Below are 114542 nucleotides of genomic sequence, written 5' to 3'. Positions count from 1 at the left end.
CTTCTGCAGCAGCAGCAGGCGCGACTGCAGCACGCGGAGAGCTGCAGCGCGGTTCTGGATCTGCGACTTCTCGTTCTGCATCGACACCACGATGCCGGTGGGCAGGTGCGTGATGCGCACGGCGGAGTCGGTGGTGTTCACCGACTGTCCACCCGGGCCCGACGAGCGGAACACGTCCACACGCATGTCGGTCTCGGGGATGTCGATTTCGGTGGCCTCTTCCATCAGCGGAATGACCTCGACTGCGGCGAACGACGTCTGCCGCTTGCCGGCGGAGTTGAACGGGCTCATCCGCACCAGCCGGTGCGTGCCGGCCTCCACGCTCAGCGTACCGAAGGCGTAGGGCGCGTCCACCTCGAATGTGGCCGACTTCAGCCCGGCCTCTTCGGCATAGGAGGTGTCCATCACGGTGACCTTGTAGTTGTGGTGCTCGGCCCAGCGCAGGTACATCCGCACCAGCATCTCGGCGAAGTCCGCAGCATCCACCCCACCGGCGCCGGCGCGGATCGTGACCACGGCGGGCCGCTCGTCATACTCGCCGTCCAGCAGGGTCTGCACCTCGAGCTGGCCGATCACGCCGTCGAGGCTGGCCAGCTCGGCGCGCGCCTCGTCGGCCGAGTCCTCGTCGCCCATCTCGTTGGCGAGTTCGACCAGCACCTCCAGGTCGTCCAGCCGCCGCTGGATGCCGCGCACCCGGGCCAGCTCGGACTGCCGGTGGCTGAGTGCGCTGGTGACCCGCTGCGCTTTCTCGGGGTCGTCCCACAGGTCGGGAACGCCGGCCTCGGTGCTCAGCCGGGCGATGTCCGACTCGAGCCGGGGCACGTCGACCACCGCCAGGATGTCGGCGAAAGTGGAGCGCAGGGCCTGGATGTCGGCAGACAGATCGAGTTCGAGCATGACACTCCAGACTATCGTGGATGCGGTGACCACCGATTCCCCCGCCCTGAGCGTCGGCTCGGTGCTGTGGCGGTTCGGTCCGATGATCTACGGCCCGGCGTTGCTGTTCGCGCTCGGCGAGGGCGCGGTGATCCCGCTGATCCCGGTGATCGCCACGAACCTGGGCGCCGGCGTCGCGCTGGCGGCACTTGTGTCGGCAGCGCTGGTGGTCGGCCAGCTGTGCGGCAATCTGCCGGCCGGGTGGGCGGTCTCGCGCATCGGCGAGCGACTGACGATGGCGATCGGCGGCACGGCGGGCATCGTCGCCAGCATCGCACTGCTGATCGCCCCGAACCTGGTGACACTGACGATCGCGGTGTTCATCCTCGGCTTCTGCGCGGCGGTGTTCGGGCTGGCCCGGCATTCGTTCATGACCACGCGCATCCCGCTCTCGTTCCGCGCCCGCGCGCTCTCGATGCTGGGCGGCTCCTTCCGGCTCGGCGTGTTCATCGGACCGTTCGCCGCCGCGGGCCTGCTGGCGATCTTCGGTGACGAGCATGCCGCCATCTGGTTCACGCTGGTGTGCCTGGTGGGCGTCGTGCTGCTGGTGCTGCTCGGCCCGGATCCCGAGACGGATGCCGCCGCCGCCCTGGCCCGCACCCAGGCGCACACCGAGCCGCTGCTGGAAGAGGACACCGGCGAGGCCATCACCGGGCCGATCCGGGTGCGCACCCCCGATTCGCCCGGCGTCTTCCGCACCATGTGGCAGCACCGGCGCGCGCTGGCGCGCGTGGGTGCGGCGGCCGCCGCGCTGTCGGCGACCCGGTCGGCGCGGCAGGTCGTGCTGCCGCTGTGGGGCGTCTCGATCGGGATGGACGCGCCCACGATCGCGATCGTGGTCGGCATCTCGGGTGCGCTGGATTTCGCACTGTTCTATGCGAGCGGGCAGGTGATGGACCGGTTCGGCCGGCTCTGGGCGGCGCTGCCGGCGATGCTGATCATGGGGCTCGGCTTCATCGCCCTGTCGTTCACCCACGACCTGTCGCAGGCCGCGGCGTGGTTCGTGGTGCTCGGCGCGGCGCTGGGCGCGGGCAACGGCATGTCCAGCGGCATCTTGATGACCCTCGGCGCCGACCTCGCGCCGCAGCGCGACCCCGCGGCCTTCCTCGGCTCGTGGCGCACGCTCACCGACGCCGGCGGCGCGGCGGCGCCGCTGCTGGTCTCGGCGATCACGGCGCTGTTCTCGCTGACCCTGGCCACCGGCATCATCGGCGGGGTCGCACTGCTGGGCGCCGTCGGCTTCATGCGCTGGCTGCCCCGGTACGTGCCGTACCGCAGCTAGCCGGGCGGGCGGCGGCTACCGCAGCGCCGTACGGCTGGTGGCCGTGGCGTGCAGCACGATGCCGTCGGGCACGAACACGGTCAGCACCGGCGGATGCCACGCCTGAGCGACCCGCACCCGAGACGACAGCCCGTCCGGCGTCCCGGCCGACACCAGTCGGGCTCCCCCGCCCACCTCGGCGATCAGCGCGCTCGCCTGTTCGCGCACTCCGGCATCGGTCAGCCGCGCCGTGGCGTCGGTGCCGGCCAGGCTCAGCGTGAAGCCGTCAGCGCCGGCCAGTGCGGCGGAATCGGCGAGCGCGTCCAGCTGCTTCTGGGCGAGGTACATCGACGTCGCATCCGTGCACACCAGCACCGCCGCCAGTGCCAGCAGCACATAGCCGAGCGTCAGCGGCAGGATGCTGCCGTCGTCGCCGCCGCGCCGGATGAGCCTCACTGCGCACCCCGCAGCCGTGACACCCGCTGGGCGGACGAGGCCTCCACCGGAATGCTCGCCAGCTCGTCCAGCCCGAGCACCGGCGGCACCAGCGGCAACCCGACCCGCGCCCGCAGAGTGACGACCAGAGTCGCCCCGACGCGCGGGCACTCCCGGCCGGCCGGCCGGCAGGACAGGTCGAGGGTCAGCGAGCCGGCATCCATCTCGTACTCGTCGACGATCGATGCCAGCGCGGCGTCCGCGCGGGCGCGCGCGGCGTCGGCGTCGGGGGCGGTGGCCACGGCGCGCGCGATGTGCCGCGCGCCGGCGGCCACGCCCAGAGACTGGCCCTGGATCAGCCCGAGCGAGATGATCAGGTACACGATCGGCACCAGCAGCACGACTCCGAGCAGGATGAACTCGAGGGGTGCGTTGCCGGCGTCGTCGGGGGCGCGCACGCCGACGTCAGCCGAAGCTCTCCGCAGGAGCATCCGCCGTCACCTCCAGCATGCGCGGCATGCCGAGCAGGCCGACCAGCGGCAGCGGCACATGCACGCTCACCCGCACCGTGGGCTGCCGGCCGAGCATCGCGTGGGTCGCCGTGACATCGGTCGCATACGTCGGACCCACCGCTCGGGTGATCAGCGTGCGGGTGCGTGCGGCGCCATCGGCCAGCGTCTCGTCGGCCAGCGCGGCCCGATAGGCGCCTTCGACCGCCGCGTCGTGCACGACGTTGCGCACATAGACCACCAGTCCGAACTGCAGCACCCCCAGGGTGAGCAGCGTCAACAGTGCGCCGACGAGGACGAACTCGACCGGGCTCGAGCCGGTGTCGTCCCCGCCGCAGCGCAGTCGGCGGGCGATGGTGCGCATCATGGTTACAGCCCGGAGACCTTGCTGATCGCCTGTTCGAACAGATCGGCCAGTGCGGGTCCAGCCAGGGCCCAGATCACCACGACGAGCCCCGCCGTCATCAAGGTCACCAGCACCCAGCCGGGCACGTCGCCGCGGTCGTCGGCGAGCTCTGCCGACCAGGCACGGCGGACCCTGTCCCAGGCCGAGCGCACCAAGGGTGCGGCGCGGTTAGCGATCTCGTGCATCGTTCTCTCCTTCATTCGACGTCGTGCACCTTCACCCGATGCCCAGGCGCAGCATGAACACACCCGGGAAGATGGCGAACAGAACCGACAGCGGCAGCACACCGAACACCAGCGGCAGCAGCATCAGGATCTCTTTGCGCCCGGCGCGCTCGATCAACGTGCGCTTGGCGTCTTCGCGCGCATCGGCGGCCTGGGCCTGCAGCACCTGCGCGAGCGGCGCACCGCGGTCCAGCGCCGCGACCATGTGGTCGATCGCCCGGGTCAGCGCCGGAACCTGCAGCGCCCGTGCGAGGTCGTGCAGCGATTCGGCGAGCGCCGATCCGGTGCCCACCCGCAGCACCAGAGCGCGCAGTTCGGCGGTCAGCTCCCCCGCGCCGACGCCGCCGGTGCGGCGCAGTGCATCCAGGATGCTCTCGCCCGCGGACAGGCACAGCGCCAGGAACTCCAGCACCGTCGGCAGCTCTTCTTCGATGCGTGCGACCCGCGCACGCGCCGCTCGGGTGAGCATCAGGTCGCCGGCGGCGGCACCGGCGGCCGCGCCGACGATCGGCACGACCACGGCCGCCGGGATGAACCGCCCGGTCAGCACCAGCACCACCAGCAGCAGACCGCCGGCGGCCAGGCCCACCAGGGCCCACGCCAGCTGGCGCGCCCGGAATGCCGCGGCCCCGGCGGCATCGGCGGGCCGGCCGGCCTGCCGCAGCCGGCGGGCGACGGCGTCGCTGCCTCCGACCAGGGCGGCGAGCCGTCCGGCCAGACTTCGCCAGAGCAGAGCCGGCGAGAGCACCGGTGCCAGCGGCGTCAGGCCCTGCGGGTCTGCGATGTCCCGGATGTAGGGGGCGATGCGCCGCTCGAGACTCGGCGCACCCCAGCGCGGCAGCAGCACGAGCAACAGGCAGACGCCCACGCCCAGCGTGCCGCCGAGCACGATCGAGACGGCGGCGTCGGTCGCCGCGGAGCCGATCACCCGAACCACCTGCGCGGCTCGGGCAGCCGGCCCAGCCGGATCATGATGCGGTAGGCCACGAACGACACGGCCGCGCCGGCGACGATCATGGCGATCCCTTGCGGGCTGCCGTATGCCTCGGCGCCCTCGGGCCGCATCGCCAGCAGCGCCAGGATGACCCACGGGGCGACGACCCCGAGCACGGCGGCGCCGCGGATCCAGGACTGCCTCGCTTCGACCTCCGCACGCAGGGCCGCGTCGGCGCGCACCGAGCCGGTCAGCGCCCGCAGCACCGGCACCAGTTCGGTGCCGCCGACCTGCCGCGCCATCCGCAGCGTCTCGATGATGCGGTCGGCGATCGGATCGGACAGCGCGATCTTCAGCCGTGTGATGCTGGAGTCGAAATGCCCCGACGCCGCGACATCCCGCGCGAAGGCGGCGAATGCGGGGCGCAGTGCCGGGGAAGCGGAGGTCTGCAGCGACGCGACCGCGTCCGGCAGCGACATCCCGGCGCGCACCGAGGCGATGAGCAGTTCGCAGATATCAGGCCAGAGCGCCCGGCGCGAGTGCAGCAACCGCAGTTGACGCGAGCGCAGCCAGAACAGCGGTGCGGCACCGCCGACGACCGCGGCGAGCACGGCGATCGCGGGCACCGGGATGATCAGCCAGGCCACCGATGCCGCCACCAGCGCCAGCAGCACGCATACGGCCAGCGGCACCTTGACCGGCACGTGGGCGTAGCCGGCGGCATCCATCAGCCGATCCAGCGCGCCCGGCTCGTGCCCGCGGCGCGCCGCCTGCCGCGGCCACAGCCAGGGCGAAAGCACGAGCAGGATGCCCGCCGCCAGCACCGCACCCCAGACCAGCGTCACGATGCGCTGCTCCGGCGCCGGCGATCGGACGATTCGTACACCGTGCGCACGTCGATGACGCCGTCCACGACCCCTCCGGTCGGTGCGACGACCTCGGCCACCCGGCGCGTGCCGTCGGGCTCGCGGACACAATGCGCGACCAGATCGACCGACGAGGCGATCGCCGGCAGCACGAAGCCGGCGTCGATGTTGCGCGCGGCCAGCAGCGGCAGCGCGGCGAGCTTGACGAGTGCGTCGCGGGCAGAGTTGGCGTGCACGGTCGCCGCGCCGGGCACGCCGGTGTTCAGCGCCAGCACCAGATCGAGCGCTTCGGCGTCGCGCACCTCGCCGACCACGAGCCGGTCGGGCCGCATCCGCAGCGCCTCTTTCACCAGGCGCCGCAGCGTCACCTCACCCGTGCCCTCCAGGCTCGGCTGCCGCCCCTGCAGGGCGACGACGTCGGGCACGTCCAGTGCCAGCTCGAAGGTCTCCTCGACGGTGACGACGCGGGTGCCGGGGGCGCTCTCGCCGATCAGCGCACCCAGCAGCGTCGTCTTGCCGGCGTGGGTCGCCCCCGACACGATGATGCTGGCCCCGTCCCGCACCGCGTCGCGCAGCAGCCCGGCGCCGCCCCGGGTGAGAGAACCGCCGTCGACCAGGCCCGCAAGTGTGCGGTGCGCCGTGAGGAACTTGCGCACGTTCACCGACCAGTGCCGGCGGGTGATGTCGGGGATCACCACGTGCAGCCGTGAGCCGTCGGGCAGTGCGGCGTCGACGAACGGCTGGCTCAGGTCGACCCGGCGACCGGTCGCCTGCAGCATCCTCTCGACCAGATCGCGCACCGCCGCGTCGGTCAGCACCAGCGGCACGCGCTCGGACGCACCCGCCCGCGCGACGAAGATCTGGCTGGGCGAGTTGATCCACAGCTCTTCGACGGTGGGGTCATCCAGATACGCCTGCAGCGGTCCGTAGCCTGAGACCGATGCCAGCACTTCGCGCACGCACCCGTGCTCGTCGTCGATCGGCTCGAGCCCCCGGGCCAGCGCATAGTCGTTGTGCCGACGCACCTCGGTCCACGCGATCTGAGCGGCCCGGTCGGGGTCGCGGGCCGGATCGGACTGCTCGTCGCGCAGCCGGTCGCGCACCCGCTCGGCTACCGCGCGCACCGGGTCGGGCCGGCCGCCGAGGCCCCGCGCCGCGGCTCCGCCGCCGGCTGCGTGCGCGATGCTCATGCCAGCATCCTCGCAAGAATCACGGGACCGCCGCGGGAGTTATCCACAGGCCGGCGCTCGGCGCATCCACAGGTAGCGCATGCGGTGCGCTCACTAGACTGAACCTGCTTGCGGGAGTGGTGAAACTGGCAGACACGCAGGATTTAGGTTCCTGTGCCTCCGGGCGTGCGGGTTCAAGTCCCGCCTTCCGCACGGATGCCGCATCACCGCGGTGGTCCGCTGGACTTCCTTGCCTCCCGATGACAGGAATGACGTGCACGCAGCAGGACTCATCCCGTGGCTCAGCCCCGAGAACATCATCAGTGCCGCCGGACCCTGGGCGCTGCTGGTGGTGTGCTTCATCGTGTTCGCCGAGACCGGGCTGCTGGTGGGGTTCATCCTGCCCGGCGACACGCTGCTGGTGATCTCGGGATTGCTCACCAAGACCACCGACATCTTCCACCTGAACGTGTGGGCGGTCGCCATGCTGATTGCGGTCGCGGCGTTCGTGGGCGGCGAAGTCGGCTACCTGATCGGCGCCAAGGGCGGGCCGGCCATCTTCGAACGCAAGGAATCGGGCCTGTTCAGCCGCAAGAACGTCGAGCGCACCAATGCGTTCTTCGAGCGGTACGGCCCGATGACGGTCGTGCTGGCGCGGTTCGTGCCGGTCGTGCGCACATTCGCCCCGGTCGCCGCCGGCGTCGGACGCATGCCGTGGCGGCGATATTCGCTGTACAACCTGGTCGGCGCCGTGCTGTGGGGCTTCGGGCTGACCATGCTCGGCTACGGCATCGGCTTCATCCCCTGGGTCGCGAACCTGGTCACCCAGTACATCGAGCTGATCCTGATCGGCGTCGTGGTGCTGACCATCGCGATCACCGCGTGGCACTACTTCCACGAGCGGGCCAAGGCCCGGCGCGACTCCGTGCACGACGAGGGCTGAGACCCCGGCGGCCGGCTACGACCCGGTCTGCTCGCGCGCCGCGCGGGCGCGCTCGACACTGGCCTGCAGGGCCGCCATCAGGTCGATGACCTCTCCCCCGGGCCCCTCGTCGCCGGCCTGGTCCGTGCGGTCTCCGAACGTGTCGGCGGTGTCCAGGGCGTCGCCCTTGGCCAGCTTCGCGTCGATGAGGGTGCGCAGCTCCTGCTGATACTCGTCGGTGAACGACTCCGGGTCGAAGTCCGCGGCGAACCCTTCCACGAGCGCGGCCGACAGCGTCAGCTCCTTGTCCGAGATCTGCACCGGCTGATCCAGCACCGGGAACGCGGCATCCCGGATCTCATCGGCCCACCGCATCGTCTGCAGCGTCAGCACCTGGCCGCGCACCCGCAGCGCCGCCAGCCGGGTCTTCTGCCGCAGCGTGAACCGTACGATCGCGGTGCGGGCGGTGCGCTCGAGCGTCTCGCGCAGCAGCGCATAGGCCTTCGGCGAGGTCGAGTCGGGTTCGAGGTAGTAGGGGCTCTCGAACAGCAGCGGGTCGATCTGATCGGTCGGCACGAACTCGACGACCTCGATCTCGCGGCTGCGCTCGGCCGGCAGTGCGGCGAAGTCGGCCTTGGTCAGCACCACGGTGCGCTCACCGTCGTCGTAGGCCCGGTCGATGTCGGCGAACGGCACGACCTCGCCGTCCAGCTCGCAGATGCGCTGGTAGCGAATGCGGCCGCCGTCGGCACTGTGCACCTGGTGCAGCGACACGTCGTGGTCTTCGGTCGCGGCATATACCTTGACCGGCACATTGACCAGGCCGAAGGTCAGCGCGCCCTTGAAGATCGCCCTCATCGCCCCAGTACACACCGAACCGCCGCCAGACGCTAGAGCCCAGCCCGGCGAGCGGGCAGGATGGGGGGATGCCGGGCGATGAGCAGCTGGTGCAGATCGGCGGCAGGCGCCTGCGCCTGACGCGCCTCGACAAGGTGCTCTACCCCGCCGCCGGCACCACCAAGGGCGAGGTGATCGACTATTACACCCGCATCGCGCCGCTGCTGATCCCCCATCTGACCGGCCGCCCGGTGACCCGGCTGCGCTTTCCGGACGGGGTGGACCACGCCCCGTTCATGGCGAAGGACCTCGAACCGGGCGCCCCGGACTGGGTGCACCGGATGCCGGTGGCGCACACCACCGGCACCAAGGCCTATCCGCTGGTCGGCGACGTGCCCACGCTGGTCTACCTGGCCCAGGTCGCGAGTCTGGAGCTGCATACCCCGCAGTGGCGGTTCACGCCGGAGGGTGAGCGCGGCAACCCGGACCGGCTCGTGCTCGATCTGGACCCGGGCCCGGGCACCGGGCTCGCCGAGTGCGCGCAGGTCGCCCGGTGGGCGCGCGCGATCCTGGTCGGCATGGGGCTGGAGCCGCACCCGGTCACCAGCGGCAGCAAGGGCATCCACCTGTACGCGGGCCTGGACGGCGCCCAGACCAGCGACCAGATCGTCGCCGTCGCCAAGGCGCTCGCGCAAGCGCTCGAAGCCGACCACCCCGACCTGGTGGTCAGCCGGATGGCCAAGGAGGCCCGGACGGGCCGGGTGTTGATCGACTGGAGCCAGAACAACGGCAGCAAGACCACGATCGCGCCGTACTCGCTGCGCGGGCGCGCGCAGCCGTGGGCGGCGGCGCCGCGCACCTGGGACGAGCTGGACGACCCCGCGCTGTCCCAGCTCACCTTCACCGAGGTGCTCGAACGGGCCGAGCGCATCGGCGATCCGCTGGGCGCGCTGGGCTTCCGCGCCGGCGGCCGGTCGGCGGCATCCGGCCCGCTGTCGGCCTACATCGCCAAGCGCGACCCGGCGCGCACGCCCGAGCCGGTGCCCGACAATCCGCTCGCGGCCGCGACGCCCGCCGGCCAGCAGCCACGGTTCGTCATCCAGGAGCACCACGCCCGCCGGCTGCACTGGGATCTGCGCCTGGAGCACGAGGGCGTCTTCGTCAGCTGGGCGGTGCCGCGCGGGGTGCCGGCCACGACCGGGCGCAACGGCCTCGCCGTGATGACCGAGGACCACCCGCTCGAGTACGGCTCGTTCGAGGGTGCGATCCCGCGCGGCGAGTACGGCGGCGGCACCGTCACGATCTGGGACGACGGCCGCTACGACGCCGAGAAGTGGCGTGACGACGAGGTGATCTTCACGGTGCACGGCCGGCCCGGCGGCCCGCTGGGGTCGGTGCGGCTCGCGCTGATCCGCACGCAGGGTTCCGGCGAGAAATCGAGCTGGCTGCTGCACCGGATGAAGACGGATGCCGAAGGCCGGCCGCAGCCCGACGGCCAGCCGGTCGTGGCCAGCGCCCAGGCCGACCCGGTGGCGCCGGATTCGCCGCCGGCCGCGGTGCCGCGCCGCGAACTGGCGCCGATGCTGTCCACCACGGCCGCCCGCGCGCTGGCGCGCGCGACGGCCGGCCGATGGGGGCCGTGGGCCGAGGTGAAGTGGGACGGCATCCGGGCCATCGGCGTGTGGGACGGCACCCGGCTGCGACTGTACGCCCGCAGCGGCACCGACGTCACCGCCCGCTACCCGGAGCTGTCCGGCGTGGACGCCCGGCTGGCCGCGGCATCCGCGGTCGTCGACGGCGAGATCATCGCGCTGGATGCCCGCGGCGTGCCCAGCTTCACCCGGCTGCAGAACCGGATGCACCTGACCAAGCCCCGCGAGATCGCCGCCGAACAGGCGCGCACGCCGGTGCGACTGCACCTGTTCGATGTGCTCCGCGTCGACGGCGCGGATGTCGCGGCCCGGCCGCTGCGCGAGCGCCGCGCGCTGCTCGAACGGCTCGCCGCGGACGCGATCGGCGAGATCGCCGTGCCGCCGGTGTTCGACGACGTCGACGCCGCTCTGGCGACCAGCGCACGACTGGGACTGGAGGGGATCGTCGTGAAGAACCCGGCATCGGCGTATCGCCGCGGCGTCCGCTCCCCCGACTGGCTCAAGGTCAAGCTCACGCGCACGCAGGAGGTCGTGATCGGCGGCATCCGCCCGGGGCGCGGCGGGCGCGCCGGGTCGATCGGGTCGCTGCTGGTGGGCGTTCCGGAATCGGACGGGCTGCGCTACGCCGGCCGGGTGGGCACCGGGTTCAGCGACTCGATGCTGGCCCGGCTGGACGAGGTGCTGGCCCCGCTGCGCACGGAGGCGAATCCATTCGTCGGGGTGCCGGATGCCGACGCCCGCGACGCGCTCTGGGTGCGGCCCGAGCTGGTCGGCGAGGTGGAGTTCGCGCAGTTCACCCCCGGCGGCATCCTGCGCCACGCGAGCTGGCGCGGCCTGCGGCCCGACAAGGCGCCGGATCAGGTGCGCCGCGAGGAGTGAGCGGGCGGTGCGAACCGGCGCGAAGTCTCACCAGGGCCAGGATCGGGAGATCGCGAATCCGACCGAGGCCGCGACGAACAGGCCGACGATCGCCCAGCCTTGCCAGGTGCGCGGGCTCCATCCGAAGCCGACGCTGCGCCGACGGAACCAGGGGCCGTTCGTTGCCAGCGTGCGCTCCTCCGTGCCCCACGGTACGCGCACCGCGCGGCATGAGCGGGACCGCGTCAATGGTGCGCGTCGTGGTCGGTGTGGCCGGCCGGCTCGATCTGGAAGGTGGAGTGGTCCACGTCGAAGTGATCGGCCAGGCACCCCTGCAGCCGGTTCAGGATGTCGCCGGCGGCGCCACCGTGCAACACGTCGTCGTCGACCACGACGTGCGCGCTGAACACGGGCGCGCCGCGGGTCAGCTGCCACACGTGCACGTCGTGCACGTCGCGCACGCCGGGGGTGGACAGGATGTGGTCGCGGATCACCTCGACGTGCATGCCCGCCGGCACTGACTCGCCCAGCACCGACACCACTTCGCGCAGCAGTCCGAGGGCGCGCGGCACGATCATCGCCGCGATCAGCAGCGACGCGATCGCGTCGGCCGGCGCCCATCCGGTGGTGATGATGATGACCGCCGCGACGATCACCGCGGCCGATCCGATCAGGTCGCCCATCACCTCGAGGTATGCGCCGCGCACATTGAGGCTGTGCCGCTGCGCGGCCGAGAGCAGCCACATGGCGACGGCGTTGGCACACAGCCCGATGACGGCGACGACCAGCATGATGCCGCCGGCCACCTCGACCTCGGCCGCGTGCACGAGCCGCAGCACGCCCGCCACCGCGACCCACACCGAGAGCACGATCAGGATGACCCCGTTCACGAGCGCTCCGAACACCTCGGCGCGCTGATAGCCGAACGTGCGCCGCGCGTTCGCCGGCCGCGCCGCCACGATGCTGGCCACCAGCGCGATGACCAGGGCCGCGGCATCCGTGAACATGTGCGCGGCATCGGCCAGCAGCGCCAGCGATCCCGACAGCGCCGCGCCGACGATCTGCACGATCATCACGATCGCGGTCAGGCACAGCGAGATCGCCAGCAGCCGACGGTTGTCGGCGCCGCGGATGCCGGGGGCCCTATCGTGCATGCGACCAGGCTAGGTCACCGGATGCCGCGCCCTGCCCGATCACGTCCAGCCGGGAATGAGTCTGCGGCTCCGACTCACCTTGGGAACATTGGGAAGTAGCCCGATTCTGGGCATACGTGCCCAAAGTTGATGGGCACGCTAGGTGTTCGAAATGACTCCTGCCACGTAGCACTACGCAGGAGGAACAACATGGAGAAGCCTCGACACCTACCCAGCGGGAAATGGCAGGGACGTGTCACCGGAGCGGATGGCAAGCGCCACTCTGCCGGTGTACACACAAGCAAGCGGAAGGCACAAATAGCTCAGGCTCGGAAGCTGGCAGAACTGGCAGACGCTGCCCGGGATGCCGAGACGCCGACGACGAAGACACCCTTTATTCGATACGCCGAGAAGTATCTTTTCAGCCGTCGCCCCAGCGAGGTCGGCGGGCTGGCCCCGTCGTCGTATTACAAATATCAGAGAAGGTTGCAAGGAAAGCTCATCCCGGTTTTCGGTCACCTCGCGATCGAAGAGATCACGACGCGGCAAATTCGGGAATGGTGGGCTGATCAGTCGTCGGCACCGAGTGAACGAAAGTCGGCCTACTACCTGCTGCACTCGATTCTGGAAGTGGCGCTTGACGATGAGCTGATCAACCGTAACCCGTGCCGAGTCCGAGGATCGGGCAAGAAAGCATCCAAAACCAGACCGACGTTCACCGAAGAGCACATCGCCCAGCTCTACGCCGCTACGGAAGATCTGCAAACTCGGGCACTTGTCGCGCTGCTGGCGGGCACGGGGCTGCGGATCGGTGAAGCCGTCGCCCTTGACTGGGACCATATTTCGTTTTTCGATCAGCGGGCGGATGTCGTCCGGCACCTGACGTGCGGCATACTGCTGGAGGGCACCAAGGGGGGCAAGGAAGAGACGAGGAGTCCTTCACTGCCCAGATGGGTTACCGACGAGTTGGCGGGCCTGCTGCGCGGCACTGACGGCGTGGGGGCGATCTTCCGCAACATGCGGGGCACACGTCTGTCGGTCGATGGCGCGGAGCGGATCTTTCGCAAGTTGCGGGCATCGGCTGGGCTGGAAGCGATGCACCTGCACGACATCCGGCACGTGTCACTGACCGCATACGCGCGGCAACCCGGTGTGACGCTGGCCGACGTGATGGCGCGAGGTGGGCATAAGTCGGTGATCGTCGCTGCCACCTACCAACACTCGGACGACAGCCGCGATCAAGCCATCACCGCGACGTTGCCTAACCCGCTGCTGAGGAAGGTCTGACTTATGCCCACGTACAACGAAGCCGCGCTCGCCGCATCCGCCGCCCTGGGAACCCTGATCGAGCTGACCCAGCAGATCAGCGGAGCGGGTGACACACTCGACATGCTCGGAGCCGTGCGACTGGTCGAGATCCAGGCCGAGAACGTGCGCCGCGCCATCGTCACTGAGGCACGCGCCGAGGGTCTGACCTGGGAGCAGATCGGGGACGCGCTCGGCATCAGCGGGCAGAACGTCCACGAGACCTACAGCGCGCCGGTGATCCAGGCCAACGCCGACAGCTACGTCTGAGCGTCGAGCGGGCGGATATCGTGGGGTCATGCCGAGATCTCGCCGCCCCCGAAAGCCGAAACCGCCCGTCGTCCTTGCCCCGGAAGTCCTGTACGGCCTCCGCGAGCTGGTCGAGCAACTGCGGCGAGATATGAACCAAGATGTCGGCCAGCTGCTGGAATTTATCGAGCGCGTCGAAGCTGACTATTGGCGCTTTCGAGACGGTCGGCCGATGGTTAAAATCTCGCAGCGCAGACCGCTTTGGACGCCTCCCGGGAGGATTCCAGACGCCTGCGCCCCGAGCTAGCTGGACGCATGCTCCCTGGCATCAGCACTTCGCTGTCTGCGCTCCGCCATCGCTTCGCCTTTGGCCATTTCATGCCCCAGGGCGTCGCTAACTGACTTGGCGAACCTGCGGAGCCGGACGACGTGGGCGAGACCGTAGACGCGCGCCGTGCTCCGGAGCTTATCTACCTGCAAGAGCGTATAGACCCGCCCGGCCCGATCCTCCCGCAACTTCTCACATTCACGCTGCGCGGCGGCCAACAGCTCGGGAGTCGATGCGCGGTTGACCGCATCGACCACAACGCTACGTTGACTGTCGAACTCGTATAGGGCCTGCGCGAGATTCCCGCTCGTGTGATACTGCGATGCCGCAAGCACGGATCGCCACTCCTCAGTTGCTCGTCGTTCCCGTTCCATGAGCGCTGGGTCATGCTCGACTCTTACTGTCACCGATCCCTGTGCTTTGTTAGCCATCTCATCGGCTCGACCCTGTATGTCTTCAATGATGTGTGCACTCACGATGCCGATCTCAGTTACAGCGGCCACAGCCCGGATGCCAAACGCCCGTTGCACCGTCGCCTCGCGCTCATTCATGTCGATCAATCGCCCCGGAGGGCTGAACGTGCCGAAAGCCACGCACCGATCGCAATTCCGGAAATACCCAGCAATGCGAGCACTAGGGGCACCACGAGCACCACAAAGAGGTCATTTGAAGTCACGCTCGCATCATGGCATGACCTGGCCGAGCGCGCGTGGTCAACGACAACGCCCCCAGCACGGGGCCAGGGGCGAGGTCGAGAGAAGGGTCGCCTACAGGGTCGCGATGACTCGGTAGAGGGTAGCGGGGCTGACGCCGACCATGCGGGCGATGTCGGCGCGGCTGTGGTCGCCGGATGCTACGAGCTTCTTGATCGTGGCCAGCTTCTTGACGTCCACGACGGACGGTCGTCCGCCGATCTTTCCCTTCGCCTTGGCGGCGTCGAGTCCGGCGCGAGTGCGCTCGACAATCGTGTCCCTTTCAAGCTGAGCGAACGCCGCCATGATGGTCAGCATCGCCTGTCCCATCGGGCCACTCGTGTCGATCTTCTCGGTGAGGCTGTGGAAGCTCGCGCCCTTGTCTGTGATCGTCTTGACGGCCTCCAGCACGTTCATGGTGTTGCGCCCCATCCGGTCGAGCTTCCACACGACAACCTCATCGCCGTCTTCGAGTCGGTCGATCAGTTTGTCCCACTCGGGGCGCGACGCGAGAGTGCCGGACACGCCTTCGTCGGCGTACACGCGCTTGATTCCCTCCACCCTGGCGATGGCGTCGCGCTGGAGGTCGGCGTTCTGGTCCTTGGTGCTGGTGCGGATGTATCCAAACGTCGTCATGCGTCAATGGTCTCACAACTCATCTCGCATAACAATAGGTTATGCGAGATACTTTTGAGAGATTGGATCGAGCCGGATCGAGGACGGATCGACACTCTCACCCGTCCATGGTTTTTGCGAGACTCCTACGTCCAATGCCTTGACTGCCAGGATAGGAACGACGCGAAGGAGTCAGCGTGGAAACCGGCAGATACGTCAACTGGGAAGATGGCCGCGAGGAGTTCGAACGAGTCGTGGAGTCGCTCATTCAGCGGACCTGGAGTACGCGCGACGACGGCCACGCGTACGTCATCGACGGGCGTGGTGGCGACGACGGCCTGGACGTCTACGTCAGCAGGGACGACGAGATCGTGCAGGTCTATCAGTTGAAGTTCTTTCCGGAAGGCATGTCCGGGGGCTTCAGGAAGCGTCGGGAGCAGGTGAAGCTATCCTTTGAGCGTGTCGCTGGGCTGGCGAACCTCGAGGAATGGACACTGATAACACCCAGAAATCCCACCGTGGCGGAGTTGAAGAGCACGCTCGCTCTCCGAAGAGGGCGGACGGTACGCATCCAGGTCTGGGGCAGGGGGGAGCTTGATGAGGCGATTGCGAAGCATCCCGACCTGCTCGCCGCCGCTACGCGCCGCCCGCTCCTCGACGCCTTACGTGTGGCCGCGCACGAGTCGGCGGGCTTGGGTGGAGTGGGTGACCTAGCAGAGAGAGCTTTGAAGCTGGGTCAGCTCGCCGACAGTAGAAGCCCCTACTGGGGAGTCAAGGTGACCACGGATGGGCATACTGTCACACAGAGTCTCTTCGCGAAGCGTCCTGACGCGTCAGAAAAGGAGCCCATCAAGCTCCGATTTGCCCCGACGTTTGGGGACGAGCACAAGCCACTCCTGAAGGAGTTCACAAGACTTGTCGAGTACGGCGGATCGAGAAGCCTCCTCTTGCCACCTGAAGTCCTGGGGGTCTTCGAAACGCTTGGTCCCGAGTGGATCGCTGATCGGTCCAAGGGAAGCTTGGAGATCCAGCCGCAAGCCCTCCCCAAACCGCTCCCGGCTGAGATCCGCGTCGTGAGCGCGAGGGGCGGCCTGCTGGCATCGTTGCCCGGTGAGATCCGACTGATCTCCTCGGGTAGTAGAGGCATAACGGTCGAGGGTCAGTTCCTCACATTGACCATCACTTTTCGGGTTCCTAGGGACGCGGAAGGAGGAGAGGCCGACTTTAGCTATGACCTTCATTCGATGACGGCGACTTCCGCACTCGCACTGTTGAAGTTCATAGATCTCATCGAGAGTGGCGAGATGTGGGAGCTGCACGGTGCGGAGCGCAGACTCTTCGGAATGGAGGGACCGACACGTCGCACCCGAGGAAGCGACCCTCTTCCGGCAGACACCTTCGAGATGGTCGAGGACCTAGCAGTTCTCGAAAACGCCTACGGCGTGACCTTCCCGTTTCCTGCGGCCATCACGAATAAGGATCGGATCGACGTAAGAGTCGCCAGGATGTTGACAGAAGGTCGCGCGACATACTCCCCACAGCTCGGCGCGCTGACCGCGACCATTAGCGCCACGGCTGACCCTAGGGAGATTGGCGAACTCGGAGATCCGCATGCCATCGCCGCCTCGTTTAGCGACTCCACGTTTACGGTCCTCAACCGCCCGCTACCCATCGGGACTCTGCGGATGTATCACCCTTCTCTCAGAGCCACGGACATCCGCGCGCACATCACGGCCATCAAGAGTGGCAATGGAGAGGGACGTCTGCTCGTGCTTGAACCTTCGGATGGGACGCCCATTCGAGTCTGGCTCGAAGAACGCTGGACCGATCCCAACAAGAGAATCGTCCCGGAACCGTGGGGGCTGGAGGGAATCACAGAGCACGCCGGGCTGGGTCTCATCGCCACGGCGGCTGAGCCGAGGGTCGCGGACGACGACGCAGCTGAAGGACGCCCGCACGCCACGTGAAGCTGTTGACGCGCCGACGTATGTACCCACCGGGAAGCCTGCAAGCACAGGTGGTAAGGGCCACGGAGCGGGGCGGGCAAGAGGTCGTCGCCCCCTTTGGAGGCGGCTTCCCCGCCCCGTGGCCGGTCTGTGTGAAATTGGAGGATCGGTCAGCTCTGGCCGAAAGCGTGCGAGCGGATCAGAGCGAGGAGAGGAGTCGGCATGCCGACGATTTCGCCATGACTCGTCATCACGTGCACACTGCCGTCGTAACCGAGCACGTATGCGAGCTGGCCACGCTGCGCGAGCTGGCACCGGTAGCCGGGCGGGAGACCGTACGTCGCGTGCCCGACTCGGACGGTTTGCGCCTGGCCTGCGAATGTCGGCTTTACGACACGGAGAGTGCCCAGTGCGTCCTGAGCGGCTCTGTGCGCCGTTCTGCGGGCCTGGAGGGTGTGCACGGTGTCACTGGCCCACTGGAGACTCTGAGGCGCTCATACGGGCGAGGAGCTCTGCGAGGTCATCCAGCGACATCGAGGCGATGCCGTCAGCTCCGGACCGACCACGACGATAACTGACCACTGCCACGGGGTCGGCGCTGCCCGCGATCTGCGCATCGCGCTGCCCTGCATCGATGTACTCACCGATCCGCGCCATCGAGGGCGTAGATGTCACCTCGACCCAAAGACCACTAACGGCGAGGTCTGGGTGCAACGCCGCGTCGTCGGCCATCGCATCGGCGAGCCGTGAGTAAGTTTTTCGCGGAAGGATCGCGGCGGGCACGTAGTGAGACTCCAGCACGGCGGCCACAAGCTCAGAGAAGATTTTGTGCCTGGCCGCATGACTGTAGCCAACACGCGACATGTCAGTTTCCCTTCTTGGCAAGCCGGGCGTCCTGCTCAGCTGCCAGTCGCACCGATGGATCGGGTGCACTGTTCAAGGTGTGCGATGTGCTGGTGGCGGTGCCATATCGCGCTTGCACGTCGTTGAGGGCTGCGGCGCGACGGCCTGGGTTTGGCTCCATCCAGGCGGCTCGGCGGGCGGCTTCGCGGGCCTCCGCATGCTCGGGGGTCCCGGGCGTCGTCATGAGGAAGTCTTCGTCTGGTCGTCCCAACATCCAGCGGATCTCGCCCCATTTGCTGAGTTGCGCTTCGGTGTCACCGGCGAGCGCGAGGCCGGACGGTTTGCCGTTCCGACCCTTGCTCGCGTCGATCATATTTCGTGTCAACACAATAACCTGACCGCGGCTGACGACGATGCCACTGCTGCTCCAGATGCTGCCTCCACTGTGCACGATCTCGCCCGCTTTGAGGGCGGTCACTTCGTCACCTGGCCGGACTGCTCGGGGCGTCGGAATCTTGTTTGTAGTCGGCATTATGCGATCTCCCGGGTAGATGTTTCATGATCTGTAGTCGGTTCGTTTCGGAGCATCGCCGCGATCTCTGGGATACCTTCGGCATCTGCTGCTGCGGCCAGGATCTCGGCCAGCTCGGGGTGCTGCTCCACGGCGCGGTCCACAGCGCGGGCAAGGCCTGCCGCCTGTCGTGCTGTCTCCAGTGCTCGTCTGTGGTCGTCGGCCAGCGCGTCATGATCGATCTTGAATCGGTCCGCCATCGCCTCCAGCGCTCTCAGCTCGGAGTCACCCAGCCGTGCGCCCAGCCACGCATTCCCGGCTGCGTACGCCCCTATGCGACCGGTGCGGGCGTCGTCGGCAATGCTCGCCATCCGGTCCACCAACGCGAGCGCGCGAAGCTGCGGCGACGATTGCATGGCGTCCACCACGCCGGGGGTCATGTGTTTAACGTGCCGGTACAAGATGTCGCGGCTGACTCCGAACTGGCGGGTGAGCTGCGCTATCGGCACACGTGATGCGAGTGCTTCATCTATCGCTGCTGCCTGAGGATGACGGCATGCTCGGCACTCGCGGCTATAGGCTCGCGCCGGTATCGCTGTCGTCGCCATACTTTTAGATATCGGCCTCTCGCCTCACAACTCAAAACTCGTGTTCATCGACGTTCTATGGGCGCTCGCCGCATGTGGTCCACGGGCATTCGTGGACGGCCCGTGGACCACGCCGTGCTACGCGGGCAGGATGCTCGCGAGAGCGTCGGTGAGCGATGCCTGCGAAATCAGCTTCTTTCCCGTGGAGTCGGCAGGACGGAACATGTCGCCCTCGCGCTCGACCGATCCGTAGATGCTCGTGGGTGAGAGAGCAGTCCATGACTCGGCGGTCACGGTGTGCCGTGCTCCCCTCTCGCGGGTGACAATCACCGTTGTCATGAAATGCGAACCGTACCGCCAAGCGAAGAAATCGTCCGCGTGGGACGCGGCGCTGAAGGCGCTCATCGGCTGTGCGTCGTGATCAAAAAAGTAGGTTGTCATGATTTTCTCCTTTTCGTTGACGGTTGCAACTCAACCCTCATTGAGTAATACGGGGATGTGGCGCAGATAAACAAGTGAATCGAGAAAATTTTGAAATGGCCTGCGCATCCGCTCAATAGAACTTCTGGATCATCTCCTCATCGGTCAAATTCTCTCCCCAGTTTTGGCCAGCTACTGAGTTCTACGTGCGTCGCGACGCATTGAACAGCACGGGCGACTTACATGCGCCGGAGACGCGCCAGAGCTGCCGCCGATAGGTCGCGGCTTCCGCTTCGTGGATGAGCGCCAAGGCGTCGGCGTCGCCCCGTGTGAAGGCATCGGCGCTGAGCATGGCCAGCGTGCGAGTGCCTGCCTTCGGCCCGGTCGTGATGTGTTGTTTCGTGATGTAGCGGGCGGCGACGTCGAGCTGGTCCAAGGGGACGACTCGCACGTGCTGACCTGCTGCGCTCGCCGGGATGCCCAGCCGGGCGGCGGCGGACAGATAGCGGTCTCGAAGGGCGACGGCAAATGTCTGCGCCTCAGCTCGGGAGAGATGTTTCTTGAAAATGAAAAGTTCGTGCCCGTGCGGATGCCAACCGGAATCGGGCCGTTCGATCTCGACTACACGGGCGTATCCGTCTACTTTTGATGAGAGCCAGCCGGAAGCATTTACTGCTGCGTGAAGCTCGGCCAAGTTGCCGATGAGCGGCCCGAGGGCCGCATCCGGCGTGCTGGCCAGTGTGTATGTCCAGAGAAGTGCATAACGGGGCCGTGAAGCTCTCAGCGCGGCTATCAGCTCTCGACGCTGACGGCGGGCACGGCGACCACTGCAGAGGGCGCACAGCGCCGAGCGGCAGGACTTGCCACCCACGCGACAGAGGCGGATGCCTCGCCGTGTCGTGTACTGACGCTGTCCGCCGTTGAGCTCATATTTAGAAGGTGTGGAAGAGGGAGCGAAAAAGAAGGCGTCTGTTGATGAATTAAAGAGGCTAGACCGCGTGCGGTCCGCTGCGGCTGCGCGATCGACTGCGGCGAAGTGGTCGGCGCTCGCGCGGGTCAGCGGGACGCGGCGCTGGGGCCGAGGAGAGTTGCCAGGTAGAATGAGCATCACGATCAACTTTTTTTGTGACGCCCTCGGATTTGCAGTCCGGGGGCGTCGGTCGTTCGGCCCCTAAAAGGTTCGTCGCTGAGTGATATCGCCCTGAGCGCCGAAATAACACTTTAAGTCTCAACTTGAGCGTGAAGGTTGGCGCTCGCTGCCTCCGCTGTGCAGGGCGTCCAGGCGCGACTTAGGCCGAGGCCACCTCAGCCGGTGCTCGCTGCTGATGCGCTCAGAGGGGGCATCCAGGGAGGCTGAGAAGACCGGCTTGAGCGGGTCGCTGGAGCCGGTGAAATCATCGGCGCGTGCCCATTTCGTGCCCAAAGTGCCGGGCATGCGCTAGTCTGACGGCGCAGGAAGTCGCGGATATTTCAAGAAATATCGGCAGTCAAGAGCCAAAACTGAGAATGAGTCTGATTCTCAGTCTCGGCCGATGCCTCCGGCCCGGTATCACAGCAGTCGCAGCAGCGGCCCGAGTGCCTCGAAGGCCCGGGCGCGGTGCGAGGCGACGGCCTTCTCGTCGTCGGTCCACTCCCCGACGGTGCGCTCGATGGCCGTCGGCTGCTCGTCCGGGATGAAGATCGGGTCGTAGCCGAAGCCGCCATCCCCGCGCGCGGCGGTCGCGATCCGGCCGGGCCAGATGCCCTCGACGACATGCTCGGCGCCGCCGGGCAGCACCAGGGCGATCACCGACGTGAAGTGCGCCGTGCGGTGCGGGTCGGCGATGTCGCTGATCTGGTCGAGCAGCAGGTTCAGGTTGGCCACCGGGTCCTTCCGGTGGCCGGCCCAATAGGCCGAGAAGATGCCGGGGCCGCCGCCGAGCACGTCCACGCACACGCCGGAGTCGTCGGCGAACGACGGCAGCCCGGTGTGCGCGGCGGCCGCGCGCGCCTTGATAAGCGCATTCTCGGCGAACGTGACGCCGTCTTCGACCGGTTCGGGGCCGTCGTAATCGAGCAGCTGGAATTCGGGTCGCGTCGCGGCGACGACCTGGGCGAACTCGGTGACCTTATGCGGATTGTGCGTGGCCAGGACCGCGCTGGTCACTGCTGCGCCGCCAGTACCGTGGTCTGGATGTCACGCAGCTGCGCACAGCCGTTCACCCCGAGCTCGAGCAGCCGGTCGAGCTCGCTCTTGTCGAACGGCGCGCCCTCGGCGGTGCCCTGCACCTCGACGAACAGCCCGCGGCCGGTGACGACGACGTTCATGTCGGTCTCGGCGCGCACATCCTCGACATAGGCCAGGTCGAGCATCGGCTCGCCGTCGATGATGCCCACCGACACCGCGGCGACCGAGTCGAACAGCACGGTCGCCTTCTGGCCGATGAACTTGCGCTCCCGCCCCCACGCGATCGCGTCGGCCAGCGCGACGTAGGCGCCGGTGATCGCCGCCGTGCGGGTGCCGCCGTCGGCCTGCAGCACGTCGCAGTCGATCACGATGGTGTTCTCGCCGAGCGCCTTGGTGTCGACCACGGCGCGCAGCGCGCGGCCCACGAGTCGCGAGATCTCGTGGGTGCGGCCGCCGATGCGGCCCTTGACCGATTCGCGGTCATTGCGGGTGTTGGTCGCGCGCGGCAGCATCGCGTACTCGGCGGTGACCCAGCCCTTGCCCTTGCCGGTCAGCCAGCGCGGCACACCGCCCGTGAACGAGGCCGTGCACAGCACCCGGGTCTTGCCGAAGCTGACCAGCGCCGAGCCCTCGGCCTGCGCGCTCCAGCCGCGTTCGATCGTGACCTCGCGCAGCTGGTCGACGGCGCGGCCGTCGGCACGGGTGATGTCAGTCATGGATGTCCTCTCGGGGGTGGATGCCGCTACCGCGGCAGATCGATGACGCCGGTCTGCACCAGCGTGACGCTGCGCACCTCCCGGCCCATCAGCCGGTGTGCGAGTTCCAGGAATTCGTGGGCCGAGTCGCCGGTGGCCTCGTAGTCCCGCCGGGCCCGGGCATCCGGCCCGGCCAGCAGGTCGCGCGAGACGAGCTGGCGGTACACGTCCTTGGCGGTCTCGGTGTCGCTGGAGACCAGCGAGACGTCGGCGCCCATCACATAGCTGATGGCGCCCTCCAGGAACGGGTAGTGCGTGCAGCCGAGCACCAGGGTGTCTACTCCGGCGTGCCGCAGCGGCGCCAGATAGGACTCGGCGACGGCGAGCACTTCGGGGCTGTCGGTGATGCCGGCCTCGACGAACTCGACGAACCGCGGGCACGCCTGCGCGAACAGGTTCAGGTTCGCGTTCACGCCGAGCATGTCCTGGTAGACGCCCGAGCCGATCGTGCCGGCCGTGCCGATCACGCCGATGCGGCCGTTGCGGGTCGTCGAGATCGCGGTGCGCACGGCGGGGCCGATCACCTCGACGACCGGCACGTCATAGCGCTCGCGCGCGTCGCGCAGCATCGCGGCCGACGCCGTGTTGCAGGCGATCACGAGCATCTTCACGCCCTCGTCGACCAGCGTGTCGAGCACCTCGAGCGCGTAGCGGCGCACATCGGCGATGGGCTTGGGGCCGTATGGCGAGTGCGCGGTGTCGCCGATGTAGCGGATCGACTCGCGCGGCAGCAGTGCCGAGACCGCACGGGCGACGGTCAGCCCGCCGACCCCCGAGTCGAAGATGCCGATCGGCGCGTCATTCACAGTCCACCAGCCTAGCCGCCCCGTCGCGCCCGCTAGGCTGACCGCCATGACCGACCGCAGCACCGCACTGTTCACCGACCGCTACGAGCTGACGATGCTCGAGGCGGCGCTGCGCAGCGGCACGGCGCAACGGCGGTGCGTGTTCGAGCTGTTCACCCGGCGGCTCTCCGGCGGGCGACGGTTCGGGGTGCTGGCCGGCACCGGCCGGCTGCTCGACCTGATCCGCGACTTCCGGTTCGACGACGACGAGCTGCGGTATCTGCAGGACGACAAGGTGGTGGATGCCGCAACCCTGGCGTTTCTGAAGAGCTACCGGTTCCGCGGGTCGGTCTCGGGCTACCGCGAGGGTGAACTGTACTTCCCCGGCTCGCCGGTGCTGACCATCGAGGGCACCTTCGCCGAGGCCGTGATGCTGGAGACCCTCGCGCTGAGCGTGCTCAACTACGACTCGGCGGTGGCCACCGCCGCCGCACGGATGGCGATCGCCGCCGGCGACCGGCCGCTGGCCGAGATGGGCTCGCGGCGCACCGGCGAGCGCTCGGCCGTGGCCGCGGCCCGCGCCGCCTTCATCGCCGGGTTCGACGCGACCAGCAACCTCGAAGCCGGGCGGGTCTGGGGCATCCCGACGATGGGCACCGCCGCCCACTCGTTCACGCTGCTGCACGAGCGCGAGCAGGACGCGTTCCGCGCACAGATCGAGGCGCTCGGCACCGGTACGACCCTGCTCGTGGACACCTACGACATCCGCACCGGCGTCGACACCGCCATCCGGGTCGCGGGCCCCGGGCTGGGCGGCGTGCGGCTGGATTCCGGCGATCTGCCGATCGTCGCCGCCGCGGTGCGCGCACAGCTGGACGGGCTGGGCGCGACCGGCACGAAGATCACCGTGACCAGCGACCTCGACGAGTACGCGATCGCGACGCTGGCCGCCGCCCCCGTCGACTCGTACGGCGTGGGCACCTCGCTGGTGACCGGGTCGGGCACGCCAACCGCGGGCATGGTCTACAAGCTCGTGGCGCGGCAGGCCGCCGACGGCTCGTGGGTCGGGGTGGCCAAGTCCTCCGCCGACAAGGCATCCAAGGGCGGCCGCAAGACGGCGTTCCGGGTGCGGGATGCCGGCACCGCCACGCAGGAGCTGATCATGGTCGCGGACGGGTTCGAGCCGGCCGGCACGGCGCCCGAGGACGCCGATGCCCGGGCCCTGCAGGTGCCGCTGATCGACGGCGGCGACATCGATGCGTCGTTCGAGGGACCTGCCGGCGTGCACGCGGCGCGTGCGCATCACGCCCGGGTGCGCGAGGAGCTGCCGGTGCGAGCGCTGGCGCTCAGCCGGTCGGGCCCGGCCATCCCCACCGTCTTCGTCGACGTGGCGTGAGCGTGCTCAGCGGTTCATCGACTCGTAGATCTCTTTGCACGTCGGGCACACCGGGAACTTCTCCGGGTCGCGGCCCGGCGTCCACTTCTTGCCGCACAGCGCGCGCACCGGCTTGCCGGTGAGAGCCGATTCGAGGATCTTCTCCTTCTTGACATAGTGCGAGAAGCGCTCATGGTCGCCCGGCTCGAAATGCTCTTCCTGCAGCAGCTCTTCGAGCTCACGGTCGAGGGTGGCCACGCCCCCGGAATCAGGGTGGTCGATCGGGGTGCTCATAGCGGTTCATTCTACCGGCGCCCGTCCGCCCCGGGACCGTACTGGGTTCAGGCGGCCTCGGCGAGCTCGAGCAGCACCGCGCCCCGGCGGTCGAAGACGGCGGCCCCCACCCCGGTGCCGATCAGCAGCACGGCCACGCCGACGCCCACCCCGCCCCAGAACGCGTAGTCGGCGTAGCCGATGTCGACGGTCAAGGCGAGCCATCCCCACCACAGCGCGGGTGCCGCCACGATCAGGGCGGCGAGCAGCACGAGCGCCTGGGCGACGACGCCGGATGCCTCGGACCGCTCCGGCTGCTGGAACGGGCTGTCCCCGGGCCGGGGCACCGGGTAGGGCGCGGCCACCGAGGCCACCGAGGACAGGCCCAGCCCGCCCAGGAACAGGCTCGCGCACACGCCGACCAGCACCGGCAGCATCGCCCACCGATCGTGCAGGGCGACCACGATCGGGATCGTGATCGCCAGCACCGGGATGCCGATCAGCAGGATCGGCACGAGCCGGCCGATCCGATCCGACACGCCGCGCACGCCGGCGGCGATGTGCATCCAGACCGCCGTCGAGTCGTAGGCAAGGTCGTTGTGCGGCAGCCAGCCCAGGAACAGCGCCATCATCGGCACGGGCACCAGGACGACGTAGGACAGCGGCACCCCGACGATCAGCAGCGGCACCATCGTCAGAAGCGCGGCGATCGGGATGATCAGGATGTTGACGAGGTAGCGGCGGTCGCGCAGCCAGTAGAGCACGCTGCGCGCGGCGATCGCGCCGGTGGGGGTGCCGGGGGCGACCGCGAACCAGCCGAGCCGGCCGCTGCCGCGCGCCAGGGACGGTCGCTCGGTGGTGTGCAGCGCCCGGTGCACCAGCGACCACCAGGCCAGCGCGAGCCCCACGAGGGTGGCGACCGCGATGGCCAGGCTGCTCCCGGCGACCGCGGCATCGGTCGCCCAGCGCGCCGGAACCGTCCAGGCGGCGCCCATCGGGGTGTCGCCGAGGATGTCGGCGACCGCGGCGAGCCGGCCGGGCACGCGTCCACCCCACTGCAGCGATGCCAGGAACACGCCCACCGGCACCACGACCACCAGCAGCGCGACGACGAACAGTCCGGTCAGTTCGCGGGAGCGCCGCTCGCGCAGGAACAGCGCGGCCAGCGCCATGCAGACCCGTGCGGCCAGCACGCAGGTGGCCGTGCCCAGCACCACCCCGACGATCGCCGCCGCCACCGGCACGCCGTGGGCGGCCCACAGCAGCACGAGGCACACCGACAGCGCGGCGATGGCGGCGATCGGCACGCTGATGAGGCCGGCCAGCGCCAGGATCGCCGCGAGCGGGCCGGCGGGCGCGTCGAACAGCCGGAACCGGCGCGGGTCGAGCGGGTCGACCGCCCCGACGATCAGCGGTGCCGCGGCGAAGCCGAGCGTGAGCGCGCTGCCCCCGAGCACACTGACCACCAGAGCGACCTCGGCCGAGGAATCGCGCAGCGACAGCAGACCCATGCAGCCCAGCACCGTGGCGGCGGCAAGGACTGCGAGCCCGAGCAACGTGCGCACCGCCGGGCGCACGCCGGCGCGCAGCGGGGCGACGAGCATCGCGAGCCTCAGTCGGAGAACGTGTGCAGCCATTCCAGGCCCTCCACGTCGCCGTGCGCACCGGTCAGCTCGACGAAGCGCTGCTCGAGCGTGAGTTCGCCGCGCACGTCGACGACGGTGCCTTCGGCCAGCACCTGTCCGGCCACCAGCACGGCGACCCGCGAGCAAACCCGTTCGATGACCTCGAGGCCGTGGCTGGAGAGGATGACGGTGCCGCCGTGGGCGACGTAGGTGCCGAGGATGTCGAGGATCACCGCCGATGAGACCGGATCGACGGCCTCGAACGGCTCGTCGAGCACGAGCAGGAGCGGTGAGTGGATCATGGCGCCCGCCAGCAGCACCTTCTTGGTCATGCCGGCGGAGTAGTCCGAGACGGGCCTGCCGAGCGCCTCGACGAGGTCGAACGCGCGGGCCAGGTCGGCGGTGCGACTGTTCACGACGGCGGCATCCAAGCCCCGCAGCACGCCGCAGTAGTACAGCAGCTGGCGACCGGTGAGCCGGTCGAAGGTGCGCAGCTTGTCGGGCAGCACGCCCATCAGCCGCTTCGCCTCGCGCGGGTGGCGGCGGGCATCGATGCCGGCCACCTCGATGGTGCCGCGATCGGGGCGCAGCAGTCCCGAGATCATCGACAGGGTCGTGGTCTTGCCGGCGCCGTTCGGGCCGACCAGTCCGTACATCGTGCCCGCCGGCACAGTCAGGTCGATGCCGCCGACGGCATCGACCTGGCCGAAGGACTTCACGATGCCGCGCAACCGCAGTGCGGGCTGCTCGGACGCCGCAGCCTGGGCCGGGCCGGGAGCGAGCGTGGCGATCGGATCGGCGAATTCAGGCTCGGGTTTCGGCTCGGACTCCGACTCCGGCTCAGGCTCCGGCTCAGGCTCCCGGGCAGGCTCTGGCTCCGGTACTGGTTCAGGCTCGACCTCGGGTTCCGCAATCGATTCCGGCTCGAGCTCCCTTGCGCGTTCCGGGGCCGGCTCGGACTCCGGAGTCGGTTCCGCTGCATGCGACGGCAGCGGCGGCTTGTCTGGGACGGTCCGGCGAGCCGGTGCCTGCGGTGACGCCGGCCGGCGCTTCTTCGACGGACGGTTCGACTTCGCTTTGGGCTTCGGCCTCTGCTTCGGGGCGCGCGCCGGCGTGACGACGGCGTCGGGCTCCGGCATCCGCAACCCGGCTGCCAGGGCTGCCGCCTGCGACGCCGACAGTGCCGGCTTGGGCGGAGCCGATGCCGGCCGCACGGGCGACGCCGGCGCGCGCTCATCGACTGCGCGAGGGTCGGGCGGCACCGGAAGGGAGGCTGTCACCGACCAAACGTATCAAGTGCACCTGGGCGGCCACCGGCTGAGAAAACGCCGTGTGCTTGATCACGGAAACACAACTTCATAGCAGATTCCATGGTGCGCGGCACTGCATCAGATACAATCGAAGCAAGCACGAAGGGGTGTCTGTCGACATGCGTCGGCATCCCAGACACATACCTCAGGAGCTGATCTTGACTCTTCAGACTGTAATCCTCGCAGCCGGTATGGGTTCGCGCCTTGGTCGCAGCCTGCCGAAGTCACTGACCCGGCTCAGCGATGGCCGCAGCATCATGGGCCAGCAGCACGACAACATCCGTGCCGCATTCGGCAAGGGCGCGCGCATCACGACCGTCGTCGGCTACCGCGCCGAGACCATCGTCGAGGCGTTTCCGCAGGCCGACTACGTCTACAACGACCGTTACGACCAGACCAACACCTCCAAGAGCCTGTTGCGCGCGCTGAGCGCCACCGGCAAGGGCGGTGTGCTCTGGATGAACGGCGACGTCGTCTTCGACCCGCGCATCCTCGGCCGCGCGATCGCACTGATCGAGCGCGACCAGTCGTTCGTGACGGTCAACACCGACAAGGTCAGCGACGAAGAGGTCAAGTACACCGTCTCGCAAGACGGCTTCGTCAAGGAGCTGTCCAAGACCGTGCGCGGCGGCATCGGCGAAGCCGTGGGCATCAACTACGTCTCCAGCGGCGACAAGCGCGCCCTCATCCGCCAGCTGCACCGCGTCGACGACCAGGACTACTTCGAGCGCGGCCTGGAACTGGCCATCGCCGAAGACGGGATGCGGCTGCTGCCGCTGGACATCTCGGACCTGTACGCCGTCGAGGTCGACTTCGCCGAAGACCTCGAGCGCGCGAACCTCTACGTCTGATCCGGTGCGCCCGCTCGCCGGTTGCGGGCAACGGTCAGACACGCCCGCATAGGATCGGCGTGATGGCACGCAGAATCCACCGCATCGACTCACTCCCGGACGACGCTCCGTGGGCAGGCGGGCTGCCGCCGGAAGGATCCGCCGAGCACCCCCGCATCATCCGTGCCCTCGACCGCGTGCTGGCGGTGCAGCGACCGGCGGTGATCGCGCATCTGCGCAGCATCCGGCTGCGCCATCCGGAGGCGACACCGGCGGCGCTGGTGCGCATCCTAGAGCGCCGATATCTGGCGGCCGTCGCCACCAGCGGTGCCGCCGTCGGTGCCACCGCCGTGGTGCCGGGCATCACCACGGGGGTGACGCTGGCCCTCAGCGGCGTGGAGACGATCGCCTTCGTCGAGGCGACCGCGCTGTTCGCCCAGTCGATGGCCGAGGTGCACGGCATCCGCGTGGACGACCCCGACCGGGCGCGCGCCCTGGTGCTCACCCTGATGCTGGGAAAAGAGGGCGTCGACCTGGTCGCGCAGCTGGCCCGGCAGGCGTCCGGCAAGGGGCCGGCGCGCGGCACGTACTGGGGCGAGCTGATCACCAGTTCGCTCCCCCGCGCCGCGATGGGGCCATTGGTGGATCGGCTCAAGAGCATGTTCCTGCACCGTTTCGCCACCGCCGGGGGCGCCTCTGTTCTCGGCAAGGCCCTGCCGTTCGGCGTCGGCGCCGCCGTAGGCGGGGTCGGCAACGGCATTCTCGGCCGGCGCGTCGTGATCGGCGCACGCCGCGGCTTCGGCGTGCCGCCGGAGACCATCGTTCCCGAGATCGAGCCGCGGCCGGGGGCGATGCGCGTCGAGCACGCGCTCGGCCACGGTCTGCGGCGGGCAGGCAGCGCCGCTGCAGGCGCCGGCAGCTTCGTCGGGGGCGCCGGTGCGACCGCCGCCGGCAAGCTCGGCGCCGCCGGTCGTGCCGCGGGCCGCGCGGTGACCCGCCGCCGCGACTCGTCCACCGATCCGCACTGAGCAGGCCCCCGTGCGCGCGGATCCGCGCCGTGCTGGGCCGCGATGCCCCACGAGCGCCCCGTCCGCGAGACAATGACGGTATGGGACTTTTCGCATCGCGCCCGCAGGAGCCGTTCGAGTGGGCGGGCATCCCCTCCGAACCGCTGCGCGACCGCACCGAGGCGGAGTATCTCGACGAGCCGCCGACCGACCCGTTCGCGATCACCACCAGTCCGGTCGGCAACTCGATCACGATCGAAGTGGTGCCGGTACCGCCGCAGGACAGCACGCCCGCTGCCGACGACGACGAGCCCGACGGAAGCGACCCTGCCGACTGAGTCGCTGCGTCGACTGAGTCGGCACCGGGCAACGCTTCCTCCCCAACCCGGCCGAATCCGGCGGTCACCGCCGGTTCTGCACAGATCGACTGCTCGCACCCTGCGGGCAGTGGGCGCGTGGCCACCATGGGGCATGACCGAGTCACCGACGATCCTGACCTCCGCCACCGGCGCCGACTTCTTGGCCGCATTGCCGACGCTGCTCGGGTGCACCGTGCGCGAGAGCGTCGTGGTGGTCCCCTTCCACGGCACGCGCACGATGGGCGCCATGCGCATGAATCTGCCGCCCGCCGCGGCCGATCCCCACGACGGTGATGCGCTGGGTGCGGTCGCGGTCGGCGCGATGAGCCGCGTCGACGACTGCGACGCGGTGCTGCTGGTCGTCTGCACCGACGAGACCTTCCCGGTCGCCTTCCCCCGGTGGCAGGGACTGATCCAGCGGCTCGACGACGCATTCGACGCGGCCGGCTTCCGGGTCAAGGATGCCCTCTGTGCGAGCGCGGACGGCTGGGCGAGCTGGCATGAGAAGGCTCCGCCGCTCGAGGGACATCCGCTGTCCGAGGTCGACGCCAGCCCGCTTGCGGCACAGGCGGAGCGGTTCCGCGGCGGCACCCCGCTGCCGGCGCACACGGATGCCGCCGCACTGCCGCCGCGCGAGCCCGAGCTCGCGACCGCACTGACTGCAGCGCTCGAGGATCTGCTGGTCGACGCCGCCGAACCAGACGCCTTCGGCCGGTACGAGCCGGTCGATCTGGACGACGCGGTCACGTTCGTCGAAGAGCTGCTCGAATTCGAGCCGGATGACGTACCGGTGCGAGCGCTGGCACGGCTTGCCGCCTTCAGCGTGCTGCGGGCGCGGCGCGACGAAATCGTGCTGCAGATGGCGTTCGGGCGCGCGATCGGGCAGCGCGCCCGGCGCGAGGCCGACGAGCTGCACGAGGCGCAGCGGGTGACCGGCCAGAGCATGGACGAGGTCGTCGCGGCCCGCTACGGCACCGGCAGGGGTGCCGCGGCCAGCGTATCCGGCGGGCTGTTCACGGGCACCAGTCGGCGCCGGCCCCATGTGGAACGGATGCGCCGGGCCCGCCGGGTGCTGGGACGGGTCATCGTGAACCTGCCGGAGCATCTGCAGCCCGACCTGCGGTGCATGCTGGCCTGGCTGGAGTGGGGGCTGGGATCGGGCACGGCCGCGGGAGCGCACGTCGACGCGGCGTTGCGCATCCGACCCGACCACTCGCTCGCCGGGCTGCTGCACACGCTGTTCTCCGGCGGCCGGCTGCCCGAATGGGTCTACGTGCACCGCGCGACGGACGTGGCATGATCGATTGGTGCAGGACGACACGCCAGGACACCGCGATGCCCCCGTACCGGCCGCCGGCACCGGGGTCTCGTTCGTCATGCCCGTCCTCAACGAGGCCGGCTACCTGCAGCGGGCGGTGCAGACCGTGCTCGCCCAGGAGCTGGACGGCCCCGCCGAGCTCGTCCTCGCGCTCGGCCCGTCCACGGACGGCACCACCGAACTCGCCCGCCGGCTGGCTGCCGGCGATGACCGCATCGTGCTGGTCGACAACCCCGGCGCCGACATCCCCAAGGGACTGAACCTCGCCATCCGCGCGAGCACCCACCCCACCCTCGTGCGCGTGGACGCGCATTCCGAGCTGCCCCCCGGCTACACGCGCGCCGCCCTGGCGATCCTTGCCGGAACCCGGGCCGCCAACGTCGGCGGCGTGATGCGTGCCGACGGCCGCACGCCGTTCCAGCGCGCTGTCGCACGGGCGTACAACTCGCCGATCGGACTCGGCGGCGGCGCCTACCACGGCAGCGCGAGCGCCGGCGAAGCGGAATCCGCATACCTGGGTGTCATGCGCCGCAGCGTGCTCGACGAGGTCGGCCTGTTCGACGAGACGATCCGCCGCGGCGAGGACTGGGAGCTGAATCTGCGCATCCGCCGCGGCGGCTACCGGGTCTGGTTCGACCCGGCTCTCTCAGTGACCTATTGGCCACGCGAGAGCTGGGTGCGCCTGGCCCGTCAGTTCCGTGCGACCGGCGCCTGGCGGGGCGAGCTGGTCCGCCGCTACGGCCGGCGCAATTCACTGCGCTACTTCGCGCCGCCGGCGCTGCTGGTCGTCATCGCGCTGGCCGTCGTGCTCGGCGTGCTGCAGCTGACCCGGGTGCTCACCGGCTGGCCATCGGCGGTCGCCTCGATCGTCTACCTGCCGCTGGTGGCCTATCTGCTGGTGATCGTGGGCGTCGCCCTCAGCGGCGCTGGCGGCACCGGCCGCGCCGGCTGGCGCGACACGCTGTGGACCATGATCGTCCTCCCCACCATGCACCTGTCGTGGGGCGTCGGGTTCCTCGGCGGCGCGTTCACCGGCGCGCGCGACACGATCGACACCTCGCGGCTCGGTTCGCGCAACACGCCGCTGCCCTAGCGTTCAGCGCGCGATCAGCCCCTGGTCGAGGATGCGCGCGAGCACCCGCTCGGCGGCGTGGCCGTCCTCGCGGGCGTTGAACCGGTCCCGCCACCGCGCATAGTCGGTCGCGAAGCGGGCCGGATCGTGATCGGCGATCGCGGCGACCAGCTGCTCCTGCGTCTGCACGAGCGGTCCGGGTGCGTGCGCGGCCAGATCGAAGTAGAACCCCCGCAGGTCGCCGCGGTAGTGGTCGATGTCGGGCACCAGGAAGAAGATCGGCTTGCCGGTGACCGAGAAGTCGAACATGACCGACGAGTAGTCGGTGATCAGGATGTCGGCGGCCAGCATCAGCTGCGCCGTGTCGCCGAACGCCGTGACGTCGATGACCCGCGCCCCCGCGGCATCCCGCCCCGGTGCCAGGGTGCGGGAGTGACCGCGCACGAGCACCACGGCCCCGGTCTGCCGCGCCAGGGCTTCCAGGTCGAGGAAGTCGACGATCTGCTCGCGATCGTCGCGCCAGGTGGGCGCGTACAGCAGCACCCGCTCGCCGGTGCCGATGCCCAGCCGCGCCCGGGCAGCGGCGCCGTCTCCGCCCACGAGCACGTCGTTGCGGGGGTAGCCCTCCACCCAGATCGGCCGGCGTCCGAACGCATAGGCGCGACTCAGGATGCCGGCGGCATACGGATTCTGTGCCAGCAGCACATCCCACCGCCGCGACTCGCGGACCACCGCGAACGCCCGCCGCAGGTCGAACCCGTGCCGGTGCAGCGCGAGGCGCTTCAGCGGCGTGCCGTGCCACGTCTGGATGACGTGCTGCCCGCGGCGCCGCTCATACCTGCGCCGCAGCCAGTCATTGACCACCAGCAGACGGGCAGCACCCCGCGCGCGCCACCACTGCGGGCTGCCTTCCACGATCGGCACGGCCCCGGGCGGCACCGGCACCGACAGGTCCACGACGCTCCAGTACCGCGTCACCTCCGGTGCCACGCGCGCCAGCTCGCGATCGATCGCCAGCGGGTTGTCACTGGCGTTGCGGCCGTAGAAGCTCTCGAAGAAGACGGCGTTCTCCAGCTGCGCCGAGGGCCTCGTCGCATATCGCCGCTCCAGCGCCGCCTGCGCCTCCCACGAGTCGTAGACGGGGTCCGTCGGCGGCCCGATCTGCACGCGGCCGTCGCCCAGGCTCGCCCGCAGGTCGCCGAGCACGGTCACCGGCAGCGCCGCGGTCAGCTCGACCGGGTCGCCTGCGGCGCCCGGCTCGATGTGCACGTCGTAGTCCCCGGTCGGCAGCGGCAGCAGCGGTCCGCCCCAGCGCGCGGCCCGCAGCGGCACCACGGCCCGCCAGGTCTTGCCGCGGCCGGTCAGCCTCGCAGTGACCACGGCCCGTGCACCGACCAGATCCACGCGCTGCGGGCGCGGCCCGGTGCCGGTCAGCACCAGTGCCGGCGCGGGATGGGTCTCGAACCGCGCGTCGGTCATCGTCGCCTCCGGTGTGCCGTCCCGGGCTCCAGCCGCGCGCGAATCGCGCGATAGACCCGGGTCGTGTTGCCGCCGTCGTCGAACGCGTGCATGCGCGCGCTCAGCGCCGCGGCCCGCGCCGTCCGCACGGCGCGTGCGGCGGCATCCGGGCCCCCCAGCAGCGCGTCCAGCTGCGCCACGACGCCGCCCCAGTCCGACTCCCAGTCCGTGCCCGCGACATCCTGATAACGGCCGTAGAGGCCGCGCCGCAGCGCATAGGCGTCGAGGTCCGGCGCGAGGTACACCACCGGCAGCGGCACCAGCGCCGAGTCGAACGCGAGCGATGAATAGTCGGTGATCAGCACCTGCACGCCGGGCAGCGCCGGCGTGATGTCGACGATCGTGTCGCTGCCGACCGATCGCACCCGATCGGTGGGCGCCGGAGGCAGGTACGCGCCGGCGCCCAGCGGGTGCGAGCGCACGAGCAGCACGGCATCGCGCCGGTCCAGCACCTCGATGATCTGCGCCCACTCGTCCGCCGACGGCACCGCGGGGTCGGCCGCGCCGTCGCGCCAGGTCGGGGCGTACAGGATCAGCGCTGCGCTCCCGGTGGGCCCGACCGCATCCGTCAGCAGCCGCCGTGCATGCGCGGCCCGAGTGTCGACGGTGCCCTGCGAGAGCACGTCCACGCGGGGCTCCCCGGTGACCGGGACGTGCGACTCGGGCAGTGAGAACGCCGACTCCAGTCGCCCCCGCACCAGGGGCGAGGCCGCCGGGATGAGGTCGATCCGGCGTGTCGTGGCGCGGTACAGCATCCCGATCATCCGGCGCACGAGCCCTGCCCCCGGCATCCGGCGCAGCCCGTCCGGCACGCGCACCGTCTCGGGCGAGTCGATGCCGATGCGCTTGAGCGGGATGCCGTGCCACAGCTGCGCGATGAACGCGCCGCCGGTGGCGTAGCGGTTCACGTCGCCGAAGCCGTGCGTGATCACGACGACGCGCGCGCGTGCGGTGCGCCAGAAGCCGCGCACGGAGTGCTTGGCGACGGTCGGGATGCCGCGGGCGGCGCAGTCGCTGAGCTCGCGCGGCGATCCGGCCAGCCACACCGTCTGATGGCCGTGCGCGGCGACCTCGTGCCACAGCGCGAGCGCGCCGTCGCCGACGCCGGCACCGCACCCGAACACCCACTCGTCGCGCGAGCGCGGGATCAGGATCGTGGCCAGGCGCCCGGCTGCGTACAGCGGGATCCGCAGCAGTTTGGCCGCGTTGCCCGCACCGAACGAGAAGGACGCCACCCCGCGAGCCTATCGTGGGGTGGCGTCCGTTCCCTGCGGGCTACTTCAGGCTGCCGAGGGTGGCCTGCACGGTCTGCGTCTGACCGTCGCGCACGAACGTCACGCTGGCGGTGCTGCCGGCCGCGGCCGCCCGCACCTGGGCGGTGAGGTCGACCGCACTGCCCACGGGAACCCCGTTGAACGACGTCACGACATCCCCCGCACGCAGGCCGGCCTTCGCCGCTCCCCCACCCGAGGTGACGCTGACGATGTCGGCGCCGGTCATGGTCGCGCTCGGCATGCTCGCTGCGTCGCGCACGGTCGCCCCCAGCAGGCCGTGCGTCGCGTGCCCGCCGTCCATCAGCTCCGCCGCCACGCGGTGCGCGATGTCGGAGGGGATGGAGAAGCCGACGCCGATCGACCCGGACTGACTGGACGAGGACGTGCTGCCGGTGGAGGCGATGGCCACGTTGATGCCGACCAGTTTGCCCGCGCTGTCGACCAGTGCACCCCCCGAGTTGCCGGGGTTGATCGGTGCGTCGGTCTGGATGACGGCGATCTTGATCGACTCGTTGGCCTGCTGTGTGGGCGGCTGCTGGCCGAAGTCGAAGTAGAACGGGCTGTTGCCATTGTCGCCGTTGCCGTTGCCGTTGCCGTTGCCGCCGTTGTCGGTGTTGTCGCCCTGGCGGGGCGCCGCCGACGACGCGATCTCGATCGATCGGTTCAGCGCGCTGACGATGCCGGTCGTGACGGTGTTGGCAAGGCCCAGCGGAGCGCCGATCGCGACGGTCTCATCGCCGACGTTCAGCTTGCTCGAGTCGCCCCAGGTGATCGGGGTCAGGTCGGTGGCGCCGCTGACCTTGATGACGGCCAGGTCGTAGATCGGGTCGGTGCCGACGACCTTCGCGGAGAAGATCCGGCCGTCCGAGGTGGTCACCGAGATGCTCGGCGACGCCGTCTGGCCGTCGATCGTGACCACGTGGGTGTTGGTGAGGATGTAGCCGTCCTTGCTCAGCACGACGCCCGAGCCGGTGCCTCCGTTCTGCCCGGACGAGACGCTGATGGTCACGACGCTGGGGAGCACCTTCGTGGCGATGGCCGTGGTCGCGTTCACGCTCTCCGTGTTGTTGACCGTGACCACCGACGGGCCGGCGGCCGGCGACGCGCCGACGGGGCCCCACAGGTTGGCTCCGGCCCAGGTGGCGCCCAGGCCTGCCGCGCCGCCGACCAGAGCCGCCGCCACGAGCAGTCCGACGACCTTGCCGGCACCGGAGTTCTTCTTCTCGGTGCGCGCGGGCGCACTCTCCGGTCCGACCGGCTGGGTCTGCGGGGCCGGGCCGACACCGAAGCCGGCGCCCGGGTACGGCTGGGTCGGATACTGCCCGGCCGGGGCGGCCTGCTGCCCGGTCGGATAGCCCTGGCTGGCGGGCGTCGTCGGTGCGGGCGGGTATGCCGGCGCCGGGTATCCGGCCGGTGCCGCCGGCTGTGCCGGCGTCGATGCGGCCGGCGCTGCCGGCGCGACGGCCGGAGTCTGCGGGGTCGTGGCGTCACCCGAAGCATCGGGTGTCTGCGGCGCGTCTGCCGCCGAACCGTCCTCGGGACGGATGTCCTGGTTATCGCTCATGGGGTGCTCCTTCTGGCTGACACCTGCCAGCATGCCGACCGATTCTGTGTTTTCCTTATGCCGACATTGGGATGTACCTATGCGGGTAGCGTGGTTATCGTGCGAGATATTCCAGGCGCCTGGCGCCGTGTGGCCCAAGGCGCCGGTCTGCTCGGCGCCGACGGTCAGACCGCTCCCACCATCTTCGCCGAAATGAGCGCTCTTGCCGAGCTCACCGGCGCGGTGAATCTGGGCCAGGGCTTCCCCGACGAGGACGGACCGGCCGAAGTGCTCGAGGTCGCCCGCCGGGCGATCGCCGACGGCGCCAACCAGTATCCGCCGGGGCGAGGCATCCTCGATCTGCGCACGGCCATCGCCGAGCACCAGCAGCGCTTCTATGGCCTGAACCTCGACCCGCACCGCGAGGTCGTGGTCACTGCCGGCGCCACCGAGGCGATCGCCGCGGCCCTGCTGGCGCTGGTGGACGGACCCGACGACGAAGTGGTCGTGTTCGAGCCCTATTACGACTCGTATGCGGCGTGCGTGGCGCTGGCCGGCGCGCGTCTGGTGCCGGTGCCGCTGCGCTGGCCCGACTTCCAGCCGGACGCGGACCTGCTGGAGGAGGCGGTGACCGATCGCACCCGCATCATCCTGGTCAACGATCCGCACAATCCGACCGGGACGGTGCTGGGCGCCGAGGTGCGCGAGCAGATCGTGCGTCTCGCGCAGCGGCACGACGCGCTGATCGTCACCGACGACGTCTACGAGCACCTGATCTTCGACGAGCCGCACGTGCCGATCGCGTCGCTGCCGGGCGCCGCAGAGCGCACCCTGACGATCTCCTCAGGCGGCAAGACGTTCTCCACGACCGGATGGAAGATCGGCTGGGCCGCCGGGCCCGCGCACCTGGTCGATGCCGTGCTGGCCGTCAAGCAGTTCCTCACCTACGTCAGCGGCGGCCCGTTCCAGCCGGCCATCGCGGCGGGCCTGCGCCTGCCGGAGTCGTTCTTCACCGGTGTCGCCGCGGCGCTGCGCGCCAAGCGCGATCTGCTCGGGGCGGGGCTGCGCGAGGCCGGCTTCGACGTATCGCGGCCGGCGGGCTCGTACTTCACGGTCGCCGACGCCGCACCCGTGGGGGCCACCGACGCTGCCGCGTTCTGCCGCGACCTGCCCGACCGGGTCGGGGTCGTGGCGATCCCGATCACGGCCTTCGTCAGCGCCGCCCATCGCGACCGGTTCGCGACCCTGGTGCGCTTCGCGGCGTGCAAGCGGGTCGAGGTCATCCGCGAGGCCGCGGCGCGCCTGCAGCGCCTGGCCTGACCGGGACCCGCGGGCGGCTACTCTCCCGCGACGACGCGGAACCGGCGCAGCTGCAGCGCCGGATTCAGCTCGCGCACGCGCCGGATCAGGTCCGGGTCCAGGTGCGCGAGGGCGACGTCGGTCGAGGTGCCGACGGACGCGATCACGACGCCCTGCGGGTCGACGACCATCGACTGGCCGACCCCCAGCGGCGGCGGGTGGTCGGCGCCGGCGACGAAGACGGTGTTCTCGATCGCACGGGCCTGGATGAGGGTGCGCCAATGGTGCTCTTTGACGGGCCCGCGCACCCACTGCGCCGGCACCAGCACGACGTCGGCACCGGCATCCACCAGCGTGCGCGTGACTTCGGGGAAGCGCAGGTCATAGCAGGTCTGCAGGCCGAACGTCAGGCCGTCGGCCGCGAACACCTCGGGCGGAGCCAGCGGTCCCGGCTCGATCCAGTCCGACTCGCGCTGGCCGAACGCGTCGTACAGGTGCAGCTTGCGGTACCGCGCGCGCACCCCGCCCGCGTCGACGGCAACGAGCGTGTTGTGCACCCGGCGGCCGTCGCTGCCGTGCTCGAGCAGCCCCGCGACGAGGTGGATGCCGTGCCGGGCGGCGAGCCGGGTCAGCGCGGCCGTGAACGGGCCGCCCACGTCCTGCGCGTGGGCAGCGAGCGACGCGTCGAACGGGTCGATGAAGGCGCTGGAGTATTCCGGGAACACCACCACGCGCGCACCGCGCGCCGTGGCGATGTCGGTCAGCCGGGTGATCTCGGCCAGGTTGGCATCGGCATCCGCCGTCGGCGCGAACTGCGCGACCGCGACGGCCACGGCTGGTGCGGCGAGGCCGGGTTCATCGGGCATGGGTCCATCCTCGCCCGGGCGGCGGCATCGGGCAACTGCGGCCGGGCGCATGCAGCGGGGCATACGCTGAGAATGACGGCCGGGACCGGCCGCAGAAAGGAATGCCATGAGCCACTCCCCGTACCCCGAGCGCACCGCCGAGTTCACCGCCCAGCGCGATTCACTCGTTCCCGAGACCGCCGCAGCGTTCAAGGCGTTCAGCAAGCAGGTGTTCTCCGCCGGATCGCTGGATGAGAAGACCAAGCAGCTGATCGCGGTCGCCGTGGCCCACACCACGCAGTGCCCCTACTGCATCGACGGTCACACCAAGCTCGCCTCCCGCAGGGGCGCCACGGACGAAGAGATCATGGAGGCCATCTGGGTCGCCGCCGAGATGCGCGCCGGCGGTGCCTATGCGCACTCGGTCGTCGCGCTGAACGCGCTGGCGTCCGAGCACGCGCGGCACGCACCCGTCGGCTGAGAAAGCCGCCGATGCCGTCTTCCGCCGAGCACCGGGAACACGTGCTGTCGGAGGCGCCGACGCAGGCGGATGCCGATGCCTACAAGCTGCGCTCCACCCTGGTCGCCAAGGGCGTCGGGGTGGTCACGGCGGTGGCGGGCCGGTGGGATCATGCCGTCACGGTGACCGACTTCCTGTCGGTGTCGTACGACCCGCCGACGATCGTGGTGAGCCTGTACGAGCTCAGCCGCATCGCCGACGCCGTGACCGATGCGGGCAGATTCGGCCTGAGCCTGCTCGCGACCGACCAGCGGCGCATCGCCGACTGGCTCGGCGAACAGGGTGCGCCGCTGCCCGGCCTGCTGGACCAGGTGCCGCATTTCCGGCGCCAGCCGGGCGCCCCGGCGCTGATCGAGGGCGCGCTGGCGTGGTTCGATCTGCGGGTCGTGGCCGTGCACACCGCCGCCACGCACCGGCTGGTGGTGGGCGAGGTCACCGCCATGAGCGAGAGCGTGCCCTGGGCGCTGCACCCGCTGGTGCGCTGGCGCTCGCAGTACGGGCCGTGAGGCACCGCCCGGATGCCTCGAAGGACCCGATCTCTGTCGAGATCGGGTCCTTCGTGTGGTTGCGGGGGCAGGATTTGAACCTACGACCTCTGGGTTATGAGCCCAGCGAGCTACCGAGCTGCTCCACCCCGCGGCACGTTGAAAAGCTTAGCATGCCGCGGGGGTGGGGCCGAATCCCGGCTACTTGTCGCCGGAGAGCTGCAGCAGCGTGTTCAGCGCCGCCGTCAGCTTCGCCTGCGCGGTGCCGTACGCCGCCCAGTCCTGGTTCTGCAGGGCGGTCTTGCTGGCATCCATCGCCTGCTTGGCCTCTTGCAGCGCGGCCTGGAACGCCACCGAGGTCGCCGGGTTGGTGCCGCCGGTCTGACTGCCCGGTGTCGACGTGCCCGAGGGATTCGGCGACGGCGATGTGGTCACATTCGTGTCACCCGTGGTCGCCCCCGAATCGCCGCCGAACAGCGAGTCCAGAGCCTGCGCGAGGGTGTCCTCGAACGCGATCTTGTTGCCGAACGCGACCAGCACCTTCTGCAGCGCCGGCAGCTGGGTCTGACCGGAGGACTGCACGAACACCGGCTGCACATAGAGCAGGCCGCCGCCGACCGGCAGGGTCAGCAGGTTCCCCGGCAGCACCTGGGACTGCCCCTGTTTCAGCAGGTTGATCAGCTGCGAGACACTGGGTTGCGCGTTGAAGTTGTTCTGCACCTGGCCGGGCCCGGGGATGGGCGTGCTCGCGCTGATCTCCAGCATCCGCAGCTGCCCGTAGTCCGGGGATTTCACGCCCGCCTTGTCGCCGGCGTTCGAGTCGACGGCGAGATACCCCATCAGCACGTTGCGCGAGTCGGCGCCGCTGGTCTCGGGGATGAAGCTCGTGAACATCGAGTACTGCGGCGCGTCCTGGCCGGGCATCTTCATCGTCAGGTAGTACGGCGGCTGCAGCCGGTCGGACTGCTGCGGGTCGTCCGGCGTCGCCCAGATGTTGTCGCCACGGTAGAACGAGTTCACGTCGGTGACGTGATAGATGTTCAGCACCGAGCGCTGCACCTTGAACAGGTCGGTCGGGTAGCGCACGTGGCTCATCAGCTCGCCGGACATCTGCGAGATCGGCTTGAGCGTGTTCGGGTAGATCTTCTGCCAGGTCTGCAGCACCGGATCGCTGGGATCCCAGGCGTACAGCGTCACGTGCCCGTCATAGGCGTCGACGGTGGCCTTGACCGAGTTGCGGATGTAGTTGATGTTGTCCAGCGCGAACGTCGGGGTCGGGTTCGAGGAGTCCGCGATCGCCCGCGACAGGCTCGTAGTGTGCGAGTACGGGTAGTCGGCGCTGGTCGTGTAGCCGTCCACGACCCACACGATGCGACCGTCGACCACGGTCGGGTAGGTGTCGTTGTCCAGCGTCAGGTACGGCGCCGCCTTCTGCACGCGCAGCGCCGGGTTGCGGTCGTAGAGGATCTGCGACTGCGGGTTCACGCTGTTGGAGAACAGGATCTGCTCGGACTGGAACTTCAGCGAATAGATGAGTCGGTTGAACCAGCTGCCGACGTTCGGGCCGCCGTTGCCGCTGAAGGTCGTCTTGACCTCTTCGGCGCCTTCCGTGCCCGACAGGTAGTCCAGCTCGATCGGCGTCGAGCCCTTGCCGCCGCCGACGATCGAGTACTGCGGCGAGTTCTCGCCGAAGTAGACGCGCGGCTGGAAGTTCTGATCTGACAGGAAGCCGGTGGCCGGGATACCGCGCTCCAGGAACACCGGCATCCCGTCGTCGGTGCGCGCATTGCCCTTGGCGATGACGACGCCGTAGCCGTGCGTGTAGATCAGCGCGGTGTTCTGCCAACTGGCATCCACGCCCAGGGCGCCGATGTTCAGCTCGCGCACCGAGACCACGGTGTCCTGCGACTGGCCGTCGATCTCGTACCGGTCCACATCCAGCGGGTTCTTGAAGCCGTAGTACGGCCGCACCTGCTCGAGCTGGCGCACGGTCGGGTTGATGATCGCCGGGTCCATGATGCGGATCTGCGCCGTCGTGGCGGCATCCGAGCGCAGCTGCCCCTTGGTCGCGTCGGTCTTGGCGGCGAACGGGATGTCGTCCATGCCGCTGATGCCATAGGCGGTCTTGGTCGCGTCCATGTTGCGCTGGTAATAGGCCTTCTGCAGGCTCAGCTCGTTCGGCTTGACCTGGACGACGTTGACCACCCACGGGTAGGCCATGCCGACCACGATCGCCGAGATGATCAGCAGCGCCGTGGCGATCAGCGGGTAGCGCCAGCGACCGATGAACGCCGTGATGAAGAACAGCACCGCCACGATGGCCGCGATGATCGCCAGGATCATCTGGCCGGGGATGACCGCGTTGACCTCGGTGTAGCCGGGGCCGGTGATCAGGCCGTTGTCGGCCACCAGCGTCTTGTACCGGTCCAGCCACAGGCTGGCGGCCTGCACGAGCAGGTAGAGTCCGGCCAGCGCCGCGAACTGGATGCGCGCGGCACGAGAGATGCGCATCTCGCGCTGTGCGATGCGCACCGAGCCGTACAGGTAGGCCACCACGGCCGTCACCAGCAGACTGATCAGCAGCACCGCCGAGGTGAAGCCGAGCACCGAGCTGTAGAACGGCATCGCGAACATGTAGAACCCGGTGTCCAGGTGGAACTGCGGGTCCTTCACCTGGGTGGGCACGCCGTTCAGCCACATCGCGGTGGTCTCCCACTGGGTGGATGCCGCGAACCCGGCGAAGAAGCCGAAGAAGGCCGGGATGCCCCACATCGCCAGCCGCCGCAGCGGCTCGACGACTTCCTGGTAGCGGTCCAGCTGCGAGCTCAGGCGCGCGTAGACCGGCCGCATCCGGTAGGCGAGCTGGATGCACAGCCAGACCGGCACGGCCATGCCGAGGAAGCCGATGGCGAACATCACCACGCGCGCCAACCACTGGGTGGTCAGCACCCCCTGGAAGCCCAGCTGGGTGTACCACAGCCAGTCGGCGTAGAGGTTGGCGAAGATGAAGAAGGCCACGACGAGCGCGGCGATGATCACCAGCGATATCGCTACGACGCGACGGGAGCGGTGCGGTGTGGCGGGTGCGGGGGCGGAGGTGGACGTCACCCCCTCATCCTAGGCAGGGGTTCACTGACCGTGTGCCACACGTCAGGGTGTGCAGACCGGCAGCGCGTTCAGATCGGTGCCGGTGCGGATGGCCGCCACCGCGTGCAGCGAGTCGTCCAGGGTCTTCACCGCGAACACGCGCAGACCCTGCGGGATGTGCCCGACGACCTCGTTGCAATTGGATGCCGGGGCCAGGAAGTACTGCGCGCCGGCCCGTCGTGCCCCGAACAGCTTCTGCCGGATCCCGCCGATCGGCCCGACCTCGCCGGCGGCGTCGATCGTTCCGGTCCCGGCGACCGTCGCGTCGCCGGCGAGGTTTCCCGGCGTGAGCGCGTCGATGATGCCCAGCGCGAACATCATGCCCGCCGAGGGACCGCCGACGTTGTTGAGCTGGATCTGCACGTCGATCGGAAAGTCGAAGTCGGTGATCAGCGTGACGCCGATCAACCAGGTGGCCGCCCCGTTCACCGTGGTGCGCTGGGGGGTGACCGAGACCGACTTCTGCACGCCCCCGCGGTCGATCACCAGTGCGACCGGTCCACCGGCGGCGTCGGCGATCACCGTGCGCAGCGTATCGGCGTCGTCGATCGCGGTGCCGTTGGCACGCACGATGACATCGCCCTTGCGCAGAATGCCGGCCGCCGCCGACCCGTCGATCAGCGAGTACACCGTGATCTTGGACACGACGTGGTAGCCGAGGTCGATGAGGGCGGCCGCGGTGGCCTCCTTCTGCGAGTCGACCATCATCGCGGTGGATTGCTGATCGCGCTCCTTCTGGCTCTGCCCGGCCGGGAAGGCCGCCGCCAGCGGCAGCACCGCCTGCGACCGGTCGAACCAGGCGGCGGCCAGCTGCACCCAGGACGGTGTGCGCGCCGGGCTGCCGACGGTCTGCACGGTCAGCAGGTCGAGCGTGCCGGTGGACGGGTAGCTGGTCGCGCCGTGCACCGTGATCAGCGGGGTCTGCCCGCCGGAGCCGTCCGGCGCCGCGCCCAGGGTGTTGAACACCGGACCGGGCTGCTGGATGACATAGGCGGTGGGCAGGAAGGTGAGCACCAGCAGCACCACGATCGCGAAGGTCAGGCACCAGCCGCCGACGGCCGCCCCGCGCCCCCGGCTGCCGCGCGGTGCCGGGCCGACCGTCACGTTCTCGTCGAACAGCGCCACATCCGACCTTCCGAAGTCCCTCGTTCGCGACCGGCGTACAGGCGCAGCGCCTCGGACCGGGGATCATCGTGATCCGTGCGACTAGCGTAGAACCACCGACCCACCCCCTGCTGAAAGACGGCTGAAGTGGCAGATGACGACCGCAATTCCGAGGATGACTTCGAGCAGCTGCTGCGCCAGCTGTTCGGCGGCGCCGGCGTTTCTCCTGACCCCGAGCAGCTCGAGCAGCTGCGGGCCCTGGGCGTGGATCCGGCCATGATGCAGAACATGATGGCCCAGCTGCACGCGGCGTTCAAGGACGCCCCCGAAGGCGGCATCTCGTGGGACCTCGCGAAGCGTCAGGCGCTGCACACCGCCAATCAGAGCGACCGCGGCGTCACCGGGGGCCAGCGCGGCGAGTTCGACCAGGCCTTCGCGCTGGCCACGCTCTGGCTCGGCGAAGTCACGGCGATCTCGGACCTGGCCGCCCCGGCGCAGGCGATCACGCGCGGCGGCTGGGTCGAGGCGACCCTGCCGGTGTGGCAGGAGCTGGCCGAGCCGGTCGCCACCAGCATTGCCGACGCGATGACCGAGGCGATGCGCAGCCAGGCGCCTGAAGAGATGCAGCAGCTCATCCAGGGTGCGGGCCGGGCGATGCGCACGATCGCCGGCAGCCTGTTCGCCACCCAGCTCGGACAGGTCATCGGGCAGCTGTCGCTGCAGGTGGTCTCGGGCGGGGATGTCGGCATTCCGATCATGCCGGCCGGGCAGGCGGCGATCCTGCCGCAGAACTTCGCCGACTTCGGCCGTGACCTGCAGGTGCCCGAAGACCAGCTCGCCCTGTACCTGGCCACCCGTGAGCTCGCGCACGCGCGCCTGTTCCGGCACGCGAAGTGGCTGCGCCTGCACGTGATCGCCCAGGTGTCCGGGTTCGCACGCGGCGTGCACGTGGACACCGACGCCCTGGCCGATCTCGCGTCGCGGTTCGACCCGGCCAACCCGGACGAGCTGCGCGAGGCGCTGCAGAGCGGCGCCCTGCTGCCCTCGCACAGCGAGGCGCAGACCGAGGCGCTCACCCGGCTGGAGAACCTGCTGGCCACGATCGAGGGATGGGTCGAGGTCGTCACCGCCGATGCCACCGCACGGCTGCCTTCGGCCGATCGGATCGCCGAGGCGGTGCGCCGCCGACGCGCGGTCGGCGGTCCCGCCGAGAAGGCGCTCGGTTCGCTGGTGGGCCTGGAGCTGCGCCCGCGCCGGATGCGCGAGGCGGCGGCGATGTGGCGCGCGGTCACCGAGGCCGTGGGGGTTGCCGGCCGCGACGGGCTGTGGGACTACCCCGACCTGATGCCGCAGGCATCCGACATCGACGATCCGTCCGCCCTGATCGAGCGGCTGCGGGCGCACTCTCGTGGCGAGGCCCCGGCGCGCGATGAGATGGATGACGCGCTGGACGCGCTGCTGCGCGGCGACCTGCCGCCGGCCCAGGGCGAAGACGGGCCGGATGCCATGAACGCGGACGACGCGGACCCGGGCCACGACGGCCCCGAGGGGCCGCGTCCGGTCTGAGCAGCCCGGCACGCGCGCATCGGCTCCTCCACAGGCGGCGGATCCGGCATCCGACGCAGCTGCCCTGTGGATAGTCGACATGCGCCGTGCGGGCGGGCCCACAATCGGAGCATGATCCTTCTCGACCCCGCATTTCCCCCCGTGTGGCGCTCCCCCGACCGACTGCAGTTCGGCGCAGACGGCGTGGCGTGCCTGGACGATCCCGCGCCGTGGCAGCAGCGCCTGGTGGGCGAGCTGCAGCGCGGCGTGCCCGACGCCGCGCTCGGACTGATCGCCGAAGCCCTCGGCGGCAGCGCGGCCGGCGCACGCGCTCTGGTCGATCGGCTGGCGGCGGTGCTGGCCACAGCGCCGGCACCCGCTCCCCCGACGGCGCACCTGCAGTCCGGTGCGAATGCGCCCGGCGGCACCGCACCGGGCATCGCCGCCGCGCTGCGCACCGCCGGGATCGACCTGGCGCAGAGCCCGGAGGCCGGTGCGGCCGTGGTGCTCGTCGGCTCGCACGTGATCGACCCGCGGCAGCTGACGGTGCTGATGCGCACCGACACGGCACACGTACCGGTGGTCTTCCATGCCGGCGCGGTGACCATCGGACCACTGGTGCGACCGGGCCGGACGCCGTGTCTGATGTGCGTCCAGGCCGAGCGGTGCGACACCGACCCCGCCTGGCCCGCCGTGGCCGCGCAGCTGCTGCAGCATCCGCTGCCGGCGCCGACGCCGGCGCTGGCCGCCGAGGCCGGACTGCTGGCGGCGCGCCTGCTCAGCGAGCCGGACGAGCCGGGCGCTCGGTCGTACGCGGTGACCGTGCACGCCGACTCGCCGCGCCGCTCGTGGCGGGAGCATCGACCGCACGCAGAGTGCGCGTGCCGATCTCCTGAAGAAATCGCGACGGCGCCCGCGGCGCCCGTCCCGCACCGCCGTGCGACCACGACAGCGACAGGCTTCGCGCGGAGCGCGTGATGCCGACATAGGCCAGCCGCCGCTCCTCGTCGACCTGCGCGGCCGTCGTGGCGTACGAGATCGGCAGCAGTCCCTCGGCCACGCCCACCAGGTGCACGTGATCCCACTCCAGCCCCTTGGCCGCGTGCAACGTGGCCAGCGTCACGGTGCGCATCGCCGGCTCGTGCTGGTCCTTCGCACGCGAGCGCAGCTCGTCGGTGAACGCGCGCAGCGACGTCTCGGCGGGGGCCTCCTCGGCCAGCCGCAGGATCGCCCGGCGCGCCTCCCACGCGTCGCGCACGGCACCGCCGGCCGGCGGCGGGTCGTCGGTCAGGCCGAGCGAGCGCAGCACATCGCGCACGGATGCGACCAGCCCGGCCGCCGGCAGCGGAGCCACCGACGCACCGCGCAGCGCGAGCACCGCCTGGCGCACCTCGGGCAGGTCGAAGAACCGCTTGCCGCCGAGCACGGTCGCGGCGATCTGCTGTTCGGCCAGAGCCTGCAGCAGCGGTGCGGACTGCGCGTGCGAGCGGTACAGCACCGCGATCGTCCGCGGGTCGACGCCGGCGCGCACCTGCGCGGCGACCGCGGCAGCCACCCCGCGCGCCTCGGCGGCGTCATCCGGATAGCCGGTCAGCTGCGGGAGCGCACCGGGTTCGGCGGAGCCGGCCGCGCTCAGCCGCAGCGCCCCGGGCCGGCCCTGCATCAGCCCGTTGGCGACATCCAGGATCGGCGGCGCCGACCGGTAGCTGGTCTCCAGCCGCACCACCCGGGCGTCCGGGAACCGGCGCGGGAAGTCCAGCAGGTATGACGCGTCGGCGCCGGCGAACGAGAAGATGGTCTGGCTCGCGTCGCCCACGACGCACAGGTCGCGCCGGTCGCCCAGCCACAGCCGCAGCAGCGCGAACTGCAGGGGCGAGACGTCCTGGAACTCGTCGACGGTGAAATGCCGGTACTGCTCCCGCACGGCCGCCGTCACCCGGGGCTCTGCCTCCAGCATCCCCGCGCATGCCAGCAGGACGTCTTCGAAGTCGAGCTGCCGGCGTTCGTCCTTGAGCTTCTCATACGCCCGCTGCAGGTCGATCAGCGCGTCCAGGTCCATCCCCGGCACGCCCTGCGGCCGCGCCGCGGGGTAGGCATCGATCGAGCGCATCGTGATCTTGCGCCACTCGATCTGCGCCGCGACATCGCGCAGGGTCGGGGTGTCCAGTCGCATCCCCAGCCCGTCGGCCGCATGCGCGAGCAGGCGCACCTTGTTGTCGACGATGGCCGGCGCGGTGTCCTTCGCGACGGTGGGCCAGAAGAAGTTCAGCTGCGCCAGTGCCGCCGCGTGGAAGGTGCGGGCGTGCACGCCCACCACGCCCAGGCGCCGCAGCCGCCCGCGCATCTCGCCGGCGGCCTTGGTCGTGAAGGTGACCGCCATCATCCGGCTGGGCGTGTACGCCCCGGTGTCCACGCCGTGCGCGATCCGGTGCGTGATGACCCGGGTCTTTCCGGTGCCGGCGCCGGCGAGCACGCAGACCGGTCCGCGCAGGGTGGTCGCCGCCTCGCGCTGGCGCTCGTCCAGACCCGCCAGTGCGTCCGCGCTCACGCCCGCTCCGCGTACCAGTCGGCGATCAGCCGGTAGGCGATGGATGCCGGCCCGGGCAGCAGCACCCGGTCGTCGTCGGCCCGGCCGTCCGCCCATCCACCGCGGTCCAGTGCCGCACCGATCTCGGCGCGGGTGAACCAGCGCACCGCGGCGATCTCGTCGCCGTCGGCGCGCGCCCGGTCGTCATCGAGCGCGCGCACCCGGAAGCCCAGCATCAGCGATCGCGGGTAGGGCCAGGCCTGGGACCCGCGGTAGCGAATGTCACCGGCGGCGATGCCCGACTCCTCGTGCAGCTCCCGCAGCACCGCCGATTCCAGCGACTCCCCGGCCTCGACGAAGCCGGCGAAGCACGAGTAGCGGTTCGCGCCCCAGAGGGCATTGGACCCCAGCAGCAGCCGGTCCGGCCGGCTCGCGCTCTCGACCGCGACGATGATGGCCGGGTCGGTGCGCGGGAAGTGCTCGCGCCTGCAGCTCGGGCAGCGGCGCGCCCAGCCCGCCGAGTGCCCCTGCAAGCGGGTGCCGCAGGCCGGGCAGAACGCCGCCTCGCGCAGCCAGCGGCCCAGGCTCACCGCGGTCACGAAGGCGTCGCCGTCCTGGGCGTCCAGCCCGCCGCCGATCGCCCGCAGCGGGCCCCAGCTCGCATCCGTGTCGCCGGCTTCGAAGGCGGCAGCCAGCAGGGCTGTGCCGTCGCCGGCGCGGCCGAGGAACATCCACTGCGCGCCGCGGGGCACTTCGGCGGGAGCGCGGTAGTGCAGTCGGCCATCGGCGCCGCACTGGGCGGCGTCGCCGCGGACCACCAGCACGCGGGTGGCGGCATCCGCGCGCAGCTTCTCGATCAGCTGCGGATCGGTGCGCTCGGTGGCGCTGCGGTCGAATCCGGAGTGCCCCAGGGCGGGGATCGGAGCCAGTGGATGTGCAGTCATCGATCCCTCCGTGCCGGGCGTGGCGAAGCCTTCCGTGGCCGGGCCCGACCTACTCTTGGGGGCATGGCACGCTCCCCACTCACTCTAGCGGCGACGGTGACATCGGCTCTGCCGCAGGCTTCGGTCGTGGGCGTGGCCGCACTCACCGAGCATGCGGCCGGGCGGTACGACACCGCGGTGGCGGACCTGGCCGACGGGTCTCGGGTGGTCGTGCGGGTCGCGACGGATCCGGATGCCGCCGCCGAGCTGGTCGCCGAGACCCACGCGCTGCGCGCGCTGACTTCGGGCGTGCGCTCGCTGCTGCCGTTCCGCGCGCCGGTGCTGCACGGCCAGACCGTCCTGGACGGGATGCCCGCCGTCGTGGTCAGCCACCTGGAGGGCTACCGGGTCGATGCCGCGCACGTGCCGGCCGGCCCCGGCGCCGCGACGTCGCTGGGCACGGCCATCGCCGCGGTGCACTCCCTGCCGGTGTCGGTCGCCCGCACGCAGCCGCTGCCGATCAGCACTCCCGAACAGGTGCGCTCGCAGCGCAGCCGTCTGCTGGACCGGGTCGCCGGCAGCGACCGCGTGCCGGTGTCGCTGCTGGCCCGCTGGAGCCGCGCGCTGGCCGAGGACCGGCTGTGGCGGTTCGAGCCCACCCTGACCCTGGGCGGCGTCGGCGCCGACGCGTTCCTGTTCCACGACATCGGCGACGAGCCGAGGGTGTCTGCGCTGCTGGACTGGCATGGTCTGCGGGTGGCCGATCCCGCCGAGGATCTGCGCTGGCTCTCGGCGGCGCCGGCGGCGGCCGACGACGTCGTCGACGCCTATCTGGCCGCCAGTGTGCGCACCCCCGACGCGGCGCTGCTGACCCGGGCACGGCTGTATGCCGAGCTGGAGTTCGCGAAGTGGCTCGTGCACGGGCACGACGAAGGCCGGGACGACATCGTCGACGACGCCGTCGCGCTGCTGACGACGCTCGCCGACACGGTCCTGGGGGACGACCTGCTGACCGAGGACGGCGTGGACGTCGAGGATGCGATCGCCCTGCTCGGGCGGGTGCCGGCGCCCCAGGGCGGCGCCACCTCGATGGAGACGGATGCGTTCGGCGCCGACGACACCGCGTTCTTCACCGACTCGGTCGCCGAGCCCACCGAGCCCGGCGAGCCGGGCCCGGACCAGACCGGTCCGGTCGGTGCCGGGCCGGATGACGATCCGGACGCCACTGCGCCGATCACGGCCTCGGACTGGGTGGGGCGCGGCGGTGACGCGGATGCCGTCGCCGACGCCGATCGGGCATCCGAGGCCGCGCTGCGCCGGTGGGCCACACCGCAGTAGGAGCAGCCGCGCTCGCGCGGTCAGCCGCGCAGGATCCGGTCGTGCGCGACGTAGTACAGCGTGACGTCGATCTGCTCCAGCGGTACGCCGTGCTTCTCGTGGTACGCACGCCGGTACAGCTCCAGCTGCAGCAGGCGCGACTCGCGCTCGGCGGCATCCCGCGGCGGCGCGCCGGTCTTCCAGTCCACGATCTCGATGCGCTCGCCGTGCCGATAGACGGCATCCAGCTTGCAGATCGCCAGATGCTCACGGTCATCCAGGCCCACGAATCGGAAGTCGATCTCGGTCTCGACCGCGATCGGCTGCCGATCCGCCCACTCCGACCTCTCGAACGCGGCCTTCAGCTCCTGCAGCGCCTGCTCGTCGGCGGCGGCGAGCCCGGCCGAGTCGTCCTCGTCCTCCCACAGCGGATCGTCCAGCCGACCGCTCGAGCCCACCAGCCCCGAGCGCCGCTCCACCCAGGCATGGAACAGCGTGCCCAGCCGGGTCTGCCGGTACGGCCGCTCCGGCATCGGCCGGGCGATCGATGCGAGGGTCCCGGTGTAATCGGCCACGAAGTCCTTGTAGCGCGAGGCGGGGATGCGCACCGGCGCCCGCCCGGCCGACGGCTGCTGCCGTGCCGCGCGCTCGGCCAGCAGCAGGGCGAGGTCGTCGTCCGGCTCGTCGCGCGGGGCCTCCTGCGCCGCGCGCACGGCGTCGGACGCTGCCTGCACGCGGCCGCGGCGCGCGCCGAGCGGATCCAGCGGCCACTGCAGCAGCCGGCGCCGGCCGGTGTACGGGTTCTCGCCGGGATCGGCATCGGGCAGCACGACGCCCAGCGCAGCCCCGATCTCGTGCAGGAACGGGCTCGGCCGGCGCGCCTTCAGGGTGCCGGCCCACGGTGACGCCGTCAGCAGCAGCGATTCGCGCGCCCGGGTGACGGCGACATAGGCGAGGCGCCGATCCTCGTCGATCTGCCGGTTCCGATTCGCGGCCACGAACGCCGCCAGCCCGTCGCGCAGGTCCTGCTGGGTCTGGGCGGTGCGCCAGCCGAACTGCGGCAGCCACGCGCGGTCGCCGCGGAAGGGGTACGGCAGCGCGCCGAACCGCAGCCAGCCGGCGGTGTCCCGGGCCGCGACCGGCAGCTCGTCCTCGACCATGCGGACCACGGCGACGGCATCCCATTCCAGGCCCTTGGAGCCGTGGATGGTCAACAGCTGCACGACGTCGTCCTCGGGCGGTTCGGTGCGCGGAGCGAACTCGTCGAGCTGTTCGGCGTGGTCCAGCCACGCCAGCAGGCTCGGCAGCGAGCCGCTCTCGTCGGCGGCCAGGAACGCGTGCACCTCATCGACGAACGCGCGCAGCTGGGCGGAGGCGATCCGTGCCGGCCCGCGCGCCTCGTTGGCCGCCAGTTCCACATCCAGCCGCAGCTCGAGCTCGATCAGCCGCACCAGTTCGGTGATCGGCAGCGCCGCGCTCTGCCGCAGCCCCGCGAACACCGCGCTCGCCTCGCGCAGCCGCGCCCGGGCGGCCGGCGTGAACGCGGCCAGCCAGCCGTGCTCGTCGTTGTGCCGCAGCACGAAGTCGAGCGCGTCCACCAGCGAGCTCTGCGACTGCCGGGCCGCCACCTCGGGCGGCAGTGGCTGCAGCGCCTCGTCGTGCCGGCTGATCCGCTGGGCGAGGCTGCCGAGCTCATGCAGGTCGGCCAGCCCGATCGCCCAGCGCGGCCCGGCCAGCAGCCGGATCAGGGCGGAGCCGGCGCCCGGGTCGGCGATCACCCGCAGCGCGCTGACGACGTCGGCGATCTCGGGGGTGGACAGCAGACCGCCCAGGCCCAGGATGCGGTGCGGCACGCCGCGGGCGGCCAGCGCATCCCCGAAGCGCACCATGTGCCTCTTGCTGCGGAACAGCACGGCACCGGTGGTGGTGCGCCCGCCGGCCGCACGCGCGGCGCGCACCCGGTCGAACCACTCCGCGACCGTCGCGGCCTCCTCGTCCAGATCGCCTCCGACGACGATGCGCACCTCGCCGTCGGGGGCGCCCGGCCGCGGTCGCAGCTGTCCCACCGGAACCGGGGCCGTGGCCGCCAGCGGCGCCAGCACCGCCGTCGCGGCATCCAGCACCCGCGTGCTGTTGCGCCAGCTGGTCATCAGCGCGTACCGACCGCACGTCGTGGTGGTGGAGAACGCCGCCGCGAAGCCGCCGAGGTTGCCGGCACTGGCGCCGCGCCAGCCGTAGATCGCCTGGTGCGGATCGCCCACGGCCATGACGGCGCCGTCGGCGAACAGCGCCGCCAGCAGCTCGGTCTGCACGACCGAGGTGTCCTGGTACTCGTCCAGCAGCACGACGCGGTAGCGCTGCCCGATCTCGGCGGCCACCGACGGGTGCGCGCGCACGATCTGGCAGGCGCCGGCGACCTGGTCGGCGAAGTCGAGCACACCCAGCCGCAGCTTCTGCGCGTGGTATGCCCGGGCGAGGTCGACCAGCAGCTCGAGCGCGCCGACGTCGGTCAGCGCCTTGCGCACCGGCGCGTACATCGTGACGCTCGCCCGCTCCGACGGCAGGTCGTACAGCGGCTGCAGACGCTGTGGGAAGGCGGCCAGCTCGTCGAGGTCGACGAGGTTGTCGACGCTGTCACGGGCGATGGCCAAGGCGGCGTCGATGATGGTGCTCGCGGCCCGTCCGGTCTGCTCCAGCCGCTCGTCGTCGCTGGCGAACACGATCCGGCGCATCAGCAGCCAGGCCGCCGATTCGCTCATCACGACGGCCTCGGCGTCCCGCCCGATGCGCACCGCGTTCTCGCGGACGATGGCGTCGGCGAAGCTGTTGTAGGTGGCCACGGTCGGCCGGTGCAGCAGCGACTGGTCATCGGGCGCCTGCGGCTGTGCGCCGGTGCGAGCAGCAAGGCTCGCGAGCAGTTCGCGGCGCGCACGCTCGGCGCCGCCGGCGCGCTCCAGTTCACCGAAGCGCTCCAGCGCTCCGTCGGCGTGGAGCGCGGGCAGCTGCGGCAGCAGTCCGAGCCGCTCGAACTCGCCCAGCCGGGCCAGGCGCAGCTGGATGCGCTCGGCCAGCTCGCCGGCCGCCTTGCGGGTGAAGGTCAGGCCCAGCACTTCGTCCCGGCCGACGATGCCGTTGGCCACCAGCCACACCACCCGTGCGGCCATCGTCTCGGTCTTGCCGCTGCCGGCCCCGGCGACCACCAGGGCCGGGGCGAGCGGGGCGGCGATGACCTGGGCCTGTTCGGCCGTCGGCGGAAACTGGCCCAGCGCCGCCGCGATGACCTCGGGAGCCAGCGATCCGGCGATCACGACGCGCTCACCGCCCCGATCGTGTGGATCCGGCACAGCCCGTAGCTGTGGTCGGCACGACAGTGCTCCTCGTACGGCGCGCTGAACGTGTCGGCGCGCATCACGTCCACCGCGGCGCGGATGCGTCCCAGGAACGCGGTGCGGCTCTCCTGGTCGAACGGGGGCTGCCAGGGCTCGGCGTAGTCGCGGGTCTTCGCATCGCCGCGCAGCACCAGCAGCTTCGCCCCGCCCGGCGCGAAGCCGTCGGCACCGGCGATCGCACCGGACTCGAAGGCGAGCTGGTAGGCGGCCAGCTGCGGGTTCGCGCGCACCCCGGCGTCGGTCTTCGGCTCGTTCTTGCCGGTCTTCAGGTCCACGATCACGACCCGCCCGTCGGCCGTCAGCTCGACGCGATCGATGTAGCCGCTGAGGATCGCGCCGTGCGGGGCATCCGCGTCGATCGGGATCGGCACCTCGAAGTGCCCCTCGGCATCCAGCAGCCGCCCACCGGCGTCGTCGAACCGGCGCAGGTAGAGATGCAGCCGGCGCACCAGATCGCGCGCCTGCCGCTGCGCGGCATGGTCGAGCCATGGGGCATCGAAGGCCAGCTCGCCCCACCGCTCGTGCACGTATGTCCACAGCGCCTGCTCATCACCGCCGGTGGCATTCTCCAGCGCCGCGTGGATGATGGTGCCCAGGCCCGCCGTGCTGCCGCCGGAGTCGGCGCCCAGGTCGCCGAGCACCCAGTTCAGCTGGCAGGTCTCCAGCGCCTCCAGGCGTGACGGCGAGACGCGCACGGCCTCGCGCCGCAGGTCGCGCAGCGGGGCCGACGAGGTGGGCCCGGCCACGCCGTACCACTGCTCGGTGTCGGCACCGGCGACGCCCGCGTCGGCCAGCAGCGCCAGCTGCCGCGCCGCTCGCCCGCGCACGGCCTCGGGGCGCGGGCGCGGGTCGGTGAGGGTGCGCCGATGCAGCGCCACGAGCCCCCGCAGCGACAGCGGATGCTCGGCCAGCGCGCCGGGCGGCGTCGGGTCGGGCAGGAACTCGAACAGCACGCTGGGTCCGGTGTCATCGTCGTCGACCGCCGTCACGATCAGCGCGGTGCGTGCCCGGGACGCCGCCCGGACGAACAGCCGCAGCTCGTCGTGCAGCGCGTCGCGTCGCCGGTCGATCGCCTCCGGCGCCGAGGCGCCATCGTGATCGTGCCCCGCGACCTGGGCCAGCCGCCAGGTGTCCAGCAGGCTGCCGCGCAGCCGGGTGTTGGGCCAGACGCCGTCCTGCACGCCCGCGATGATCACCGTGTCGTACTCGGCGCCCAGCGCTCCGGCCGGGGTGAGCACGGCGACCGCGCCGCCGGCCGCGGATGCGTCGAGCCGGTCTTCGGCGACGTCGCTGTGCGCGATGGAGCGCACGAACGCCATCGGGTTGCCGGATGCCGCATCCCGCCGCTCGCCGTACCGCTTGGCGGCCTGGAACAGCGCCACGACGGCGTCCAGGTCGCGGCCGGCCTGCTCGGCCAGCGGACCGCTGCCCCGGGCCGCCTGCGCCCACGCGCGCTCCAGCCCCGACCCGCTCCACACCGTCCAGAGCAGCTCGTGCGCCGTGGCGCCGTCTGCAAGCGCCGTGCGCACCTGGTCGGCGCAGCGGGCCACCCGCGCCGCGCGGCGTGCCTCTCGGGTGTCGACCAGATCGAACTCCACGGCGTGCTCCAGGCCCGATCGCAGCAGCTCCCCCGCCGACCGGTCGCCCCCGCCGCGCAGCTCTGCATGGCGCAGTGCGGTGCGCAGCCGGCGCAGCTGCACCGGATCGAGCCCGCCCACCACACCGGAAAGCGCCTGCTCGACCAGCTCTGCGGTCCACTCCTCGGCCGGGGTCGCGGCCAGCTCGATCACGCGCAGCAGGTCGGCCACCGGGCGCAGCCCGCCCAGTGCCCGGCCGGGCCCGCTGGCGCGCGACGGCACCTCGCGCGCGGCCAGCTCGACCTCCAGTGCGGCGACCTGGCGAGTGTCGTGCGCGATGACCGCGCACTGGTCCCAGGCGATCCCATCCCGCACGTGCCGTTCGCGCAGCAGCCGGGCGATGACGTCGTACTCCTCCGCCTGCGAGCGCATCACCAGGGCGCGCACCGAGCCGTCCGCCGCGGCGCCCATGGGCGCCCGCCGGTGCGCGACGACCCCGGCTGCGCCGATGTGGGCGGTGACGGCGCGGGTCAGATCCACCATGGCCGGGCTCGACCGATGCGGCGTGGCCAGCACGTGCACCGGTCCGAGCGCCGCGGCCAGGCGCGCGAAGTTGTGCGGCGTCGCGCCGCGGAAGGCGCCGGCGCCGACATCCGGGTCGCCGAACGCGAGCACCGGCAGCCCGCGCTGCCGGCACGCCAGGCACAGTTCGACACCGCCCAGCGTGAGCTCCTGCGCGTCGTCGACGAGGACGGCGCGGATCCGGCCGACAGAGCCCAGCACCGCATCCTGTGCCGTGCGCAGCAGGCCCACGGCCTCGCGCACCAGGCCCGCTGCGTCGCGGTGCGCGCCCCGCATGTCGGCGCGCACCTGCAGGTACTCGGCGAAGAACGACGCCATCGCCGTCCAGGACGCCACCCCGAAGCGCTCGGCGAGGGTGCGCAGCCGGGCCGGCTCGACGCCCTGCGTGATGCATTCGGCCAGAAACGCCCGCACCTCGCTGCGGAATCCGCGGGTGCCGCGGATCTCGGCGCCCAGCTCCGCCGGCCAGCGGCCGGCGCCGGATGCCTCGTCCTCGGCGTCGCCGGAGAGCAGATCCTGGATCAGCTGATCTTCGTCGCCGCCGGTCAGCAGCTGCGGCGGCTCGCCGCCGGCGTGCACTTCGGCGCCGCGCACCAGCCGGAACGCGAACGAGGCGATCGAGTGCGCGAGGGCCCCCGAGGTCGCACCGCCCACGGCCAGGCCCAGCCGGTCGCGCAGCACCGTGGCCGTCTGGCGGCTCGGCGTGAGCACGAGCACCTCGTCGGGGGCCAGACCCGCGGCCACGAGCGCCTGCATCCGTGCGATCAGCGCCGTGGTCTTGCCGGTGCCGGGTGCGCCGACCACCGTGCCGACGGCGGCGGCGGGCAGGCTGACGACGGCGCGCTGCTGCAGGTCGAGGGTGTGGTCCATCCCTGCCCACGCTAGCGGGCGGCCCCGACATGGCGGTCCCGCCGGGCGCCGGCCCGCGTTCGCCGAGAGCGTGCACGCGGCGCGGCCGGGGCCCGATGACCGTGTCGTAGAGTTGCCAGTGCCCCCAGACGTGCATGCAGAAAGGCTGTGATCCGTGGAGATCCGCATCGGTATCGTCAACACCGGACGTGAGCTGAACTTCGAGACCGGCGATTCCGTCGACGCCGCGCGAGAGCAGGTCACGGCGGCGCTGGAGTCATCGGCCACCCATGTGACGTTCCGGGACACCAAGGGCAACACCTTCATCGTTCCGACGGCGAACCTCGCCTACATCGAGCTGGGCACGGAGGACGTGCGCCGCGTCGGGTTCGTGGCCTGATGCAGATCGTCCTCGCCCTCATCTACGGGGCGGCGATCGGCGCGCTCGCGCACTACACGATGCCCGGCAAGGACACCCGTGGCTCCGCGCTGACGCCGATGCTGGGCGCCGTGGTCGGTGGCGCGGTGTGGACGATCCTCACGTGGGTCGGCATGCACCCCGGTGACGCATGGCTGTGGCTGCTCGGACTGATCGTGCCCGCTGCGGCGGTCTTCGGCGGTCTGGCCGTCATCACCCGGATGCGCATCGTGCACGACCGGCGCGAGCGGGAGCGCCTGAACATCGCCTGAGGGCTCAGGCGGTGAACCCGATCGCGCCCATCCGGCGCGAATGGGCCGCCAGCAGTTCGGTGAACACCGGCTCCATCTGCTCTTCCTCGGCGACGTCCAGGATGTGCTCGCGCAGCGCGCCGCGCGCGATCAGCAACGTGTCGCCGACCAGGCGCCGACCCCACATCGCCAGCAGCGAGTGCAGTTCCGGGTCGAGGGTCATCGCCTGCGCGATCAGCGTGACGATGGCCTGCCGGTCGTCGTCGGACTGCAGGATGCGCGCGACCCGCGCGCCGATCTCGCCGTAGCTGCCCGACAGCGCATCGTAGAAGTCATCCAGCATCCCGGCGGTGATGTGCACCGCGAGCATGGTCTCCTGCGGACGCCGGCCACGCGTGGCCACGCGGAACGCGTCCAGCGGCTCGCGGAAGGGCAGCATCAGCGCGGTCGGATCGTCGCCGCGCTCCCGGATCAGCGCCACGATCTCCTGGTGCTTGGTCAGCGCGGCGCCGGCGGCGCGCGAGAGCGCCTCCTTGTGCGCGAGCTCGGGGGTCGTGGCGATCAGCTCGCCGAGCGTCTCGAAGTAGCCGAGCTGCAGGTAGGCCGCCTGCCCGAGGAAGGTGTCCACGTCCGGCGCCAGCGCTTCGAAGGCGACGCGCGTGGCGTCGCCGAACTCCCCGCGAGAGCGCAGCCGCAGCGTGCGCTCCGCGGGTCTGCGGCGCTTGATCCACCCGAACACGACTCCAGCCTACGGGCCCGCACCGCCCGCGCCGCGCGGCGCCCGGTGGCGCGATCGGCCGCTCCAGTAGGATCGAATGCGTCCCGGCGTTGGAACGGGGCCCCGCGCCTGCGATAGACCTGCAAGAGATGAGAGGGCGTGGACGTTCATCCGGTGGCCTGAGGGCCGCCCTCATTAAGACAGGCACACATATCGTGACGACATTCGCCGAGCTCGGCGTGGATCAGGACATCATCGACACGCTGGCCGCACGCGGCATCGTTGATTCCTTCCCCATCCAAGAGCAGACCATCCCTCTGAGCATGCCCGGCCAGGACATCATCGGCCAGGCCAAGACGGGCACCGGCAAGACCTTCGGCTTCGGCATCCCGCTCGTGCAGCGGCTGGGCCCGTTCCCCGGACCGGGGGTACAGGCCCTGGTGGTCGTGCCCACCCGCGAGCTGGCCGTGCAGGTGTACGAAGACATCGACATGCTCACCACCGGCCGCCCCACGTCGGTGGTCGCCATCTACGGCGGCAAGGCCTATGAAGGGCAGATTGAGCAGCTGCGCGCGGGGGCGCAGATCGTCGTGGGCACTCCCGGGCGGCTGATCGACCTCGCCGGCCAGCGGCTGCTGGACCTGTCCAACGCCCACGAGGTGGTGCTGGACGAGGCCGACAAGATGCTCGACCTGGGGTTCCTGCCCGACATCGAGAAGATCTTCCAGAAGGTGCCGGAGGTGCGGCACACGCAGCTGTTCTCGGCCACCATGCCCGGTCCGATCGTGGCGCTGGCCCGCCGGTTCATGTCCAACCCGATCCACATCCGCGCGTCCGACCCGGACGAGGGGTTGGCGCAGGCGAACATCCACCACATGGTCTACCGCGCGCACTCGCTGGACAAGGACGAGATCATCGCCCGCATCCTGCAGGCCCGCGGCCGGGGCAAGACCGTCGTGTTCACCCGCACCAAGCGTGCGGCGCAGAAGCTCGTGGACGAGCTGAGCGACCGCGGGTTCAATGCCGTCGCCGTGCACGGGGACATGAGCCAGGAGGCGCGCGAGCGCTCGATGGCGGCGTTCAAGTCCGGCAAGCGCGACGTGCTGATCGCCACCGAGGTGGCCGCCCGCGGCATCGACGTGGACGACGTCACGCACGTGATCAACCACACCGTCCCCGACGACGAGAAGGCCTACCTGCACCGGGTCGGCCGCACCGGCCGGGCGGGCAAGACCGGCATCGCCGTCACCTTCGTGGACTGGGAGGACCTGCACAAGTGGGCCCTGATCAACCGCGCGCTCGACCTCGGCCAGCCCGAGCCGAAGGAGACCTACTCCTCCAGCCCGCACCTGTATGAGGAGCTCGACATCCCGGAGGGCACCAAGGGCCGCATCGCGACCGCGCCGAAGACCCAGACGGTGCGGACGCCCCGGATGCACCGACCGGGCAGTGCGGTCGATGCCGCCGCCGAGGGCGAAGGCGGCACCAAGCGCCGTCGCCGCCGGCGCCGCGCCGACGAGGCGGGCACCGTGGGCGCCAGCTTCGCGCCGGATGCCGCCGCCGACGAGTCCGAGCCCGAGGGCGGCACCCCGTCCGCGCCCGAGGCCGAGGCCGAGGGTATCGGAACCCATGACGGCAGCGGCCGTGAGCACCGCGACGGCAAGCCCGCCGCAGCGCGCCGGCGCCGTCGCCGTCGTCGTTCGGGCACCGGCTCGCCGACGCCCGGCGCCTGATCGGCGCCGGGATCTAGGGGTACACCGGGGCGGCACCTCTCGCGCGGTCGATGATCCGCGCGACCATGTCGTCGCTCGTGGTGTGCTCCCCTGGCACGTTGGGCTTGCCGGCGCCGTGATAGTCGCTCGAGCCGGTCACGATCAGCTCGCGCTCCCGGCTCAGCCGCCGCAGCTCGCTGACGCCGGGCTCGCGGTTCTCACGGTGGTCGAGTTCGAATCCCGCCAGGCCCGCAGCCAGCATCTCCGCCAGCAGCGCCCAGGGCAGGACACCTGCCCGGCCGGCGGGATGCGCGATGATCGGCACTCCACCCGCCCCGGCGATCAAGGCCACGGCGGTGACCGGGTCGGGCGCGAACAGCGTGACGTAATAGGGCCCGTGCGGGCTGAGGATGTCGGTGAACGCCGCCGTCCGGTCGGGCACATGCCCACGCGCCACCAGGGCGTCGGCGATGTGGGGCCGACCGATCGTGGCGCCGTCGGCGGTCTGCGCCGCGACGTCGTCCCAGCTCAGCGGGTAGTCCCGAGAGATGCGGTCGACCATGGTGCGCACCCGTTGTGTCCGGGCGCTGCGCACCCGGTCGGTCATCCCGCGCAGCGCCGCGTCGTCCGGATCGAACAGGTAGGCCAGCACGTGCACGCTGCGCCCCCGGTATCGCGACGACATCTCCATCCCCGGCAGGAATGTCATCTGCAGCGACCCTGCCGCCGCCGCCGCCTCGGCCCACCCGGAGGTGGTGTCGTGGTCGGTCAGCGCCACCGTGCGCAGGCCGTGCTCGTGCGCGGCGCCGATCACGCCCGCCGGCGGCTGCGTCCCATCGGAGTGGTCCGAGTGCAGGTGCAGGTCGCTCGGGCCGGTGAAGATGTGGTGCGCCATGCACTGACAGTAGCGCGCCGCGTGCGCCGATCTCTCAGCCTGCTGACCTAGAGTCGCATCGTGCTTCGCCTCTTCGGGACCCTGGTGACGGTGCTGTGCGCGATCGCGGTGGCCATCCTCACTTGGCCGCAATTCTTCCGGGTCGAACGGGTCTGGCCGATCGCCCAGATCGTGTCCTTCCGGGGCATCCTGGTCGTCTGCTTCGCCGCCGCCTTCGTGCTGATGCTGCTGTTGATGCTGATCCGCCCGATCCGCCCCCTCACGGCATCCCTGGCCGTGATAGCCCTGGTCGGCGCCGCCGCCGGCGGCGTGATCGTGTTCAGCCGGGGCCTGGGCACCGACGCGCTGCCGGCCAAGGCCGCGGCAAGCCTGCGGGTGATGACCTGGAACACGGAGGGCGCGGCGACGTCGCCGGAGACGATCGCACGCACCGCGGTGGCGATGGACGCCGACATCGTGACGCTGCCGGAGACCACGATCGACACCGGCGCGAAGGTCGCGGTCGCGATGCGCGGGCTCGGCCACCCGATGTGGGCCTATCACACCCAGTACGGCGCGCACGGCTGGGATGCCAGTTCCACGACGATGCTCATCTCGCCCGACCTGGGCACCTACTCGGTCATCGAGTCCTCCGCCGACGGCAGCAGCAACACCTCGACGGTCCCCTCGGCGGTGGCGATGCCCACCGACGGCAAGGGGCCGATCATCGTCGCGGCGCATGCCGTCGCCCCGCGGCAGGACTACATGGCCGCGTGGAAGCACGACCTGCAGTGGATCGCCGATCAGTGCTCGGCCGGCAACGTGATCCTCGCCGGCGACTTCAACGCGACCGTCGACCACATGGGCGGCTTCGGCGTGGACGGCGGCCTGATGGGGCGCTGCCGCGACGCCGGTGACGCCACCGGAACCGGTGGCGTCGGCACCTGGCCCACCGCGATGCCGGCCCTGGCCGGTGCGCCGATCGACCACGTGATGGCCACCCCGGACTGGACGGTGACCGGATCCGTGGTGCTCACCTCGCTGGACGGCAGCGGCAGCGACCACCGCCCGCTGATCGTGCAGCTGGACCCGACCGGCGGCGGCGCGAAGTAGCCGCCCCGGGCGCGGCACCACCGCGCGTGCGAGACTTGAGGCATGAGCACGACAGGCGACGCCCCCGCGGCCACGGCCGCCCCGCACAGCAGCAGCACGAACCGCAAGCAACCCTTCCCACAGGGCTTCTTGGACACCATCTCGACCGGGTGGGCGGCCCGCGCCGACGCCACGCCGGCCCGGCGCGAACAGGCTCCGTATGCCGCCGCGCGCCGCGCGAAGCTCTCGGCGCTGCTGCCCGGCAAGCGCCTGGTGATTCCGGCGGGCACGCTCAAGCAGCGCAGCAACGACACCGACTATCCGTTCCGTGCGCACGCCGCCTTCGCCCACCTGACCGGGTGGGCGGCGGATTCCGAGCCGGGTGCGGTGCTGGTGCTGGAGCCGACCGCGCACGGTCATGACGCGACGCTGTACTTCGCCGAGCGCGCCGACCGCACCACCGCCGAGTTCTATGGCGACGCGTCGATCGGCGAGTTCTGGATCGGCCCGCGCCCGGCGCTGGCCGCAGTGGGCGCCGACCTCGACCTGGCGACGGCGCACATCGACGAGTTCGCCGCCGGCGACGACGACCTCGTCCTCGACGAGAGCGCCGAGCTGACCCAGGCCGTGTCCGAGCTGCGCCTGGTCAAGGACGAGTACGAGCTGGCCCAGCTGCGCCTGGCGGTCGCCGTGACCGCGGAGGGCTTCGACGACATCGTCCGCGAGCTGCCGGCGGTCATCGCGCACCCGCGCGGCGAGCGCATCGTCGAGGGCGTCTTCCACCGTCGCGCGCGCAGCGACGGCAATGGGGAGGGCTACGACACGATCGCCGCATCCGGAGCGCACGCATGCTATCTGCACTGGACGCGCAACGACGGCGCCGTGGCGCCGGGCGACCTGATCCTGATCGACGCCGGCGTCGAGGTCGACAGCCTCTACACGGCCGACATCACCCGCACCATCCCGGTGTCGGGGCGCTTCACCGACGTGCAGCGCAAGGTGTACGAGACCGTGCGCGAGGCCGCGGACGCCGCGTTCGCGGTGGCGCGGCCGGGCATCACCTTCCGCACCGTGCACGAGACCGCGATGGCCGTGATCGCCCGGCGCACCGCCGAGTGGGGTCTGCTGCCGGTGACCGCCGAGGAGGCGCTGGACCCGGCCACCGGCGGCCAGCACCGCCGCTACATGGTGCACGGGACCAGCCACCATCTCGGCATCGACGTGCACGACTGTGCGCAGGCGCGTCGCGAGATGTACTACGACGGCATCCTGGCGCCGGGGATGGTGTTCACGATCGAGCCCGGCCTGTACTTCCAGATCGACGACCTCACGGTGCCGGCCGAGTACCGCGGCATCGGGGTGCGCATCGAGGACGACGTGCTGGTCACCGCCGACGGCGTGCAGAATCTGTCGGCCGCCCTTCCCCGCACAGCCGACGAGGTCGAGGACTGGGTGACCCGGCTCGCCCCGCGGGCGTAGGCCGCTATTCGATGCCCAGGTAGGCCTCGATGACCCGTTCGTCGGCCAGGAGCTGGTCGGCCGGGCCGGAGTGGGTGATCTCGCCGGTCTCGAGCACGTAGCCGTAGTCGGCCGCCGCCAGGGCCCTCCGGGCGTTCTGCTCGACCAGCACGACGGTCGTGCCGGTGGCGCGGATCTGCTCGATCACCGCGAACACGTCGTCGACGATCTTCGGCGCCAGGCCCATCGAGGGCTCGTCCAGCAGCAGCACGGCCGGTTCGGCGATGAGTGCGCGCGCGATGGCGAGCATCTGCTGCTCGCCGCCGGAGAGCGTGCCCGCCGGCAGCGCGCGCCGCTCGTGCAGCACCGGGAAGCGCTCGTACATGGCGGCGACGTTGCGGGCGCGGGTGCGGCCGCGGTGCCAGCCGCCCAGCGCGAGGTTCTCGGCGACGGTGAGGGTCGCCAGGATCTCCCGCCCCTCGGGCACCTGCGCAACACCGGCCCGCACCATCTTGTGCGCCGGCCAGCGAGTCACGTCCGTGCCGCGGAACCTGATCGTGCCGCGGCGCGGTCGCAACAGCCCTGCGACGGCGTTGAGGATCGAGGTCTTGCCGGCCCCGTTGGCGCCGACCAGCGTCACCAGGGCGCCCGCGGGCACCTCGAACGACACGCCGCGCACGGCGTCGACACGGCCGTAGCCCACCTGCAGGCCCTCGACCTGCAGGATCGGCTCGTCCGCGCTCACGACCCGACCTCCGGCTGGTCGGGGCCGGCCCCGGCGGGATCCAGCGTCGCGGTCAGGTCGGCGACGGCGCGCTCGGCGGCCCGCTCCCCCGGTCCGGTCGAGGCCGCGCCGAGGTAGGCCTGCAGCACGGCGGGGTCGCGGGCGATCTGCCCGGGCCGGCCGGCGGCGATGACCTCGCCGAAGTTGAGCACGATGATCCGGTCGCAGGTCTCCAGCATCATCCGCACGTTGTGCTCGATCACCAGGATGCCGAGGCCGTCGGCGGCAAGCGACCGGATCAGCTCGGAGAGCCGGCTCGCCTCGACCCGGTTCATTCCGGCGGCGGGCTCGTCCAGGACCAGCAGCGAGGGATGCGACGCCAGCGCACGGGCGATCTCGAGCCGGCGCTGGTCGCCGTAGGACAGCCCGCCCGCCGACGTCGCGGCCTTCTCGGCCAGGCCGACGCGCTGCAGCTGGAGTGAGGCCATCGCGATGGCGCGGCGCTCGTCCCGCCGCGCCGAGGGCAGGAAGATCAGCCGCCTGGCGGTGGTCGGCCGCGAGATGCGGTAGGCCCCGACGAGCACGTTCTCCAGCGCCGAGAGCCTGCTGAACAGTTTGATCTGCTGAAAGGTGCGGGCCACTCCGCGCGCGGCGAGCTGGTGCGGAGCCACCCGCGCGGTCAACGAGGTGCCCAGCACCGTGCCGCTTCCGGCGGTCGGCCGGGACAGCCCGGTGACCATGTTCACCAGTGTGGTCTTGCCGGCCCCGTTGGGGCCGATCAGCCCGAGCACCTCGCCGGCGTGCACCTGAAGGTCCACATCGTGCACGGCGCGCACGCCGCCGTAGGACTTGCCCAGGCCCGCCGCCGTGACCAGTTCGGTGCCGCGCTCCGGCAGCGGCGGCAGCTGCGGCAGCAAGGCGGGATCGGTCACGAGCGCGCCCGTCGAGCGCCGGCGCGGGATGAGCCCGGACAGCCCGCCGGGCAGGAACAGGATGACGGCCAGCAGCAGCACCCCCGAGATCAGCGGGCGGATCCAGCCGGCGTCGATGCCGATGCTCCGCTGCAGCTCGGGCAGCACGGTCAGAAACGCCCCGCCCAGCACCGGCCCGATGAACAGCGCCACGCCGCCGATCACGGCCATCACCAGCCCGTCCACCGCCGCGGTGAACGAGAACTCGTTCGGGTCGGCGAAGCGGGTGAAATAGCTGAACATCACGCCGTACAGCCCCGCGATGGCACCGGCCATGATGAAGGACATCATCCGATGCCAAGCGACGTTGATGCCCATCGAGCTGGCGGCCAGCTCGTCCTCGCGGACGGCGTCGAAGGCCCGGCCCAGGCGCGAGCCGGACAACCGCCAGAAGCAGAAGGCGACCACGGCCAGCGCGATCCAGGCGCTCCACGGGCCGACCAGCTTCGGAAAGGCCAGCCCCTGCGCGCCGTGGGTCCAGGTCTGATTGATCAAGAAGATGCGCACCATCTCGGCGAAGGCGAGCGTGGCGATGGCCAGGAACACGCCGCGCAGCCGCATCAGCGGCAGCCCGAGGATGAAGGCGGCGATCATGCCCACCACGACGCCGAACACGATGCCCACCAGCAGCGGTGGAACCACTCCGAACAGCGGCGCATCGGGCACCACCAGGGTCGAGGTGAACGCCGCGAGCGACGCGATGCCCAGCTGGGCGAGGCTGAGCTGCCCGGCCAGCAGCACTGCGTAGAAGCTGTAGGCGAGGATCGCGGCCAGGGCGACCAGCGCGATCAAGGACGAGGACAGCACGTCACACCTCCCGGATCTTCTTGGCGCCGAACAGTCCCTGGGGCCGCACCACGAGGATCAGGAACAGCAGTCCGAACGCGACCATGTCGCGCCAGCTGGTTCCGACGTAGTTGACGGCGAACACCTCTGCCAGCCCGAGCAGCAGCCCGCCCACGACGGCACCGGGCAGCGAGCCGAGCCCGCCGACGATGATCACCGCGAGCCCCTTCAGCTCGACGGCGTGGCCGATCCCCAGCTGTGCGGTGTTCACGTTGAGGGTGAACAGCACGCCGGCCGCGGCCCCCAGCGCCGATGAGATGGCGAAGGTGAGCGCGCTGACCCGGTTCACATTGATGCCCAGCACGGCGGCCGCGTGCGCGTTCTCCGAGATGGCGCGCATGCCCCGGCCCAGCTTGGACTTCGCGACCAGCCACGTCAGCAGCACCATCAGGCAGATGCTGATGATCAGGATGAGCAGCTGCAGCAGCGACACGCCGGCGCCGAGGAACTCGAAGCGCGTCTTCGGGAAGACGCTCGGGTCGAACCGGCTGGTGTCCGGGCCGTAGCGGGCCTGCAGCAGCGCGATGAAGATCGCGCCCAGCGCGATCGAGGAGATCAGCCCCGCGAAGTGCGCGTCGTGCCGGCCCTCCAGCGGCCGGAACGCGACCCGCTCGATGATCAGGCCCAGGATCGCTCCGACGACCATCACGATCGGCACCGCGGCCCAGATCGAGATGCCGGTGCGGGTGACCACTTCGATCCCGACCAGGGCGCCGGCCGAGAAGACCGCGGCGTGGGCCAGATTGAGCCGGTCCAGCACCCCGAAGACGAGGGTGTAGCCGACCGCGAACAAGGCGTAGATCGACCCGAGGAAGATCCCGTCCATCAGCTGCTGCATAGTGTGTTCCTCACCGAGACCGTGCGGGGCCGGTGCGCACCGGCCCCGCACGGCCGCCACCGCCGTCGCGGCGGCGGACGGTTACTTCAAGATCGTGAACTTGCCGTCTTTGATGACCTGGACCAGAGCCGTCTGCACGGCGTCCCGGTTCGAGTCGATGCTCATGTCGCCGAGCACCGTGGGCAGGTCCTTGACCTTGGACAGGTTGGTCTTGATGGCCTCGCGCTCACCCGAGCAGCCGATCCGCACGGCGTCGTCGATGACCTGCATGCCCGCATAGGCCTGCGCCGCGAACTGGTCCGGCGCCGCGTTGAACTTCGCCTGGTAGTCCTTCAAGAACTGCTGGTTCTGCGGGTTCTCGGAGGCCGAGTTCCAGGCGGCGCCGACGATGACGCCCTCTGCGGCGGCTCCGGCGCCCTTGATCAGCGCCGGCGAGTTGAAGCCGTTGCCGCCGACGATCGGAACCGTGATGCCGAGCTCGCGGGCCTGCGTGACCAGCGGGACGGCAGCGTCCAGCAGCGCCGAGACCACGATCGCATCGGGCTTGGCGTTCTTGACCTGGTCCAGCAGCGCATGGAAGTCGGTGTCGGTCTTGGAGAACTTGACGGTGTCGAGGATCTTCACACCGTCGGCGTCCAGCGCCGCCTTCATCGCCTGATAGCCCGATGTCGTGAACGCGTCGTCGTTGCTGTACATCAGCACGACGTTCTTCAGGGTGTGCGCGGCCACGGCGGCCTTGATCGTCTGTGGGATGACCGCGCCCTCGGTGAGCGAGTCGCGGAAGATGTAGTCGCCCAGCGCCGTGATGCCCTCCGCCGTGTTGGACACGCCCAGCACCGGCGTCTTCCCCTCCTGGGCGACCGGGTCGGTCTGCATCGCCGTGTTGGACAGCGTCGGGCCGATGATGACGCTGGAACCGTCCTGGACGAACTGCTCGAACAGCTGGATGCCCTGCTTGGGGTCGGTCTGGTCGTCTTCGACGGTGAGCTTGTACTTCACTCCCCCGGCCTTGTTCAGATTCTCCACGGCGAGCTCCACTGCGTTCTTCTGGCCCGCTCCGTACTGGGCCGCCGCGCCGGTGAGGCTGAACGCCGCGGCGACCGGCACCTCACCGCTGATGGTGCACGAACTCCCGGTGCCGGTGCCGACCAGAGTCCCCGCCTTCGCATTGCCGTCGCCGGCACCGGTGCCACTGCAGGCAGCGAGCATCAGAGCCAGCGCCGATATGCCGGCGCCCGCGAAAATTGCTGTACGACGCATGAGTCTCCTCTATCGAAAGGGTTCCGGCCGCCGCGCGCGAGACGACGCGGCCGGGCTGAGCGGAACCGACTGATCGCCTCGACCGGCATTGGTCGGTCAGACCAGATCGCACACATCGCGGTGGGCGATTCCTTTCGGCAGTATACCGATCGGCCCCCGCGCGCACGGAGCGCGCGTGCGCCGATAACCAGGCCTGACGGCCGGTTCACTCGTCGCGCTCGGGACCCGACTCCCCCGGATCGGCGTCCGGCTCACTGCCATGGGACGGCGCCGCACCGGCCGGCTCGTCGCCGGCGGCCCGGTCGGTCTCGCCGGGCTCGACAGTCGCTGTGCCGTCATCGGCCGTGCCGTTCTCGACGGGCGGCTTGGCCGTCGGTTCGGCCGGCGTGCCGGGGCGGGCCGCCGGCTGCGCGCCGGGCGCGGGCAGGCGCTGGCCGAACCGCGGGGGCTCGTCGGCGGCGGGGGTGTGCGACTCGGGCTGCGCCGGCGCCTCGTGCGGGTGCCCACCGTGACGGCCGTGATGGGCCGCGACCGCCGGCGGCACCGGCGCGCGTTCGCCGTACCGCGGCGGTTCGGCATCGACCCGCTCGCCGTATCGGGGCGGCCGCGTCGCGGCGTCGTCGGCGGTCGGCGGGCGCTGCGGACCCGGCGCCATCGGACCGAGCAGTTCGCGGGCGCGGTGGATGCTGGCCGGCAGCACCGTGACCTCGTAATGGTCGGCGACGACCTGCATCACGGACGCGAAGTCGCGGCGGCGCCGGATGATGGCGTACCCGCCGATGCTCACCAGCATCCCCAAGGCCACGCCGATGAACAGCACGCCGATGAAGACCGACACCTGCGCGGCGGGGTTGCCCAGTACGAAGATCGCCGAGAAGAACAGTCCCAGCAGCACGCCGTTGATCGCGCCCTGGCGTGCCGCGGTCGCGTAGCCCAGGCGCCCGGTGATCCGCTCGATCGACCGCAGCCCGGTGCCGACGATGGCGATGTCGCGGGCCGGCACGCCGCCGGCGATCAGCGCGGAGACGGCCTTCTGCGCGGCTTCGTAAGCAGGGAAGTCCGCGACGGTCTCCCCGACCTCTGCGCGTCCCGCTCCGCGCCCCGGCATGCTCATCAGACCATCTTGTCATGGCACCCGCATGCATTCCCTGATCGGCCGGAACCGGGCGGCTACGCTGGGAGCGTGAGCACGCAGAGGGTTTTCGTTGCGCGGCTGGCCGGGTGCACGGTCTTCGACCCCGCGGGCGACCGGGTCGGCCGGGTGCGCGATGTCGTCGTGATCTACCGCAAGGACGATCCGCCGCGCGTGGTGGGCCTGGTGGTCGAGATCCCCGGTCGTCGCAACGTGTTCCTGTCCATCGGCCGGGTCTCCTCGATAGCGATGGGCCAGGTGATCAGCTCGGGCCTGATCAACGTGCGCCGCTTCAAGCAGCGCGGCGGCGAAGTGCGCGTGGTGGCCGAGCTGCTCGGCCGCAGGGTCTACCTGCGGGACGGCTCCGGCCACGCCGTGATCGAGGATGTCGCCATCGAGCAGGACCGGCTGGGCGAGTGGGATGTCGGGCAGCTCTTCCTGCGCAAGCCCAAGACCAGCGCCTCGCCGTTCGCCAAGGGCGCGACGACGTTCGCGGACTGGTCGGACGTGCAGGAGCAGCAGCGGCCCGGCGAGGCGCAGTCCGCCGAGCAGCTGGTGGCGACCTACTCCGAGCTCAAGCCCGCCGACCTCGCCAACACGCTGCTGGATCTGCCCGACGAGCGGCTTCTCGAAGTCGCCGAGGAGCTGCCGGACGACCGGCTCGCCGACGCCCTGGAGGAGATGCCCGAGGACGACCAGCTGCACATCCTCGACCAGCTCGGCGACGAGCGCGCCGCCGACATCCTCGACGCGATGGAGCCCGACGACGCCGCCGACGTGCTGGGCCAGCTGCCCGAGAACCGCCTGGAGAAGCTGCTGGAACTGATGGAGCCGGAGGAGGCCGAAGACGTCCGGGCGCTGCTGAAGTACGGGCCGGACACCGCCGGGGGTCTGATGACCAGCGAGCCGATCGTGCTGCCGGCCGATGCCACCGTCGCCGAGGCGCTCGCGCTGATCCGCCGGCATGAGCTGCACCCGGCTCTGGCGGCTGCGGTGTTCATCACCCTGCCGCCGTACGAGACGCCCACCGGCCGGCTGCTGGGCACTGTGCACTTCCAGCGCATGCTGCGCTACCCGCCGCACGAGCGCCTGGGCGCCATCATCGACGACACCGTCGATCCGGTGCCGGTGACCGCCTCCGCCGCCGAAGTGGCCCGGCTGCTGGCCAGCTACAACCTCGTCTCGATGCCCGTGGTCGATCCGGCGCACCGCCTGGTGGGCGCGGTCAGCATCGACGACGTGCTGGACTACCTGCTGCCCGACGACTGGCGCTCGCAGGACTCCGACGCCGAGCCGACCGGTGACGTGCCCACCACCACCGCCAGCATCCCGAGGCGGATCTGATGGCGCGCGGCACGACGCGGCTGGATGCCCCGCGCGGGCGCCTCGGCATGCGCGCCCGCCCCAGCCAGCCCTCGCGCGACCGGTTCGGCCGATTCACCGAATGGGTCGCCCGGGCGATGGGCACGCCGAGCTTCCTCGCCCTGCTCACGCTGTTCTGCGTGCTGTGGCTGGCGTGGAACACCCTGGCCCCGAACCAGCTGCGGTTCGACTCCGCGGCGAACGGATTCACCGCGCTGACCCTGATGCTCTCGCTGCAGGCCTCCTACGCCGCACCGCTCATCCTGCTGGCGCAGAACCGCCAGGACGACCGCGACCGCGTGCAGATCGAGCAGGACCGCCAGCGCGCCGAGCGCAATCTCGCCGACACCGAGTACCTGGCCCGCGAGATCGTGGCCCTGCGATTGGCCCTGACCGAGCTGACCGGTGAGATCATGACACGAGAGACGTTGCGACAGGAGCTGAAGGCGATGCTGGATCAGGTCGGGGACCGGGAGGGCGACGCGCCCGGCGCGGCGTCGTGAGTGATCTGACCGCCGCGGTGCGCGAGGCGGTCGGGCAGGTCACCGATCCCGAGCTGCGCCAGCCCATCGCGGCGATGAACATGGTGCGCGAGGTGTCGGTCGACGATGCCGGCATCGCACACGTCCGGATCTCGCTGACGGTGGTGGGCTGCCCGATGTCCGAGCGCATCAATGCCGACGTCACCGCCGCTGCCGCCGCCGTCCCCGGCGTCACCGGGGTGCAGCTGCAGACCGGGGTGATGAGCCCGCAGGAGCGCGGCGAGCTGACCTCGCTGCTGCGAGGCAGTCGTGCCAGACGGGAGAACCCGTTCGCCGCCTCGACCCACACCCGCGTGGTGGCGGTCACCAGCGGCAAGGGCGGTGTCGGCAAGTCCACGCTGACGGCCAATCTGGCCGTCACGCTGGCCCGGACCGGGCTGCGCGTGGGGCTGGTCGACATGGATGTGCACGGCTTCTCCATCCCCGGACTGATGGGGCTGCTGGACGCACACGGCCACGCCCCGCATCCGACCCGCATCGACGACATGATCCTGCCGCCGATCGCGCACGAGGTGAAGACCATCTCGATCGGTATGTTCCTGCGCGCGGGGCAGGAGCGCGAGGCGGTCGCCTGGCGCGGACCCCTGCTGCACCGCACGGTGGCGCAGTTCCTGACCGACGTGTACTTCGGCGACGTGGACGTGCTGCTGCTGGACATGCCGCCGGGCACCGGCGACATCGCGATCACGGTGGGTCAGCTGCTGCCGGGCGCGCAGGTGCTGGTGGTGACCACGCCCCAGCAGGCGGCCGCGGACGTCGCGGTGCGCAGCGGCATGGTGGCCCGTCAGACCGGGCAGCAGGTGATCGGCGTCGTCGAGAACATGGCACCGCTGACGCTGCCCGACGGCACCGTGCTCGACCTGTTCGGTTCCGGCGGCGGCGCCGACGCGGCGCGCGCCCTGTCTGCGGACGGACCGGCGGTGCCGCTGCTGGCCTCGGTGCCGCTGAGCCCGGCACTGCGGGTCTGCGGCGACGCCGGCACCCCGATCGTCGTGGCCGCGCCGGACGAGCCGGCCGCCCAGGCGATCACGGCCCTGGCCGAGCGGATCACCCGGCTGCCGATGCCGGCCCCGGTCGCGCCGGTCGCCCGTCCGGGCGCACGCAACCTCGGCAGCACCGGAGTGCGTGCCGGCGCCGCTCGGGTGTAGCGGGCGGCTCCGGGCTCAGGTGGCCTCGGAGTCGAACGGCGGCACCGCATCCGGCTGGAACGACTGCGCGAGCGCGGGCTCGGCCGGCCGCGCCACGGCCGCGGCCGCGGCGGCCGGCGGGGTGTCATCCAGCAGCGCCTCCCGGATGATCCGGCGCGGGTCGTACTGGCGCGGGTCCAGCGTGCGCCAGTCGAGGTCGTTGCCGAGCTCGTCGTGCATGCGCTCCTTGGCGATGCCGAGCATCTCGCGGCCCTTCGTGACCGCCTGCGCGAGCATCGCGGCATACCTCGGCAGCTTTTCGGGTCCGAGCAGCAGCGCGGCGATCAACCCGATCACCACCAGCTTCTCGATCGTGAGCCCGAAGATCATGGTTTCAGGGTACCCGTCGCGCCTGTCGGTTCCGCGCATCCGACTGCCGTAGTCTGGGCGCCGGAGGTGCGCGCAGATGAGTGAGCACGATGCGAATCAGCGGTTCGTGCAGGAGGCGACGGCGGAACCCGACCACATCGCCCGGGCGCGCGCGCATGCGCTCGAGCTGGGTGCCGCACCGATCAGCCCGGCCGTGGGCGCGCAGTGCGCGGTGATCGCCGCGGCCAGCGGCGCACAGGCCATCATCGAGATCGGCACCGGCGCGGGCGTTTCCGGGCTGTGGCTGCTGCACGGCGCGCCCCGCGCGATCCTGACCACGATCGACAGCGAGCCCGAGCACCTCGGTGTCGCCCGCCAGTCGTTCGCCGAGGCGAAGATCCCCGCGGCGCGGGCGCGGTTCATCACCGGTCGCGCCGCCGACGTGCTGCCCCGCATGAACGAGGCCTCCTACGACATCGTGCTGGTCGACGCCGATCCGGAGGGTGTGATCGAGTACGTCGAGCACGGCCTGCGACTGGTCCGGCCCGGCGGCACCGTGCTGGTGCCGCGCGTGCTGGCCGGCGGCGCCGTGTCCGACCCGGTGCGCCGGGACCCGATCACCAGCGCCTACCGCTCGCTGATCCAGGAGACCCAGGCCTCACCCGCCGTGATCGGCGCGCTGTCGATCACCGGCGAGGGGCTGCTGCAGCTGACCACGGTACGCGAGGCTCCGGACGCGAAGACATCAGCGGCCGGTCTGCTGACCGGCCGCTGATGGCAGAACTGCGCAGTGTCGTGAACTAAGCGGTCACCACACCGCCGAGCACGTCGTGAAGCTCCTTCGCTTCTGCGTCATTGACGGAGACGACGAGGCGTCCGCCGCCCTCAAGCGGCACGCGGACGATGATCAGGCGACCCTCCTTCACAGCCTCCATCGGCCCGTCTCCGGTTCTCGGCTTCATGGCTGCCATCGTGGCTCCCTTTCGTCGCTGGTCTAGGCTGCAAGTTTACCGTGTGGCGGCGATCGGGGATAATCGGCCGTCACGCCGCGACCGGTCAGGGGATCTGCCAGAACGTATTCCCGACCGCGTACATGGTGTAGATCCACCACCACTGGCCCGCCAGGCACGCCGCCAGCATGACGAAGCGCCACACCCGCGAGCGCGGCACCACCGCGCCCCACAGCGGCGAGAGCGGCACCAGCAGCCGGAACAGGCTGGACTGCGGGAAGAACACGGCCAGCAGGTACAGCAGGTACGACGCCGACCAGAGCCGGATCTCCACGCCCAGCCGGCGCACCCGCCGCGCGAACAGCAGCGCCGCGGCGACCAGTGCCAGCAGCACGGCCAGCACCACATACCCGGCGGCCTCGCCCAGACCCCAGGTGCGCAGCCAGAACGCGGCGCCCTGCCAGAACGCCTGGAACGGCACGAAGCCGCCGGCCGCGCCGGCACCCCACCCTGCGCGCCAGCTCAGCTCGGTGGCCAGATACGCATCCGGCCTCCCGGTGACCGCGCCGGCGATCACCGGCCAGGACAGGCCGACCACTGCCGCCCACAGCCCCAGTGCCACGATGTGCAGCCCCTGTCGCAGGGGCAGCGGCTCGCGCCGCCGGATCAGCCAGCGGTGCACGCCGTGCAGCGCGAGCATCAGGGCGAATGCCAGCACCCCGGGCCGGGTGAATCCCATCAGCGGCACCAGCAGGTACAGCCACCCGTATCGGCGGCGCATCACCGCCCACAGCGCGAGGAACAGCCACAGCAGGAACAGCGACTCCGCGTACCCGATCTGGAAGATGGCTGCCAGCGGCGCCGACGCGAACAGCAGCACCGCCCAGGTGGCGACGGCCGCGCCCACCCGCGGCCGCAGCAGCGCATACAGCACCAGGGCCGCCAGGTAGCCGGCCACCAGCGAGATGCAGATCGCCGCCGGCTGCCAGCCGACGCCGGTCCCGCCCAGCAGCCGCGCCAGGTAGGGATAGACCGGCATGAACGCCCACTGATTCTGCACGACGGCGCCGGCATCGTCCACCTGCAGCGTGCTCGGGTAGCCGTGCACGGCGATGAACCAGTACCACTGCGCATCCCAGCCCATCAGCAGCGCGGGCACGCCCGGGTGCGCGCCGTAGCGCGACGCCGGAGTGGACAGCTGCGCCGCCGCGATGAAGAAACCCGTCGTGACCAGGCGCGAGAGCAGATACAGGATGCCGATGCGCACCGGGGCGGCAAGAGCGCGCCACGACCGTGCCGACACGCCGGTCAGCTCGGCGACAGCCACGCGCGCAGGCCCGCCTCCACCGCCGCGATCTGGGCGACGGGCACGCGCTCCTGGTCGTGGTGGGCCAGATGCGGGTCGCCGGGCCCGTAGTTGACGGCGGGGATGCCCAGCGCCGAGAAGCGCGCGACGTCGGTCCAGCCGTACTTCGGCCGCGGCCGCGCGCCGACGGCGGCCAGGAACTCCTGGGCCAGCGGCGCGTCCAGTCCCGGGCGCGCGCCGGCGGAGGCATCCACCTGCTCGACCTCGAATCCGGCGAACACGTTGCGCACGTGCTCGAGGGCTTCGGCCACGGTGTGGCTGGGGGCGAAGCGGTAGTTGACCTCGACCTCGCACGCGTCCGGGATGACGTTGCTGGCCACTCCCCCGGCGATGCGCACGGCGTTCAGGCCCTCGCGGTAGACGAGCCCCTCGACGGCGACCTCGCGCGGCCGGTACTCGGCCAGTCGCTGCAGGATCGGCGCGGCCTTGTGGATGGCGTTCTCGCCGATCCAGGCACGCGCGCTGTGCGCGCGCACGCCGGTGGTGCGCACCACGACGCGCAGCGTGCCGTTGCAGCCGCCCTCCACCTCGCCGTCGGAGGGCTCGCCGAGGATCGCGAAGTCGGCGGCGAACAGGTCGGGCCGGTTCTGGGCGAGGCGGTGCAGACCGTTCAGGTCGGCGGCGACCTCCTCGTGGTCGTACCACATCCAGGTGACGTCGATGCGCGGGTCGGTCAGCTCGGCGGCCAGCTTCAGCTGCACGGCCACCCCCGCCTTCATGTCGACCGTGCCCCGTCCCCACAGGTACGCTCCGGCGTCTTCGGTGACCAGGCGAGACGGGACGTTGGCATTGATCGGCACCGTGTCGATGTGCCCGGCGATGACCACCCGCTGCGGGCGGGAGCGATCGGTGCGCGCGACGATGGTGTCGCCGTCGCGGTGCACGCTCAGATGGTCCAGGCCCTGCACAGCGGCATGGACGGCGTCGGCCAGCGCCGTCTCGTCGCCCGAGACGCTCGGAATGTCGCACAGCGCCCGGGTCAGATCCAACGAGGTCGCAGACAGATCGAGCACCGGCATCCTCCGAGTCTAGTCAGGGGGCGCCTGCGCCTCCGGCACGCTACCGTGGGTGACATGACCCAGCAGCGGCATGTCTTCGGGACCGGTCTGTGCACCATCAGCTCGGACGGGACGGTGCTGGATGCCTGGTACCCGCATCCGCGCGTCGGCCATGCCGACGGCACCACGGTGGCCACCCGCGCCGCCGACCTGCAGTCCGCCGTCGGAGCCGACCCCCGCCGCGACGTGCGCACCGAGGTCGTCGAGCTGGAGATCGACCTGGACGAGGCGCCGGCCTCGACCGCCGACGCCTACCTGCGGCTGCACGCCCTGTCCTACCGGTTGGTGGTGCCGAACCGGCTGAACCTGGACGGCATCTTCGCCTTCCTGCCCACCGTCGCCTGGACCAGCGCGGGGCCGGTGCACCCGGATGCCGTCGCCCGACTGCGCCCGCAGCTGCGGCGCGCGGGCATCCAGATCCAAAGCCTGGACAAGTTCCCGCGCCTGACCGATTACATCGTCCCGGCCGGCGTGCGCATCGGCGACGCCGCGCGGGTGCGGCTGGGTGCCTACCTGTCCCCCGGCACCACCGTCATGCACGAGGGGTTCGTCAACTTCAATGCCGGCACCCTGGGGGCCTCGATGGTCGAGGGCCGCATCTCGCAGGGCGTGGTCGTCGGCGACGGCAGCGACGTCGGCGGCGGCGCGTCGATCATGGGCACGCTCTCGGGGGGCGGCACGCATCGCGTCTCGATCGGGCAGCGCTGCCTGCTGGGGGCCAACGCCGGCGTGGGCATCTCGCTGGGCGACGACTGCGTCGTCGAGGCGGGGCTGTATCTGACCGGCGGCACCAAGGTGCTGCTGGTCGACGAGCCGGCGCGCGCCGACGGCACGCGGCCGTCGGTCAAGGCGGCGGAGCTGTCCGGTCGCTCCGGCCTGCTCTACCGCCGCAACTCGCTCACCGGCGCCGTGGAGGCGCTGGGGCGCGCCGGGTCCGGCGTGACGCTGAACGAGGCCCTGCACGCCTGAGCGCGCCGAGTGCGCTCAGCCGCGCACCCGCACCGACAGGCAGGTGACGCACCCCTCGAGCTTCTCGAACTCGGTCACCGGCACCGCGACGACCTCCAGTCCCCGCGCGCGCAGCGCCGCGGCAGTGCCGGGTGCGGATGCCGAGATCAGCACGGTGTGCTCATCCAGCACCACGACGGCGCTGCCCTCCTCTTCGGGCATCGGCACGAACTCGTCATACACGGTCGGGTCGTCCACCAGCGGCTGGTAGCCGATGACGGCGCCGTCCGGCAGTGCGGTGGCTCCGGTCTTCAGATGCAGCACCTTCGTGATCGGCACCGCCACGACGCTCCACCCGTGCGGCTCCAGGATGGCCCGCAGCTGCGCGATGCCGTCCGCGTTCGTGCGCGAGGACAGGCCGACGTACACGGTGCGGCCGATCTTGAGCACGTCGCCGCCCTCGAGCGTGCCCGGGGCCGCGATGGCGGCGACCGTCAGCCCGGTGGCGGTCACCTGCGCACGGGCGCTGTCGATCTCGCCGCGCCGTGAAGACGCCCCCGGCCGCGTGATGACCGCGATGTCGTCGAAGACGACCACGACGTCCTCGACGAAGACTCCGTCCGGGTGCTCATCGGCGGCGGGCAGCGAGATGACGTCCCAGCCGCGCGAGCGGAAGGCCTCGACGTACCCCTCCCACTGCGCCAGCGCGAGCTGCGGGTCCGCGTCCACCCGCGGGCGGTGCGTCAGCTCGCCTTCGTTCAGGCGGGGTGAGGGGCGGCGCACCAGCAGGCGCCGCGGCATCACTGCGCTCCGGGGTAGTTGCGCTCGGCGGCGCCGATGTACAACTGCTGCGGGCGGCCGATCTTGGTCTGCGGATCGTTCACGGCCTCGCGCCACTGCGCCAGCCAGCCGGGCAGCCGGCCGATCGCGAACAGCACCGTGAACATGCGGGTCGGGAATCCCATGGCCTTGTAGATCACGCCGGTGTAGAAGTCGACGTTCGGGTAGAGCTTGCGCTCCATGAAGTAGTCGTCGCCCAGCGCGATCTCTTCGAGCTGCTTGGCCAGGTCCAGCAGCGGATCCTGGATGCCCAGCTCGGTGAGCACCTCGTCGGCCGACTCCTTGACCAGCTTGGCGCGCGGGTCATAGTTCTTGTAGACGCGGTGCCCGAAGCCCATCAGCTTCACGCCGTCTTCCTTGTTCTTGACCCGCTCGACGAAGCGCTGCACGCTCTCACCGGAGTCGCGGATGCGCGCCAGCATCGCGAGCACGGCCTCGTTGGCTCCGCCGTGCAGCGGGCCGTACAGGGCGTTGATGCCCGCCGAGATGGACGAGAACTGGTTGGCGCCGGTCGAGCCGACCAGGCGCACCGTGGAGGTGGAGGCGTTCTGCTCGTGGTCCTCGTGCAGGATCAGCAGTCGCTCCAGCGCCCGCGACATCACCGGGCTGACCTGATACTCCTCGGAGAGCACGCCGAAGTTGAGCTTGAGGAAGTTGTCGACGAAGCTCAGCGAGTTGTCCGGATAGAGGAATGCCTGGCCGACGCTCTTCTTGTGCGCGTAGGCGGCGATCACCGGGAGCTTGGCGAGCATCCGGATGTTGTTCAGCTCGACGTGCTCGGGGTTGTGCGGGTCGGACTGGTGCTCGTAGTAGGTCGACAGCGCCGAGACCGCCGAGGACAGCACCGACATCGGGTGCGCGGTGTGCGGCAGCGCCGAGAAGAACCGCTTGAGGTCCTCGTGCAGCAGCGTGTGCCGGCGGATGCGCTCGTCGAAGTCGGTCAGCTCGCCGGCGCTGGGCAGCTCGCCGTACAGCAGCAGCCAGGCCACCTCGAGGTAGGAGCTGTTCTTGGCCAGCTGTTCGATCGGGTAGCCGCGATAGCGCAGGATGCCGGCGTCACCGTCGATGTAGGTGATCGCCGACTTGGTGGCGGAAGTATTGACGAACCCGTAGTCCAGCGCGGTGTGACCGGTGAGCTTGGTCAGCGACGAGATGTCGATGCTCGGATTGCCGTCGGTGGGCTGGAGCACCGGCAGTTCGGCGGTGCGGTCGCCGATCGTCAGGGTGGCGGTCTCCGGCTGTGCTCCCGCGTCGGTCACGGCGCCTCCTTGCGATTGAAGTCATCCAGGGGTTCGCCATACAGCCTATCCCGCACCCTGGCCTACTGAGACAACGGCCAAAGGATGCCCGGATCGGTTGGCGGCAGGCTATGAACGCAGCCGCTCGGCCGCCGCCTGCACGCGATCGTCGGGTGCCGTCAGCGACAGCCGGATGTGCTGCGGGAAGTGTGGGCCGTAGAAATGCCCGGGGCCGGCGAGTATGCCCAGCTCGGCCAGTCGCCGCATGCTCTGCCACGCGTCCTGGCCCTCGGTGGCCCACAGATACAGGCCGGCTTCGCTGCCATCCACCCGGAATCCGGCGGCTTCGACCGCGGGGCGCAGGATCGCGCGGCGACGCCGGTAGGTCTCCTTCTGCGCCACGACGTGCGCATCGTCGCCCAGCGCGGCGACCATCGCCGCCTGCACGGGCGCGGGCACCATCAGGCCCAGGTGCTTGCGGGCGGCGAGCAACCGGGCCACCAGCGCCGCGTCACCGGCGAGGAAGGCCGCACGATAGCCGGCGAGGTTGGACTGCTTGCTCAGCGAGTACACCGACAGCACGCCGGCCGCCTCGGCGCCGGCCGCGCGCGGGTCGAGCACCGAGGGGATCGGCTCGGTGTCCCAGGGGGCATCCCAGCCCAGCTCGGCGTAGCACTCGTCGCCGGCGATGACGGCACCGATCTCGCGCGCCCGTGCGACGGCCTGCTGCAGCGATCGGATGTCGCGGACCCGCCCGTCCGGATTGCCGGGGCTGTTGATCCAGACGAGCTTCGCCCCGGCCGGCCAGTCGGCCGGGTCGTCGGCGGCCAGCGGGGTGGCGCCCACCAGCCGTGCCCCGACCTCGTAGGTCGGGTAGGCCGCACGCGGGTGCACGACGATGTCGCCCGGGCCCAGTCCCAGCAGCAGCGGCAGCAGGGCCACCAGCTCCTTCGAGCCCACCGTGGGCAGCACCTGATCCGGAGTCAGTGCCGGCACCCCGCGGCGCCGTGCGTACCACCGGGCGATGGCGCCGCGCACCTCGGGCGTGCCGGCGGTCTGCGGGTAGGCGTGCGCGTCGGTGGCGTCGGCCAGCGTCCGGCGCACCAGATCGGGGGTGGCATCCACCGGCGAGCCGATGGACAGGTCCACGATGCCGCCCGGGTGCGCACGGGCGATCTCTGCCAGCGGCGCGACCGCGTCCCAGGGGTAGTCGGCCAGGTCGGCGACGCCCATGCCGAATCAGGCGCCCTGTGGCGGCAGCGCCGCCACGATGGGGTGATCCTTGTGCAGCACGCCGATCTTGGCGGCCCCGCCGGGCGAGCCGAGGTCGTCGAAGAATTCGACGTTCACCTTGTAATAGTCGGCCCACTCCTCGGGCAGGTCGTCTTCGTAATAGATCGCTTCGACCGGGCACACTGGCTCGCAGGCGCCGCAGTCCACGCACTCGTCGGGGTGGATGTACAACGAGCGTTCGCCCTCGTAGATGCAGTCCACGGGGCATTCGTCGACGCACGCGCGGTCTTTCACATCCACACACGGGAGGGCGATCACATATGTCACGGCGCCAGTCTAGTTGCCCGGGCGGCGGCGGGCGGCGGAAAGATCGGGCCACGCCACGGTGATCGTGATCGCCAGGACGAGGCCGATCCCCCACACCAGGCCGAGATTGACCCCGCCCAGCTCGTCGAGCCCGCCGCTGGGCACCAGCACCGACCCGCCCGGCCCGTCGCCGAAGAACATCACCGTCGCCGCCAAGGCCCCGACGCCGCCGACCAGCGCCGTCCAGCGGTCGACGGTCAGCGTCCGCATCGCCACCAGGAGGGCCGCGATGCCGACCAGGGCCAGGATCACCCCCACCGGCACCGGCCCGAGCCGGTAGGCGTGCGCGATCGTGCCGGCAGTGCCGTAGACCGCGCCGATGACGAGTGCGACCAGCCAGGTCAGCGCGCGCACGAGAGGGGATTTCACGGCGTCAGTCTACGGCGCGGCGACGTGACACACCGGCGCTACGCCGCCCAGCCCCATAGCCGCAGCAGCGCCGCCACGAGGGCTGCGGCGGCCACCACGACCAGGAACGGCGCGCGGATCAGGAGCAGTCCGGCAGCGACCGCCAGTGCGGGCACCCGGGCGTCGAGTGTGACCGCCTGCCCGGCGCCCAGCGTCTGCACCGCGACGAGGGCCGCCAGCAGCGCGACCGTGAGCAGATCGGCGATGCGCGCGGGCCGCGGCGCCTGCACGACGCGGCCCGGGATCAGGTATCCGAGGGTCTTCAGCGCGACGCAGCCGATGGCCGCCACCAGCACGGCATTCCATAGCGTCACGGCAGGCCCTCCCGCTCCGGCAGGTCGTCGGGATCGCTCGGCGCGGCGTCCCCGCGGCCCAGCCAGTTGAACCAGCCGACCAGCAGCGCCACGACGGCCGCCAGCAGCACCGGCAGGCCCGGCATCATCACCGGCGTCAGCGCCGCGGCCACGACCGCCGCGGCGATGCCCACGGCGATGGCCTGGCGGCGCCGCAGCCGCGGCCACAGCAGTGCCAGGAAGGCGGCCGCTGCCGCGGCATCCAGCCCATAGGCCCGTGGATCGCCCAGCACGTCGCCCAGCAGCGCCCCGGCCAGCGTCGTGAGGTTCCAGCCGAGGTAGATCCCCAGGCCCGTCAGCCAGAAGCCGAGCAGGCGGGCGCGGGAATTCGTCTGCCCCAGCGCGACGGCGGTGGACTCGTCGATGGTCAGCATCGCGGCGGCGGCGCGCCTGAACAGCCCGCCGCCGATGATCGGCGACATCCGCATGCCATAGGCGATGTTGCGCACGCCCAGCAGCGCCGCGGAGGCGATCGCCGACGGCGCTGCGGCAAGCCCGCCGCTGCCGATGACGCCGATGAACGCGTACTGCGACCCGCCGGTGAACATCACCAGGCTCAGCACGCAGGCCTGCCAGATGTCCAGTCCGGATGCCGTCGCCAGCGCCCCGAACGAGATGCCGTATGCGCTGGTGGCCACGGCGACGCCCAGCGCCGAACGCACCACCATCCGACGGGCGAGCGCATCCGCCGCGTCGGCGGGTGTTCGATGCAGCGAACGCATGATGATCATTGTGAACGTAAGCTGCGGTGTTATCAAACCGAACGATCGTTTGCCATACTGAACAGATGGAGTCCCTCGGCGCCCGCATCGCGGCGGCTCTGCGCCGTGAGCGCGAAGGGGCCGGACTGTCTGTGTCCGAGCTCGCCCGCCGGGCCGGGATCTCCAAGGCCACCGTGTCGCAGCTGGAGGGCGGCACGGGCAACCCCAGCGTCGAGACGCTGTGGGCGATCGCGACCACCCTTGGCGTGCCGTTCGCGGTGTTCGTCGACGACGACGAGCCGGCCACGACGCTCGTGCGCGCACGGACCGGCGCCCCGGTGCCCTCCGAGCTCGCGCCCTATTCTGCGACGCTGCTGACGGCCAGTCCCCCGCAGGCGCGGCGCGACCTGTACCTGATCCGCGCCGAACCCGGCGGCATCCGCGAATCGGCACCGCACACCCGCGGCACGACCGAGTACGTCCTGCTGATGACCGGCGCCGCACGCGTCGGCCCGGCCGACGCGCCGGTGCTGCTGGCGCCGGGCGACTTCCTGTCCTACCGCGGCGACGCACCGCACGTGTTCGAGGCGCTGCAGCCGGGCACCACCGCGGTCCTGCTCTCCGAACTGCGCTGAGGCGCGGCAGCGGCGGGGCTAGACCGCGGCGTCCTGGCGCTTCAGCCGTGCCGTGGCGCGGGCGCGGTCGCTGCCGATCAGGCTCACCTTGCGGATGCGCACCATCTCGGGTGTCACCTCGACGCACTCGTCATCGCGGGCGAACTCCAGGCTCTCCTCCAGCGACAGCTGACGCGGCGGCGTCATCGACTCGAACGTGTCCGAGGTCGAGGAGCGCATGTTGGTGAGCTTCTTCTCCTTGGTGATGTTCACGTCCATGTCGTCGCTGCGCGAGTTCTCGCCGATCACCATGCCCTCGTAGACCTCCTGCGTCGGCTGGACGAAGAAGCTCATCCGCTCCTGCAGGGCGATCATCGCGAACGGGGTGACCACGCCGGAGCGATCGGCCACGATCGACCCGTTCTGGCGGGTGACGATCGAGCCCGCCCACGGCTCGTAGCCGTGCGCGATGGCGTTGGCGATGCCGGTGCCGCGGGTGGTCGTGAGGAACTCGGTGCGGAACCCGATCAGGCCGCGCGAGGGGACGATGAACTCCATCCGCACCCAGCCGGTCCCGTGGTTGGTCATCCCCTCCATGCGGCCCTTGCGGCCTGCCAGCAGCTGCGTGATGGCACCCAGGTACTCCTCGGGCGCGTCGACGGTCAGCTGCTCGAACGGCTCGTGCGTCTTGCCGCCGATCTGCTTGGTGACCACCTGCGGCTTGCCGACGGTCAGCTCGAAGCCCTCGCGGCGCATGTTCTCGACCAGGATGGCCAGCGCCAGCTCGCCGCGGCCCTGCACCTCCCAGGCATCCGGCCGCCCGATGTCGACGACCTTCAGCGACACGTTGCCGATCAGCTCGCGCTCCAGCCGGTCCTTGACCATGCGGGCGGTGAGCTTGTGGCCGCGGACCTTGCCCATCAGCGGCGAGGTGTTCGTGCCGATCGTCATCGAGATCGCCGGGTCGTCGACGTGGATGAACGGCAGCGGACGCACATCGTCCGGGTCGGCGATGGTCTCGCCGATCGTGATGTCCTCGAACCCGGCGATGGCCACGATGTCGCCCGGGCCGGCCGACTCGGCCGGGTAGCGCTCCAGCGCCCGGGTCTTCAGCAGCTCGGTGATGCGCGCGTTCGCGTGCGATCCGTCGTGGCGCACCCAGGCGACCGTCTGGCCCTTGCGCAGCGTGCCGCTGAACACGCGCAGCAGCGCCAGCCGGCCCAGGAACGGGCTGGAGTCCAGGTTCGTCACCCAGGCCTGCAGCGGCGCCTCATCGTCGTAGGAAGGCGCCGGCACGTGCTCCAGGATCGCCTGGAACAGCGGCTCCAGGTCGGCGTTGTCCGGCAGTGTGCCGTTGGCGGGACGATTGCGCGAAGCCGCGCCGGCGCGCCCGCTGGCGTAGACCACCGGCACGTCCAGCAGGGCGTCCACATCCAGGTCGGGCACGTCGTCGACCAGGTCCGAGGCGAGCCCCAGCAGCAGGTCCTGCGCCTCGGCCTCGACCTCGGCGATGCGGGCGTCCGGACGATCGGTCTTGTTGACCGCGAGGATCACCGGCAGCTTCGCCTCCAGCGCCTTGCGCAGCACGAAGCGGGTCTGCGGCAGCGGGCCTTCGGAGGCATCCACCAGCAGCACCACGCCGTCGACCATCGACAGGCCGCGCTCGACCTCGCCGCCGAAGTCCGCGTGACCGGGCGTGTCGATCACGTTGATCGTGACGGGGCCGGCGGTGGCATGGATGCCGTTGTAGGTGATCGCCGTGTTCTTGGCGAGGATCGTGATGCCCTTCTCGCGCTCCAGGTCGTTGGAGTCCATCGCGCGCTCCTCGACGTGCGCGTGCTCGCCGAATGAGCCGGTCTGCCGCAGCATGGCGTCCACCAGCGTCGTCTTTCCGTGGTCGACGTGGGCGACGATCGCGACATTTCGCAGATCGGAACGGTGGGCGATTGCCATGGGCGAAGGCACCTTTCGGTGGGAAGAAGGGAGGCGGGGGCATGTCGCGGTGCGGCAGAAAACGCAGAAAGGCGCCCGCCCCGGCTCCGATTCTACCGGAGTCGGGGCGGGCGCCCCTTCAGCGCTCGCTCAGGGAGGGCTACTTGGTGAAGCCGACCTGCGTCCAGTCGGTGGACATGAACGTCGCCGGACCGTAGTTGGCGAGGTTGCCGTCGACGACGAACACGTTCGGGTACGGGTAGATCGGCAGGAACGGCACGAAGCCGGCGATGACGTCGTTGATCTGGTCGGCGATCTTCAGACGCTTGGCCGGGTCGAGCTCGGAGTTGGCCTGCTTCCACAGGTCACCCAGCTTCTCGTCCGTGACGTACGCGAAGTTCTGACCGTTGCCGCCCGGCTTGCCGGCCGGGTAGAACAGCGACTCGCTCGAGCTGATCGGGAACAGGGTGCCCTGCCATCCGAACGTGGCCATCTCGTACTTGCCGGCCATGATGTTGGTGAAGTAGTCGGCACTGGGCACCTCGTCCAGCGTGACCGGGATGTCGATCTTCTTCAGCGACGACTGGATCTGCTGGGCGCGCAGCTCGTTGGACTTGGTGCCCTGCGGAACGATGACCGAGAGCTTGAGCTCCTTGCCGTCCTTGGTCCACTTGCCGTCGGCGTTTGCCCAACCGGAGTCGGTCAGCAGCTTCTTGGCCGCGTCCAGGTTGTAGGGCAGCAGCTTGTCGACGGTGTCGACGTAGCCCTTCTGGCCGGGCATGAAGATCCAGTTGCCGTCGGTGGTGGCCTTGACGCCGAGTGGCTCGTTGGCCGTCTTGGCGATCAGCTCACGGTCGATCGACTGCGAGATCGCCTTGCGGACGTTGACGTCGTCCAGCGGCGCCTGCAGGCCGTTGAAGGTCACCTGCGAGTACGTCACGCCACCGGAGCTGAGCGCCTTGGCACCCGACTTCTTCAGCGCCGCGGTGTAGGTGTCCACATCCTGAGCCTCAACGGCGTTGAGCTCGTTGTTGGCGAATGCCTGGGCCTGCGAGTCCTGTCCGGTCACGGTCCAGTTGATCGCGTCGAGCTTCGGAGTGTCGCCCCACCACTTCGGGTTGGGCGTCTCGGTGTAGATCTTCGCGTTGTTGTCGATCTTGCTCATGATGAACGGGCCCGAGGACGGCAGCGGCTTCGTGGTGAAGCTCGCCCACTTCGCCGGGTCGCTGGCGATCTCCGCCGGCACGGCCGCGGTGCCGATCAGGGCCTGCCAGTCCGCGTACGGCTCGTTGAAGACGATCTTGAACTCGTAGTCGCTGACGACCTCGAAGCTCGAGACCTGGTCGAAGCCGGCCGACGAGGCGATGTTGAACTTGGTGTTCTTGCCCGACAGCGCCGCGTACGTGGCCTGGTAGTCCTTGGCCGTCAGCGGGGAGCCGTCCTCCCAGACGGCCTTCTGGTTCAGCTTGACGTCGATGGTCTCCGGCGACTTGCTGGTCAGTTCCACGCTCTCCGCGTAGTTCGGGTCGACCTCGACGGCACCGTCCTTGGTGGCCTTCAACGGCGCGCCCATCAGCGGCGCCGTGATGTCGACGACCGGCACGTTGGCGCCCTGCGTCGTGTTGATGTTCCAGTTGCCCTCGTCGGTGCCGCTGGACAGTGCGGCGAGGTTGAGGGTTCCGCCCTGCTGCAGGCTGGATGCCGGCACCGGCGTCCAACCCACGAGCGGAAGCTGGGGAGCTTCGCTGCTGGTCGGCTTCGCGTTGGGCTGGGCGCAGCCGGCCAGCGCAAGGCCGGCAGCGCTGAGCACCGCGACTGCCGCGAGTGCTGTGGTTCTGCGGTTCATGAGCTTCCTCTTCTTCTGTGTGACCCGACCCTTTTCGGACGGGAGTGTGCGGTCGTCAGCCGACGACCAATGTGTTGCGGTCCACATGGTGGCATGCGACCAGGTCCCCCTCGTGGTCGATGAGTTCCGGGTCCTGAGCGTCGCAGAGTGCACGCCGCGGCGCGTCCAGGATCTTGTACAGCGGGCACCGGGTGCGGAATCGGCAGCCGTCGATCTTCTCCGCCGGGCTCGGCAGATCGCCGTCCAGCAGCACCCGCTCGCGGGTGCGCTCGATGGCCGGGTCCGGGATCGGCGCGGCCGACATGAGGGCCTGCGTGTACGGGTGCTTCGGAGTGTCGAAGACCTGGGCGATCGGACCGTACTCGACGATCTTGCCCAGATACATCACCGCGACGTCGTCGGCGATCTGGCGCACCACGGCCAGGTCGTGCGCGACGAAGATCAGCGACAGGCCGAGCTTGTCGCGCAGATCCTGCAGCAGGTTGATGACGCCCGCCTGGATCGACACATCCAGGGCCGAGACCGGCTCGTCCAGGACGAGGATCTTCGGGTCGGTGGCCAGCCCCCGCGCGATGCCGATGCGCTGGCGCTGGCCGCCCGAGAACTCATGCGGATAGCGGTCCAGCATGGACGGGTCCAGGCCCACCAGGTCCAGCAGCTCGGCGACGCGCTCGTTGCGCTTGTGCCGCGGCACGCCCTGTGCCAGCAGCGGCTCGCCCACGACGTCGGCGATCGGCAGCCGCGGATCGACCGCGGCGGCCGGGTCCTGGAAGACGATCTGGATGTCGCTGCGCAACTCGCGCAGCTCGCGCGCGCCTAGTCTTCCGACCCGCTTGCCGGTGATCTCGATCGACCCGGACTGCGGCTGCACCATCTCCATCAGTTCCAGGATCGTCGTCGTCTTGCCGCAGCCGGATTCCCCCACGATCGCGAGGGTCCGTCCCGGGCGCAGGGCGAAGGAGACGCCGTCCACCGCCCGCACGGTGCCGACCTGGCGGCGGAAGACGCCGCCCTTCATCAGTGGGAAGTGCTTGACCAGGTCCTTGACCACCAGCACCGGCTCGGCCGTCGCATCCGGCAGCACCCGCTGCGCGAGCGCCTCCGGCCGCGGGAAGATCTCGGGCCGGCTCAGCTGTCCCGAGATGATCTCGCTGGAGCGGTGGCAGGCGGCGGTGTGGCCGTCCGGCCCACCGTGCTCGACCAGGGTCGGCTCATCCGTGAAGCAGATGTCGATGGCGACCGGGCAACGCGGCGCGAACGGGCAGCCGCGCGGCAGGTTCGCCAGCGACGGCGGCCGCCCCTCCAGCTGCACCAGCCGGGCGGTGCCCGCGGTGCGGATGTTCGGCACCGAGCGCAGCAGGCCGATCGTGTACGGCATCTGGGGCTCTGCGAACACCTCGTCGACCGTGCCGTGCTCGACCAGCTTGCCGGCATACATGACGGCTACGCGGTCGGCCTGGCCGGCCACCACCCCCAGGTCGTGCGTGATCAGCGACACGGCGGCACCGGTGAGGCGCTTGGCCTCCTGCAGCACCTCGAGGATCTGCGCCTGAATCGTGACATCCAGCGCCGTCGTCGGCTCGTCGGCGATGATCAGGCGCGGGTCGTTCGCGATCGCCATGGCGATCATGGCGCGCTGGCGCATGCCGCCGGAGTACTCGTGCGGGAACGCCAGCGCCCGCCGCTCGGGGTCGGGGATGCCCACGAGCTTGAGCAGCTCGACAGCGCGGACGGCGGCCGCCTGCGTGCTCAGCGCCTTGTCGTGCAGGTGCAGCGCCTCGGCGATCTGGTCGCCGATCGTGTACACCGGGGTCAGCGCCGACAGCGGGTCCTGGAAGACCATCGCGATCTCGCTGCCGCGGATGCGGGACAGCTCATGATCGTTCATCCCCAGCAGCGACTGCCCGTTGTAGCGGATCTCGCCCTCGATCACGGCGGTGTCCGGCAGCAGGCCCATGATCGCCAGCGACGACACCGACTTGCCGGAGCCGGACTCGCCGACGATGCCGAGGAACTCGCCTTCGTCGATCGTGTAGCTGATGTCGCGAACGGCGCGCACGTCACCGGAGCGCTGCGGGAAGGTGACCGAGAGGTTCTTCACCTCCAGCAGCGGACGGCCGCCGCTGCGCGTTGCGGTGGTCTGGGACGCGATGACGGTTTCAGGCACGGTTCACCCCCGAGGTCGGGTCGATCGCATCGCGCAATGCGTCGCCGACGAGACTGATGGCCAGTAGCAGCACGATCAGCGTGCCGGCCGGGAACAGGAACAGCCAGGGCCGCGTCGTGGCGGCCGACTGTCCGTCGGCCAGCAGCGTGCCCAGCGAGACGGCCGGCGGCTGCACGCCGAAGCCGAAGAAGCTCAGGCTCGTCTCGGCCAGGATCATCGCGGCGATGCCCAGCGTCGCGTCGATGATCAGCAGCGATGCGACGTTGGGGATGATGTGCCGGCGCACGACCGACCAGGTGCTGAACCCCATGTAGCGGGCGCCCTTGACGAACTCGCGCTCCCGCAGCGACCGGGTCTGATTGCGGATCACCTGCGCCATGATCATCCAGCCGGTGACGGCGAGGAAGATCATCATCACGACCCAGCTGCCCTTGGTGAACGGGTACAGCAGCACCAGGATGAAGAAGGCCGGCAGCACCAGCATCAGGTCGATGACCCACGCGATGGCCTTGTCGCCCCAGCCGCCCAGGTAGCCCGCCGTCGCGCCGACGACCCCGGCGATGAGCGTCGAGGCGGGGCCGGCGACGAACCCGATGATCAGGGACTTCTGCAGGCCGGAGACGATCTGTGCGAACAGGTCGTGGCCGAGGATGTCGGTGCCGAACCAGTGCACGATCGTCGGCGGGTAGTTCATGTTGTCGACGTCCTGATCGGTGGGGCTCCACTGCGTCAGGAACTGGCCGAAGATCGCCAGCAGCACGATCAGCACCAGAACGGATGCACCGATCCAGAATCGCGGGGTGTGCTGCAGTCGGCGCCAGATGACGCGGCCGCGCGAGGAGGGCTTGGCCGACAGCGTCGCCGTGACCGGCTCCGGCTCGGTGGGCATCGGTGCGTCGTCTTGGCTGAGCAGACCGGCTTCTTGCATTGCCATCTCAGCGCCTCACTCTCGGGTCCAGCGCGGCGTACAGGATCTCTGACAGCGTCGACGAGCACAGGATCAGGATGGCCACGAACAGGGTCGATCCGGCCACGGCGTTGATGTCGTTCTGCTGGATGGATTGGATTGCCAGCTCCCCCATGCCGTGCCAGCTGAATACGATCTCCAGCATCGCGGAACCGGCCACCAGGGTGCCGAAGCTGTAGGCGAAGAAGGTCGACATCGGGATCAGCGCGATCCGCACGCCGTGGCGCACCAGCGCCGACCCGCGGGTGCGGCCCTTCGAGCGGGCGGTGCGGATGTAGTCCGCGCCCAGCACGTCGAGCATCGTGCTGCGCTGGTAGCGGCTGTACGAGGCGGCGCCGGCGATCGCCAGGACCAGAGTCGGCAGCGTGGCGTGTGATATCCGATCGCCGAACTGCGACCAGAAATCGGGGGGTGTGCTGGCGGAGTACTGTCCGCTGAAGGTGATCAGCTGGAACCCGAGCGCCTGGTTGAGGTAGGTCGCGACGATCATGAACAGGATCGCCATCACGAACACCGGGGTCGCGAAGACGACGTACGAGGCGAGCGTGACGATCTGGTCGCTGGCCTTGTACTGGCGCACGGCGCCCCACACGCCCAGGACCACGCCGAGGATCGCACCGAGGATCGCACCGACCAGCAGCAGCTGCAGGCTCACTCCGGCACGGATGCCGATCTGCTGGAGCACCGGCTGATTGCCCACCGTCAGACCCAGGTCGCCGCGGAAGATGTTGGTGAACCAGGTCCAGGTGCGCTCGATCAGCGGCACGTGCGGGTTCACGCCCCAGTTGTTCAGGAGCTGGTCGATCGAGGACTGCGGCGGGCGCGGATGCCGGTTCTCGAACTGCCACACCGGGTTCAGCCCGGTGCTGGCCAGCATGTACGCCAGCGACGAGGCGACCGCCGTCAGGATCAGATAATTGATGATGCGGCGAACGATGTAGATGATCACGCTCGCCCTCCGCCCGGTGCGGCGGCCCGGCCTGGCCTTGCGGGTGTCGCGCGCAGCGCGCCGGTCGCGGGTTGTGCTGTGATCACTTTGGTGAACGTTCCTTGCTCATCTGGCGCCGACTCATGATCGACGACGATGTCGATGCCGATTTGTGGTCGGCCCACACCCGTGGGGTGCCGGCGTCTACTTTAATCGACAACATCGATCCTGCCCGCTTTCACACGGATTCTTTATCGGGGCGTTAAGGTCTGCCCGCTTGTGGGCGGGCTGGCATTGTGGGATATGCACGGTGCGCGCCGGGGCCGCCTCACAGCAGCGCCGCCAGCGCCGCCGCGATCAGGAGCACGGTTCCTGCCGCGAGGGCCGGGACGTCCCACCCGCGCTGCACGGTGCCGCCGGCCTTGCGTGCGCCGGCGTGCGCGGTGCGCAGCAGTGCCAGCCCCGGGTCGCCCCGATCGGCCTCCCGCGAGCGGCGCGTGCCGGGCCGGCTGGCGAAGGTCCCACCCCAGCACTCCACGACGCTGTTGTCGGCGAGGACGACCCGCAGCTGCATCCTGCGGCTTATCTCGGCCACCTGCCCCCACGGAATGCGCACCCAGCGCAGCAGATTGCGCACGGTCAGGCCGTCGGCATCCACCCGGATGCTCATCCGGTACAGGAGCACCCACGCGCACCACACCAGAAGACCGAGAATCAGCGCCGCACGCAGCGCTATCGCGAATCGGCCGCGGATCGCGGCGTCGCCGACGAAGATGACGGCGATGCCCACCAGCGCCCAGAACGTGACCGACGACATCAGCGCCCGCAGCACGAAGGAACCGCCTTCCTCGATCGACTTCGCCATCACAGTCCTCCCGTCACGGCGATCGCCGCGATCGCCCAGACGACCAGGATCGCAAGGGCGATGAGCCCGACCGGATCCCAGCCGCGCCGCACCGGCGGCACCTCGCCGGTGCGGAGACGGTCGGCGGCGGCCTCGCGCAGTCGGGTCAAGTAGTCGAACTGCGCCCTCACGTGGCCGGGGGTCAGGCTCGGGCTGCCGGGCCGGCGACCGCCGCGCCCCTGCAGCGGGCCGCCCTGCGCCCGCACCTGGCGGCCGTCGTCCAGGGTCAGCTCGACCTGCCAGCGCCACTGCATGTCGCGCACCCGCGGCCACGGGATGCGGATGATCTGCAGCATGTTCTGCACGATCACCCCGGCGCCATCCACCGTGATCGACGACGCGAACGCCGAGACATAGACCAGCCACAGCGCCAGCAGGGGCCACGGCGCCAGTAGGGCGGCGTCGGCGAGACCCCCGCGGATGACCGCGTCGCCGAGCAGGAACACGACCACCAGGGCGGAGATGCCGAAGATCGGGATCGCCGATCCAGGGCGGAAGACCCTGCGTTCCGAGCCGTCCGATGCGGTCAGCGCGCACCACCGCCCAGCGGGATCGACGCACCGGGGATGGCATCCAACAGCCCCTTGGTGTACTGCTCGGCGGGGTTCGCGAAGATCGCATCGACGGTGCCGTGCTCCACGATCCGGCCCTTCTCCATGACGCACACCTCGTCGGCGACGACCCGCACGACGGCCAGGTCGTGGGTGATGAACAGGTAGGTCAGATCTAGCTCGCTCTGCAGCTGGGCCAGCAGCTGCAGGATCTGGTCCTGCACGAGCACATCCAGCGCCGAGACGGCCTCGTCGAGCACGACGATGTCGGGCTTGAGAGCCAGGGCGCGGGCCACCGCGACACGCTGCCGCTGGCCGCCGGACAGCTCGTTCGGGTAGCGGGTGGCCAGCTCCTGCGGCAGGGCCACCTGGTCGAGCAGTTCGACCACCCGGCGGTGCCGGGATGCCCGGTCGCCGACCTTGTGGATCTCCAGCGGCTCGGCGATGGTGTTGCCGATGTTGCGCAGCGGGTCCAGCGATCCGTACGGGTCCTGGAACACCGGCTGCATGCGCCGGCGCATCGCGAACACCTCGCGACTGGACAGCATCGCGGTGTCGCGGCCGCCGATGTGGATCGAGCCGGCCGTCGGGTCCTCGATCTTCAGGATCAGCTTCGCGACCGTCGACTTGCCGGAGCCGGACTCGCCTACCAGCGCCATGGTCTTGCCGCGCGGGATGTCGAAGCTGACCGCATCCACGGCGCGGAACGGCACCGAGCCGAGCCCGCCGGTGCGGATCTTGTACTCCTTGGTCAGGTCCCGCACCGACACGGCCGGAGCCGCGTCGGCGGCCTGCGCCGTCCGCTCCATCGTGTGGGCGCCGACCCCGGCCTGGATGCGCTGGGACGCGATGCTGGGGGCTGCCGCCACGAGCCGCTGCGTGTACGGATGCAGCGGATTCTCGAGGATCTCCCGGCTGGGGCCGGCCTCGACGATCTCGCCGTGCTGCATGACGACGATCTTCTCGGCACGCTCGGCAGCCAGGCCCAGGTCGTGCGTGATCAGCAGCACCGAGGTGCCCTTCTCACGGGTCAGACTCGCCATGTAGTCCAAGATCACCCGCTGCACCGTGACATCCAGCGCGCTGGTCGGCTCGTCGGCGATCAGCAGCTTGGGGTCTGCGGCCAGGCCGATGCTGATCAGCGCGCGCTGGCGCATGCCGCCGGAGAACTGATGCGGGTACTGGTGCAGGCGCCGCTCGGCGTCGGCCAGGCCCGCCTGCTTGAGCACCTCGATGGCGCGCGCGGTGACTGCACGGCGGCCGTGCGCGACGCCGTTGGCCCGGATGGCCTCCTTCACCTGGAAGCCGATCGACCACACCGGGTTGAGGTTGGACATCGGGTCCTGCGGCACGTAGCCGATCTCGCGGCCGCGCACCCGCTCCATCTGCCGCTCGCTCAGCGCCGTCAGCTCGCGCCCGTCCAGCATGATCGACCCGGCGGTGACGCGGCCGGTGCCCGGCAGCAGGTTCACGATCGCCGACGCGGTCGTGGACTTGCCCGAGCCGGACTCGCCCACGATGGCGAGGGTCTCACCCGGATAGATCTCGAGGTTGATGCCGTGCAGCACCTCGCGCATCTGGCGCTGCCCGCGGAAGGCGACCTTCAGGTCGCGAATGCTCAGCAGCGGCGTGTCGACGACGTCGTTCATCGCTGTGCCCTCGCCCTCGGATCGAGGGCGTCGCGGATCAGCTCGCCCAGCATGATGAACGCCAGAACCGTGATGGTCAGGACGATCGACGGGTAGATCAAGGACATCGGCGCCACCCGCAGCGAGGTCTGGGCTGCGCTGATGTCGTTGCCCCACGACATCGTCGAGCTGCCCAGGCCCACGCCCAGGAACGCCAGCGTCGCCTCGGCGACGATCGCCCCGGCCAGGCTCAGGGTGGACACCACCAGCAGCGGCGCGATCGCGTTGGGCACGACGTGCGAGACCAGCGTGCCGAACCGCGATTTGCCCAGCGCCCGCGACGCCGTGATGAAGTCGGATTGCGTCACCCGCAGCACTTCCGCGCGCACCACGCGCGCGGTCGCCGCCCAGGCGAACCCGCCGATCGCCAGCGACAGCGTGAACACGTTGCGGTACTGCGCGAACACCGTCATGACCACGACGGCGGCCAGGATATAGGGGATCGTGAAGAAGATGTCGCCCACGCGCGAGAGCAGCGAGTCGAGCCAGCCGCCGTAGAAGCCGGCCAGTGCGCCCATCACCAGGCCGATGCCGGAGCCGATGATCGTCGAGATCAGGCCGACCGAGACCGAGGCGCGCGACCCCCACACGATGCGTGCGTAGATGTCGCAGCCCTGCAGTGTGAAGCCCAGGGGATGTCCGGCGGCAGGGCCGGCGTTGGAGTTGTCCAGGGTGCATCCGCTGTTGGGCGGGGTGTGCGTGAACAGCGTCGGCCACGCGATCATCAGCAGCACGACCGCGACGATGGCCACCGAGATCCAGAACGTCGGGCGCTTGCGGATGTCGCGCCAGGCATCCGACCACAGGCTGGTCGGCTTGGCCGAGACGTTGACCACGTCGACGTCGATGGTCCGGGTCTGGATGGGTGCGACGTAATGCGCGTCGGAAGGATTAACGGACATATCGGATCCTCGGGTCCAGCAGGCCGTAGAGCAGATCCACGACCAGGTTCACGAGCACGTACAGGATGACGAACACCGTCACGAATGACACGATCGTCGGCCCCTCGTGCAGGATCGTCGCTTTGAACAGCGTGTTGCCCACACCGGGGATGTTGAACACCGCCTCGGTCACGGTCGCGCCCACCAGGAGCACGCCGAAGTTGGTCGCCGAGTTGGTGATCATCGGGATGAGCGAGTTGCGCATCACATGCACCGGCAGCACCCGGCGTCGCGGCAGCCCCTTGCTGTATGCGGTGCGCACCCAGTCCTGGTTCAGGGTGTCCAGCACCGAGCCGCGCATCAGGCGCATGCTGGTGGCGAACAGGCTCACGCCCAGCACCAGCGCCGGCAGCCACAGCCCGTTCCAATCGTTGTCGCCGCCGACGGTGGGTTTGAACCAGCCGAGCTTGATGGCCAGGAAGTACTGTGCGACGAAGCCGAGCACGAACACCGGCACCGACAGGAAGACCAGGCCCGCGATCAGCGCGGCGTTGTCGAAGAGCTTGCCCTTGCGCAGCGCCGAGATGGTGCCGACCACGATGGACAACAGGAACTCGATGCCGATCGACATGACCGCCAGGCGCGCCGTGACCGGCAGGGTGCGCGCCAGGACCGCGTTGACCGACTGCCCTGAGAAGGTCTGCCCCATGTCACCGCGGAAGATGCCCGACAGGTAGTAGAAATACTGCACCAGGAACGGCTCGTCCAGGTGGTATTGGGCGCGCAGTGCCACCAGCAACTGGGGGCTGGGCTGTTTGTCACCGAACAGCGCGGCGATCGGGTCGCCGGGCATGGCGAAGACGAGGAAGAAGATGAGCAGGGTGGCCCCCATGAAGACCGGGATCACCTGCAGAAGGCGTTTGAGGATGTATCCGAGCATGCGCCCTCCCTTCGGGGTGCGGAAGGCTGAAAATTGGAGGCCCCGGACGCGATGCGCGGCACAGCGGTGTGCGGCGGGCATCCGGCGACGAATGCGTTGACCATGCTAGCCCAGCACGGCATGCCGCGAGGCGGTGACGTGATCGCCACCGCCTCGCGGGGTAGATCTCAGGGCCGGTCAGCCCTTGGTGATCTGGTAGTACAGCGGAACCGAGTTCCAGCCGAACGTGACGTTCTGCACGCCCTTGGCGAACCCACCGGTCACGTTCGAGTACCACAGCGGGATGGACGGGAGGTCCTTGAGGAGGATCTCCTGTGCCTGCGCGTAGTCCTTGGTCGCTTCGGCCGGGTCGGTGGCGGTAGCGCCCTCGGCGAGCAGCTTGTCGAACGCGGGGTTCGCATAGTCGCTGTCGTTGGAGCTGGCCCCGGTGCCGTACAGCGGCTGCAGGAAGTTGTACTGGCTGGGGTAGTCAGCCTGCCAACCGGTGCGGAACGCGGTCTTGATGGTGCGCGCGTTCACGTCCTTGCGCAGCGTGGCGAAGTCGACGTACGACTTGCCGGACGCGTCGATGCCGAGCGTGTTCTTCAGCGAGTTGGCAACCGCATCCACCCACACCTGGTGACCGCCGTCGGCGTTGTACGCGATCTGGAACGATCCGCTCCACTTGGAGATCGCATCGGCCTGGGCCCACAGCTGCTTGGCCTTCTCGGGGTTGTACTTGAGCACGTCGGCGCCGGTCAGGCTGTCCGACCAGCCGCTGATCACCGGCGACGTGAAGTCGCTGGCAGGGGTGCGCGTCTTGTTGTAGATCTTGTCCGTGATCTGCTCGCGGTTGATCGCCATCGACAGCGCCTGACGACGCAGCTCGCCTTCCTGACCCGTGAAGTGCGCGAGGTCCTTGGGAAGCGTGAACGACTGGAAGATCGCCGCCGGCTGGTTGACCGCACGGTCGCCCAGGTCCGACTCGAAGGTCGCGAACGCCGATGCCGGGATCGCGTCGATGACGTCCACGTCGCCGCTCTGCAGGTCGGCGTAGGCCGAGTCCTGCGACGTGTAGAACTTGATCGTCAGACCGCCGTTGTGCGCCTGGCGCCCGCCGGTGTACTGGTCGTTCTTGACCAGGTCGATCTGCACGTCGTGCTGCCACGCCGAGTCGCTGGCCAGCTTGTACGGGCCGTTGCCGATCGGAGCCTCGCCGAACGCCTTCATGTCGGTGAAGGCGACGTCCGGCAGCGGGTAGTAGGCGGAGTAGCCCAGGCGCTGTGCGAACTCGGCCGCCACCGGGGTGGCCAGCTTCACGGTGAAGGTGTTGTCGTCGACCTTCTTCAGACCGGTCAGGTCCGAGTCCTTCGCCGGGTCGAAGCCCTCGATGTCGGCGAACCACGACGAGTTCAGCTGCTTGTTGGAGAACTTCGCGCCGTACTGCCAGGCCTTGATGAAGCTGTCCGCGGTCAGCGTCTGACCGTTGGTGAACTTCTCGCCGCTCTTGATCTTGATCGTCAGGTCGGTGGGGTCATCGACCGTGATCGAGTCGGCCATGTCGTTGACGAGCTTGCCGGTGGCGTCGTAGTAGGCCAGTCCGGCGAAGATCGAGTCGAGGATCTTGCCACCGCCCACCTCGTTGGTGTTGGTGGGGATCAGCGGGTTCTCCGGCTCGGAGCCGTTGACCGAGATGATGGCCGAAGCGTCACCGGTGTTGCCGCTGGGCTTGGCACTGTTGTCATTGCCGCCACCGCCGCTGGCGCAGCCGGTGAGGGCCATCGCGCCCACAGCCAGCATGGCCAGCCCGGCGAGAGCGATCTTCGTTCGCTTCACGTTTCCTCCTGGGAAAGGGATGAATCCGCAGTCCGCCACGCGCGCATCGATGTGCGCGCGGCGTCAGCGGTGATACCCGCAACCCTAGGCATACTGGTGGCTCTGCTCCAAATGACTCCCCAAACCGTTACACACCTTTTACCGAACAACGCTTTCATGTGACAATCTGTGGAGTGTCCCCCTCTCAGGTCGGCGAACCCGCCCCCGCTCGCGCCCGCGTGTGGTGGGAGGTCGGTCTGGTGCTGGCGTGCACGCTGGGCCAGTCGGCGGTGTATTCGCTGCTGCTGCTGGTGCGGCGGTTCCTGATCAATGTGCCGCTGGGCTCCCAGGCCACCGCACTGAACTCCACCCAGTCCGCGCAGGCGTTCTGGGACATCCTCTATCAGCTGCTGGACATCGGCTTCTCGCTGGCCCTGGTCGGCCTCGTCGTGTATCTGCTCTGGGACACGGTCAGCCCGTTCCGGCGGATCGGCCTGGACCTGCGCCGGCCCGCCCGCGATCTCGGGTCGGGTCTGGTGATCGCGGCGGTCATCGGCCTGCCCGGTCTCGGCCTCTACGTGGTCGGACGCCTGACCGGCCTGACCGTGCAGGTGCAGGCATCCCCGCTGGACCCGTCCTGGTGGACGATCCCGCTGCTCGTGCTGTCGGCGGTGCGAGCGGGGCTGCAGGAGGAGGTGATCATGATCGGCTACCTGTTCCGGCGGCTGCGGCAGGCGGGCTGGAACGACTGGACGATCATCCTCGCCTCGGCCGCGGTGCGCGGCAGCTACCACGCCTATCAGGGCGTCGGACCGATCGTGGGCAACTTCGTGATGGGCGTCGTCTTCGGCTGGTGCTACCGGCGCTGGGGGCGCGTGATGCCGCTGGTGGTCGCGCATGCGATCCTGGACATCGTCTCGTTCGTGGGCTATCCGCTGGCCGCGTCGCTGTGGCCCGGCGTGTTCGGTCCGCTGCCGTCGTCGTCGTCGCCCTCACCCAGCCCGTCCGGCTCCTGACCTGCCGGCGCTGTCTGCCCGCGCCCGGCCGCCGACCCGCCGACCTACGCGAACGCCTCGATCGGCGGGCAGGCGCAGACCAGGTGCCGGTCGCCGTAGGCCTGGTCGATGCGGCGCACCGGCGGCCAGTACTTCGTGCGCACCAGCGCGCGCGTCGGGTAGACGGCCACCTCGCGCGAGTACGGATGCGTCCACTGCTCGGCGACGATCTGCTGCGCGGTGTGTGGCGCGTTGACCAGCGGGTTGTCGTCCGCGGGCCACTGCCCCGCCGAGACCGCGAACGCCTCGGCCTTGATGGCGATCATCGCCTCGATGAAGCGCTCGAGCTCGTCGAGGTCCTCGGACTCGGTGGGTTCGACCATCAAGGTCCCGGCCACCGGGAACGACATCGTCGGCGCGTGGAACCCGTAGTCGATGAGCCGCTTGGCGACGTCGTCCACGCTGATGCCGGTCTGCTCGCGCAGCGGCCGCAGGTCGAGGATGCACTCGTGCGCGACCAGTCCTCCGACGCCGGTGTAGAGCACCGGGAAGTGGTCGTGCAGCCGCACCGCCAAGTAGTTGGCAGCCAGCACCGCCGCGGCGGTCGCCTCGCGCAGCCCGGCGGAGCCCATCATGCGCATGTACGCCCACGAGATCGGCAGGATGCCCGCCGAGCCGTATGGGGCCGCGGCGACCGGCCCGCCGGTGAACCGCACCCCGCCGACATGGTCGGCGCGCTGGGCCAGCGGATGCGCGGGCAGGTACGGCGCCAGGTGGGCTTTGGCGGCGACCGGCCCGATGCCCGGCCCGCCGCCGCCGTGCGGGATGGCGAATGTCTTGTGCAGGTTCAGGTGCGACACGTCGCCGCCGAAGTCGCCGAACCGGGCGAAGCCCAGCAGCGCGTTCAGGTTCGCCCCGTCGACGTAGACCTGCCCGCCGGCATCGTGCACGGCGGCGGCGATCTCGGCCACGTCCTGCTCATACACGCCGTGGGTGGACGGGTAGGTGATCATCAGCGCCGCCAGCGCGTCGGCGTGCTCGGCGATCTTCGCGCGCAGGTCGCCGAGGTCGACGTTGCCGGCCTCATCGCATGCGACGACGACCACCCGCATCCCGGCCAGCACCGCCGAGGCGGCGTTCGTGCCGTGCGCCGACGACGGGATCAGGCACACCGTGCGCTGCGCCTCGCCGTTCGCCTCGTGGTAGCCGCGGATGGCCAGCAGTCCGGTCAGCTCGCCCTGCGAGCCGGCGTTGGGCTGCAGGCAGACGCTGTCGTACCCGGTCAGCTCGGCCAGCCACGACTCCAGCTGCTCGATCATCGCCAGGTAGCCGCGCACGTCCGCCTCGGGCGCGAACGGGTGCACGCGCGCGAACTCCGGCCAGCTGATGGCCGCCATCTCGGTGGCGGCGTTGAGTTTCATGGTGCACGAGCCGAGCGGGATCATGCCGCGGTCCAGCGCATAGTCGCGGTCGGCGAGCTGCTTGAGGTACCGCATCATGGCGGTCTCGGATCGGTGGGTGTGGAAGACCGGATGCGTGAGGTACTCGTCTTCGCGGTGCAGGGATGCCGCGACCCCGGCGATCGGAGTCGCGTCGGCGTACGCCAGGTCGCGGTCGCCGTGCTCGTCGGCTTCGGGGGCGCCGAACGCCCACGCGACGGCGGCCAGATCGGCCGCGGTGGTGGTCTCGTCGACCGAGACGCCGACGGTGGCCTCATCCGCCCAGAACAGCTGGTAGCCGCGCGAGCGGGCCCGCTCCACGACGGTGCGCGCCGTGCCCGGCACGGTCACCCGCAGCGTGTCGAAGAACGCGTCGTGGTGCACGTTCTGCCCGTAGTCGCGCAGCCGCTGCGCGAGCGCCTCGGTCTTGCGGGCGACGTCGGTCGCGATCTCGCTCAGCCCCTCAGGCCCGTGGTAGACCGCGTACATCGCGGCCATCACGGCCAGCAGCACCTGCGCGGTGCAGATGTTGCTGGTGGCCTTCTCGCGCCGGATGTGCTGCTCGCGGGTCTGCAGCGCGAGCCGGTACGCGTTCTGGCCGTCGGCATCCTGCGAGACGCCCACGAGCCGCCCGGGCAGCTGGCGCTCCAGCCCCTGCCGCACCGCCATGTAGCCGGCGTGCGGGCCGCCGAAGCCCAGCGGCACGCCGAATCGCTGCGTCGTGCCGACGGCGACGTCGGCCCCCAGCGATCCCGGCGAGCGCAGCAGCGTCAGGGCCAGCAGATCGGCGGCCACGACGGCCAGGCCCCCGGCCACGTGCGCGGCGTCGAGCACGCCGGTCGGGTCCCACACCCGCCCCGAGGCACCGGGGTACTGCACGAACACGCCGAACAGCTCGGTCGGCAGCTCGGCGCCGTCGGCGAGCGCGAGCTCGACGAGATGGATGCCGACCGCCCGCGCCCGCACGCGCAGCACGGCCTTGGTCTGCGGGAAGGCGTCGGCGTCCACGACGAACACGTTCGAGGCCGCCTTCGACGCGCGGCGGGCCAGCAGCATCCCCTCGGCGACGGCGGTGGCCTCATCGAGCATCGACGCGTTCGCCGTGGCCAGCCCGGTCAGGTCGGTGACCATGGTCTGGAACGTGATCAGCGCCTCCAGGCGCCCCTGCGAGATCTCGGGCTGATACGGCGTGTAGGCGGTGTACCAGGACGGGTTCTCGAGCACGTTGCGCGTGATCACGCTGGGCGTGAACGTGTCGTAGTAGCCCAGTCCGATCATGGGCCGCGCGAGGCGGTTCTGGTCGGCGAGCTCCCGCAGCTCGGCGAGCGCCTCGGCCTCGGTGGCGGCGGGCGGGATGCCGGTGGTCGGCCGTGCGGCGGCATGGATGGACTGCGGGACGGCGGCCTGCACCAGCGCGTCGACGCTGTTGAAGCCCAGAGCGGCGAGCATCTGCCGCTGGGCACCGGCATCCGTGCCGATGTGGCGGGACGCGAACGCGGTCACTCGGCGCCGCCGGTCAAGGCGAGATATGCGTCACGGGCCAGCAGGTCGACGGATGCCTCGCCGCGGATCTTCAGCAGCCAGCCGGCGCCGAACGGGTCGGAGTTGATCGTCGACGGGTCATCGTCCAGCGCGGTGTTGACTTCGATGACCTCGCCGGTGACCGGTGCGTACAGGTCGCCGACGGACTTGGTCGACTCGATCTCGCCGCAGGTCTGGCCCGCCGTGACCTGCGTGCCGACGGCGGGCAGGTCGACGAACACGACGTCGCCGAGCTGGTCGGCGGCGTAGTCGGTGATGCCGACCGTCGCGGTGTCGCCGGCACGGGCGATCCACTCGTGCTCAGCGGTATAGGAAAGGCTGGTCAGATCGGTCATTTCATCCTCCGGTAGAACGGCATTGCGGTCACGGTTGCGGGCACGTGCGTGCCTCGTACGTCCAGCAGGAGCTCGGTGCCCACCTCCGCCAGCGGCGGCGGCACGAGAGCCATCGCGATGGGATGGCCCAGGGTGGGGCTGAGGATGCCGCTGGTGATCTCGCCCACTCGGGTGCCGTCGACCTGCAGCACGGCGTAGCCGGCGCGGCCCGCGCGGCGCCCGGCGGCGGCAAGGCCGACCAGCACCGGTGCTCCGGTCAGGTCGCGGGTGGAAAGCCCCGCCTTGCCGACGAAGTCGCCCTTGGCCATGTCGACGACGCGGCCCAGGCCCACCTGTGCGGGCGCGATGTCGCGGCTCAGCTCGTGCCCGTACAGCGGCATCCCCGCCTCCAGTCGCAGCGAGTCGCGGGCGGCCAGCCCCGCGGGGGTCAGGCCGTGCGGCTGTCCGGCAGCGCACAGCGCATCCCACAGCGCGCCGGCGTCGGCGCTGTCCACGCTCAGCTCGAAGCCGTCCTCGCCGGTGTAGCCGGTGCGGCTGACCAGCACGGCGCCGGCGCGAAAGCGCATGCCCATCGCGGCGTAGTACGGCAGCGTGTCGAGGGTGTGGCCCATGGCCAGCGCCTCGTCGTGCGCAAGCCCTTCGGTCGCGGCCACGATCTGCTGCGCGCGGGGGCCCTGCACCGCGATCAGGGCGCCATCCAGCTCGACCACCACGGCGTCGAATCCGGCCAGTCGCTCGTCGAGCGCTGCGCGGACGGCATCCCGGTTTCCGGCGTTGGCGACGATGAGGAACTCGTCGGGGGCGTTGCGGGTGACGATGAGGTCGTCGATGATCCCGCCGTCGGCGGCGAGGATCATCGCGTACCGGGCGCGCGACAGCGCGACGTGCACCGGGTCGAGGGTCAGCGCGTAGCCGAGGAAGGCCTCCCGGTCGGGGCCCGTCACCGAGAACTGCGCCATGTGCGAGATGTCGAACAGACCGGCGGCCGCGCGCACGGCGCGGTGCTCCAGCAGGTCGGAGGTGTAGCGGACCGGCATCGACCAGCCGCCGAAGTCGGTGAATGCGGCGCCGAGCGCCTCGTGCCGCTGATGAAGGGGCGTATGACGAAGTGTGGACATGGGCTCTTCCGAGTCGACGACGACGCCTCACGGCGCCGGGTGGACTCCCCCTCTGTCATGGGCCTGAGAGCTTCGCCGCGGCATCGCTGTCGCGGGTTTCACCTTCGGCGGATGCCGGGCAGCAGTGCCCGACATCGCTTTTCAGAGCGGCCGGGCGCACACGGTATGTGTACCTGAGAGATTGGCGGGGAGGCTTGCTCCTTCGGTGTCCGGCGAAATCTCCGGACTCTCCCGTGCGCGTCGTACGGCCTGGATGATCTTCAGTTGCCCCCTCAGCATACCGTCGCACGTCACCCGGTACAGCGTCCGGACGACACCGGAGCAGTCAGACTGCCCAGCCGGGCCACGATGGGCTTCAGATCGCTGCCGGCGATGGCGTAGCCCCGGTCGGTATCGTCCTCGGCACGCGCGAAGACGACACCGGCGACAGTGCCCTGGGCGGTCAGCAGCGGGCCGCCCGAGTTGCCCGGGCGCACCGCCGCGCGCAGCGCGTACACCGGCCGGGGCGCGCGGGAGCGGCCGTAGATGTCGGCCACGTCGGCGACACCGGCCGAGAGCACCTGCGCGTCGTCCAGGGTCAACGGCCCGCCGTACGGATAGCCGGCCACGACCGCCGCCGCCCCCGCCGACAGCGCGGTCGACAGGCGCAGCGGGCGGGCGTGCAGCCCGGGCACGGAGATGACCGCGAGGTCCTGCGCCGGGTCGAAGTAGACGATCCGGCCCGGGTGGGCCCCGCCTCCGGGCAGCTGCACGACGGGGGCGGTGACCCCGGCTACCACGTGCGCGTTGGTCACGACGGTGTCGGCGGCGACGGCGAACGACGAACCGGTCTGGCTGACCCCGCACGCGTAGGCCACGCCGGTCACCCGTGCGACGGAGCCGGATGCCGCGACCACCTGGGGGTCTTCCAGCGACACGGGTGCGGCCGGCGCCACCGTGCCGGGGCGGAGGATGACCCCGAGCGCGGGGAGCCCGTCGGCGGCGAGCGTGCCGCGCACCTGGGCGAGCGCCCGCTGCACGGGAGTCGGGATGAGCCCGTCGATCGTGCGCACCGTCGCCGAGGATGCCACGGCGGCCGAGACCACCGGGAAGCCGGCGGCGACGATCCCGGTGGCCGCCAGCGACACCACGAGTGCGGTGACCACGACGCCCACGGCCCCACCGAGCAGCCGGTCGACCACGCGCAGCGGCGAGACCTTGTCCACCGGCCGGCGCACCCACACGCCGACCGCGCCGCCGATCGTCGCCCCGACCGCCAGCAGCACCGCCCAGGCAGCCGTCTCGGCAACGGCTCCCCAGATCGGCACGGCGATGATCCTTCCCACGGCGGGTGCGGCCCACAGCGCCGCCGCACCGCCGGCCGCAAGGCCCGCGAACACGCCGATGGTCGCGATGACACCGCGCGCGAGCCCGGCCAGCAGTGCGACGGCGAGGACCACCACCAGCACGACGTCGACGACGGCCATGATCCCCCTCCCGTGACTCCACTCGTTCAAGTCCGCCCAGGGTACGCAATGCGGCTGTGACCCCGCCGACCCTCCGCGGTGTGTGACGCGACCGATTTGCGGTTCTGGTCACGGCGACTCTAAGATGGACCTCAGTTAAGGTCACTATGACACGAACCACGACTCCGCCCCCGAGGATCGCCGTCTCGACGGTGATCTTCACGCTGCGCCCGTCCGCCGGTGGTGCTGTGCTCGCGCTGCCGCTGGTGCGCCGCACTCGCGATCCGTTCCAGGGGCACTGGGCGCTGCCGGGCGGCTGGCTGGACGCGGCCGAGGGCCTGGACGCCGCTGCCTCGCGCACCCTGGCCGAGACCACCGGGCTCACCGCCAGCTACCTGGAGCAGCTGTACGCGTTCGGCGACGTCGACCGCTCCACCACCCGCGTCGTCTCGATCGTGTACTGGGCGCTGCTGCGCCAGGACGAGGTGGATGCCCAGCGCGCCGCGCACGACGCGGCCGGCGACGCGCCCGAGAACGTGGCATGGTCTGCGGTCGAAGACCTGCCCGCCCTCGCGTTCGACCACAACCAGATCATCACCTACGCCCTGTGGCGGCTGCGCAACAAAGTCGGCTACTCGCGCATAGCCCACGGCCTGCTGCCGGACGAGTTCACCCTCGCCGAACTGCGCGAGGTCAACGAGTCGATCCTGGGCCGGCGCCTGGACCCGGCGAACTTCCGGCGCCAGGCCGAGGCCTCCGGAACCCTGATCCCCACCGACCGGTTCCGCACCGGCAGCCACCGGCCGGCCCGCCTCTACCGCTATGACGTCGCGGTCGAGCTCGCCGAGCGCGGACCGCTGTCGGCGCCGCCGGAATCCGACCATCCCGTCCCCCACCGAATCGAGGAATGATGACCCTCTCGCCGCTGACCTTCACCGAGCGCCCCGATCCGCTCGACGCCTCGGTCGACCACGCTCTGCAGGCGATCGCCGCAGGCGAATCGGCCGACCAGGCCTGCACGATGGATCTGGTCGCCGCACCCTGGGACTTCGACCCCGAACCCGGCTACGGCCCGGGCGCGTCGATGGGCGACGTCATCCCGACCGGCGCTCCCCGCCAGGGCGAACTGCCGCAGGAGTACCGCGACGCCTCGGCCGAAGAGCTGGCCGAGCGGGTGCAGGCGGCCCGCGCGACGCTCGGCGACCGGGTCGTCGTCCTCGGCCACTTCTATCAGCGCGAAGAGGTCGTCGTGCACGCCGACTATGTCGGCGATTCGTTCCAGCTGGCGGGCGCCGCGAAGGCGCACCCCGAGGCCGAGGCGATCGTGTTCTGCGGCGTGCACTTCATGGCCGAGACCGCCGACCTGCTCTCCGGGCCGGATCAGGCCGTCATCCTGCCGAACCTGGCCGCCGGCTGCTCGATGGCCGACATGGCCTCGATCGACGAGGTCGAGGAGTGCTGGGAGCAGCTGGCCGAGATCTACGGCGACCTGGACGCACCCGACGCCGAGGGCCTGGTGCCGGTCGTGCCGGTGACCTACATGAACTCGTCGGCGGCGATCAAGGGCTTCGTCGGGCGGCACGGCGGCATCGTGTGCACGTCGTCGAATGCCCGCACCGTGCTGGAGTGGGCGTTCGCGCGCGGCCGCCGGGTGCTGTTCTTCCCCGACCAGCACCTGGGCCGCAACACCGCCAAGGCGATGGGCGTGTCCGAGCAGCAGATGCCGCTGTGGAACCCGCACCAGAGCCTGGGCGGGCGCAGCGCGGACGAGCTCGCCGGGGCGCGGGTCATCCTCTGGCACGGATTCTGCAGCGTGCACCGCCGCTTCACCGTCGACCAGATCGCCCAGGCGCGCGCGGACCACCCGGGGGTGCGGGTGATCGTGCATCCGGAGTGCCCGGCGCCGGTGGTGGATGCCGCGGACGAGTCCGGCTCGACCGCGTACATCCGCCGCGCCATCGAAGAGGCGACCGAACCGACCGTCTTCGCGATCGGCACCGAGATCAACCTAGTCAAGCGGCTGGCCGCGCAGAACCCGCAGCACACCGTGTTCTGCCTGGACCCGGTGGTCTGCCCGTGCTCGACGATGTACCGCATCCACCCCGGCTACATGGCCTGGGTGCTCGAAGGCCTCGTCGCCGGCGAGGTGCGCAACCGCATCCAGGTGTCGGCCGATGTCGCGGGCCCCGCGCGGCTCGCGCTGGAGCGGATGCTGGCCGCCAAGCCGCCGGCTGCCGCGTCGGCTGCGTGGGGGAACGCCTCGTGACCGAACCCGCACCGCACGTCGTGGTGGTCGGCAGCGGGATCGCCGGGCTGACCGCCGCGCAGCACGCGCTGGCCGCCGGATGCCGGGTGAGCCTGGTGACCAAGGGCGAACTCGCCGACGCGAACACGACTGCCGCGCAGGGCGGCATCGCCGCGGCGTGGTGTGCCGACGACCGCCCCGCCGATCATGCGCGCGACACGATCACCGCCGGCGCCGACGCGAACGATCCCGCGGCGGTGCAGACGCTGGTCGCGGCCGGCCCGGCGGGCATCCGCGAGCTCATCGATGCCGGCGTCGCGTTCGACCGCGACGCCGACGGCTCGTTCACGAAGGGGCTGGAGGCCGCGCACTCCTATCCGCGCATCCTGCATGCCGCCGGCGACGGCACCGGCCGGGTCATCGAGCAGGCGCTGATCGCCCGCCTGGCGGGCAGTGCCGTGCAGGTGCTCGAGCACGCGTTCCTGATCGACCTGATCATCCGCGGCGGCCGGGTGACCGGCGCCCGGCTGCTGATCTCGGGGTGCCGCAGCATCCTGCCCGCCGACGCCGTGGTCCTCGCGACCGGCGGCGCCGGACAGCTGTACGCCCGCACGACGAACCCCGCGGTGGCCACCGGCGACGGCGTCGCGGCCGCGATCCGCGCCGGCGCGGCGATCGCCGACCTGGAGTTCGTGCAGTTCCACCCGACCGTCCTGGCCGAAGGCGCGCCGTTCCTGGTCTCGGAGGCTGTGCGCGGCCAGGGAGCGACGATCATCGACGAGCAGCGCCGGCGGTTCCTGTTCGATGCGCACCCGGACGGCGAGCTGGCCCCGCGCGATGTGGTCGCCCGGGCGCTGGCCCGGCGGATCGCGGCGCAGCACGGCCGGCCGGTGCTGCTGGATGCCACCGGGCTGCACCGCCCGGATCCGCACGAGCGCGCGGCGTTCCTGGCCCGGCGCTTTCCGACCATCGACGCCGCCGTGCGCGAGCGCGGTCTCGACTGGGCGCGCGAGCCGATCCCGGTGACCCCGGCCGCGCACTACGTGATGGGCGGCGTCGCCACCGACCTGGACGGTCGCACGAGCGTGCCCGGGCTGTACGCCGCCGGCGAGGTCGCCTGCACCGGCGTGCACGGCGCCAACCGGCTGGCATCGAACTCGTTGCTGGAGGGGGCCGTCTTCGGCGCCCGTGCCGGCGCGGCGGCGGCCGCCGATGCCGCCGCCGGCGTCTCGGGGATCCCGACGCCCCTGGCGCCGCGCACCGCTGCGCACCCCGACGCGACGGCGCCCGCCTTCACCCGCGCCGCGCTGCAGGAGGTGATGTGGCGTGACGCCGGGCTGATGCGAGACGCCGCCGGCCTGGGCCGCGCCGCAGGCGTGCTCGCCGCGTGGGCCGTGCAGCCGCGCACGCCCCGCACCGTCGCCGACTTCGAAGACGAGAACCTGCTCGCCGTGGCCCGGGCGGTCGTCGCCGCCGCCGCGGCGCGCACCGGCTCGCTCGGTGCGCACTGGCGCACCGACGACCCGGGCAGAACTCCTCCGATCCCGGCACTCGGGCGCCGGAACCAGTCCGATCCGGCCCCCGTCGCCCCCGATCGACGGAGTTCTGCCCGGCAGGCGCTGCTGACGGAGGTCCGCTGATGCTCGCCGACATCACGATCGACCGCGCCGTGCGCGCCGCCCTCGACGAAGACGCGCCCTGGGGGGATGTCACCAGCGCGGCGCTGATCCCCGAGACCGCGACCGCCACGGCCGACCTGGTCGCCCGCGAACCCGGCACCTTCGCCGGCGGCGCCGTGTTCGCGGCGGCGTTCCGGCTGACCGATCCGCGCGTGCAGACCACGCTGCGCACGGCGGACGGCGAGCGCTTCGCCGCCGGCGACGTGCTGGCGCAGGTGACGGGCCCGGCCCGCGCGGTGCTGACCGCCGAGCGGGTCGGCCTGAACTTCACGCAGCGGATGGCCGGCATCGCGACCCTGACCGCACAGTATGCCGCCGAGGTCGCGCACACCCGCGCCCGCATCGTCGACACCCGCAAGACCACCCCGGGACTGCGCGCGTTCGACAAGCACGCGGTGGTCTGCGGCGGCGGCCACAACCACCGGTTCAGCCTGTCCGATGCCGTGATGGCCAAGGACAACCACCTGGGTGTGCTCACCGCGCAGGGCATGAGCGTCACCGCGGCGCTGCAGCTGGCGCAGGCCCGGCTGCCGCACACCGTGCACATCGAGGTCGAGGTGGACCGGCTCGACCAGATCGAGCCGGTGCTGGCGGCCGGGATCGGCACGATCATGCTCGACAACTTCTCGCTCGAGGACCTGCGCACCGGCGTCGCCCAGGTCGCCGGCCGGGCGATCGTGGAGGCATCGGGCGGCGTGAACCTGCAGACCGTGCGCCGGATCGCCGAGACCGGCGTGGACGTCATCTCGGTGGGCGCCCTCACGCACGGCGCACGGGCGCTCGATCTCGGCCTCGACCTGCGCATCGCCGGCTGATGCTGTACCTGGACAACGCCGCCACCACCCCGGTGCGCCCCGAGGTGCTCGCGGCGATGAGCCCGTACCTGACCCGTCGGTTCGGCAACGCGTCGAGCCATCACACCGTCGGCGAGGCATCCGCCGCCGCACTCGTCGACGCCCGCAGCCGGGTGGCCCGGGTGCTCGGCATGCGCGCCGGCGACGTCGTGTTCACCTCCGGTGGCACCGAGGCCGACAACCTGGCGGTGAAGGGCATCGCCGTCGCCGCGAAGCTGAACCGGTCCGCCGCGCACGTGGTGACGCTGCCGATCGAGCACGAGGCGATCCTGGAGTCGGTCGCCCACCTGGAGCGCGTGCACGGCTTCACCGCCAGTCAGGTTCCGGTGGACGAGCACGGCCGGGTGGAGCCGACCGCGATCGAGGCCGCGCTGCGTGCCGACACCGCGCTGGTGAGCATCGGCTACGCGAACAACGAGGTCGGCACGGTGCAGGATGTCGCCGCCATCGCCGCCGTCACGCAGAAGCACGGGATCCCGCTGCATATCGACGCCGTGCAGGCCGCCGGATGGCTGCCGCTGTCGGGCACCGGCGCCGACGCCATCTCGATCGCGGGGCACAAGATCGGCGCCCCGAAGGGCACCGGCGCGCTCGCGGTGCGCGGGCGCATCCCGATCGAGCCGCTGCTGCACGGCGGCGGTCAGCAGCGGGGCCGGCGCAGCGGCACTGAGGACGTCGCCGGCGCCGTGGCGCTGGCGACGGCGCTGGAGCTGGCCGACGTGGAGCGCGCGGCGGATGCCGCGGCTGTGAGCGTGCTGCGGGACGCGTTCATCCGCCGGGTGCTGGCATCCGTGCCGCAGGCCCGGCTGACGGGGCACCCCGTGCACCGCCTGCCCGGTACCGCCTCGTTCACCTTCGCCGGCACCAGCGGCGAGGCGGTGCTGCTCGAGCTCGAGCGACGCGGCGTGATCTCGGCCAGCGGATCGGCGTGCGCCGCCGGCTCGGACGCGCCCTCGCACGTGCTGGTCGCGATGGGCATCGACCCTGCCCTCGCGCAGACCTCGGTGCGGTTCACGCTGCCGCACGGCTGGCGGCAGAGCCTTGATGCCACCGCCGACCTCGTCGCGGCGTCGGTGGCCGCGGTCACCGGCTGGCCGGCCGGCGGCCGTCAGACGCCGGGCGTGATGTCCGGTGGCGCGATCCACAAGACGCCGTCGGCGACCGGCACCGACGGGGTGCGCGCCCCGTCTGCCGGTGCCTGATCGGCCCGACGCTCCGGGTGCGCGACCGGCAGCGCGCCGGCATCCGTGTGCTCGGACTGCAGCACACTGCTGGCAGCCAGCTGCTGCGCGGCCAGCTCGGCGTACAGGCCGCCGCGCGCGATCAGCTCGGTGTGCGTGCCGGATTGCACGATGCGGCCGGCGTCGATCACATGGATCATGTCCGCGCCGATCACGGTGGACAGCCGATGCGCGATCGACAACGTCGTGCGGCCGCGGGCAGCGGCCTCCAGCGCGTCCTGCACGACGCGCTCCGAGACGGTGTCCAGCGCGGACGTGGCCTCGTCCAGCAGCAGCACCGGGGGGTCTTTCAGCAGCACCCGGGCGATCGCGATGCGCTGCTTCTCACCGCCGGAGAGCCGATAGCCGCGCTCCCCCACGATCGTGTCGTAACCGTGCTCGAACCCCTCGATGATGTGGTGGATGTTGGCGGCCGTGCATGCGGCGAACAGCTCTTCGTCGGTGGCGTCGGGTTTGGCGTAGCGCAGATTCTCGCGGATCGTGGCGTGGAACAGATAGGTCTCCTGTGAGACGATCCCGACGCAGTCGATGATCGACTCGGCCGACAGCTGACGCACGTCGGTGCCGGCGAACAGCACGGCACCGCCGGATGCCTCGTACATCCGCGGCGTCAGGTACAGCACCGTGGTCTTGCCGGCGCCCGACGGCCCGACGAAGGCGACGTGCTGCCCGGGCTCGGCGACGAACGAGATGCCCTGCAGGGTGGGGCGCACCTCGGTGGCGGCATCCGGGTAGCGGAACACGACGCCCTGGAACTCGACGCGTCCCACCGGGCCGGGTCCGTCGGCCACCGCGATCGCACCGGGGCCGTCGGCGATGGCCGGCACCAGGTCGAGGTACTCGAAGATGCGGGCGAACACGGCGCTGGAGGTCTGCAGATCCAGCGCGACCCGCATCAGCCCCATCAGCGGCATCAGCAGCCGGGCCTGCACGGTCGTGAACGCGACGATGGTGCCGGCCGTGACGGCCCCCGCGCCGCCGGCGACGAGGTACCCGGCCACCAGGTAGATGATCGCCGGCACGCTGGACATGATCACCTGCACGACGGCGAAGAAGCCCTGCCCGCTCATCGCCCGGCGCACCTGCAGGCGCACCTGGTTGCGGTTCTCGTCGGCGTACCGCGCCGACTCGGTGCGCTGCCGGTTGAACGACTTCGACAGCAGGATGCCCGACACGCTCAGCGTCTCCTGCGTGATCGAGGTCAGCTCCGACAGCGACTCCTGCGTCTGCCCGGCGATGCGCGCCCGCACCTGGCCGACGCGCCGTTGCACGAGCACCAGCACCGGCATGATCACGACGGCGATGATCGTCAGCCGCCAGTCGATCAGGATCATGGCCACCAGCGACGCGATCACCGTGACGACGTTGCCGAGGATGCTGGTGACGGTGTTGGTGAGCACCCCCGAGACCGCGCCCACGTCGTTCTGCAGCCGGGACTGGATGACACCGGTCTTGGTCCGTGTGAAGAAGCCCAGTTCCATGGCCTGCAGGTGGTCGAACAGGCGCACCCGCAGATCGCCGGTGACCCGGTTGCCCACCGTCGAGGTGAGCCAGGTCTGAGTGACGCCGAATGCCGCCGACAGCAGGAACAGCCCGATCATCAGGAGCACGAGCTTCAGCAGCAGGCTCAGGTTCGGCCCGCCGCCGGCGAGCGGGAACAGCGCGTCGTCGAAGACCCGCTGCACGATCAGCGGCGGGATGACCGCGACGCCGGCGCCGATCACGACCAGCAGCCCGGTGCTGATGATCCGGCCCCGATAGGGGCGGAACAGTCCGACCACCCGCCGGCCGAGGTCGGAGATCTGCGGCGCGGCGGCGTTCAGCTTCTTCTGCGCGGCGATGTCGACGCCGCGGAATCCGCCGCCCCGGCCGCCCATGCTCATCCGTTCAGCCTATCGACCGCCACCCGGTCCGTCGCCTGCCGCTCACAGGCCGGCGAGCAGGTTGATGACGGTGCCCAGGATCACCGCACCGAACAGATAGCCCAGCAGCGACTGCGCGATGATGACCCGGCGCATCTCGCCTGCGGTGAGGTTGGTGTCGGCGATCTGGTAGGTCATGCCCACCCCGAACGACACATAGGCGAAGTCCGTGTACGTGGGGTCGCTGTCCTGGTTGAACGAGATGCCGCCGACCGGCTCACGGTAATAGGTGTCGGCGATGCGCAGGATGTAGATCGTCTGGATCAGCAGCCACGTCGCGGCGACGCTGACCAGCGCCACGCCGGCCAGGGCGAACGCGACGCCGCCGCCGACCTGTCGGGTCTCGGTCAGCACGACGACGACCGCCGCGATGCTGGCGATGCTGCCGAGCACGGCGATGACCCTGCTGATCCGCCGGCCCGGGTCCTCTGCCGTCGCGTGCGCGCGCGTCTGCGCGGCATCCATCGGCCATACCGCGAACAGCATCCACAGTGCCGCTGTGAGGGCGGAGGCGGCCCAGCCCGACAGGATGCCGCCGGCCAGCCCCAGCAGAGGGCTCAGTGCGAAGCCGATCGCGACCCCGACCACGATCGCGACGATGCCGCGCACCGCCACCATCGCGTGCAACGCCGGTCGTGCCATGCCGCAATATTCGCACGAGATGGGGGGAATGCCGGTGAGGGCAGCGCAGTTATCCTTGGAGTTCGCTTTGAGGAGACCCCACCCATGGCTGTGCCCGCGACGACGTCGACCGTCCCCGCCCCGACCGTGCTGGGGCCTGCGCAGTCGCGCGTGATCTGGCTGCTGCTGGCCGCCGCCTTCACCGCCGTGCTCAACGAGACGACGATGGGCGTGGCCATTCCACACCTGATCCACGACCTGCACATCACGGCCGTCGCGGCGCAGTGGCTGACCACGGCGTTCATGCTGACGATGGCGATCGTGATCCCGATCACCGGGTTCCTGCTGCAGCGGTTCACGACCCGTGCGGTGTTCATCGCGGCGATGTCGCTGTTCTCGACCGGCACGCTGCTGGCCGTGCTCTCGCCGGGGTTCGAGATGCTGGTGGTGGCGCGGGTCGTGCAGGCCACCGGCACGGCCATCATGATGCCGCTGCTGATGACCACGCTGATGACCGTGGTGCCGGCGCACTCACGCGGCCGCATGATGGGCCGGGTCAGCATCGTGATCGCTCTGGCGCCGGCGATCGGCCCGACCCTGTCGGGCTTTCTGCTGGACACCGTCGGGTGGCGGTGGAACTTCGTCGTCGTGCTGCCGATCGCGCTGATCGCGCTGGCGGCGGGCGCGCGGTGGATGCGCAACGTCGGCGACACGTCGCAGGCGCCGCTGGATGCCCTGTCGATCGTGCTGTCGGCGTTCGGCTTCGGCGGCATCGTCTATGGCCTGAGCCAGGTGGGCGCCACCGCCGGGTCCGCCGGGTGGCTGGTCGGCTCGCTCGTGGTCGGCGTCGTGGCGCTGGGTCTGTTCCTGTGGCGCCAGCTGCTGCTGCAGCGGGCCGACGACGCACTGCTGGACCTGCGCGTGTTCCGCTTCTCGAACTTCTCGCTGTCGATCGCGCAGATGCTGCTGCTGTCGTTCGCGTTCTTCGGCGCCATCACGGTGCTGCCGCTGTATCTGCAGGCGGTGCGCGGCGTGGACGCGCTCGAGGCCGGTCTGATCCTGCTGCCCGGCTCACTCGCGATGGGCTTCTCCGGCCCGTTCATCGGCCGGATCTACGACCGTTGGGGCACCCGGGCGCTGCTGGTGTCGGGCTCGGTGCTGGCCGTCGCCGTGCTGTGGGTGTACACAACGCTGGATGCCGCCACCCCGGTGTGGTTCATCGTGGTGATGCAGACCGTGCTCGCGCTGGGCCTCGCGCTCTCGTTCACCCCGCTGTTCACGGCGTCGCTGGCCTCGCTGCCGCGCCGGCTGTACTCACATGGCAGCGCCGTGCTGGGCACGGTGCAGCAGGTGGCCGGCGCGGCCGGAGTGGCGGCGATGATCGCCGTCATGTCGGCGATCTCGATCACCGACGGCGCAGTGGGCGACGCCCTGACCGCCGGGGGCTCGCGCGGTGCATTCCTGATCGCGGCGGTCGTGTCACTGCCGCTGCTGGCGGGTGCGTTCCTGATCCGCAAGCCGGTCGATGACGCAGCCGACGCCCCGTTCTGAGCACGACGAGGCCATCACCTGTCGGTGATCCGCACCCGCCTGTCGGTGATCAGTTGCTGCAGCAGCCGTCCACGCCGCAGCAGGCACCGTCCTCGATCACGGTCAGCAGGTTCGCCTGGGCCGGAACGGGCTGCAGCGTCGGGACGGGAAGATTCGCAGTGGCCATGACTCAATGCTAGTAGGCCTGCCGGCATCCGGGCGCGTCACGCCTCCGGCGTGCCGAACCAGCG

105 protein-coding genes, 2 tRNA genes and 2 riboswitches (2 of these 109 running past the window's edge) are annotated in these 114542 nt (G+C 70.6%); of the genes, 36 read left to right on the top strand and 71 right to left on the bottom strand.

Translation table 11 applies throughout. The features are described 5' to 3' along the window. Nucleotides 1-897: the 5' portion of a peptide chain release factor 2 gene (gene prfB / locus ABD705_RS06755; RefSeq protein WP_344781842.1), read on the bottom strand. 213 nt of this gene lie to the left of the window's left edge; 897 of the gene's 1110 nt are visible here — the first part of the coding sequence; its start codon is at nt 895-897; the stop codon falls past the left edge of the window. On the opposite strand from prfB, the gene ABD705_RS06750 reads away from it, so the two are divergent. Then, nucleotides 896-2218 carry an MFS transporter gene (locus tag ABD705_RS06750; RefSeq protein WP_425562041.1) on the top strand — a complete coding sequence of 441 codons (1323 nt, stop codon included), beginning with the start codon at nt 896-898 and terminating at the stop codon, nt 2216-2218. The two genes, prfB and ABD705_RS06750, sit on opposite strands and share 2 nt — an antisense overlap. 15 nt (nt 2219-2233) lie before the next feature. Here the strand turns inward: ABD705_RS06750 and ABD705_RS06745 are convergent, their stop codons facing one another. The 7 genes from ABD705_RS06745 to ABD705_RS06715 are packed head-to-tail and all read right to left on the bottom strand — an operon-like array spanning nt 2234 to nt 6761. Next, nucleotides 2234-2653 (bottom strand): pilus assembly protein TadG-related protein, encoded by a 420-nt coding sequence (locus tag ABD705_RS06745; RefSeq protein ID WP_344781840.1) that lies wholly within the window; start codon nt 2651-2653, stop codon nt 2234-2236. After that, nucleotides 2650-3123, bottom strand: a complete 474-nt coding sequence (locus tag ABD705_RS06740; RefSeq protein ID WP_344781838.1) for a TadE family protein — start codon at nt 3121-3123, stop codon at nt 2650-2652. The genes ABD705_RS06745 and ABD705_RS06740 overlap by 4 nt, the downstream gene beginning before the upstream one ends. Continuing rightward, the gene (locus ABD705_RS06735) at nt 3098-3508 is read right to left on the bottom strand and encodes a TadE/TadG family type IV pilus assembly protein (RefSeq protein WP_425562040.1); all 411 of its coding nucleotides are present in this window, start codon (nt 3506-3508) and stop codon (nt 3098-3100) included. The genes ABD705_RS06740 and ABD705_RS06735 overlap by 26 nt, the downstream gene beginning before the upstream one ends. 2 nt (nt 3509-3510) lie before the next feature. Continuing rightward, complete coding sequence (locus tag ABD705_RS06730) at nt 3511-3732, bottom strand: hypothetical protein (protein WP_344781836.1); 222 nt, start codon at nt 3730-3732, stop codon at nt 3511-3513. 31 nt (nt 3733-3763) lie between these two features. Continuing rightward, entirely contained in the window at nt 3764-4699 is a 936-nt protein-coding gene (locus tag ABD705_RS06725; RefSeq protein WP_344781834.1) for a type II secretion system F family protein, read from the bottom strand. Then, on the bottom strand, nt 4696-5550 hold the full coding sequence (locus tag ABD705_RS06720; RefSeq protein ID WP_344781832.1) for a type II secretion system F family protein: 855 nt from the start codon (nt 5548-5550) through the stop codon (nt 4696-4698). Before ABD705_RS06720 ends, ABD705_RS06725 begins: the two co-directional genes overlap by 4 nt. Then, on the bottom strand, nt 5547-6761 hold the full coding sequence (locus ABD705_RS06715) for a TadA family conjugal transfer-associated ATPase (RefSeq protein WP_344781830.1): 1215 nt from the start codon (nt 6759-6761) through the stop codon (nt 5547-5549). The genes ABD705_RS06720 and ABD705_RS06715 overlap by 4 nt, the downstream gene beginning before the upstream one ends. Before the next feature lie 110 nt (nt 6762-6871). Between ABD705_RS06715 and ABD705_RS06710 the strand changes: the two genes are divergently transcribed. Both ABD705_RS06710 and ABD705_RS06705 read left to right on the top strand, forming a co-directional pair. Continuing rightward, nucleotides 6872-6953 (top strand) — tRNA-Leu (locus tag ABD705_RS06710). Between the two features lie 61 nt (nt 6954-7014). Further along, nucleotides 7015-7683 (top strand): DedA family protein, encoded by a 669-nt coding sequence (locus ABD705_RS06705; protein WP_344781828.1) that lies wholly within the window; start codon nt 7015-7017, stop codon nt 7681-7683. 15 nt (nt 7684-7698) lie between these two features. Here the strand turns inward: ABD705_RS06705 and ku are convergent, their stop codons facing one another. Next, complete coding sequence (ku, locus tag ABD705_RS06700; protein WP_344781826.1) at nt 7699-8520, bottom strand: non-homologous end joining protein Ku; 822 nt, start codon at nt 8518-8520, stop codon at nt 7699-7701. 68 nt (nt 8521-8588) lie between these two features. Between ku and ABD705_RS06695 the strand changes: the two genes are divergently transcribed. Then, entirely contained in the window at nt 8589-11030 is a 2442-nt protein-coding gene (locus tag ABD705_RS06695; protein ID WP_344781824.1) for an ATP-dependent DNA ligase, read from the top strand. Nucleotides 11031-11057: 27 nt separating this feature from the next. Here ABD705_RS06695 and ABD705_RS06690 read toward each other — a convergent pair whose 3' ends face one another. Together ABD705_RS06690 and ABD705_RS06685 are read right to left on the bottom strand one after the other, a co-directional pair. Beyond that, on the bottom strand, nt 11058-11231 hold the full coding sequence (locus ABD705_RS06690; protein ID WP_344781822.1) for a hypothetical protein: 174 nt from the start codon (nt 11229-11231) through the stop codon (nt 11058-11060). Between the two features lie 23 nt (nt 11232-11254). Next, nucleotides 11255-12163 (bottom strand): cation diffusion facilitator family transporter, encoded by a 909-nt coding sequence (locus tag ABD705_RS06685; RefSeq protein ID WP_344781820.1) that lies wholly within the window; start codon nt 12161-12163, stop codon nt 11255-11257. A gap of 189 nt (nt 12164-12352) precedes the next feature. On the opposite strand from ABD705_RS06685, the gene ABD705_RS06680 reads away from it, so the two are divergent. Both ABD705_RS06680 and ABD705_RS06675 read left to right on the top strand, forming a co-directional pair. Next, nucleotides 12353-13429: a tyrosine-type recombinase/integrase gene (locus ABD705_RS06680; protein ID WP_344781818.1), complete on the top strand. Its 1077-nt coding sequence runs from the start codon at nt 12353-12355 to the stop codon at nt 13427-13429. 3 nt (nt 13430-13432) lie between these two features. Continuing rightward, a complete protein-coding gene (locus ABD705_RS06675; protein WP_344781816.1) occupies nt 13433-13717 on the top strand; it encodes a hypothetical protein in 285 nt (94 codons plus the stop codon). Between the two features lie 282 nt (nt 13718-13999). Here ABD705_RS06675 and ABD705_RS06670 read toward each other — a convergent pair whose 3' ends face one another. After that, nucleotides 14000-14617, bottom strand: coding sequence for a hypothetical protein (locus tag ABD705_RS06670; RefSeq protein WP_344781814.1), 618 nt, complete (start codon nt 14615-14617; stop codon nt 14000-14002). 174 nt (nt 14618-14791) lie between these two features. Then, nucleotides 14792-15352 carry a recombinase family protein gene (locus ABD705_RS06665; protein ID WP_344781812.1) on the bottom strand — a complete coding sequence of 187 codons (561 nt, stop codon included), beginning with the start codon at nt 15350-15352 and terminating at the stop codon, nt 14792-14794. 176 nt (nt 15353-15528) lie between these two features. Between ABD705_RS06665 and ABD705_RS06660 the strand changes: the two genes are divergently transcribed. Beyond that, the gene (locus tag ABD705_RS06660; protein ID WP_344781810.1) at nt 15529-17298 is read left to right on the top strand and encodes a hypothetical protein; all 1770 of its coding nucleotides are present in this window, start codon (nt 15529-15531) and stop codon (nt 17296-17298) included. Between the two features lie 444 nt (nt 17299-17742). Here ABD705_RS06660 and ABD705_RS06655 read toward each other — a convergent pair whose 3' ends face one another. The 8 genes from ABD705_RS06655 to murI all read right to left on the bottom strand — a co-directional run bounded on the left by ABD705_RS06655 (nt 17743) and on the right by murI (nt 23366). Beyond that, nucleotides 17743-18141, bottom strand: a complete 399-nt coding sequence (locus ABD705_RS06655; RefSeq protein ID WP_344781808.1) for a hypothetical protein — start codon at nt 18139-18141, stop codon at nt 17743-17745. Nucleotide 18142: 1 nt separating this feature from the next. After that, nucleotides 18143-18598 carry a hypothetical protein gene (locus ABD705_RS06650; RefSeq protein ID WP_344781806.1) on the bottom strand — a complete coding sequence of 152 codons (456 nt, stop codon included), beginning with the start codon at nt 18596-18598 and terminating at the stop codon, nt 18143-18145. Between the two features lie 53 nt (nt 18599-18651). Continuing rightward, nucleotides 18652-19071 carry a hypothetical protein gene (locus ABD705_RS06645; protein WP_344781804.1) on the bottom strand — a complete coding sequence of 140 codons (420 nt, stop codon included), beginning with the start codon at nt 19069-19071 and terminating at the stop codon, nt 18652-18654. Nucleotides 19072-19356: 285 nt separating this feature from the next. Next, entirely contained in the window at nt 19357-19557 is a 201-nt protein-coding gene (locus ABD705_RS06640; RefSeq protein ID WP_344781802.1) for a hypothetical protein, read from the bottom strand. Nucleotides 19558-19840: 283 nt separating this feature from the next. Continuing rightward, nucleotides 19841-20509 carry a protein rep gene (locus ABD705_RS06635; protein ID WP_344781800.1) on the bottom strand — a complete coding sequence of 223 codons (669 nt, stop codon included), beginning with the start codon at nt 20507-20509 and terminating at the stop codon, nt 19841-19843. A gap of 678 nt (nt 20510-21187) precedes the next feature. Beyond that, the gene (rdgB, locus tag ABD705_RS06630) at nt 21188-21784 is read right to left on the bottom strand and encodes an RdgB/HAM1 family non-canonical purine NTP pyrophosphatase (protein WP_344781798.1); all 597 of its coding nucleotides are present in this window, start codon (nt 21782-21784) and stop codon (nt 21188-21190) included. After that, nucleotides 21781-22521, bottom strand: coding sequence for a ribonuclease PH (gene rph / locus ABD705_RS06625; RefSeq protein WP_344781796.1), 741 nt, complete (start codon nt 22519-22521; stop codon nt 21781-21783). The genes rdgB and rph overlap by 4 nt, the downstream gene beginning before the upstream one ends. A gap of 26 nt (nt 22522-22547) precedes the next feature. Continuing rightward, nucleotides 22548-23366, bottom strand: coding sequence for a glutamate racemase (gene murI, locus ABD705_RS06620; RefSeq protein ID WP_344781794.1), 819 nt, complete (start codon nt 23364-23366; stop codon nt 22548-22550). A gap of 46 nt (nt 23367-23412) precedes the next feature. Here murI and ABD705_RS06615 point away from each other — a divergent pair, with 46 nt between their 5' ends. After that, a complete protein-coding gene (locus ABD705_RS06615; RefSeq protein ID WP_344781792.1) occupies nt 23413-24741 on the top strand; it encodes a nicotinate phosphoribosyltransferase in 1329 nt (442 codons plus the stop codon). A 6-nt stretch (nt 24742-24747) separates the two neighbouring features. Here ABD705_RS06615 and ABD705_RS06610 read toward each other — a convergent pair whose 3' ends face one another. Genes ABD705_RS06610 through ABD705_RS06600 form a run of 3 tightly spaced genes read right to left on the bottom strand, consistent with a single transcriptional unit; the run spans nt 24748 to nt 27337 of the window. Next, complete coding sequence (locus tag ABD705_RS06610) at nt 24748-25014, bottom strand: DUF3039 domain-containing protein (RefSeq protein WP_344781790.1); 267 nt, start codon at nt 25012-25014, stop codon at nt 24748-24750. Between the two features lie 47 nt (nt 25015-25061). Beyond that, on the bottom strand, nt 25062-26597 hold the full coding sequence (locus ABD705_RS06605) for a hypothetical protein (protein ID WP_344781788.1): 1536 nt from the start codon (nt 26595-26597) through the stop codon (nt 25062-25064). A gap of 8 nt (nt 26598-26605) precedes the next feature. Further along, the gene (locus tag ABD705_RS06600; RefSeq protein WP_344781786.1) at nt 26606-27337 is read right to left on the bottom strand and encodes an ABC transporter ATP-binding protein; all 732 of its coding nucleotides are present in this window, start codon (nt 27335-27337) and stop codon (nt 26606-26608) included. A 749-nt stretch (nt 27338-28086) separates the two neighbouring features. Here ABD705_RS06600 and ABD705_RS06595 point away from each other — a divergent pair. From ABD705_RS06595 to ABD705_RS06575, 5 genes are all read left to right on the top strand, one after another. Then, nucleotides 28087-28779 (top strand): phosphocholine cytidylyltransferase family protein, encoded by a 693-nt coding sequence (locus ABD705_RS06595; RefSeq protein WP_344781784.1) that lies wholly within the window; start codon nt 28087-28089, stop codon nt 28777-28779. A 62-nt stretch (nt 28780-28841) separates the two neighbouring features. Continuing rightward, a complete protein-coding gene (locus tag ABD705_RS06590) occupies nt 28842-29786 on the top strand; it encodes a hypothetical protein (protein WP_344781782.1) in 945 nt (314 codons plus the stop codon). 80 nt (nt 29787-29866) lie between these two features. Next, nucleotides 29867-30103, top strand: a complete 237-nt coding sequence (locus tag ABD705_RS06585) for a hypothetical protein (RefSeq protein WP_344781780.1) — start codon at nt 29867-29869, stop codon at nt 30101-30103. A gap of 133 nt (nt 30104-30236) precedes the next feature. Continuing rightward, nucleotides 30237-31424 carry a DUF4192 family protein gene (locus ABD705_RS06580; protein ID WP_344781778.1) on the top strand — a complete coding sequence of 396 codons (1188 nt, stop codon included), beginning with the start codon at nt 30237-30239 and terminating at the stop codon, nt 31422-31424. Nucleotides 31425-31500: 76 nt separating this feature from the next. Beyond that, nucleotides 31501-32535 carry a glycosyltransferase family 2 protein gene (locus ABD705_RS06575; protein ID WP_425562049.1) on the top strand — a complete coding sequence of 345 codons (1035 nt, stop codon included), beginning with the start codon at nt 31501-31503 and terminating at the stop codon, nt 32533-32535. A gap of 3 nt (nt 32536-32538) precedes the next feature. Here ABD705_RS06575 and ABD705_RS06570 read toward each other — a convergent pair whose 3' ends face one another. From ABD705_RS06570 to ABD705_RS06560, 3 genes are read right to left on the bottom strand one after another with little or no spacing between them, the layout of a single operon-like run. Further along, the gene (locus ABD705_RS06570) at nt 32539-33993 is read right to left on the bottom strand and encodes a CDP-glycerol glycerophosphotransferase family protein (RefSeq protein WP_344781774.1); all 1455 of its coding nucleotides are present in this window, start codon (nt 33991-33993) and stop codon (nt 32539-32541) included. Further along, the gene (locus ABD705_RS06565) at nt 33990-35267 is read right to left on the bottom strand and encodes a CDP-glycerol glycerophosphotransferase family protein (RefSeq protein ID WP_344781772.1); all 1278 of its coding nucleotides are present in this window, start codon (nt 35265-35267) and stop codon (nt 33990-33992) included. Before ABD705_RS06565 ends, ABD705_RS06570 begins: the two co-directional genes overlap by 4 nt. Before the next feature lie 40 nt (nt 35268-35307). Continuing rightward, nucleotides 35308-36870, bottom strand: a complete 1563-nt coding sequence (locus tag ABD705_RS06560; protein ID WP_344781770.1) for a S1C family serine protease — start codon at nt 36868-36870, stop codon at nt 35308-35310. Nucleotides 36871-36969: 99 nt separating this feature from the next. On the opposite strand from ABD705_RS06560, the gene ABD705_RS06555 reads away from it, so the two are divergent. After that, entirely contained in the window at nt 36970-38169 is a 1200-nt protein-coding gene (locus tag ABD705_RS06555; RefSeq protein WP_344781768.1) for an aminotransferase class I/II-fold pyridoxal phosphate-dependent enzyme, read from the top strand. A gap of 17 nt (nt 38170-38186) precedes the next feature. Here ABD705_RS06555 and ABD705_RS06550 read toward each other — a convergent pair whose 3' ends face one another. Then, entirely contained in the window at nt 38187-39014 is an 828-nt protein-coding gene (locus ABD705_RS06550; RefSeq protein ID WP_344781766.1) for a carbon-nitrogen hydrolase family protein, read from the bottom strand. 106 nt (nt 39015-39120) lie between these two features. On the opposite strand from ABD705_RS06550, the gene ABD705_RS06545 reads away from it, so the two are divergent. Next, on the top strand, nt 39121-39474 hold the full coding sequence (locus ABD705_RS06545) for a carboxymuconolactone decarboxylase family protein (protein WP_344781764.1): 354 nt from the start codon (nt 39121-39123) through the stop codon (nt 39472-39474). 11 nt (nt 39475-39485) lie between these two features. Then, nucleotides 39486-40019 carry a flavin reductase family protein gene (locus ABD705_RS06540; RefSeq protein ID WP_344781762.1) on the top strand — a complete coding sequence of 178 codons (534 nt, stop codon included), beginning with the start codon at nt 39486-39488 and terminating at the stop codon, nt 40017-40019. Between the two features lie 56 nt (nt 40020-40075). On the opposite strand, the gene ABD705_RS06535 is transcribed toward ABD705_RS06540, so the two are convergent. From ABD705_RS06535 to ABD705_RS06525, 3 genes are all read right to left on the bottom strand, one after another. Then, a tRNA-Met gene (locus ABD705_RS06535) sits at nt 40076-40152 on the bottom strand. A 47-nt stretch (nt 40153-40199) separates the two neighbouring features. Further along, nucleotides 40200-43106 carry a UPF0182 family membrane protein gene (locus ABD705_RS06530; RefSeq protein WP_344781760.1) on the bottom strand — a complete coding sequence of 969 codons (2907 nt, stop codon included), beginning with the start codon at nt 43104-43106 and terminating at the stop codon, nt 40200-40202. Between the two features lie 42 nt (nt 43107-43148). After that, nucleotides 43149-44270, bottom strand: a complete 1122-nt coding sequence (locus ABD705_RS06525; RefSeq protein ID WP_344781758.1) for a YlbL family protein — start codon at nt 44268-44270, stop codon at nt 43149-43151. Nucleotides 44271-44396: 126 nt separating this feature from the next. Here ABD705_RS06525 and ABD705_RS06520 point away from each other — a divergent pair, with 126 nt between their 5' ends. Then, on the top strand, nt 44397-45815 hold the full coding sequence (locus ABD705_RS06520) for a zinc-dependent metalloprotease (RefSeq protein WP_344781756.1): 1419 nt from the start codon (nt 44397-44399) through the stop codon (nt 45813-45815). A gap of 757 nt (nt 45816-46572) precedes the next feature. On the opposite strand, the gene ABD705_RS06515 is transcribed toward ABD705_RS06520, so the two are convergent. Together ABD705_RS06515 and nudC are read right to left on the bottom strand one after the other, a co-directional pair. Further along, the gene (locus tag ABD705_RS06515; RefSeq protein ID WP_344781754.1) at nt 46573-48342 is read right to left on the bottom strand and encodes an ATP-dependent helicase; all 1770 of its coding nucleotides are present in this window, start codon (nt 48340-48342) and stop codon (nt 46573-46575) included. Continuing rightward, nucleotides 48339-49265 (bottom strand): NAD(+) diphosphatase, encoded by a 927-nt coding sequence (gene nudC / locus ABD705_RS06510; RefSeq protein ID WP_344781752.1) that lies wholly within the window; start codon nt 49263-49265, stop codon nt 48339-48341. The genes ABD705_RS06515 and nudC overlap by 4 nt, the downstream gene beginning before the upstream one ends. A gap of 63 nt (nt 49266-49328) precedes the next feature. On the opposite strand from nudC, the gene ABD705_RS06505 reads away from it, so the two are divergent. After that, entirely contained in the window at nt 49329-50582 is a 1254-nt protein-coding gene (locus ABD705_RS06505) for a phosphotransferase (RefSeq protein WP_344781750.1), read from the top strand. A gap of 20 nt (nt 50583-50602) precedes the next feature. Here the strand turns inward: ABD705_RS06505 and ABD705_RS06500 are convergent, their stop codons facing one another. Together ABD705_RS06500 and ABD705_RS06495 are read right to left on the bottom strand one after the other, a co-directional pair. Then, a complete protein-coding gene (locus ABD705_RS06500; RefSeq protein ID WP_425562048.1) occupies nt 50603-53869 on the bottom strand; it encodes an ATP-dependent DNA helicase in 3267 nt (1088 codons plus the stop codon). After that, entirely contained in the window at nt 53866-56979 is a 3114-nt protein-coding gene (locus tag ABD705_RS06495; protein ID WP_344781746.1) for a PD-(D/E)XK nuclease family protein, read from the bottom strand. Before ABD705_RS06495 ends, ABD705_RS06500 begins: the two co-directional genes overlap by 4 nt. Nucleotides 56980-57133: 154 nt before the next feature. Between ABD705_RS06495 and ABD705_RS06490 the strand changes: the two genes are divergently transcribed. Next, on the top strand, nt 57134-57358 hold the full coding sequence (locus ABD705_RS06490; protein WP_344781744.1) for a DUF3107 domain-containing protein: 225 nt from the start codon (nt 57134-57136) through the stop codon (nt 57356-57358). Beyond that, a complete protein-coding gene (locus ABD705_RS06485; protein ID WP_344781742.1) occupies nt 57358-57648 on the top strand; it encodes a hypothetical protein in 291 nt (96 codons plus the stop codon). The genes ABD705_RS06490 and ABD705_RS06485 overlap by 1 nt, the downstream gene beginning before the upstream one ends. Nucleotides 57649-57652: 4 nt before the next feature. On the opposite strand, the gene ABD705_RS06480 is transcribed toward ABD705_RS06485, so the two are convergent. Further along, nucleotides 57653-58366, bottom strand: coding sequence for a ferritin-like fold-containing protein (locus ABD705_RS06480; protein WP_344781740.1), 714 nt, complete (start codon nt 58364-58366; stop codon nt 57653-57655). A 194-nt stretch (nt 58367-58560) separates the two neighbouring features. On the opposite strand from ABD705_RS06480, the gene ABD705_RS06475 reads away from it, so the two are divergent. After that, nucleotides 58561-60078 (top strand): DEAD/DEAH box helicase, encoded by a 1518-nt coding sequence (locus ABD705_RS06475; RefSeq protein WP_344781738.1) that lies wholly within the window; start codon nt 58561-58563, stop codon nt 60076-60078. A gap of 13 nt (nt 60079-60091) precedes the next feature. On the opposite strand, the gene ABD705_RS06470 is transcribed toward ABD705_RS06475, so the two are convergent. After that, nucleotides 60092-60952 (bottom strand): PHP domain-containing protein, encoded by an 861-nt coding sequence (locus ABD705_RS06470; RefSeq protein ID WP_344781736.1) that lies wholly within the window; start codon nt 60950-60952, stop codon nt 60092-60094. 60 nt (nt 60953-61012) lie between these two features. Here ABD705_RS06470 and ABD705_RS06465 point away from each other — a divergent pair, with 60 nt between their 5' ends. Together ABD705_RS06465 and ABD705_RS06460 are read left to right on the top strand one after the other, a co-directional pair. Next, the gene (locus ABD705_RS06465) at nt 61013-62044 is read left to right on the top strand and encodes an endonuclease/exonuclease/phosphatase family protein (RefSeq protein WP_344781734.1); all 1032 of its coding nucleotides are present in this window, start codon (nt 61013-61015) and stop codon (nt 62042-62044) included. 42 nt (nt 62045-62086) lie between these two features. Beyond that, complete coding sequence (locus tag ABD705_RS06460; protein WP_344781732.1) at nt 62087-63502, top strand: aminopeptidase P family protein; 1416 nt, start codon at nt 62087-62089, stop codon at nt 63500-63502. Between the two features lie 4 nt (nt 63503-63506). Here ABD705_RS06460 and ABD705_RS06455 read toward each other — a convergent pair whose 3' ends face one another. The 5 genes from ABD705_RS06455 to ABD705_RS06435 form a co-directional block, all read right to left on the bottom strand. After that, nucleotides 63507-64226, bottom strand: coding sequence for an ABC transporter ATP-binding protein (locus tag ABD705_RS06455; protein ID WP_425562038.1), 720 nt, complete (start codon nt 64224-64226; stop codon nt 63507-63509). Continuing rightward, entirely contained in the window at nt 64223-65983 is a 1761-nt protein-coding gene (locus tag ABD705_RS06450) for a branched-chain amino acid ABC transporter ATP-binding protein/permease (RefSeq protein ID WP_344781730.1), read from the bottom strand. Before ABD705_RS06450 ends, ABD705_RS06455 begins: the two co-directional genes overlap by 4 nt. Nucleotide 65984: 1 nt before the next feature. Beyond that, nucleotides 65985-66860, bottom strand: coding sequence for a branched-chain amino acid ABC transporter permease (locus tag ABD705_RS06445; protein ID WP_344781728.1), 876 nt, complete (start codon nt 66858-66860; stop codon nt 65985-65987). An 81-nt stretch (nt 66861-66941) separates the two neighbouring features. Further along, nucleotides 66942-68120 (bottom strand): ABC transporter substrate-binding protein, encoded by a 1179-nt coding sequence (locus ABD705_RS06440; protein WP_344781726.1) that lies wholly within the window; start codon nt 68118-68120, stop codon nt 66942-66944. Between the two features lie 205 nt (nt 68121-68325). Next, entirely contained in the window at nt 68326-69234 is a 909-nt protein-coding gene (locus ABD705_RS06435; protein ID WP_344781724.1) for a YflT domain-containing protein, read from the bottom strand. 69 nt (nt 69235-69303) lie between these two features. On the opposite strand from ABD705_RS06435, the gene ABD705_RS06430 reads away from it, so the two are divergent. The 3 genes from ABD705_RS06430 to ABD705_RS06420 are packed head-to-tail and all read left to right on the top strand — an operon-like array spanning nt 69304 to nt 72304. Beyond that, on the top strand, nt 69304-70596 hold the full coding sequence (locus ABD705_RS06430) for a magnesium transporter (RefSeq protein WP_344781722.1): 1293 nt from the start codon (nt 69304-69306) through the stop codon (nt 70594-70596). Further along, entirely contained in the window at nt 70596-71117 is a 522-nt protein-coding gene (locus tag ABD705_RS06425; protein ID WP_344781719.1) for a DUF1003 domain-containing protein, read from the top strand. Before ABD705_RS06430 ends, ABD705_RS06425 begins: the two co-directional genes overlap by 1 nt. A 5-nt stretch (nt 71118-71122) precedes the next feature. Next, nucleotides 71123-72304 carry an Mrp/NBP35 family ATP-binding protein gene (locus ABD705_RS06420; RefSeq protein WP_344782023.1) on the top strand — a complete coding sequence of 394 codons (1182 nt, stop codon included), beginning with the start codon at nt 71123-71125 and terminating at the stop codon, nt 72302-72304. 15 nt (nt 72305-72319) lie between these two features. Here ABD705_RS06420 and ABD705_RS06415 read toward each other — a convergent pair whose 3' ends face one another. Beyond that, a complete protein-coding gene (locus ABD705_RS06415; protein WP_344781717.1) occupies nt 72320-72673 on the bottom strand; it encodes a twin-arginine translocase TatA/TatE family subunit in 354 nt (117 codons plus the stop codon). 76 nt (nt 72674-72749) lie between these two features. Between ABD705_RS06415 and ABD705_RS06410 the strand changes: the two genes are divergently transcribed. Continuing rightward, the gene (locus ABD705_RS06410) at nt 72750-73427 is read left to right on the top strand and encodes an O-methyltransferase (RefSeq protein ID WP_344781715.1); all 678 of its coding nucleotides are present in this window, start codon (nt 72750-72752) and stop codon (nt 73425-73427) included. Between the two features lie 25 nt (nt 73428-73452). Here the strand turns inward: ABD705_RS06410 and ABD705_RS06405 are convergent, their stop codons facing one another. The 3 genes from ABD705_RS06405 to dapE all read right to left on the bottom strand — a co-directional run bounded on the left by ABD705_RS06405 (nt 73453) and on the right by dapE (nt 75987). Then, nucleotides 73453-73623: a DUF3117 domain-containing protein gene (locus tag ABD705_RS06405; protein ID WP_070409703.1), complete on the bottom strand. Its 171-nt coding sequence runs from the start codon at nt 73621-73623 to the stop codon at nt 73453-73455. Nucleotides 73624-73708: 85 nt separating this feature from the next. Then, entirely contained in the window at nt 73709-74929 is a 1221-nt protein-coding gene (locus ABD705_RS06400; protein ID WP_344781710.1) for a hypothetical protein, read from the bottom strand. Further along, nucleotides 74911-75987, bottom strand: a complete 1077-nt coding sequence (dapE, locus tag ABD705_RS06395; protein WP_344781708.1) for a succinyl-diaminopimelate desuccinylase — start codon at nt 75985-75987, stop codon at nt 74911-74913. The genes ABD705_RS06400 and dapE overlap by 19 nt, the downstream gene beginning before the upstream one ends. A 54-nt stretch (nt 75988-76041) precedes the next feature. Between dapE and dapD the strand changes: the two genes are divergently transcribed. Next, nucleotides 76042-76995: a 2,3,4,5-tetrahydropyridine-2,6-dicarboxylate N-succinyltransferase gene (gene dapD, locus ABD705_RS06390; protein WP_344781706.1), complete on the top strand. Its 954-nt coding sequence runs from the start codon at nt 76042-76044 to the stop codon at nt 76993-76995. 15 nt (nt 76996-77010) lie between these two features. Here the strand turns inward: dapD and ddaH are convergent, their stop codons facing one another. From ddaH to ABD705_RS06355, 7 genes are all read right to left on the bottom strand, one after another. After that, nucleotides 77011-77775, bottom strand: a complete 765-nt coding sequence (ddaH, locus tag ABD705_RS06385; protein ID WP_344781704.1) for a dimethylargininase — start codon at nt 77773-77775, stop codon at nt 77011-77013. Then, entirely contained in the window at nt 77775-79073 is a 1299-nt protein-coding gene (locus ABD705_RS06380; RefSeq protein ID WP_344781702.1) for a citrate synthase, read from the bottom strand. Before ABD705_RS06380 ends, ddaH begins: the two co-directional genes overlap by 1 nt. 108 nt (nt 79074-79181) lie before the next feature. Next, on the bottom strand, nt 79182-80285 hold the full coding sequence (gene dapC / locus ABD705_RS06375; RefSeq protein WP_344781700.1) for a succinyldiaminopimelate transaminase: 1104 nt from the start codon (nt 80283-80285) through the stop codon (nt 79182-79184). Nucleotides 80286-80291: 6 nt separating this feature from the next. Further along, the gene (gene fdxA, locus ABD705_RS06370; RefSeq protein WP_344781698.1) at nt 80292-80612 is read right to left on the bottom strand and encodes a ferredoxin; all 321 of its coding nucleotides are present in this window, start codon (nt 80610-80612) and stop codon (nt 80292-80294) included. A gap of 9 nt (nt 80613-80621) precedes the next feature. Beyond that, complete coding sequence (locus ABD705_RS06365) at nt 80622-81020, bottom strand: histidinol dehydrogenase (protein ID WP_344781696.1); 399 nt, start codon at nt 81018-81020, stop codon at nt 80622-80624. Nucleotides 81021-81058: 38 nt separating this feature from the next. Further along, entirely contained in the window at nt 81059-81373 is a 315-nt protein-coding gene (locus ABD705_RS06360) for an AzlD domain-containing protein (protein ID WP_344781694.1), read from the bottom strand. Continuing rightward, entirely contained in the window at nt 81370-82134 is a 765-nt protein-coding gene (locus ABD705_RS06355; protein ID WP_425562037.1) for an AzlC family ABC transporter permease, read from the bottom strand. Before ABD705_RS06355 ends, ABD705_RS06360 begins: the two co-directional genes overlap by 4 nt. Nucleotides 82135-82199: 65 nt before the next feature. Here ABD705_RS06355 and ABD705_RS06350 point away from each other — a divergent pair, with 65 nt between their 5' ends. Continuing rightward, on the top strand, nt 82200-82748 hold the full coding sequence (locus tag ABD705_RS06350; protein ID WP_344781692.1) for a helix-turn-helix domain-containing protein: 549 nt from the start codon (nt 82200-82202) through the stop codon (nt 82746-82748). An 18-nt stretch (nt 82749-82766) separates the two neighbouring features. Here the strand turns inward: ABD705_RS06350 and typA are convergent, their stop codons facing one another. From typA to ABD705_RS06295, 11 genes are all read right to left on the bottom strand, one after another. Further along, on the bottom strand, nt 82767-84680 hold the full coding sequence (gene typA / locus ABD705_RS06345) for a translational GTPase TypA (RefSeq protein WP_344781690.1): 1914 nt from the start codon (nt 84678-84680) through the stop codon (nt 82767-82769). A gap of 139 nt (nt 84681-84819) precedes the next feature. Then, nucleotides 84820-86505, bottom strand: coding sequence for an ABC transporter family substrate-binding protein (locus tag ABD705_RS06340; protein ID WP_344781688.1), 1686 nt, complete (start codon nt 86503-86505; stop codon nt 84820-84822). A gap of 55 nt (nt 86506-86560) precedes the next feature. Next, nucleotides 86561-88672 (bottom strand): ABC transporter ATP-binding protein, encoded by a 2112-nt coding sequence (locus ABD705_RS06335; protein ID WP_344781686.1) that lies wholly within the window; start codon nt 88670-88672, stop codon nt 86561-86563. Continuing rightward, nucleotides 88665-89606 (bottom strand): ABC transporter permease, encoded by a 942-nt coding sequence (locus ABD705_RS06330; RefSeq protein ID WP_344781684.1) that lies wholly within the window; start codon nt 89604-89606, stop codon nt 88665-88667. Before ABD705_RS06330 ends, ABD705_RS06335 begins: the two co-directional genes overlap by 8 nt. A 1-nt stretch (nt 89607) precedes the next feature. Continuing rightward, on the bottom strand, nt 89608-90588 hold the full coding sequence (locus ABD705_RS06325; RefSeq protein WP_344781682.1) for an ABC transporter permease: 981 nt from the start codon (nt 90586-90588) through the stop codon (nt 89608-89610). Between the two features lie 307 nt (nt 90589-90895). Next, nucleotides 90896-91432, bottom strand: coding sequence for a PH domain-containing protein (locus tag ABD705_RS06320; protein ID WP_344781680.1), 537 nt, complete (start codon nt 91430-91432; stop codon nt 90896-90898). Beyond that, complete coding sequence (locus ABD705_RS06315) at nt 91432-91923, bottom strand: PH domain-containing protein (protein ID WP_344781678.1); 492 nt, start codon at nt 91921-91923, stop codon at nt 91432-91434. Before ABD705_RS06315 ends, ABD705_RS06320 begins: the two co-directional genes overlap by 1 nt. A gap of 74 nt (nt 91924-91997) precedes the next feature. Then, nucleotides 91998-93671, bottom strand: a complete 1674-nt coding sequence (locus ABD705_RS06310; protein WP_344781676.1) for a dipeptide ABC transporter ATP-binding protein — start codon at nt 93669-93671, stop codon at nt 91998-92000. Further along, nucleotides 93668-94612 (bottom strand): ABC transporter permease, encoded by a 945-nt coding sequence (locus ABD705_RS06305; protein ID WP_344781674.1) that lies wholly within the window; start codon nt 94610-94612, stop codon nt 93668-93670. The genes ABD705_RS06310 and ABD705_RS06305 overlap by 4 nt, the downstream gene beginning before the upstream one ends. Beyond that, a complete protein-coding gene (locus tag ABD705_RS06300) occupies nt 94602-95531 on the bottom strand; it encodes an ABC transporter permease (protein ID WP_344781672.1) in 930 nt (309 codons plus the stop codon). The genes ABD705_RS06305 and ABD705_RS06300 overlap by 11 nt, the downstream gene beginning before the upstream one ends. 177 nt (nt 95532-95708) lie before the next feature. Continuing rightward, complete coding sequence (locus ABD705_RS06295) at nt 95709-97346, bottom strand: peptide ABC transporter substrate-binding protein (RefSeq protein ID WP_344781670.1); 1638 nt, start codon at nt 97344-97346, stop codon at nt 95709-95711. 173 nt (nt 97347-97519) lie between these two features. Between ABD705_RS06295 and ABD705_RS06290 the strand changes: the two genes are divergently transcribed. Further along, nucleotides 97520-98341, top strand: a complete 822-nt coding sequence (locus tag ABD705_RS06290) for a CPBP family intramembrane glutamic endopeptidase (protein WP_344781668.1) — start codon at nt 97520-97522, stop codon at nt 98339-98341. A 44-nt stretch (nt 98342-98385) separates the two neighbouring features. Here ABD705_RS06290 and gcvP read toward each other — a convergent pair whose 3' ends face one another. The 4 genes from gcvP to ABD705_RS06270 all read right to left on the bottom strand — a co-directional run bounded on the left by gcvP (nt 98386) and on the right by ABD705_RS06270 (nt 104220). Continuing rightward, nucleotides 98386-101208: an aminomethyl-transferring glycine dehydrogenase gene (gene gcvP / locus ABD705_RS06285; RefSeq protein WP_425562047.1), complete on the bottom strand. Its 2823-nt coding sequence runs from the start codon at nt 101206-101208 to the stop codon at nt 98386-98388. Between the two features lie 50 nt (nt 101209-101258). After that, nucleotides 101259-101636 carry a glycine cleavage system protein GcvH gene (gene gcvH, locus ABD705_RS06280; RefSeq protein ID WP_344781665.1) on the bottom strand — a complete coding sequence of 126 codons (378 nt, stop codon included), beginning with the start codon at nt 101634-101636 and terminating at the stop codon, nt 101259-101261. Further along, nucleotides 101633-102754 carry a glycine cleavage system aminomethyltransferase GcvT gene (gcvT, locus tag ABD705_RS06275; protein WP_344781663.1) on the bottom strand — a complete coding sequence of 374 codons (1122 nt, stop codon included), beginning with the start codon at nt 102752-102754 and terminating at the stop codon, nt 101633-101635. Before gcvT ends, gcvH begins: the two co-directional genes overlap by 4 nt. Before the next feature lie 45 nt (nt 102755-102799). Next, nucleotides 102800-102904, bottom strand: a riboswitch (glycine riboswitch). A gap of 1 nt (nt 102905) precedes the next feature. Continuing rightward, nucleotides 102906-102998: riboswitch (glycine riboswitch) on the bottom strand. Between the two features lie 46 nt (nt 102999-103044). Next, on the bottom strand, nt 103045-104220 hold the full coding sequence (locus ABD705_RS06270) for a MarP family serine protease (RefSeq protein WP_344781661.1): 1176 nt from the start codon (nt 104218-104220) through the stop codon (nt 103045-103047). 146 nt (nt 104221-104366) lie between these two features. Between ABD705_RS06270 and ABD705_RS06265 the strand changes: the two genes are divergently transcribed. Genes ABD705_RS06265 through ABD705_RS06245 form a run of 5 tightly spaced genes read left to right on the top strand, consistent with a single transcriptional unit; the run spans nt 104367 to nt 110179 of the window. Then, nucleotides 104367-105110: an NUDIX hydrolase gene (locus ABD705_RS06265; protein ID WP_344781659.1), complete on the top strand. Its 744-nt coding sequence runs from the start codon at nt 104367-104369 to the stop codon at nt 105108-105110. Beyond that, a complete protein-coding gene (gene nadA, locus ABD705_RS06260) occupies nt 105110-106465 on the top strand; it encodes a quinolinate synthase NadA (protein ID WP_344782019.1) in 1356 nt (451 codons plus the stop codon). Before ABD705_RS06265 ends, nadA begins: the two co-directional genes overlap by 1 nt. Then, complete coding sequence (gene nadB / locus ABD705_RS06255; protein WP_344781657.1) at nt 106462-108084, top strand: L-aspartate oxidase; 1623 nt, start codon at nt 106462-106464, stop codon at nt 108082-108084. The genes nadA and nadB overlap by 4 nt, the downstream gene beginning before the upstream one ends. After that, complete coding sequence (gene nadC, locus ABD705_RS06250) at nt 108084-108938, top strand: carboxylating nicotinate-nucleotide diphosphorylase (protein WP_344781655.1); 855 nt, start codon at nt 108084-108086, stop codon at nt 108936-108938. The genes nadB and nadC overlap by 1 nt, the downstream gene beginning before the upstream one ends. Next, on the top strand, nt 108938-110179 hold the full coding sequence (locus ABD705_RS06245) for a cysteine desulfurase family protein (protein ID WP_344781653.1): 1242 nt from the start codon (nt 108938-108940) through the stop codon (nt 110177-110179). Before nadC ends, ABD705_RS06245 begins: the two co-directional genes overlap by 1 nt. Here ABD705_RS06245 and ABD705_RS06240 read toward each other — a convergent pair. Together ABD705_RS06240 and ABD705_RS06235 are read right to left on the bottom strand one after the other, a co-directional pair. After that, nucleotides 110086-112101 carry an ABC transporter ATP-binding protein gene (locus ABD705_RS06240; RefSeq protein WP_344781651.1) on the bottom strand — a complete coding sequence of 672 codons (2016 nt, stop codon included), beginning with the start codon at nt 112099-112101 and terminating at the stop codon, nt 110086-110088. The two genes, ABD705_RS06245 and ABD705_RS06240, sit on opposite strands and share 94 nt — an antisense overlap. 42 nt (nt 112102-112143) lie before the next feature. Then, entirely contained in the window at nt 112144-112782 is a 639-nt protein-coding gene (locus ABD705_RS06235; protein WP_344781649.1) for a DUF1345 domain-containing protein, read from the bottom strand. Between the two features lie 84 nt (nt 112783-112866). On the opposite strand from ABD705_RS06235, the gene ABD705_RS06230 reads away from it, so the two are divergent. Further along, complete coding sequence (locus tag ABD705_RS06230) at nt 112867-114312, top strand: DHA2 family efflux MFS transporter permease subunit (RefSeq protein WP_344781647.1); 1446 nt, start codon at nt 112867-112869, stop codon at nt 114310-114312. A gap of 203 nt (nt 114313-114515) precedes the next feature. On the opposite strand, the gene ABD705_RS06225 is transcribed toward ABD705_RS06230, so the two are convergent. After that, nucleotides 114516-114542: the end of a methyltransferase family protein gene (locus ABD705_RS06225; protein WP_344781645.1), read on the bottom strand. Its footprint extends 444 nt past the window's final position; 27 of the gene's 471 nt are visible here — the last part of the coding sequence; the start codon falls outside the window, past its right edge; it ends in the stop codon at nt 114516-114518.

The organism is Microbacterium kribbense (assembly GCF_039537285.1).
Lineage (GTDB): Bacteria > Actinomycetota > Actinomycetes > Actinomycetales > Microbacteriaceae > Microbacterium > Microbacterium kribbense.
This window is presented reverse-complemented; position numbering and strand designations above follow the sequence as displayed.

Excerpts from the sequence above, each read along its gene's own strand:
- ABD705_RS06750 (WP_425562041.1), top strand. The coding sequence starts at position 896 with ATGACACTCCAGACTATCGTGGATGCGGTGACCACCGATTCCCCCGCC.
- ABD705_RS06740 (WP_344781838.1), bottom strand. The coding sequence starts at position 3,123 with ATGCTCCTGCGGAGAGCTTCGGCTGACGTCGGCGTGCGCGCCCCCGAC.
- ABD705_RS06735 (WP_425562040.1), bottom strand. The coding sequence starts at position 3,508 with ATGATGCGCACCATCGCCCGCCGACTGCGCTGCGGCGGGGACGACACC.
- ABD705_RS06730 (WP_344781836.1), bottom strand. The coding sequence starts at position 3,732 with ATGCACGAGATCGCTAACCGCGCCGCACCCTTGGTGCGCTCGGCCTGG.
- ABD705_RS06715 (WP_344781830.1), bottom strand. The coding sequence starts at position 6,761 with ATGAGCATCGCGCACGCAGCCGGCGGCGGAGCCGCGGCGCGGGGCCTC.
- ku (WP_344781826.1), bottom strand. The coding sequence starts at position 8,520 with ATGAGGGCGATCTTCAAGGGCGCGCTGACCTTCGGCCTGGTCAATGTG.
- ABD705_RS06695 (WP_344781824.1), top strand. The coding sequence starts at position 8,589 with ATGCCGGGCGATGAGCAGCTGGTGCAGATCGGCGGCAGGCGCCTGCGC.
- ABD705_RS06685 (WP_344781820.1), bottom strand. The coding sequence starts at position 12,163 with ATGCACGATAGGGCCCCCGGCATCCGCGGCGCCGACAACCGTCGGCTG.
- ABD705_RS06680 (WP_344781818.1), top strand. The coding sequence starts at position 12,353 with ATGGAGAAGCCTCGACACCTACCCAGCGGGAAATGGCAGGGACGTGTC.
- ABD705_RS06675 (WP_344781816.1), top strand. The coding sequence starts at position 13,433 with ATGCCCACGTACAACGAAGCCGCGCTCGCCGCATCCGCCGCCCTGGGA.
- ABD705_RS06665 (WP_344781812.1), bottom strand. The coding sequence starts at position 15,352 with ATGACGACGTTTGGATACATCCGCACCAGCACCAAGGACCAGAACGCC.
- ABD705_RS06655 (WP_344781808.1), bottom strand. The coding sequence starts at position 18,141 with ATGTCGCGTGTTGGCTACAGTCATGCGGCCAGGCACAAAATCTTCTCT.
- ABD705_RS06645 (WP_344781804.1), bottom strand. The coding sequence starts at position 19,071 with ATGACCCCCGGCGTGGTGGACGCCATGCAATCGTCGCCGCAGCTTCGC.
- ABD705_RS06640 (WP_344781802.1), bottom strand. The coding sequence starts at position 19,557 with ATGACAACGGTGATTGTCACCCGCGAGAGGGGAGCACGGCACACCGTG.
- rph (WP_344781796.1), bottom strand. The coding sequence starts at position 22,521 with ATGACTGACATCACCCGTGCCGACGGCCGCGCCGTCGACCAGCTGCGC.
- ABD705_RS06615 (WP_344781792.1), top strand. The coding sequence starts at position 23,413 with ATGACCGACCGCAGCACCGCACTGTTCACCGACCGCTACGAGCTGACG.
- ABD705_RS06610 (WP_344781790.1), bottom strand. The coding sequence starts at position 25,014 with ATGAGCACCCCGATCGACCACCCTGATTCCGGGGGCGTGGCCACCCTC.
- ABD705_RS06605 (WP_344781788.1), bottom strand. The coding sequence starts at position 26,597 with ATGCTCGTCGCCCCGCTGCGCGCCGGCGTGCGCCCGGCGGTGCGCACG.
- ABD705_RS06590 (WP_344781782.1), top strand. The coding sequence starts at position 28,842 with ATGGCACGCAGAATCCACCGCATCGACTCACTCCCGGACGACGCTCCG.
- ABD705_RS06585 (WP_344781780.1), top strand. The coding sequence starts at position 29,867 with ATGGGACTTTTCGCATCGCGCCCGCAGGAGCCGTTCGAGTGGGCGGGC.
- ABD705_RS06580 (WP_344781778.1), top strand. The coding sequence starts at position 30,237 with ATGACCGAGTCACCGACGATCCTGACCTCCGCCACCGGCGCCGACTTC.
- ABD705_RS06575 (WP_425562049.1), top strand. The coding sequence starts at position 31,501 with ATGCCCGTCCTCAACGAGGCCGGCTACCTGCAGCGGGCGGTGCAGACC.
- ABD705_RS06570 (WP_344781774.1), bottom strand. The coding sequence starts at position 33,993 with ATGACCGACGCGCGGTTCGAGACCCATCCCGCGCCGGCACTGGTGCTG.
- ABD705_RS06560 (WP_344781770.1), bottom strand. The coding sequence starts at position 36,870 with ATGAGCGATAACCAGGACATCCGTCCCGAGGACGGTTCGGCGGCAGAC.
- ABD705_RS06550 (WP_344781766.1), bottom strand. The coding sequence starts at position 39,014 with ATGCCCGATGAACCCGGCCTCGCCGCACCAGCCGTGGCCGTCGCGGTC.
- ABD705_RS06545 (WP_344781764.1), top strand. The coding sequence starts at position 39,121 with ATGAGCCACTCCCCGTACCCCGAGCGCACCGCCGAGTTCACCGCCCAG.
- ABD705_RS06540 (WP_344781762.1), top strand. The coding sequence starts at position 39,486 with ATGCCGTCTTCCGCCGAGCACCGGGAACACGTGCTGTCGGAGGCGCCG.
- nudC (WP_344781752.1), bottom strand. The coding sequence starts at position 49,265 with ATGACTGCACATCCACTGGCTCCGATCCCCGCCCTGGGGCACTCCGGA.
- ABD705_RS06505 (WP_344781750.1), top strand. The coding sequence starts at position 49,329 with ATGGCACGCTCCCCACTCACTCTAGCGGCGACGGTGACATCGGCTCTG.
- ABD705_RS06495 (WP_344781746.1), bottom strand. The coding sequence starts at position 56,979 with ATGGACCACACCCTCGACCTGCAGCAGCGCGCCGTCGTCAGCCTGCCC.
- ABD705_RS06485 (WP_344781742.1), top strand. The coding sequence starts at position 57,358 with ATGCAGATCGTCCTCGCCCTCATCTACGGGGCGGCGATCGGCGCGCTC.
- ABD705_RS06470 (WP_344781736.1), bottom strand. The coding sequence starts at position 60,952 with ATGGCGCACCACATCTTCACCGGCCCGAGCGACCTGCACCTGCACTCG.
- ABD705_RS06460 (WP_344781732.1), top strand. The coding sequence starts at position 62,087 with ATGAGCACGACAGGCGACGCCCCCGCGGCCACGGCCGCCCCGCACAGC.
- ABD705_RS06445 (WP_344781728.1), bottom strand. The coding sequence starts at position 66,860 with ATGCAGCAGCTGATGGACGGGATCTTCCTCGGGTCGATCTACGCCTTG.
- ABD705_RS06440 (WP_344781726.1), bottom strand. The coding sequence starts at position 68,120 with ATGCGTCGTACAGCAATTTTCGCGGGCGCCGGCATATCGGCGCTGGCT.
- ABD705_RS06435 (WP_344781724.1), bottom strand. The coding sequence starts at position 69,234 with ATGAGCATGCCGGGGCGCGGAGCGGGACGCGCAGAGGTCGGGGAGACC.
- ABD705_RS06425 (WP_344781719.1), top strand. The coding sequence starts at position 70,596 with ATGGCGCGCGGCACGACGCGGCTGGATGCCCCGCGCGGGCGCCTCGGC.
- ABD705_RS06415 (WP_344781717.1), bottom strand. The coding sequence starts at position 72,673 with ATGATCTTCGGGCTCACGATCGAGAAGCTGGTGGTGATCGGGTTGATC.
- ABD705_RS06410 (WP_344781715.1), top strand. The coding sequence starts at position 72,750 with ATGAGTGAGCACGATGCGAATCAGCGGTTCGTGCAGGAGGCGACGGCG.
- ABD705_RS06405 (WP_070409703.1), bottom strand. The coding sequence starts at position 73,623 with ATGGCAGCCATGAAGCCGAGAACCGGAGACGGGCCGATGGAGGCTGTG.
- dapE (WP_344781708.1), bottom strand. The coding sequence starts at position 75,987 with ATGCCGGTGCTCGATCTGTCTGCGACCTCGTTGGATCTGACCCGGGCG.
- dapD (WP_344781706.1), top strand. The coding sequence starts at position 76,042 with ATGACCCAGCAGCGGCATGTCTTCGGGACCGGTCTGTGCACCATCAGC.
- ddaH (WP_344781704.1), bottom strand. The coding sequence starts at position 77,775 with ATGCCGCGGCGCCTGCTGGTGCGCCGCCCCTCACCCCGCCTGAACGAA.
- dapC (WP_344781700.1), bottom strand. The coding sequence starts at position 80,285 with ATGGGCGTCGCCGACCTGGCCGACTACCCCTGGGACGCGGTCGCGCCG.
- ABD705_RS06355 (WP_425562037.1), bottom strand. The coding sequence starts at position 82,134 with ATGCGTTCGCTGCATCGAACACCCGCCGACGCGGCGGATGCGCTCGCC.
- ABD705_RS06350 (WP_344781692.1), top strand. The coding sequence starts at position 82,200 with ATGGAGTCCCTCGGCGCCCGCATCGCGGCGGCTCTGCGCCGTGAGCGC.
- typA (WP_344781690.1), bottom strand. The coding sequence starts at position 84,680 with ATGGCAATCGCCCACCGTTCCGATCTGCGAAATGTCGCGATCGTCGCC.
- ABD705_RS06340 (WP_344781688.1), bottom strand. The coding sequence starts at position 86,505 with ATGAACCGCAGAACCACAGCACTCGCGGCAGTCGCGGTGCTCAGCGCT.
- ABD705_RS06330 (WP_344781684.1), bottom strand. The coding sequence starts at position 89,606 with ATGGCAATGCAAGAAGCCGGTCTGCTCAGCCAAGACGACGCACCGATG.
- ABD705_RS06320 (WP_344781680.1), bottom strand. The coding sequence starts at position 91,432 with ATGGCGAAGTCGATCGAGGAAGGCGGTTCCTTCGTGCTGCGGGCGCTG.
- ABD705_RS06310 (WP_344781676.1), bottom strand. The coding sequence starts at position 93,671 with ATGAACGACGTCGTCGACACGCCGCTGCTGAGCATTCGCGACCTGAAG.
- ABD705_RS06305 (WP_344781674.1), bottom strand. The coding sequence starts at position 94,612 with ATGTCCGTTAATCCTTCCGACGCGCATTACGTCGCACCCATCCAGACC.
- ABD705_RS06300 (WP_344781672.1), bottom strand. The coding sequence starts at position 95,531 with ATGCTCGGATACATCCTCAAACGCCTTCTGCAGGTGATCCCGGTCTTC.
- gcvP (WP_425562047.1), bottom strand. The coding sequence starts at position 101,208 with ATGCTCGCCGCTCTGGGCTTCAACAGCGTCGACGCGCTGGTGCAGGCC.
- gcvH (WP_344781665.1), bottom strand. The coding sequence starts at position 101,636 with ATGACCGATCTGACCAGCCTTTCCTATACCGCTGAGCACGAGTGGATC.
- gcvT (WP_344781663.1), bottom strand. The coding sequence starts at position 102,754 with ATGTCCACACTTCGTCATACGCCCCTTCATCAGCGGCACGAGGCGCTC.
- ABD705_RS06270 (WP_344781661.1), bottom strand. The coding sequence starts at position 104,220 with ATGGCCGTCGTCGACGTCGTGCTGGTGGTGGTCCTCGCCGTCGCACTG.
- ABD705_RS06265 (WP_344781659.1), top strand. The coding sequence starts at position 104,367 with ATGACACGAACCACGACTCCGCCCCCGAGGATCGCCGTCTCGACGGTG.
- nadA (WP_344782019.1), top strand. The coding sequence starts at position 105,110 with ATGACCCTCTCGCCGCTGACCTTCACCGAGCGCCCCGATCCGCTCGAC.
- nadC (WP_344781655.1), top strand. The coding sequence starts at position 108,084 with ATGCTCGCCGACATCACGATCGACCGCGCCGTGCGCGCCGCCCTCGAC.
- ABD705_RS06245 (WP_344781653.1), top strand. The coding sequence starts at position 108,938 with ATGCTGTACCTGGACAACGCCGCCACCACCCCGGTGCGCCCCGAGGTG.
- ABD705_RS06240 (WP_344781651.1), bottom strand. The coding sequence starts at position 112,101 with ATGAGCATGGGCGGCCGGGGCGGCGGATTCCGCGGCGTCGACATCGCC.
- ABD705_RS06235 (WP_344781649.1), bottom strand. The coding sequence starts at position 112,782 with ATGGCACGACCGGCGTTGCACGCGATGGTGGCGGTGCGCGGCATCGTC.
- ABD705_RS06230 (WP_344781647.1), top strand. The coding sequence starts at position 112,867 with ATGGCTGTGCCCGCGACGACGTCGACCGTCCCCGCCCCGACCGTGCTG.